The sequence below is a fragment of the Nocardia sp. NPDC059240 genome, from assembly GCF_042753865.1.
In the GTDB taxonomy this organism is placed as follows: domain Bacteria; phylum Actinomycetota; class Actinomycetes; order Mycobacteriales; family Mycobacteriaceae; genus Nocardia.
On record NZ_JBHZAC010000004.1, the window covers coordinates 561,764 to 674,211 of the forward strand.

At 67.4% G+C, this 112,448-nt stretch carries 112 protein-coding genes (2 of these 112 running past the window's edge); 59 read left to right on the forward strand and 53 right to left on the reverse strand.

What is annotated here, in order from left to right:
• Positions 1-208: the final stretch of a transglutaminase family protein gene (locus tag ACFXHA_RS17335; RefSeq protein WP_379357713.1), read on the forward strand. 632 nt of this gene lie to the left of the window's left edge; 208 of the gene's 840 nt are visible here — the last part of the coding sequence; its start codon lies off the left edge, out of view; it ends in the stop codon at positions 206-208.
• A gap of 87 nt (positions 209-295) precedes the next feature.
• Positions 296-700, forward strand: a complete 405-nt coding sequence (locus tag ACFXHA_RS17340) for a hypothetical protein (protein WP_379357714.1) — start codon at positions 296-298, stop codon at positions 698-700.
• Here the strand turns inward: ACFXHA_RS17340 and ACFXHA_RS17345 are convergent.
• Positions 601-2,217 carry a flavin-containing monooxygenase gene (locus ACFXHA_RS17345; RefSeq protein WP_379357716.1) on the reverse strand — a complete coding sequence of 539 codons (1,617 nt, stop codon included), beginning with the start codon at positions 2,215-2,217 and terminating at the stop codon, positions 601-603. The two genes, ACFXHA_RS17340 and ACFXHA_RS17345, sit on opposite strands and share 100 nt — an antisense overlap.
• Positions 2,210-3,118 carry an SDR family NAD(P)-dependent oxidoreductase gene (locus tag ACFXHA_RS17350; protein ID WP_379357718.1) on the reverse strand — a complete coding sequence of 303 codons (909 nt, stop codon included), beginning with the start codon at positions 3,116-3,118 and terminating at the stop codon, positions 2,210-2,212. The genes ACFXHA_RS17345 and ACFXHA_RS17350 overlap by 8 nt, the downstream gene beginning before the upstream one ends.
• 151 nt (positions 3,119-3,269) lie before the next feature.
• Here ACFXHA_RS17350 and ACFXHA_RS17355 point away from each other — a divergent pair, with 151 nt between their 5' ends.
• From ACFXHA_RS17355 to ACFXHA_RS17375, 5 genes are read left to right on the forward strand one after another with little or no spacing between them, the layout of a single operon-like run.
• Positions 3,270-4,319, forward strand: a complete 1,050-nt coding sequence (locus tag ACFXHA_RS17355) for an alpha/beta hydrolase (protein WP_379357720.1) — start codon at positions 3,270-3,272, stop codon at positions 4,317-4,319.
• Between the two features lie 22 nt (positions 4,320-4,341).
• Positions 4,342-5,337, forward strand: a complete 996-nt coding sequence (locus ACFXHA_RS17360) for an SDR family NAD(P)-dependent oxidoreductase (RefSeq protein ID WP_379357722.1) — start codon at positions 4,342-4,344, stop codon at positions 5,335-5,337.
• The gene (locus ACFXHA_RS17365) at positions 5,334-6,209 is read left to right on the forward strand and encodes an SDR family NAD(P)-dependent oxidoreductase (protein WP_379357724.1); all 876 of its coding nucleotides are present in this window, start codon (positions 5,334-5,336) and stop codon (positions 6,207-6,209) included. Before ACFXHA_RS17360 ends, ACFXHA_RS17365 begins: the two co-directional genes overlap by 4 nt.
• Positions 6,206-7,723 (forward strand): flavin-containing monooxygenase, encoded by a 1,518-nt coding sequence (locus ACFXHA_RS17370; RefSeq protein WP_379357726.1) that lies wholly within the window; start codon positions 6,206-6,208, stop codon positions 7,721-7,723. Before ACFXHA_RS17365 ends, ACFXHA_RS17370 begins: the two co-directional genes overlap by 4 nt.
• Before the next feature lie 23 nt (positions 7,724-7,746).
• The gene (locus tag ACFXHA_RS17375; protein WP_379357728.1) at positions 7,747-8,541 is read left to right on the forward strand and encodes a FadR/GntR family transcriptional regulator; all 795 of its coding nucleotides are present in this window, start codon (positions 7,747-7,749) and stop codon (positions 8,539-8,541) included.
• A gap of 11 nt (positions 8,542-8,552) precedes the next feature.
• Here ACFXHA_RS17375 and ACFXHA_RS17380 read toward each other — a convergent pair whose 3' ends face one another.
• Positions 8,553-9,290: a spermidine synthase gene (locus tag ACFXHA_RS17380; RefSeq protein WP_379357730.1), complete on the reverse strand. Its 738-nt coding sequence runs from the start codon at positions 9,288-9,290 to the stop codon at positions 8,553-8,555.
• 119 nt (positions 9,291-9,409) lie between these two features.
• Between ACFXHA_RS17380 and ACFXHA_RS17385 the strand changes: the two genes are divergently transcribed.
• Positions 9,410-11,032, forward strand: coding sequence for an acyl-CoA synthetase (locus tag ACFXHA_RS17385; protein WP_379357732.1), 1,623 nt, complete (start codon positions 9,410-9,412; stop codon positions 11,030-11,032).
• On the opposite strand, the gene ACFXHA_RS17390 is transcribed toward ACFXHA_RS17385, so the two are convergent.
• Positions 11,021-11,755 carry a hypothetical protein gene (locus ACFXHA_RS17390; protein ID WP_379357734.1) on the reverse strand — a complete coding sequence of 245 codons (735 nt, stop codon included), beginning with the start codon at positions 11,753-11,755 and terminating at the stop codon, positions 11,021-11,023. The two genes, ACFXHA_RS17385 and ACFXHA_RS17390, sit on opposite strands and share 12 nt — an antisense overlap.
• A gap of 121 nt (positions 11,756-11,876) precedes the next feature.
• On the opposite strand from ACFXHA_RS17390, the gene ACFXHA_RS17395 reads away from it, so the two are divergent.
• The 3 genes from ACFXHA_RS17395 to ACFXHA_RS17405 all read left to right on the forward strand — a co-directional run bounded on the left by ACFXHA_RS17395 (position 11,877) and on the right by ACFXHA_RS17405 (position 15,325).
• On the forward strand, positions 11,877-13,169 hold the full coding sequence (locus ACFXHA_RS17395; protein ID WP_379357736.1) for a transcriptional regulator: 1,293 nt from the start codon (positions 11,877-11,879) through the stop codon (positions 13,167-13,169).
• A gap of 87 nt (positions 13,170-13,256) precedes the next feature.
• Positions 13,257-14,780: an aldehyde dehydrogenase gene (adh, locus tag ACFXHA_RS17400; protein WP_379357738.1), complete on the forward strand. Its 1,524-nt coding sequence runs from the start codon at positions 13,257-13,259 to the stop codon at positions 14,778-14,780.
• The gene (locus tag ACFXHA_RS17405) at positions 14,780-15,325 is read left to right on the forward strand and encodes a DUF779 domain-containing protein (protein ID WP_379357740.1); all 546 of its coding nucleotides are present in this window, start codon (positions 14,780-14,782) and stop codon (positions 15,323-15,325) included. The genes adh and ACFXHA_RS17405 overlap by 1 nt, the downstream gene beginning before the upstream one ends.
• Here ACFXHA_RS17405 and ACFXHA_RS17410 read toward each other — a convergent pair whose 3' ends face one another.
• Positions 15,326-15,745 (reverse strand): hypothetical protein, encoded by a 420-nt coding sequence (locus tag ACFXHA_RS17410; RefSeq protein ID WP_379357742.1) that lies wholly within the window; start codon positions 15,743-15,745, stop codon positions 15,326-15,328.
• Between the two features lie 554 nt (positions 15,746-16,299).
• On the opposite strand from ACFXHA_RS17410, the gene ACFXHA_RS17415 reads away from it, so the two are divergent.
• Together ACFXHA_RS17415 and ACFXHA_RS17420 are read left to right on the forward strand one after the other, a co-directional pair.
• Complete coding sequence (locus tag ACFXHA_RS17415) at positions 16,300-17,775, forward strand: FAD-binding oxidoreductase (protein WP_379357744.1); 1,476 nt, start codon at positions 16,300-16,302, stop codon at positions 17,773-17,775.
• A gap of 78 nt (positions 17,776-17,853) precedes the next feature.
• Complete coding sequence (locus tag ACFXHA_RS17420) at positions 17,854-19,311, forward strand: flavin-containing monooxygenase (protein ID WP_379357746.1); 1,458 nt, start codon at positions 17,854-17,856, stop codon at positions 19,309-19,311.
• Here ACFXHA_RS17420 and efeB read toward each other — a convergent pair.
• From efeB to ACFXHA_RS17435, 3 genes are all read right to left on the reverse strand, one after another.
• A complete protein-coding gene (gene efeB, locus ACFXHA_RS17425; protein ID WP_379357748.1) occupies positions 19,304-20,536 on the reverse strand; it encodes an iron uptake transporter deferrochelatase/peroxidase subunit in 1,233 nt (410 codons plus the stop codon). The two genes, ACFXHA_RS17420 and efeB, sit on opposite strands and share 8 nt — an antisense overlap.
• A gap of 22 nt (positions 20,537-20,558) precedes the next feature.
• The gene (gene efeU, locus ACFXHA_RS17430) at positions 20,559-22,634 is read right to left on the reverse strand and encodes an iron uptake transporter permease EfeU (RefSeq protein ID WP_379357750.1); all 2,076 of its coding nucleotides are present in this window, start codon (positions 22,632-22,634) and stop codon (positions 20,559-20,561) included.
• A gap of 90 nt (positions 22,635-22,724) precedes the next feature.
• On the reverse strand, positions 22,725-23,222 hold the full coding sequence (locus tag ACFXHA_RS17435) for a GtrA family protein (protein WP_379357752.1): 498 nt from the start codon (positions 23,220-23,222) through the stop codon (positions 22,725-22,727).
• A gap of 214 nt (positions 23,223-23,436) precedes the next feature.
• On the opposite strand from ACFXHA_RS17435, the gene ACFXHA_RS17440 reads away from it, so the two are divergent.
• On the forward strand, positions 23,437-25,644 hold the full coding sequence (locus ACFXHA_RS17440) for a phosphocholine-specific phospholipase C (RefSeq protein WP_379358318.1): 2,208 nt from the start codon (positions 23,437-23,439) through the stop codon (positions 25,642-25,644).
• A gap of 4 nt (positions 25,645-25,648) precedes the next feature.
• Here the strand turns inward: ACFXHA_RS17440 and ACFXHA_RS17445 are convergent, their stop codons facing one another.
• On the reverse strand, positions 25,649-26,401 hold the full coding sequence (locus tag ACFXHA_RS17445; RefSeq protein WP_379357754.1) for a hypothetical protein: 753 nt from the start codon (positions 26,399-26,401) through the stop codon (positions 25,649-25,651).
• Between the two features lie 465 nt (positions 26,402-26,866).
• Here ACFXHA_RS17445 and ACFXHA_RS17450 point away from each other — a divergent pair, with 465 nt between their 5' ends.
• From ACFXHA_RS17450 to ACFXHA_RS17470, 5 genes are all read left to right on the forward strand, one after another.
• A complete protein-coding gene (locus ACFXHA_RS17450) occupies positions 26,867-29,128 on the forward strand; it encodes a sensor histidine kinase (RefSeq protein WP_379357756.1) in 2,262 nt (753 codons plus the stop codon).
• On the forward strand, positions 29,125-29,772 hold the full coding sequence (locus ACFXHA_RS17455) for a response regulator (protein ID WP_379357758.1): 648 nt from the start codon (positions 29,125-29,127) through the stop codon (positions 29,770-29,772). Before ACFXHA_RS17450 ends, ACFXHA_RS17455 begins: the two co-directional genes overlap by 4 nt.
• 85 nt (positions 29,773-29,857) lie before the next feature.
• Positions 29,858-30,223, forward strand: coding sequence for a hypothetical protein (locus ACFXHA_RS17460; RefSeq protein ID WP_379357760.1), 366 nt, complete (start codon positions 29,858-29,860; stop codon positions 30,221-30,223).
• A gap of 30 nt (positions 30,224-30,253) precedes the next feature.
• Positions 30,254-31,411 carry a radical SAM protein gene (locus tag ACFXHA_RS17465; RefSeq protein ID WP_379357761.1) on the forward strand — a complete coding sequence of 386 codons (1,158 nt, stop codon included), beginning with the start codon at positions 30,254-30,256 and terminating at the stop codon, positions 31,409-31,411.
• On the forward strand, positions 31,384-32,268 hold the full coding sequence (locus ACFXHA_RS17470; RefSeq protein WP_379357763.1) for a hypothetical protein: 885 nt from the start codon (positions 31,384-31,386) through the stop codon (positions 32,266-32,268). Before ACFXHA_RS17465 ends, ACFXHA_RS17470 begins: the two co-directional genes overlap by 28 nt.
• On the opposite strand, the gene ligD is transcribed toward ACFXHA_RS17470, so the two are convergent.
• Positions 32,265-33,248, reverse strand: a complete 984-nt coding sequence (ligD, locus tag ACFXHA_RS17475; RefSeq protein ID WP_379358320.1) for a non-homologous end-joining DNA ligase — start codon at positions 33,246-33,248, stop codon at positions 32,265-32,267. The two genes, ACFXHA_RS17470 and ligD, sit on opposite strands and share 4 nt — an antisense overlap.
• A gap of 91 nt (positions 33,249-33,339) precedes the next feature.
• Between ligD and ACFXHA_RS17480 the strand changes: the two genes are divergently transcribed.
• The 5 genes from ACFXHA_RS17480 (at position 33,340) to ACFXHA_RS17500 (ending at position 40,609) form a co-directional block, all read left to right on the forward strand.
• Complete coding sequence (locus tag ACFXHA_RS17480; protein WP_379357765.1) at positions 33,340-34,944, forward strand: FAD-binding protein; 1,605 nt, start codon at positions 33,340-33,342, stop codon at positions 34,942-34,944.
• A 115-nt stretch (positions 34,945-35,059) separates the two neighbouring features.
• A complete protein-coding gene (locus ACFXHA_RS17485; protein ID WP_379357766.1) occupies positions 35,060-36,679 on the forward strand; it encodes an adenylate/guanylate cyclase domain-containing protein in 1,620 nt (539 codons plus the stop codon).
• A gap of 129 nt (positions 36,680-36,808) precedes the next feature.
• Entirely contained in the window at positions 36,809-38,227 is a 1,419-nt protein-coding gene (locus tag ACFXHA_RS17490) for a nucleobase:cation symporter-2 family protein (RefSeq protein WP_379357768.1), read from the forward strand.
• A 93-nt stretch (positions 38,228-38,320) separates the two neighbouring features.
• Complete coding sequence (locus ACFXHA_RS17495; RefSeq protein ID WP_379357770.1) at positions 38,321-39,838, forward strand: cytochrome P450; 1,518 nt, start codon at positions 38,321-38,323, stop codon at positions 39,836-39,838.
• 9 nt (positions 39,839-39,847) lie between these two features.
• Entirely contained in the window at positions 39,848-40,609 is a 762-nt protein-coding gene (locus ACFXHA_RS17500; RefSeq protein ID WP_379357772.1) for a TetR/AcrR family transcriptional regulator, read from the forward strand.
• A 29-nt stretch (positions 40,610-40,638) separates the two neighbouring features.
• On the opposite strand, the gene ACFXHA_RS17505 is transcribed toward ACFXHA_RS17500, so the two are convergent.
• The 3 genes from ACFXHA_RS17505 to ACFXHA_RS17515 all read right to left on the reverse strand — a co-directional run bounded on the left by ACFXHA_RS17505 (position 40,639) and on the right by ACFXHA_RS17515 (position 44,150).
• Positions 40,639-41,700 (reverse strand): tetratricopeptide repeat protein, encoded by a 1,062-nt coding sequence (locus tag ACFXHA_RS17505; RefSeq protein WP_379357774.1) that lies wholly within the window; start codon positions 41,698-41,700, stop codon positions 40,639-40,641.
• Entirely contained in the window at positions 41,697-42,926 is a 1,230-nt protein-coding gene (locus ACFXHA_RS17510; RefSeq protein ID WP_379357776.1) for an ATP-binding protein, read from the reverse strand. Before ACFXHA_RS17510 ends, ACFXHA_RS17505 begins: the two co-directional genes overlap by 4 nt.
• A 216-nt stretch (positions 42,927-43,142) precedes the next feature.
• Entirely contained in the window at positions 43,143-44,150 is a 1,008-nt protein-coding gene (locus ACFXHA_RS17515; protein WP_379357778.1) for a bile acid:sodium symporter family protein, read from the reverse strand.
• 83 nt (positions 44,151-44,233) lie between these two features.
• On the opposite strand from ACFXHA_RS17515, the gene ACFXHA_RS17520 reads away from it, so the two are divergent.
• Positions 44,234-45,103, forward strand: a complete 870-nt coding sequence (locus ACFXHA_RS17520; RefSeq protein WP_379357780.1) for a LysR family transcriptional regulator — start codon at positions 44,234-44,236, stop codon at positions 45,101-45,103.
• 148 nt (positions 45,104-45,251) lie between these two features.
• Complete coding sequence (locus tag ACFXHA_RS17525; RefSeq protein WP_379357782.1) at positions 45,252-46,505, forward strand: glycosyltransferase 87 family protein; 1,254 nt, start codon at positions 45,252-45,254, stop codon at positions 46,503-46,505.
• Here ACFXHA_RS17525 and ACFXHA_RS17530 read toward each other — a convergent pair.
• Both ACFXHA_RS17530 and ACFXHA_RS17535 read right to left on the reverse strand, forming a co-directional pair.
• Positions 46,492-46,914: a tautomerase family protein gene (locus ACFXHA_RS17530; protein WP_379357784.1), complete on the reverse strand. Its 423-nt coding sequence runs from the start codon at positions 46,912-46,914 to the stop codon at positions 46,492-46,494. The genes ACFXHA_RS17525 and ACFXHA_RS17530 overlap by 14 nt on opposite strands.
• A 33-nt stretch (positions 46,915-46,947) precedes the next feature.
• Positions 46,948-47,649 carry an SDR family oxidoreductase gene (locus ACFXHA_RS17535; protein ID WP_379357786.1) on the reverse strand — a complete coding sequence of 234 codons (702 nt, stop codon included), beginning with the start codon at positions 47,647-47,649 and terminating at the stop codon, positions 46,948-46,950.
• A 96-nt stretch (positions 47,650-47,745) separates the two neighbouring features.
• Between ACFXHA_RS17535 and ACFXHA_RS17540 the strand changes: the two genes are divergently transcribed.
• The gene (locus tag ACFXHA_RS17540; protein ID WP_379357788.1) at positions 47,746-48,336 is read left to right on the forward strand and encodes a TetR/AcrR family transcriptional regulator; all 591 of its coding nucleotides are present in this window, start codon (positions 47,746-47,748) and stop codon (positions 48,334-48,336) included.
• A 108-nt stretch (positions 48,337-48,444) separates the two neighbouring features.
• Positions 48,445-48,618: a hypothetical protein gene (locus tag ACFXHA_RS17545; RefSeq protein ID WP_379357790.1), complete on the forward strand. Its 174-nt coding sequence runs from the start codon at positions 48,445-48,447 to the stop codon at positions 48,616-48,618.
• 3 nt (positions 48,619-48,621) lie between these two features.
• On the opposite strand, the gene ACFXHA_RS17550 is transcribed toward ACFXHA_RS17545, so the two are convergent.
• Positions 48,622-48,927 (reverse strand): winged helix-turn-helix transcriptional regulator, encoded by a 306-nt coding sequence (locus tag ACFXHA_RS17550; protein WP_379357792.1) that lies wholly within the window; start codon positions 48,925-48,927, stop codon positions 48,622-48,624.
• Positions 48,928-48,997: 70 nt separating this feature from the next.
• Positions 48,998-49,804 carry a DUF1460 domain-containing protein gene (locus ACFXHA_RS17555; RefSeq protein ID WP_379357794.1) on the reverse strand — a complete coding sequence of 269 codons (807 nt, stop codon included), beginning with the start codon at positions 49,802-49,804 and terminating at the stop codon, positions 48,998-49,000.
• A gap of 101 nt (positions 49,805-49,905) precedes the next feature.
• Here ACFXHA_RS17555 and ACFXHA_RS17560 point away from each other — a divergent pair, with 101 nt between their 5' ends.
• Positions 49,906-50,652 carry a class I SAM-dependent methyltransferase gene (locus ACFXHA_RS17560; protein ID WP_379357796.1) on the forward strand — a complete coding sequence of 249 codons (747 nt, stop codon included), beginning with the start codon at positions 49,906-49,908 and terminating at the stop codon, positions 50,650-50,652.
• Here ACFXHA_RS17560 and ACFXHA_RS17565 read toward each other — a convergent pair.
• Complete coding sequence (locus tag ACFXHA_RS17565; protein WP_379357798.1) at positions 50,639-51,541, reverse strand: LysR family transcriptional regulator; 903 nt, start codon at positions 51,539-51,541, stop codon at positions 50,639-50,641. The genes ACFXHA_RS17560 and ACFXHA_RS17565 overlap by 14 nt on opposite strands.
• 137 nt (positions 51,542-51,678) lie before the next feature.
• On the opposite strand from ACFXHA_RS17565, the gene ACFXHA_RS17570 reads away from it, so the two are divergent.
• On the forward strand, positions 51,679-52,758 hold the full coding sequence (locus ACFXHA_RS17570) for a tartrate dehydrogenase (protein WP_379357800.1): 1,080 nt from the start codon (positions 51,679-51,681) through the stop codon (positions 52,756-52,758).
• Positions 52,759-52,806: 48 nt separating this feature from the next.
• The gene (locus ACFXHA_RS17575; RefSeq protein ID WP_379357801.1) at positions 52,807-54,060 is read left to right on the forward strand and encodes a 2-hydroxycarboxylate transporter family protein; all 1,254 of its coding nucleotides are present in this window, start codon (positions 52,807-52,809) and stop codon (positions 54,058-54,060) included.
• On the opposite strand, the gene ACFXHA_RS17580 is transcribed toward ACFXHA_RS17575, so the two are convergent.
• Positions 54,041-54,946, reverse strand: coding sequence for a LysR family transcriptional regulator (locus ACFXHA_RS17580; RefSeq protein WP_379357803.1), 906 nt, complete (start codon positions 54,944-54,946; stop codon positions 54,041-54,043). The two genes, ACFXHA_RS17575 and ACFXHA_RS17580, sit on opposite strands and share 20 nt — an antisense overlap.
• Positions 54,947-55,063: 117 nt before the next feature.
• Here ACFXHA_RS17580 and ACFXHA_RS17585 point away from each other — a divergent pair, with 117 nt between their 5' ends.
• Positions 55,064-55,465 carry a carboxymuconolactone decarboxylase family protein gene (locus ACFXHA_RS17585; RefSeq protein ID WP_379357805.1) on the forward strand — a complete coding sequence of 134 codons (402 nt, stop codon included), beginning with the start codon at positions 55,064-55,066 and terminating at the stop codon, positions 55,463-55,465.
• Between the two features lie 27 nt (positions 55,466-55,492).
• Here the strand turns inward: ACFXHA_RS17585 and ACFXHA_RS17590 are convergent, their stop codons facing one another.
• Entirely contained in the window at positions 55,493-56,887 is a 1,395-nt protein-coding gene (locus tag ACFXHA_RS17590; protein ID WP_379357807.1) for an AIM24 family protein, read from the reverse strand.
• A 181-nt stretch (positions 56,888-57,068) separates the two neighbouring features.
• On the opposite strand from ACFXHA_RS17590, the gene ACFXHA_RS17595 reads away from it, so the two are divergent.
• The 6 genes from ACFXHA_RS17595 to ACFXHA_RS17620 all read left to right on the forward strand — a co-directional run bounded on the left by ACFXHA_RS17595 (position 57,069) and on the right by ACFXHA_RS17620 (position 63,869).
• Positions 57,069-58,460, forward strand: coding sequence for a flavin-containing monooxygenase (locus tag ACFXHA_RS17595; RefSeq protein WP_379357809.1), 1,392 nt, complete (start codon positions 57,069-57,071; stop codon positions 58,458-58,460).
• A 37-nt stretch (positions 58,461-58,497) separates the two neighbouring features.
• A complete protein-coding gene (locus ACFXHA_RS17600) occupies positions 58,498-59,739 on the forward strand; it encodes an NADH:flavin oxidoreductase/NADH oxidase family protein (protein WP_379357811.1) in 1,242 nt (413 codons plus the stop codon).
• A gap of 112 nt (positions 59,740-59,851) precedes the next feature.
• On the forward strand, positions 59,852-60,652 hold the full coding sequence (locus ACFXHA_RS17605) for an SDR family NAD(P)-dependent oxidoreductase (protein WP_379357813.1): 801 nt from the start codon (positions 59,852-59,854) through the stop codon (positions 60,650-60,652).
• Positions 60,653-60,654: 2 nt separating this feature from the next.
• Positions 60,655-61,434 carry an acetoacetate decarboxylase family protein gene (locus tag ACFXHA_RS17610; RefSeq protein WP_379357815.1) on the forward strand — a complete coding sequence of 260 codons (780 nt, stop codon included), beginning with the start codon at positions 60,655-60,657 and terminating at the stop codon, positions 61,432-61,434.
• Positions 61,435-61,465: 31 nt separating this feature from the next.
• Positions 61,466-62,590, forward strand: a complete 1,125-nt coding sequence (locus tag ACFXHA_RS17615; protein ID WP_379357817.1) for a hypothetical protein — start codon at positions 61,466-61,468, stop codon at positions 62,588-62,590.
• Positions 62,591-62,606: 16 nt separating this feature from the next.
• A complete protein-coding gene (locus ACFXHA_RS17620; protein ID WP_379357819.1) occupies positions 62,607-63,869 on the forward strand; it encodes a cytochrome P450 in 1,263 nt (420 codons plus the stop codon).
• On the opposite strand, the gene ACFXHA_RS17625 is transcribed toward ACFXHA_RS17620, so the two are convergent.
• Together ACFXHA_RS17625 and ACFXHA_RS17630 are read right to left on the reverse strand one after the other, a co-directional pair.
• Positions 63,853-64,476, reverse strand: a complete 624-nt coding sequence (locus ACFXHA_RS17625; protein ID WP_379357821.1) for a cysteine hydrolase — start codon at positions 64,474-64,476, stop codon at positions 63,853-63,855. The two genes, ACFXHA_RS17620 and ACFXHA_RS17625, sit on opposite strands and share 17 nt — an antisense overlap.
• 25 nt (positions 64,477-64,501) lie before the next feature.
• Positions 64,502-64,828 (reverse strand): hypothetical protein, encoded by a 327-nt coding sequence (locus tag ACFXHA_RS17630; RefSeq protein ID WP_379357823.1) that lies wholly within the window; start codon positions 64,826-64,828, stop codon positions 64,502-64,504.
• Positions 64,829-64,958: 130 nt separating this feature from the next.
• Between ACFXHA_RS17630 and ACFXHA_RS17635 the strand changes: the two genes are divergently transcribed.
• From ACFXHA_RS17635 to ACFXHA_RS17645, 3 genes are all read left to right on the forward strand, one after another.
• Entirely contained in the window at positions 64,959-65,390 is a 432-nt protein-coding gene (locus ACFXHA_RS17635; protein ID WP_379357825.1) for a hypothetical protein, read from the forward strand.
• 146 nt (positions 65,391-65,536) lie between these two features.
• Positions 65,537-65,926 (forward strand): hypothetical protein, encoded by a 390-nt coding sequence (locus ACFXHA_RS17640; RefSeq protein WP_379357826.1) that lies wholly within the window; start codon positions 65,537-65,539, stop codon positions 65,924-65,926.
• A 64-nt stretch (positions 65,927-65,990) separates the two neighbouring features.
• Positions 65,991-66,737: a helix-turn-helix domain-containing protein gene (locus tag ACFXHA_RS17645; protein WP_379357828.1), complete on the forward strand. Its 747-nt coding sequence runs from the start codon at positions 65,991-65,993 to the stop codon at positions 66,735-66,737.
• A gap of 46 nt (positions 66,738-66,783) precedes the next feature.
• Here the strand turns inward: ACFXHA_RS17645 and ACFXHA_RS17650 are convergent, their stop codons facing one another.
• Entirely contained in the window at positions 66,784-67,152 is a 369-nt protein-coding gene (locus ACFXHA_RS17650; RefSeq protein ID WP_379357830.1) for a hypothetical protein, read from the reverse strand.
• A gap of 695 nt (positions 67,153-67,847) precedes the next feature.
• A complete protein-coding gene (locus ACFXHA_RS17655) occupies positions 67,848-68,651 on the reverse strand; it encodes a murein transglycosylase (RefSeq protein WP_379357832.1) in 804 nt (267 codons plus the stop codon).
• Positions 68,652-68,729: 78 nt separating this feature from the next.
• Here ACFXHA_RS17655 and ACFXHA_RS17660 point away from each other — a divergent pair, with 78 nt between their 5' ends.
• Entirely contained in the window at positions 68,730-69,425 is a 696-nt protein-coding gene (locus ACFXHA_RS17660) for a hypothetical protein (RefSeq protein ID WP_379357833.1), read from the forward strand.
• Positions 69,426-69,742: 317 nt separating this feature from the next.
• Here ACFXHA_RS17660 and ACFXHA_RS17665 read toward each other — a convergent pair whose 3' ends face one another.
• From ACFXHA_RS17665 to ACFXHA_RS17675, 3 genes are all read right to left on the reverse strand, one after another.
• A complete protein-coding gene (locus ACFXHA_RS17665) occupies positions 69,743-70,144 on the reverse strand; it encodes a hypothetical protein (RefSeq protein ID WP_379357835.1) in 402 nt (133 codons plus the stop codon).
• A 10-nt stretch (positions 70,145-70,154) separates the two neighbouring features.
• Positions 70,155-71,798 (reverse strand): GMC family oxidoreductase N-terminal domain-containing protein, encoded by a 1,644-nt coding sequence (locus ACFXHA_RS17670; protein WP_379357837.1) that lies wholly within the window; start codon positions 71,796-71,798, stop codon positions 70,155-70,157.
• Between the two features lie 343 nt (positions 71,799-72,141).
• On the reverse strand, positions 72,142-73,095 hold the full coding sequence (locus tag ACFXHA_RS17675; protein ID WP_379357839.1) for an AraC family transcriptional regulator: 954 nt from the start codon (positions 73,093-73,095) through the stop codon (positions 72,142-72,144).
• 214 nt (positions 73,096-73,309) lie between these two features.
• Here ACFXHA_RS17675 and ACFXHA_RS17680 point away from each other — a divergent pair, with 214 nt between their 5' ends.
• The 4 genes from ACFXHA_RS17680 to ACFXHA_RS17695 all read left to right on the forward strand — a co-directional run bounded on the left by ACFXHA_RS17680 (position 73,310) and on the right by ACFXHA_RS17695 (position 75,653).
• A complete protein-coding gene (locus ACFXHA_RS17680) occupies positions 73,310-73,570 on the forward strand; it encodes a hypothetical protein (protein ID WP_379357841.1) in 261 nt (86 codons plus the stop codon).
• 153 nt (positions 73,571-73,723) lie between these two features.
• Positions 73,724-74,491: an enoyl-CoA hydratase-related protein gene (locus tag ACFXHA_RS17685; RefSeq protein ID WP_379357843.1), complete on the forward strand. Its 768-nt coding sequence runs from the start codon at positions 73,724-73,726 to the stop codon at positions 74,489-74,491.
• A gap of 104 nt (positions 74,492-74,595) precedes the next feature.
• Positions 74,596-75,177, forward strand: coding sequence for a hypothetical protein (locus tag ACFXHA_RS17690; protein ID WP_379357845.1), 582 nt, complete (start codon positions 74,596-74,598; stop codon positions 75,175-75,177).
• Complete coding sequence (locus ACFXHA_RS17695) at positions 75,174-75,653, forward strand: hypothetical protein (RefSeq protein WP_379357847.1); 480 nt, start codon at positions 75,174-75,176, stop codon at positions 75,651-75,653. Before ACFXHA_RS17690 ends, ACFXHA_RS17695 begins: the two co-directional genes overlap by 4 nt.
• Positions 75,654-75,840: 187 nt before the next feature.
• Here the strand turns inward: ACFXHA_RS17695 and ACFXHA_RS17700 are convergent, their stop codons facing one another.
• Together ACFXHA_RS17700 and ACFXHA_RS17705 are read right to left on the reverse strand one after the other, a co-directional pair.
• On the reverse strand, positions 75,841-76,215 hold the full coding sequence (locus ACFXHA_RS17700) for a hypothetical protein (RefSeq protein ID WP_379357849.1): 375 nt from the start codon (positions 76,213-76,215) through the stop codon (positions 75,841-75,843).
• A gap of 504 nt (positions 76,216-76,719) precedes the next feature.
• Positions 76,720-77,463 carry a hypothetical protein gene (locus tag ACFXHA_RS17705; RefSeq protein ID WP_379357851.1) on the reverse strand — a complete coding sequence of 248 codons (744 nt, stop codon included), beginning with the start codon at positions 77,461-77,463 and terminating at the stop codon, positions 76,720-76,722.
• 95 nt (positions 77,464-77,558) lie between these two features.
• On the opposite strand from ACFXHA_RS17705, the gene ACFXHA_RS17710 reads away from it, so the two are divergent.
• Positions 77,559-78,044, forward strand: coding sequence for a hemerythrin domain-containing protein (locus tag ACFXHA_RS17710; protein WP_379357853.1), 486 nt, complete (start codon positions 77,559-77,561; stop codon positions 78,042-78,044).
• Here the strand turns inward: ACFXHA_RS17710 and ACFXHA_RS17715 are convergent.
• The 3 genes from ACFXHA_RS17715 to ACFXHA_RS17725 all read right to left on the reverse strand — a co-directional run bounded on the left by ACFXHA_RS17715 (position 78,036) and on the right by ACFXHA_RS17725 (position 79,463).
• Positions 78,036-78,347, reverse strand: a complete 312-nt coding sequence (locus ACFXHA_RS17715) for a hypothetical protein (RefSeq protein ID WP_379357854.1) — start codon at positions 78,345-78,347, stop codon at positions 78,036-78,038. The genes ACFXHA_RS17710 and ACFXHA_RS17715 overlap by 9 nt on opposite strands.
• On the reverse strand, positions 78,344-78,601 hold the full coding sequence (locus ACFXHA_RS17720) for a hypothetical protein (RefSeq protein ID WP_379357856.1): 258 nt from the start codon (positions 78,599-78,601) through the stop codon (positions 78,344-78,346). The genes ACFXHA_RS17715 and ACFXHA_RS17720 overlap by 4 nt, the downstream gene beginning before the upstream one ends.
• A gap of 115 nt (positions 78,602-78,716) precedes the next feature.
• The gene (locus ACFXHA_RS17725; protein ID WP_379357858.1) at positions 78,717-79,463 is read right to left on the reverse strand and encodes a GntR family transcriptional regulator; all 747 of its coding nucleotides are present in this window, start codon (positions 79,461-79,463) and stop codon (positions 78,717-78,719) included.
• Between the two features lie 63 nt (positions 79,464-79,526).
• Between ACFXHA_RS17725 and ACFXHA_RS17730 the strand changes: the two genes are divergently transcribed.
• Positions 79,527-80,627, forward strand: coding sequence for a DUF1152 domain-containing protein (locus ACFXHA_RS17730; RefSeq protein ID WP_379357860.1), 1,101 nt, complete (start codon positions 79,527-79,529; stop codon positions 80,625-80,627).
• Here ACFXHA_RS17730 and ACFXHA_RS17735 read toward each other — a convergent pair.
• Genes ACFXHA_RS17735 through ACFXHA_RS17745 form a run of 3 tightly spaced genes read right to left on the reverse strand, consistent with a single transcriptional unit; the run spans position 80,620 to position 83,584 of the window.
• Positions 80,620-81,447: a carbohydrate ABC transporter permease gene (locus ACFXHA_RS17735; RefSeq protein ID WP_379357861.1), complete on the reverse strand. Its 828-nt coding sequence runs from the start codon at positions 81,445-81,447 to the stop codon at positions 80,620-80,622. The genes ACFXHA_RS17730 and ACFXHA_RS17735 overlap by 8 nt on opposite strands.
• Positions 81,444-82,298, reverse strand: a complete 855-nt coding sequence (locus ACFXHA_RS17740; RefSeq protein ID WP_379357863.1) for a carbohydrate ABC transporter permease — start codon at positions 82,296-82,298, stop codon at positions 81,444-81,446. The genes ACFXHA_RS17735 and ACFXHA_RS17740 overlap by 4 nt, the downstream gene beginning before the upstream one ends.
• 41 nt (positions 82,299-82,339) lie before the next feature.
• Positions 82,340-83,584, reverse strand: a complete 1,245-nt coding sequence (locus ACFXHA_RS17745) for an extracellular solute-binding protein (protein WP_379357865.1) — start codon at positions 83,582-83,584, stop codon at positions 82,340-82,342.
• Between the two features lie 141 nt (positions 83,585-83,725).
• On the opposite strand from ACFXHA_RS17745, the gene ACFXHA_RS17750 reads away from it, so the two are divergent.
• The 5 genes from ACFXHA_RS17750 (at position 83,726) to ACFXHA_RS17770 (ending at position 89,427) form a co-directional block, all read left to right on the forward strand.
• A complete protein-coding gene (locus tag ACFXHA_RS17750) occupies positions 83,726-84,643 on the forward strand; it encodes an SIS domain-containing protein (protein WP_379357867.1) in 918 nt (305 codons plus the stop codon).
• A 13-nt stretch (positions 84,644-84,656) separates the two neighbouring features.
• Entirely contained in the window at positions 84,657-85,595 is a 939-nt protein-coding gene (locus tag ACFXHA_RS17755; RefSeq protein ID WP_379357869.1) for an ROK family protein, read from the forward strand.
• Positions 85,592-86,749 carry an N-acetylglucosamine-6-phosphate deacetylase gene (locus ACFXHA_RS17760; RefSeq protein ID WP_379357871.1) on the forward strand — a complete coding sequence of 386 codons (1,158 nt, stop codon included), beginning with the start codon at positions 85,592-85,594 and terminating at the stop codon, positions 86,747-86,749. Before ACFXHA_RS17755 ends, ACFXHA_RS17760 begins: the two co-directional genes overlap by 4 nt.
• A complete protein-coding gene (locus ACFXHA_RS17765; RefSeq protein ID WP_379357873.1) occupies positions 86,746-87,711 on the forward strand; it encodes a hexose kinase in 966 nt (321 codons plus the stop codon). Before ACFXHA_RS17760 ends, ACFXHA_RS17765 begins: the two co-directional genes overlap by 4 nt.
• A gap of 63 nt (positions 87,712-87,774) precedes the next feature.
• Complete coding sequence (locus ACFXHA_RS17770) at positions 87,775-89,427, forward strand: sulfatase-like hydrolase/transferase (RefSeq protein ID WP_379357875.1); 1,653 nt, start codon at positions 87,775-87,777, stop codon at positions 89,425-89,427.
• Here the strand turns inward: ACFXHA_RS17770 and ACFXHA_RS17775 are convergent.
• From ACFXHA_RS17775 to ACFXHA_RS17795, 5 genes are all read right to left on the reverse strand, one after another.
• On the reverse strand, positions 89,414-90,274 hold the full coding sequence (locus ACFXHA_RS17775; RefSeq protein WP_379357877.1) for an NAD(P)H-binding protein: 861 nt from the start codon (positions 90,272-90,274) through the stop codon (positions 89,414-89,416). The genes ACFXHA_RS17770 and ACFXHA_RS17775 overlap by 14 nt on opposite strands.
• Before the next feature lie 14 nt (positions 90,275-90,288).
• Positions 90,289-91,293, reverse strand: coding sequence for a saccharopine dehydrogenase NADP-binding domain-containing protein (locus tag ACFXHA_RS17780; protein ID WP_379357879.1), 1,005 nt, complete (start codon positions 91,291-91,293; stop codon positions 90,289-90,291).
• 105 nt (positions 91,294-91,398) lie between these two features.
• Positions 91,399-92,589: a cytochrome P450 gene (locus tag ACFXHA_RS17785; protein ID WP_379357881.1), complete on the reverse strand. Its 1,191-nt coding sequence runs from the start codon at positions 92,587-92,589 to the stop codon at positions 91,399-91,401.
• A gap of 20 nt (positions 92,590-92,609) precedes the next feature.
• Complete coding sequence (locus ACFXHA_RS17790; RefSeq protein WP_379357883.1) at positions 92,610-93,341, reverse strand: DJ-1/PfpI family protein; 732 nt, start codon at positions 93,339-93,341, stop codon at positions 92,610-92,612.
• A 15-nt stretch (positions 93,342-93,356) separates the two neighbouring features.
• Positions 93,357-94,349 (reverse strand): GlxA family transcriptional regulator, encoded by a 993-nt coding sequence (locus ACFXHA_RS17795; protein ID WP_379357885.1) that lies wholly within the window; start codon positions 94,347-94,349, stop codon positions 93,357-93,359.
• Positions 94,350-94,427: 78 nt separating this feature from the next.
• Between ACFXHA_RS17795 and ACFXHA_RS17800 the strand changes: the two genes are divergently transcribed.
• Genes ACFXHA_RS17800 through rplL form a run of 3 tightly spaced genes read left to right on the forward strand, consistent with a single transcriptional unit; the run spans position 94,428 to position 95,646 of the window.
• Entirely contained in the window at positions 94,428-94,811 is a 384-nt protein-coding gene (locus ACFXHA_RS17800) for an acyl-CoA thioesterase (protein WP_379357887.1), read from the forward strand.
• Positions 94,811-95,221 (forward strand): acyl-CoA thioesterase, encoded by a 411-nt coding sequence (locus ACFXHA_RS17805; protein WP_379357888.1) that lies wholly within the window; start codon positions 94,811-94,813, stop codon positions 95,219-95,221. Before ACFXHA_RS17800 ends, ACFXHA_RS17805 begins: the two co-directional genes overlap by 1 nt.
• 41 nt (positions 95,222-95,262) lie before the next feature.
• On the forward strand, positions 95,263-95,646 hold the full coding sequence (rplL, locus tag ACFXHA_RS17810) for a 50S ribosomal protein L7/L12 (protein ID WP_379357890.1): 384 nt from the start codon (positions 95,263-95,265) through the stop codon (positions 95,644-95,646).
• Between the two features lie 162 nt (positions 95,647-95,808).
• On the opposite strand, the gene ACFXHA_RS17815 is transcribed toward rplL, so the two are convergent.
• The 6 genes from ACFXHA_RS17815 to ACFXHA_RS17840 all read right to left on the reverse strand — a co-directional run bounded on the left by ACFXHA_RS17815 (position 95,809) and on the right by ACFXHA_RS17840 (position 101,942).
• Positions 95,809-96,762 carry a ketopantoate reductase family protein gene (locus ACFXHA_RS17815; RefSeq protein WP_379357892.1) on the reverse strand — a complete coding sequence of 318 codons (954 nt, stop codon included), beginning with the start codon at positions 96,760-96,762 and terminating at the stop codon, positions 95,809-95,811.
• 126 nt (positions 96,763-96,888) lie between these two features.
• The gene (locus ACFXHA_RS17820) at positions 96,889-97,656 is read right to left on the reverse strand and encodes a MerR family transcriptional regulator (protein ID WP_379357894.1); all 768 of its coding nucleotides are present in this window, start codon (positions 97,654-97,656) and stop codon (positions 96,889-96,891) included.
• A gap of 10 nt (positions 97,657-97,666) precedes the next feature.
• Complete coding sequence (locus ACFXHA_RS17825; protein WP_379357896.1) at positions 97,667-99,133, reverse strand: flavin-containing monooxygenase; 1,467 nt, start codon at positions 99,131-99,133, stop codon at positions 97,667-97,669.
• Positions 99,130-100,050, reverse strand: coding sequence for a ferritin-like domain-containing protein (locus ACFXHA_RS17830; protein ID WP_379357898.1), 921 nt, complete (start codon positions 100,048-100,050; stop codon positions 99,130-99,132). Before ACFXHA_RS17830 ends, ACFXHA_RS17825 begins: the two co-directional genes overlap by 4 nt.
• Before the next feature lies 1 nt (position 100,051).
• Complete coding sequence (locus tag ACFXHA_RS17835) at positions 100,052-100,942, reverse strand: SDR family NAD(P)-dependent oxidoreductase (protein ID WP_379357900.1); 891 nt, start codon at positions 100,940-100,942, stop codon at positions 100,052-100,054.
• A 1-nt stretch (position 100,943) separates the two neighbouring features.
• Complete coding sequence (locus ACFXHA_RS17840) at positions 100,944-101,942, reverse strand: alpha/beta hydrolase (RefSeq protein ID WP_379357902.1); 999 nt, start codon at positions 101,940-101,942, stop codon at positions 100,944-100,946.
• A 111-nt stretch (positions 101,943-102,053) separates the two neighbouring features.
• On the opposite strand from ACFXHA_RS17840, the gene ACFXHA_RS17845 reads away from it, so the two are divergent.
• Positions 102,054-103,091 (forward strand): oxygenase MpaB family protein, encoded by a 1,038-nt coding sequence (locus ACFXHA_RS17845; protein WP_379357903.1) that lies wholly within the window; start codon positions 102,054-102,056, stop codon positions 103,089-103,091.
• A gap of 90 nt (positions 103,092-103,181) precedes the next feature.
• Here ACFXHA_RS17845 and ACFXHA_RS17850 read toward each other — a convergent pair whose 3' ends face one another.
• The 5 genes from ACFXHA_RS17850 to ACFXHA_RS17870 form a co-directional block, all read right to left on the reverse strand.
• A complete protein-coding gene (locus ACFXHA_RS17850) occupies positions 103,182-103,352 on the reverse strand; it encodes a hypothetical protein (RefSeq protein WP_379357905.1) in 171 nt (56 codons plus the stop codon).
• A 250-nt stretch (positions 103,353-103,602) separates the two neighbouring features.
• Positions 103,603-104,619 carry an LLM class flavin-dependent oxidoreductase gene (locus tag ACFXHA_RS17855; RefSeq protein WP_379357907.1) on the reverse strand — a complete coding sequence of 339 codons (1,017 nt, stop codon included), beginning with the start codon at positions 104,617-104,619 and terminating at the stop codon, positions 103,603-103,605.
• 37 nt (positions 104,620-104,656) lie between these two features.
• Positions 104,657-105,847, reverse strand: coding sequence for a DUF1501 domain-containing protein (locus tag ACFXHA_RS17860; protein WP_379357909.1), 1,191 nt, complete (start codon positions 105,845-105,847; stop codon positions 104,657-104,659).
• A gap of 12 nt (positions 105,848-105,859) precedes the next feature.
• On the reverse strand, positions 105,860-107,164 hold the full coding sequence (locus tag ACFXHA_RS17865; protein WP_379357911.1) for a DUF1800 family protein: 1,305 nt from the start codon (positions 107,162-107,164) through the stop codon (positions 105,860-105,862).
• A gap of 53 nt (positions 107,165-107,217) precedes the next feature.
• Positions 107,218-108,087 (reverse strand): class I SAM-dependent methyltransferase, encoded by an 870-nt coding sequence (locus ACFXHA_RS17870; RefSeq protein ID WP_379357913.1) that lies wholly within the window; start codon positions 108,085-108,087, stop codon positions 107,218-107,220.
• Positions 108,088-108,126: 39 nt separating this feature from the next.
• Between ACFXHA_RS17870 and ACFXHA_RS17875 the strand changes: the two genes are divergently transcribed.
• Both ACFXHA_RS17875 and ACFXHA_RS17880 read left to right on the forward strand, forming a co-directional pair.
• Positions 108,127-108,819 carry a haloacid dehalogenase type II gene (locus ACFXHA_RS17875; RefSeq protein ID WP_379358322.1) on the forward strand — a complete coding sequence of 231 codons (693 nt, stop codon included), beginning with the start codon at positions 108,127-108,129 and terminating at the stop codon, positions 108,817-108,819.
• A gap of 55 nt (positions 108,820-108,874) precedes the next feature.
• Positions 108,875-110,170 carry a TerD family protein gene (locus ACFXHA_RS17880; protein WP_379357915.1) on the forward strand — a complete coding sequence of 432 codons (1,296 nt, stop codon included), beginning with the start codon at positions 108,875-108,877 and terminating at the stop codon, positions 110,168-110,170.
• Between the two features lie 51 nt (positions 110,171-110,221).
• Here ACFXHA_RS17880 and ACFXHA_RS17885 read toward each other — a convergent pair whose 3' ends face one another.
• On the reverse strand, positions 110,222-111,565 hold the full coding sequence (locus ACFXHA_RS17885) for a hypothetical protein (protein ID WP_379357917.1): 1,344 nt from the start codon (positions 111,563-111,565) through the stop codon (positions 110,222-110,224).
• A 192-nt stretch (positions 111,566-111,757) separates the two neighbouring features.
• Positions 111,758-112,448, reverse strand: partial view of a TerD family protein gene (locus ACFXHA_RS17890; protein ID WP_379357919.1) — the 3' portion only. The gene runs 404 nt beyond the window's last position; the window shows 691 of its 1,095 coding nt (coding positions 405-1,095); the start codon falls outside the window, past its right edge; it ends in the stop codon at positions 111,758-111,760.

Here is a 112,448-nt window from a genome sequence, read left to right on the forward strand (position 1 = left end):
CGTGGGTGGCGTTTGGCAGACGTTCGACCCCACCCGCCTCGCCCCGCGCTGCGCGATGCTGCGCATCGCCACCGGACGCGACGCCTCTGATATCGCCTTCCTCGCCAACTACGGTGGCGACATCACCATGCAGGGTCTCTCCGTGAACGCCATCATCGACGGCCCGCTGCCCATGGACGACTTCCTGCAGCCCATCAGCATCGGCTGACAACCGGACCGGCCGACAGGTGTAGTGTCCCAGACAACTGGTGCGCGTGGTCCACGCGCCCTCACCGGCAGCCACGAGGAGTGACATATGGGTAGCAGGAAGCGGAAGCGGCAGGCGGCTCAGGCGCTCGTCGAGGGCAAGACACCGAAGCACCCCGTGGTGATCACCGCGCGCACACCCGACAGCACCGCGGCGCGGCTGTTCGGACTGGGCCTGGCCGGCACCGGCGCGGCCCACTTCACCGCGCCGCAGACCTTCGATCGCTTGACCGGTGTGGCCTTCCCGCGCTCGACCCGCAGCTGGACCTACCGCAACGGCGCCTCCGAACTGCTGCTCGGCCTGGCCATCACCTTCCGCCGCACCCGCGTCCTCGGGGTGATCGGATTGGCCGCCTACGTGGCCTTCCTCGGCAGCCGGGTGGCCGGCGGCCGCGGCTCCACGACCTCCGAGACGCCGACCGTGGCCGAGACGCCGGTCGGCACCGGAGTCTGACCGAGCCGGGTGCTGAAGGTGTAGTGCCGGAACGGGAAATGCCGGTTGCCCCACCACTGGTTGAGTCCGGTGGTGGGCCGGATCGCCAATTCACCCTGGTAATTCACGTAATACGTGTTCGAGCCCGCGCAGGGCGCGGTGACCCACATGGATCCCTCGGTGCGCTCGGTGCAGAATTTCGCCCAGTCGTCGTAGGCCGGTCGGTTCACATCGACCTTGGTGGCGCCCCGGCGGCGCGTCTCGACGATCGCGCGCCGGGCGTGGGCGGCGGTGTTCTCGATGGTGACCAGGATCGAGCTGGGGATGATCGAGTTCGGGCCGCAGCCGACCATGAACATATTGGGCCAGTTCGGCACGCTCACACCCTGATAGGCGTGGTAGTGGTGCTCGTGCCAGAAGTCGCCGAGCTCTTCGCCGGTCTCGCCGTAGATGTGGAAGGCGGGCGCGAAGCCGCGTTCGCCGACCCGGAACCCGGTGGCGCACACCAGGACGTCGATCTCGTGCTCGACGCCGTCGGCGGTGAGCACACCGTGCTCGGTGATCCGCACGATCTTCTCGGTGATCAGCGCGACCCGGTCCTTCTGCTTGAAGGTGCTGAAGTACTCGTTGGACATGGACGGGCGCTTGCAGCCGGGTGCATAAGTGGGCGTGAGCTTTTCGGCGAGCTCGGGGTCGCGTAGCCACAGCTTGTAGAGGGCCCCGCCCGCCTTGGTGACGTACGGCATGACCTTGGGCATCCGACGCAGCGACAGCACCCCGCCGATGAGACCCATATCGATGCCGCTGGCGATCGCGCCGCGCACCGCCGCGCGTACCGGCTGCACGCCGCTGAGCACCTTGTCCAATCCCCAGTCGATGCGGAAATCGGGCTTGGGGGCCAGCCAGATCGGGGTGCGCTGGAAGACGGTCAGATGCGAGGCGACCTTCGCCAGCTCCGGAATCAGCTGCAGCGCGGTGGCTCCGGTGCCGATGATGGCGATCCGCTTGCCGTCGTAGTCGTAATCGTGATCCCACCGCGCCGTATGAACCTTGTGTCCGGCGAAGGTGTCGATGCCCGGAATATCGGGCAGCTTGGCCACTTCCAGCAGTCCGAGCGCGCCGATGACATAGCGGGCGGTGACCTCCTCGCCACCGTTGACGGTGACCCGCCACAGGTGGTCGGTCTCGTCCCAACGTGCACCGTCCACGGTGGTGCTCAATCGGATCCGGCGGCGCAGGCCGTAGGCGTCGACGACGCGCTCGATGTACTGCTGAATCTCGTGACCGGGCGGGAAGAATCGCGACGAGGAGGTGAACGGCATGCGTGACAGGCTGTAGAACACCGCCGGAATGTCCACGGCGATACCCGGATAGGTGTTGACATACCAGGTGCCGCCGATGCCGTCGTGCTTGTCCATCAGCACGAAGTCGTGAATCCCGGCCTCGCGCAGTTCGATCGCGGCGGCGATGCCGCCGAAGCCGGCGCCGACGATGAGAACCTCATGATCGGGCCGGATCACCGTGGGAGCCTCAGACATTGGACACCGCCCGGGCAGCGGCCTCGTCGAGCTTGCGGACGACGGCGGCGGGCAATACCCGATCGACCAAGCCGACCAGTGAGTCGATATCCATCATGCGCGCGGCCAGCCGCGCACCGGCGGGCGAGAGCCGCCCGCTCGTGCACGCGATGCGGGACTCGAACGGCGTCGGCGCGATGGCCGGATTACGGCCCGCGATGCGAACGATATTGCGCGCCACCGTCTCCGGGCTACGCGCGATCAGCTGGGCGGCCAGCACCGAGATGTTCTTGCCGCGCCCGACCGACTTGTTCTCGGTCTCCACGACCTGGGCGTTCGGGTAGAAGCCGGTATTGATGAAGGCGGGCAGCACGGCCGTGACCCCGACCCCGGTGCCCGCGAACTCGAGGCGCAGGCATTCGGTGAACATCTGCGCCGCGGCCTTACTCGTGCAGTAGGCGGTGGAGAGCGGGATCGGCAGCACCGCCGCCGGCGAGGTGACATTCAGGATGCGCCCGCCGTGACCGGCGTCGATCATCTGGCGGCCGAACAGGCGGCTGCCGTGCACGACGCCCCAGAAGTTGACGCCCATGATCCGGTCCCAGTCCTCGACGGTGTGGCCGAGAAACGGTCCGGCGGTGGTGTATCCGGCATTGTTGACCACGACCGACGGTGCGCCGTGGGCGTCGTGGACGCGCGCGGCGAAGGTCGTCATCGCCTCGACATCGGACACGTCCACGGCATACGGGAATGCGGTTCCACCCCGCGCGGTGATCCGGCTGACGGTGTCCTCCGCGGTGTCGCCGTTGAGATCGCTCACGATGACCCGCGCACGCTGGGCCGCGAAGCGCTCGGCGGTCGCCCGGCCGATGCCGCTGCCCGCGCCGGTCACGACAACCAGCTTGTTCTCGAATGTGGCCATGTCTACCTCGGTTCGAATTCGCACATCATCGTGCAACTGTCTCAGCCACAACATGCTGTGCAGCGGTCGGTCTTGCCATTGTCTCAGACAACTATATACTGTGTAACACAGTGCCGACAACGGCAAGGATGCCGTTGCAGAAGGAGTCGCCATGTCCAGCGAGTCGCCGACCTCCGTCCCGCCTCGATCCGCCCGCGTCACGGTGGAATTCCCCCGCCGCGCCAGCTGGGTCCAGCGCGCCGCGCATCCCGTCTCGTATGCCGTGCTGCGGCGGGGCATGAACGTGATCGTCGGCCTGGCCTGGCGGGGCATTCCGGTACGCGGGGTCCGCATCTTCCACCTCAGCAATGCCCTCGATCCACTGGCCGGATTCCTGGTGCCTATTCGCGGAACCAGCCTGCGGCCCATCACTTTTCCCCGATTCCGCGCCGAATGGGTTTGGCACCGTGACACTTCCGCGCCGGATCTGGTCGCCGACGCCGCGATTCTCTACTTCCACGGCGGCGGCCTGGTCTCCTGCGGCCTGAACACCCACCGCCGCATCGTGTCCCGCATCGCCCGCGCCGGCGGCGTGCCGGTCTTGCAGGTCGATTACCGCCAACTGCCCAAAGCGCACGTCACCGACACCATCGAGGACTGCGTCGAGGCCTACGAATACCTGCTCGCACAGGGCTTTCCGGCCGACCGCATCATCATGGCGGGCGACTCCGCCGGTGGCGGCCTCGCCTTCCGCACCGCACTGGCCGCCCGCGACCGGAGACTGCCGGTCCCCGGCGGCATCGTCGGCATCGCACCGTGGGCGAATTACGACTCGACCCTGCGATATGCCCACCCCAACGACCCGATCGACCCGATGCTCGGCGCGAAGGCCCTCGACACCCCCGCCCGGTTCGGGCTGCTGCGCGACGGCAAGCTCGACCCGTCCTGGTCGGCGGTGAATCACGAATTCACCGGTATGCCACCGGTTCTCATCCAGGTCGGCTCCACCGAGGTCTTGCTGGCCGACGCCTACCAGCTGGCCGAGCGCTGCGCGGAGGCCGGAGTGCCGTACCGGATGCAGATCTGGGACAAGGCCGTACACGTCTTCCACGCGGGCGCGGACCTGCTGCCGGACGCTCGTCAGGCCATCACGGTGATCGGGGACTTCGTGCGCGAATGCCTCGCCGACTCCGCCCCGGCCCGCCGCTCCAGCGCCGCCTGACCATCCTTCGAAGGGAGAATCCATGTCCAAGAGACCCTTTTATCCGGAGCTGGCCGTCGTCACCGGCGCAGGCAGCGGCATCGGCCGCGGCACGTCCAAGGCATTCGCCGGTATCGGTGCGAAAGTCGTTGTCGTCGATATCAATCGGGCGCACGCGGACGAGACCGTCGCGATCATCGAGGCGGCGGGCGGCGAGGCGGTCGCCTACACCGTCGACGTCTCCGACACGGCAGCGCTCGAGGATCTCGGAGCTCGGGTCAAGGTCGAACACGGCGTGCCGGACGCGGTGCTCAACAATGCGGGAATCCTCGTGGGCGGGCCGTTTCTGGAGACTCCGGACGCTGATTTCCAACGCATCATCGACATCAACATGATGGCGATGATCCACGGCTGCCGGATCTTCGGCGCACAGATGGTGGAGCGCGGACGCGGCGGGCAACTGGCCAATGTCGCCTCCCTGGCCGCGTTCGGACCGGCCCGTTTCACCAGCGGATACAGCGTCGGCAAGTACGCGATCAAGCACTTCGGCGACTGTCTTCGCGCCGAATTCGCACACCATGACATCGGTGTCACCACCATCTGCCCCGGGCTGATCGCCACCAATCTGGCCGACACCGCGGCCGTGTCGAGCATCGACGAGGCGCAGGCCGGTGTCGGCAAGGTCGCGGCCAGGCGGCTGATGACGAGGCTCGGCATGCATCCGGACAAAGCGGGGCAGATCGTGGTCGACGCGATGCGCCGGAATCTGCCGATCCGGCCGATCCGGCCGGAGGCGTATGCCTTTCAGGCCGTCGGCCGGGTCGCGCCCGGACTCTGGCGCGGCCTCGCACGGGTGGCCATGGGGCCCGAACTGGAAGCGCTGGGCCGCGGGTTTCTGGCCCGACCCGACAGCACCGCACAGGTCGCGGCTCTGGTCGGCCGCATGGGCAGCAAGGACGTCGGCAACCCCGCCGAAAGCCCGGACTTCGCCCGCCTGCTGGACTCGAGTTCGACACGTCACGCGGGGACGGAATCGTGAGAAGACTACATTCAGCCGTGGCCGTGGTGACCGGGGCGGGCAGCGGCATCGGCCGGGGCACCGCCAAAGCGCTGGCCGCCGAAGGGGCGAAAGTCGTGGTCGCCGACTTGGATACGGCCGGAGCGGAGCGGACGGTCGAGCTCATCGAGGCCGCGGGCGGCACGGCCGTCGCCTACCGGATCGACGTATCCGACACTGCGGCCCTGGAAAAACTCGCCGACGACATCGAGGCGGAGCACGGCCCGGTGGACGTGGTGGTCAACAATGCGGGCATCCTGGTCGGCGGGCCGATCCTGGATGTTCCGCTCGCCGATTTCGAGCGCATCATGGCCGTCAACACCATGGCGATGATTCACGGCTGCCGCATCTTCGGCGGGCGGATGGTCGCGCGCGGTCAGGGCGGGCATCTGGTGAACATCGCGTCCATGGGTGCGTTCGCGCCCTACCGACTCGGGACGCCGTACTGCGTGTCCAAGGCCGCGGTGAAGCACTTCAGCGATTGCGTCCGAGCCGAATTCGCGCCGCACGGCATCGGCGTCACGGCGGTGTGCCCGGGCCTGATCGCCACCAATCTGGCCGAGACCGCCGAGATGGCGACCCTGACCGACGGCCAGTCCGATGCCGTCAAGGTGGTCGTGGCCCGCGCCATGGCCTTGGTCGCCATGGATCCCGACAAGGCGGGCCGCATCATCGTGTCGGCGATCAAGAAGAACCAGGCCGTCAAACCCGTCCGCGCCGAGGCGTGGCTTTCCTATGGGTTGTCGCGACTTTCGCCGACCGCGCACCGGGCGATCATGCGGGTGGCCACCGGGCCGGAGCTGGAGCGGCTCGGGCGCGCGATTCCATTACCCGAGAAGGGCTTTCGATCATGACAGCACCAGATTTCCAGACCGCCGTCATCGGTGCGGGACCCGGCGGGCTCGCCGCCGCGGTCAAGCTGAAGCAGGCGGGGCTGCGTGATTTCGTCGTCCTCGAACGCGCCGACGATGTGGGCGGCAGCTGGCACGAGAACACCTATCCCGGTCTGGGCGTGGATATTCCGGCGATCGCCTACCAGTACTCCTTCGCACGCAAGGCCGACTGGAGTCGCATGTTCCCGTACGGCGCGGAGGTGAAGGAATACCACCGGGACATCGCGAACCGGTTCGGTCTCTACCCGCACATCAAGTTCGGCACCGAGGTGGTGCGCGAGGAATGGGATGACACCCACCACTATTGGAAACTGATCACCGATTCCGGTGCGGTCATAACCGCGCGGTTCCTGATCAGCGCGGTCGGTGCGTTCGTGCGGCCCAAGGAAGAAGCCGGAATTCCCGGCCGCACCGACTATCGGGGCAAGTACCAGCGGCCGTCGAGCTGGGACCACGACTGGGATCACGCCGGCAAGCGGGTCGCCATCATCGGCACCGGAGCCAGTGCGGTACAGATCATTCCGTCCATCGCACCCGAGGTGGCATCGCTGACCGTCTTCCAGCGCACACCCGTGTGGTCGATCCCCAAGCCCGACTTCGTCATGCCGGAGTTCGGGAAGCGCATCATGGCGGTACCCGGTCTGCAAGCCGCCGTGCACGGATTCGCGCTGGTGTTCGTCGATCTCGCGCTGCGGCTGGCCGTCGGCGCGCCGGTGGGGCCGACCAAGAAGGTGCTCACCCGGTTCGACGCGATCACCATCAAGGCGTACGAGAGGTATCTGCGACTGGTCGTCGACGACTCGGAGACCCGCCGCAAGCTCACCCCGAACTTCGGGGTGATCGCCAAGCGCCCCACCATGTCCAACGGCTACCTCCGGGCCTACAACCGCGCGAACGTCACGCTGGTCACCGATCCGATCGAGACCATCACCGCCCGGGGCATCAAGACCCGCACCGACGGTGAGCGCGAATTCGACATGATCATCCTGGCCACCGGTTACGAGGTGTTCTCCGATCCGGAGACCTACCGGCCCGGAACCATCCTGGGCAGCAACGGATTCGACCTCGGCAAGTTCTACAACGAGGAAGGGCTGCAAGCCTACGAGAGCGTGTCCGTGCACGGTCTGCCCAACCGGTGGACGCTGGTCGGCCCGTACTCGTGGACCGGGTCCGGCTGGCATGCCTTCGTCGAGATGACGGCCGACCATGCCGTCCGCGCCATCACCGAAGGTCTGCGCCGGGGCGCGCGGGTGGTCGAGATCCGCAGGGACGCCATGGACGCGTACCACCGCAAGGTCTACCGACGCAACGAGCCGGTGCGGTTCTACTTCAACGAACTGAACGGGCACGTACCGACCTATTACCGAAACTCCCAGGGCGACAGCACCTATCTCCGCCCCTCGGGGTTCTACGAGGCGCAGCGCGGCAACCGGAAATTCCCGCTGGACGACTACAGCTACCGGACGACGGCGTAGGCCCGCACAGCAAGGCGGTCACGGTGACCGGTCGCGATGTCATCGCGTGCGACAGCGCCTGGAACAATCGTGCGGTGTCGAAGCCGACGGTCGTGGACGCGATCACCGAGCAACTGGCCTATCGCATCGCGGCGGGCATCTACCAGCCCGGTGAGCTGCTGCCCTCGGTTCGCCAGCTGGCCACCGAGTTCGGGGCCAGCACGCCCAGCGCCAACAGTGCGCTGGGCCGGCTGGCCGCGCTCGGCTTCGCGGACGTGCGCCGCGGCCTCGGCTACACGGTCCGCGATATCCAGGTCTTCGCCGGCATCGACACCTGGCGCTACCTCTTCCGTTTCGCGCACCAAGTCCCCGATCAGGCCGCCCGGCTCTTCTCCGACATCATCGACATCGACCACATGCTCATCATGGAAGCCCTGCGCACCTTCGCCGCCGACCCGAGCCGGTACGACCTCACCCAGGCCATCCAGGCCACCGATCGCATGGAACTACTGATCGCCGACAAGAACTCCTCCCTCAACGACATCATGGCGGCCGAACTTCACATGCTGCGCTGCGCCCTCGCCGCCCTCGGCAAGCCCGGCGTCCTGAGCCTGTTCAACACCGTCGGCGAAATCCTCGTCTCCATCCCCGAAGCGGCCCAAGCCTTCTACGAACCCCTCGAACCGGCAGGCCACGTCCTGATCGGCCGCAAGCTCGAGGAAATCCGCGACATGTCCACCGACTTCGAAGCCCCCGACCTATCGGTGGTCGAACTGGTCATGCGCGAATACCACAACCAGGTCATCACGACATTCCGCGACCTGATCACCGCCCGATAGCCGAGGGCTTCTCATCGGGAGGGGTCGGGAGCCACGCGAACGGGTGGCATCTCCTGGTCTGTTCGCCTGTGCAAGGCGTCGAGGGGCAGGGGGATACGGCTGGCGGCGAGGACCTGGTTGCCGATGTAGCCGGCGAAGACGTCGCCGTCGAGGAGCACCCGGTAGGGGAAGCTCGCGCGGATCTCGTCCAGGTGGTGGCGGGTGCCGACCAGGTTCACCAGGTAGATGCCGTCGGGGCGGAGGACTCGGGCGGCTTGGGCGGTGAACACGGGACCGGTGATGCCCGCGGCCATGCGCAGTCCCTCGAAGGCATCGGCCACCAGCAGATCGGCGGAAGCGTCGGGGAGAGTGGCGAGTTCGGTCAGACCGTCGCCGATTCGAAGATCCACACCGGGAACCGCGCGCAGCCCGAGGCGTTCGTCGACGAACTCGGCCAGGGCAGCATCCGCCTCGATGATCAGATGCCGGGACCCGGGACGGACGGCGGACAGATAACGGGGAAAGGTGCCACCGCCACCACCGATGTGCACCACGTCCAACGGCCGGTCGAACGGTTCCACCGCATCGACGACATACCCCATGTACCGCAGGTATTCGAGCTCGAGATACGACGGATCATCCAAATCGACATACGACTGCGCAATACCGTCGACCCGCAATAACCACCCACCTGGCCGCTCCGGATCAGCCGACAACTCCGCATTCCCGAATCGCACCCGACGCACCCCGGCCACCGGCTCGCTACCCATCCGTCCATGATCCCAGGAGAAGTCCCGGGGCTGCGGGCGGTGCTGGGTTGGCAGCTTTCTGCCAATTGTCGGCCGGGACTTTCGTTGTTCCGGTCCGAGGGCGAATCTAGTTTTGCCGCATGGCTTTCAATGTTGCAGACCTGTTCGAGCATGCGGTGGACGCGGTGCCCGAGCGGACGGCGGTGGTGTGCGAGGGGCGGCGGGTTACCTATCGGGAGCTCGATGAGCGGGCGAATCAGTTGGCGCACTATCTGGCTTCGCGGGGGATCGGGAAGGGGGATCATGTCGGGGTCTTCTCGCGTAATTCGATCGAGGCGCTCGAGGCGATGATCGCCGCCTACAAGTTGCGGGCGGTGTCGGTGTCGGTGAACTACCGGTACGTGGCCGAGGAGGTGCGCTACCTCGTCGACAACGCGGATCTGAAGGCGCTGGTGTTCGAGCGGGGGTATGCCGATACCGTGGCCGAGGTCGTGCCTGCCACACCGGCGTTGACCGAGCTCATCGTGGTCGAGGACGGCAGCGGCAAGGACTACTCGCGATTCGGCGGGATCGATTACGACGACGCGCGGGCCGGGCAGTCCGTGGTGCGCGATTTCGGGGAACGCGCCTCCGATGACCTCTACATCCTCTATACCGGCGGCACCACCGGGTATCCGAAGGGCGTCATGTGGACGCACGAGGACATCTGGCGCTCGCTCGGCGGCGGCATCAACCACGTCACCGGCGAATACGTGGCCGACGAATGGGAACTGGCCGACAATGCCACCTCCGCGCCGAATGGGATTGTGATGGCGCCGCTTTCGCCGCTGATCCACGGTGCGGCGCAGTGGGCCACGTTCATGGGGCTCAACTCCGGCGGCACCGTCGTGTTCATCCCCCAGTTCGACGCCGAGCTGGTGTGGCAGACCGTGGAACGCGAAAAGGTCAACGCGCTCACCGTGGTCGGCGATGCCATGGCCAAGCCGCTGCTGGATGCCTACCGGGCCGACGACTATGACGTCTCGTCCCTGTGGGCCTTCTGCAGCCATGCGGCCTTGTTCTCGCAGGGCCTCAAGCAGCAGTACGTGGAGCTGTTCCCCAACGTGTTCATCACCGACGTGATCGGTTCGTCGGAGAGCGGTAGTACAGGACTCGCGGTGGTGGGCAAGGACTCCGACCACTCGCAGGGCCCACGGGTGAACTACAGCGCGCAGGCCGCGCTCATCGATGACGACGGAAAACTGGTGGAGCCCAGGCCGGGCGCGATCGGGCGGATGGCGCGACGCGGGCATGTGCCGCTGGGCTACTACAAGGATCCGGCGAAGTCCGCGACCATCTTCGTCGAGATCGAGGGAGTGCGATACGTGGTGCCGGGCGACTACGCGCGGTACGAGGCGGACGGCACCGTCACCCTGCTCGGACGTGGCTCCGAATGCATCAATACCGGTGGTGAGAAGGTGTTCCCCGAAGAAGTCGAGGGTGCGCTCAAATCGCATCCGGATGTGTTCGACGCCTTGGTGATCGGCGTCGCGAACGAACGATTCGGCAACTCCGTCGCGGCCCTGGTGCAGCCCCGCGAGCACACCGAACTCGACCTGGCAGAACTCGACGCGCATGTCCGCACGAAGGTCGCGGGTTACAAAGCGCCGCGCGGATATTGGGTCGTCGAGCAGATGATGCGCCAGCCCAGCGGCAAGGCCAACTATCCGGCCGCCAAGCAGCATGCCGCCGCGCACCCCGAGCTGGTGCGCTCACCGCGCTGACGGCGGATCCTTCAACAAGCCCAACTCCGCTGCCCGAGAGCCCAATTGGAATCGGGTCGAGACGTTCAACCGCACCATGAGGTCGGCGATACAACGCCGGTAGGTGCGCGTGGACACCGAAAGACGGCGGGCCGCAACCTCATCGGTCAACCCGTCGTTGAGCAGACGCAAGACCTCGACGGCCAGGCTGTCGAACTCCCGCCCGCGCAGGGCGACGTAGTCGCGCAGCGGCAGCGCGGTCGCCCAGGTCTGGGTGACGAACTGGTAGATGGCCCCCATCAGGGTGTAGTCACTGGCGAAGTACGCCCGAGGCCGGCCCTCGACCCGGGTCCAGAGCACGGCCACGCGGCGGTCGATGACCATGGTGTTGTGAAATTCGGCCTCGGCGACCCGGATTCGGTCGCCGAGGGCGCGATTGTTCAGCAGCGACTCCAGGCCGTAATCGTCGACATAGCGGGCCGACATCAGGACCTGCACCTGCTTGCCGTCCTCGATCAGCCCGCTGATCAGTTTCTCCGCGCCGGAGTATTCCGAGCGCGCGTGAATCGGATCGGAGATCGCCAGCACCACCCCCTCGCGCACCTCGCGCAGGCGCTGCTCCAATGTCGTGCCCCAGTCCTGCTGGGGCGTCACGCGCGCCGCGGCGTCGCCCGCACCGCCCAGCTGTTCCAGCGCGGAATCCAGCAATTCCCGCGACCGAACCAGCAACTCCGCGATTTCCACGATCCTCGCGCCCCTCCGGCAGAAATAGAACACATTCTACTTTTGTGGCGACACCGGAATCCCGAACCGGCCGTCCGGTCGCAGAGCTACAGTGGCGAGAAGAGAGAACCCGAGGGCACCGATGAGCACCGCAGCGCAGCGCAATCCATGGATGGCCGTGCGGCCGGGCGAGGATGTCGCACGGCTGGCCAAGCGTGTGTCCTCGGCGCATCGGTCCTTCCTCGACAGCCCCGAGCAGGGTTTCGGCTGGCCGGTGCGGTCGGTGGTGCTGGATTCCTGGCGGCGCAGTCGCGGCAGCGGCATCGATCCGGACGGCTGCGACCCGGCCGTGGAGATCGATCTCCGGGAGCTGCGCAGTTATCGTGCGGCGCAACCGATCTCATTGATCCGCCCGGTGGTGCGGAAACTCCTCGTCGAGGATGCCGCCGATTCCGGGCTGGTGGTCGCGATCAGCGACGCGGCGGGACGGCTGCTGTGGGTGGAGGGCGATCCGACGGTCAAGGCCCGTGCGGACGGTATCGGCTTCACCGAGGGCGCGAACTGGAGCGAGGACCGTGTCGGCACCAATGCCCCGGGCACCGCGCTGGCGCTCGATCATCCGGTGCAGATCTTCGCGGCCGAGCACTTCAGCCGCGTCGTGCACGAGTGGAGTTGTTCGGCCGCCCCCGTGCACGATCCGGGCAGCGGGCAGATCATCGGCGCGATCGATATCACCGGCGGGCCCAGTGTCGCCGCGCCCGAGGCGCTCTCGCTGATCCGGGCCACGGTCAGCGCGGCCGAGGCCGAGTTGCGGTTGCATCTGCTCGATCCGGCCGGACCGCACTCCGGCGAGCCCATCCGGCTCGAGGCGCTGGGCGCGCGCCGCCCCGCGCTGATCCGCGACGGCGAGCGAATCCCGTTGTCGCAGCGGCACGCCGAGATCCTGATGCTGCTGGGCGAGCATCCGGAGGGATTGAGCGCGGACCATCTCGCACTGTTGCTCGACGAAGCCGAGCTCGACCCGGTGACGGTGCGGGCCGAGCTGTCGCGGCTACGGAAACTGCTGGGCGCGAACGTCATCGGCTCGCGCCCGTACCGGCTGCTGACCGAACTCGGCACCGACGCACGCGATGTGGTGGGCGCGCTCGATCGCGGCGATCTGCATGCCGCGCTGCGCGCGTACCCGGGCGCACTGCTGCCACGCTCGACCTCGCCGGGTATCAACGAGATTCGCGCCGAGGTACGCGGCCGCTTGCGCGCCACGCTGCTGCGGTCGCGGGACTGGCGGCTGCTGTCGCGCTGGACCGGATCTCCCGACGGGCGGGACGACACCGCCGCCTGGGCCGCCTACTTGAACGCCCTGGACACCGGTTCCGCACTGTATCCCCAAGTGCGGGAACAGGTCCGGCTGCACAATCAGCGACTGGGCATCTGACCAGTTTCTTGCAACGGTGCTGCAACAGGCCCGCTCGTAGTGTCGTGGATCACACCAGCCGCATATCCGCCGTCACGAGGAGTTCCCGTGCCCGTCTTCGCCCGCCCCGGCAGCCCGGATGCCGTCATGTCCTATCGGTCCCGGTACGACAACTGGATCGGCGGTCAGTGGGTCGCACCTGTCAAGGGGCAGTACTTCGAGAATCCCACCCCGGTCACCGGACAGACCTTCTGCGAAATCGCCCGGGGCACCGCCGAAGACATCGAGCTGGCCCTCGACGCCGCGCATGCCGCCGCGCCCGCCTGGGGCAAGACCCCCGTCGCCGAGCGCGCGGGCATCCTCAACAAGATCGCCGACCGGATCGAGCAGCATCTCGAGGCGCTCGCGCTCGCCGAGACCTGGGACAACGGCAAGCCGATCCGCGAATCGCTCGCCGCCGACATCCCCCTCGCCATCGACCACCTGCGCTACTTCGCGGGAGCCGTACGCGCACAGGAAGGTTCGCTCTCCGAGATCGACGCCGACACCGTCGCCTATCACTTCCACGAGCCGCTCGGCGTGGTCGGGCAGATCATTCCGTGGAACTTCCCCATCCTGATGGCCATCTGGAAGCTGGCCCCGGCGCTGGCGGCCGGAAACGCGGTGGTGCTCAAGCCCGCCGAGCAGACGCCGGCCTCGATCCTGTTCCTGATGGAGCTCATCGCGGATCTGCTGCCGCCGGGCGTGGTCAATATCGTCAACGGCTTCGGCGTCGAGGCGGGCAAGCCGCTGGCCTCCAGCCCGCGCATCCGCAAGATCGCCTTCACCGGGGAGACCACCACCGGGCGGCTCATCATGCAGTACGCGTCGCAGAACCTGATCCCGGTCACCCTGGAACTCGGCGGCAAGAGCCCCAATATCTTCTTCTCCGATGTCCTTGCGGCCGAGGACGGTTTCACCGACAAGGCCCTCGAAGGCTTCACCATGTTCGCGCTCAACCAGGGCGAGGTGTGCACCTGCCCGTCGCGCGCGCTCATCCAGGCCGACATCTACGACGAGTTCCTGGCCCGCGCGGTGGCCCGCACCGAGCTTGTGCGCCAGGGCAATCCGCTCGACACCGACACCATGATCGGCGCGCAGGCCAGCAACGACCAGTTCGAGAAGATCCTGTCCTACATCGAGATCGGCAAGGGCGAGGGCGCGAAGCTGCTCACCGGCGGCGAGCCCGTGGACCTCGGCGGCGACCTGTCGGGCGGCTACTACGTGGCGCCCACCATCTTCACCGGCGACAACTCCATGCGTATCTTCCAGGAGGAGATCTTCGGCCCGGTCGTCTCGGTGACCTCGTTCGACGATTACGCCGACGCCATCAAGATCGCCAACGACACCCTTTACGGTCTCGGCGCGGGCGTCTGGTCGCGCGACGGCGAAACCGCGTACCGCGCAGGCCGGGACATCCAGGCCGGGCGGGTCTGGACCAACACCTACCACCAGTACCCCGCGCACGCGGCGTTCGGCGGTTACAAGCAGTCCGGCATCGGCCGCGAGAACCACCGCATGATGCTCGACCACTACCAGCAGACCAAGAACCTGCTCGTCGGCTACGCCCAGAAGGCCCAGGGCTTCTTCTGATGTCGCCCACGCCCGCTGTCCCGCGGCGCGTGCGCATCACCGCGGAGGCGATGGACCTGCTCCGTCGCCTCCGCGCCACGCACGGCCCGCTACTGCTGCACCAGTCCGGCGGCTGCTGCGACGGCTCCGCCCCGATGTGTTATCCCGCAGGCGATTTCATCATCGGCGACCGAGACATCCTGCTCGGCGTCCTCGACCTCCGCCTCACCCCCGGCGAACTCGCCACCACCGCCCCCACCCCCGACGATCAGGTCCCGGTCTGGATCTCCGGCCCGCAATTCGCCGCCTGGCGGCACACCCAACTCGTCCTCGACGCCGTCCCCGGCCGCGGCTCCGGCTTCAGCCTCGAGGCCCCCGAAGGCCTCCGCTTCCTCAGCCGCGCACGCGTTTTCGACCCCGCCGAGCTGGCCGTTCTCGATACCGCGACGCCGCTCACCGGATCCGAGTGGTCACCGGAGTCAGCCGTGGTCGACATCTGCACCGAACCCCAGACCGTCATGCACGCCGTCGACGCCTGCCCCGTCCCCACTCGCGATCGCCGGTGATCAAGCCACCGGCAGCTGGGTCAGATCGTCGACGCGAGCGGGTCCGTGCAGGATCGCCAGGCGGACGGCGGCCAGCACCAGCGAGCGGTGCGGCAGGCGCAGGCCGCCGGGTTCGGGCTCGCTGACCCAGGTCCAGCCCGGGGCGCGATCGGTGGTCGGCAACATGATTCGGCCACCGCGCTCCGGGACGGTGACGCCGTGTTCACGCAGGAAGGTGCGCAGGCGCGGGGGTATCGGGTGATACGGGAGCGGCGGTGCGACCAGGAAGATCCGGAAGCGGTTGCGGGGGTCGGCGATGATCGGGGTCGACGGCACCCAGGACAGTCGGAGGCGGACCCGTTCGGCCAGTGCTTCGGGGAGGTGCAGCGCCTCGATCGCGGCGCCGACGGTGACCAGCGGGCGATCGGCGTACATCTCCACCGGGAGCCCGTAGCGCGAGCGCAGGACATGGGCCGATTCGTGAGGGGAACAGCAGGATTCGTACATCGGAACCTCCGGGCACGCGGCATGGGGTGCACCCGGTACCGGAGGTGTCCGCGGATCCCGTGGCCGACGCGAGGGCATGAACGGAGGTGACGCGTCGAAGGCGGACACCGGGCGATTGGAGGCTCGTCGTCCGGCACCGGGTGCGACAACAGTCTCGACCACCGACCATGCCCGGACGGTGACACCCGGATGGCATTCGGATGACCGGCTGTAAAGCTGTGTCCCCCGACGGCGCACCGATTGCGGTGAGGAAGCTCACCGGCGAAAGCTACTGCCGCGTAGGAGCTTTCATCGGACCGATCGGTCCGGTCGCCGCGACGCAAGCGGCGACTCGCCGCGCGTTCGGTCACGGTTGCCTGTGAGTTGCCTTAGGCCACGCTCGAAGCCAGGTAACCGAGCAAGGTCATCGGCACAATTGACAGACCCGGGCAGGCACGCATCCATTGCCCGACATGGATTTTCCAGCGAGAACACGGCTTGGAGGGCACATGCGCGCAATAAGATCGGGTTCGGGCCGGCCTGGGCTCACGCGCGGCGAATTCCTCGGCGGCGCACTGGGACTCGCCTTGACCCTATGGGGACTGGACGGCACGTCCGGTGCCGATCCGGTGTCGATCTCCTCGGGTCCGGGGCGGGAGAAACCGAATTGGAGTGCGCTCGAACGCCTCCTGCGGGGCCGGGTGGTCCGGGCCGGGGACAGCGATTACGGAGCGGCCAAACAGGTTTTCAACACCCGCTTCGACGCCGCGACCCCCACCGCCATCGTGCAGGCCGCCGATGCCGGCGACGTGGTCGCCGCCCTGAAGTTCGCGGCCGAGTACCGCCTGCCGGTCGCCGCCCGCTCCGGCGGACACTCCTACGCCGGGGTCTCGACCACGACCGGCGCACTGATCATCGACGTGCGCGGGCTCACCGGAGTGAGCGTCGAGGACGGCCGCGCGACCGTCGGGCCCGGTCACACCCTCTACGAGGTGTATCGCGAACTCGATCGATACGATCTGACCATCCCCACCGGAATGTGCCCGGACGTCGGCATCTCCGGGCTCACCCTGGGCGGCGGGCTCGGCTTCGAATCCCGTGCCTACGGCGTCACCTGCGACCGACTCACGGCGGCCACGCTGGTCCTGCCCGACGGCACGCTCACCGAGGTCTCCGCGACGTCGCGGCCGGACCTGTTCTGGGCCCTGCGCGGCGGCGGCCCGCTGTTCGGCGTGGTCACCTCCCTCACCTTCGACACCTTCCCGGCCACGGCGAAAGACGTTGTCCGCCTGACCTTCACCGGCGACAGCGCGGCCCGCGTCATCTCCGGCTGGCTGAACTGGCTGGCCACCGCCGACCGCGACCAGTGGGCGGATGTCAGCGTGGACGCGGACGGCAACGGCGCACTGGACTGCTGGATGCAACTGATCTGCCCGGCCGGTACCGGCGGAACAGCCGTCGCGGCCCTCACCGCCGCGATCGGCACCTCACCGCTGACCGTCGAAACCCAGACCCTCGACCACATGGACACCGTCACCTACCTCGCGGGCGGCAGCCCGACCTCCCCGCGCGCGAGCTTCACCAACGGTTCCGACGTCGTCACCGACCTCACCCCCGACGCGATCGACCGCATCATCGAGGCCCTCACCACCTTCTCCCTGGCGGGCGGCACCGGCTGGGTGCAGATCAACACCCTCGACGGCGCGATCCGCGATACCGCGCCGGACGCCACCGCCTTCCCGTGGCGATCCCACGCAGCCCTCGTGGAATGGGGCGCCTACCAACCGATCTCGCACGATGTCGCGCTGGCCTGGGTCACCGCCGCACACAAACTCTTCGCCCCGGCCTCGGCGGGCGCGTACGCCAACTACCTCGAACCCGGCGACCCCCTGTCGCGCTACTACGCGCACAACTACCCCCGCTTGGCGGCGCTGCGCCGCAGCCTCGACCCCGGCAACCGCATCCAAACCGTCCTGACCGCCTGACCCGGCCGATTGACATCACCTCCGGTTACAAATACCGTCAGTATTTGAGTTCTGAGGGTATCCAACGAGGAGGTTGGGATGGGTGCTGCGGTGCGGCGGCCTCGCATTGTGATCATCGGGGCCGGGGTGTCCGGCATCGCGAGTGCTATCACCTTGCAGCGCAACGGTTTCGACGACTTCGTGATCCTGGAGAAGGGATCCGACGTGGGCGGGGTGTGGCATTGGAACCACTACCCGGGGCTGACCTGCGACGTGCCGTCGCAGGTGTACCAGTTCGGATTCGCGCCGAAGCCGGACTGGTCGCATGTGTTCGCGCCCGGCCCGGAGATCCAGCGGTACCTGGCCGACGTGGTCGAGCAGTACGGACTGCGGGCACACGTGCGGGTGAACTCCGAGGTGGTGGCGACGACCTTCACCGGGACCGGATGGACGGTCGAGACCGTCGACGGCAGCCGCTACGAGGCCGACTTCGTGATCGCCGCGACCGGCGTGCTGCATCATCCGGCCGTACCCGATCTGCCGGGACTCTCCGAGTTCACCGGCCCGGTGGTGCACACCGCGCGCTGGGACGACTCGCTCGCCACCGACGGTAAGCGGATCGCGGTCATCGGCACGGGATCGACCGGCGTCCAGGTGGTTTCGGCGCTGCAGCGCAAGGCCGAGCACATCACGCATTTCGTGCGCAGCCCACAGTGGGTGATCTGGGCTCCCATGCAGATTCCGCAGCCCGCCGTCGTCGGCGCGGTGCTGAACCGGCTGCCGCAGGTCAATCGCGCGCTGTACCAGGCGGGCATGACCGGGGCGAAGCTGTTCACCGATGTGGTCACCCGGCCCAGCTGGCGGCGGCGAGTGGTCCAGGGGTACGCCCGGCTGAGCCTGCGGGCCCAGATCCTCGAACCGGGGCTGCGCGAGCAACTCACCCCCGATTACGAGCCGCTATGCAAGCGGCAGGTGCTCTCGGGCACCTACTATCGCGCGCTGCGCGCCCGCAATGCCGAGCTGATCACCACCGACATCGAGGCGGTGACCCCGACCGGCATCCGCACCGCCGACGGCCGCCACCACGATGTCGACGTGATCGTGCTGGCCACCGGATTCCGCGCCCACGACTACATGCGCCCGATGAATCTGACGGGCCGCGACGGCCTCTCGATCGACGACGCCTGGGCCAAGGGCCCGCGCGCCTACCGGATGACCGCGATTCCGGGCTTCCCCAACCTGTTCACGGTGCTGGGCCCGCACTCCCCCACCGGATCGATTCCGCTGCATCACGCCGCGGAGGTGACCGCGCGCTACATCACCCGGTGGATCCAGCGCTGGAGCGCGGGCGAATTCGACACCGTCGAGGTCACCCAGGACGCCACGACGCGCTTCGAGGACGAGGTCGCCGAAGCCATGGGACCGACGGTGTGGAACACCGGCTGCAACTCCTGGTACTTCACCGAGGGCGGGTCGATCGACCTGCTCCCGTTCGACCGCGCGCACATGGAATCCATGCTCGCCGAGCCGGATCCGGAGGATTTCACGCTCAGCTGAGCAATGTCCGCGCGTACCAGTCCTTTTCGTCGGTGACGCCGGGCAGGACGAAGAAGTAGCCGCCACCGAAAGGCTGCACGTAATCGGTGAGCGGCTCACCGGCCAGCCGTTCCTGGATGGTCTCGAACTGGCGCTGGATGTCCTGCTGGAAGCAGGTGAAGATGTGGCCGGTGGCGAGATTGCCGTTCGCGTCGACACCGAGGTCGTAGTTGTAGGAGCGGCGCAGCAGCTGCTGGTTCGCGGTCTCGGGCGTGCGCGGATTGGCCAGCCGGATATGGGCGTCCTTCGGAATGACCGTGGCGTCCGGGTCGGCGGCGTAGTTGGGGGTGTCGAATTCCTTGCTGCCGTCCAGGGGCGCGCCGGATTCGCGGCGCCGGCCGAACATGTTCTCCTGCTCGGCGATCGAGACCCGGTCCCAGAATTCCACCAGCATGCGGATGAGCCGGACCACCTGGTAGGTGCCGCCCTTGGTCCAGGCCGGTTCGTCGGTGCCGTCGACCCAGATCAGGTCGGAGGCGCTGCTACCGGTCGGGTTGGCGGTGCCGTCCTTGAAACCCAGCAGGTTGCGGCCGGTGCCGGACGGGCGCGGTGGCGAGTTGTAACCCTGGATCTTCCAGCGCAATTGCAGCCCGCCGCGGGTGTGGCGGGTGATATCGCGGATGGCGTGATGCACCGTGTCCTGATTGTGGCCGCACAGCTGCAGCAGCACATCGCCGTGCATCCAGGCCGGGTCCGGGGAATCGTCGGGGAAGATTCGCATCGGAGTCAGGTGCGCGGGCTTGCGATCGGCCAGCCCGAAACGCTGATCGAACAGGCTCGCACCGACCCCGGTGGTGATGGTCAGGCCGTCGGCCGGGATGTCCGGACCGAGCACCGCGCTGTCGGCGGGTGGATAGCTCGGACCCAGATCCTGCGGCGGGCCACCGGCACTCAGCGCGCGGGCACGCTCGGTGAGCGTCTTCATCAGCTCGGTGAACTCGGCCTTATTGGCGGCGGTCACATCGAAAGCGGCGAAGCAGGAGGCGTTCTGGCGATCGGCGGGCGCGGGCGTGAGGATGCCCGCCTGGTGTTCCCCGTGGAACGGGTAGGACGAACGCAGCGTGGGCCCGGTGCCTGCGGCGGCAGCGTCCACTCGGGCACCCTCGGCGAGCACGCCCGCGGTCAGGGCGGTTCCGGCCGCGCCCGCGGCGGCACCGGAGAGGAATCGGCGGCGGCTGACAGTCATGGTGAGCAGTCCTTTTCGAGAGTCAGTTCGCTTTGGTTTCCAGCAGGCGCGGCACCCGGGACAGTGACTCCAGGGCTGCACCGAGCGCGGCGGCCACCGCCTGCCGGGCCTGCGGCGGCGTCTGCGCGGGCGCACGCCAGCGGCCGCTGTCCTGGGTGGCCAGCAGCGCGGTGCGCAGGCGGTCGAGCTCGGCCGAGAGTTGCGGGCGCAGTTGCGGATCGCGATCGTCGAGCGGCACCGCGAGCTGATCGAGCACCGCGCGGGTGACATCGATATCGGCCAGCGTCATCGGGTAGGCCGCACCCGCACCCTGATCGTCGAGGCCCGAAACGTGATCGCGCAGTGCGTCTTCCAGGATCTCGTGGGCGCGGATCGGCAGCTTGGTGGGATCACCGGCGATATCGCTGGTGGTCAGGTTGTCGCCGATGGCGGCGATATCGGTGCCGAGCTTGTCCAGCACGGGCAGCAGCTGCTCGGGGCCCTGGCCGTGCCACAGCCCGTACTCGAGGCGGTGCATGCCGGTGAAGCCCGGATCGTTGACGCCCTCGGGCAGGCCGTTGGGCAGCCCGTCCACGGCCGTGCCCGCATCCCCGAAGCTGTTGTAGGACGCGCCGACCCGCTCCCACTCCTGCTGCGCGAGCAGCCAATCGGCCTGTGCGGCCGGAATATTATGAGCCCGCACATCCCGGCCGACCGCGCCGAGCGCGGTGGTGAGCCGGGCCAGCACCTGCCGCACATACACCTGATAGGCGTCGTTGGGCGCGCGAAGTTCGCTCACCCGAGCAGGTTTGAACACCGCGGGCGCTTCGCCCTGTGGACCGGTCACCTGCACGCGCGCCGAGGACAGCGAGGGACGGCCGGACATCAGGCAGACGAAGGTGTAGGTGCCCGGGTTCAGGGTGGCGGTCAGCTCGGCGGTGGTGGCAGGACCGATGCTCTCGATCTCACCGGCGATCGCGCCGTCCGCGTTGACCAGATCGATCTCACCGGACTTGCCGGACGTGTTGTGCACCGAGATGGTCTGGGTGCCGGTGTGCGCGGAAGTCCATTCGGGGGCACAGGCATCGGCGGTGACCGTGACCGTGCGGGTGGTGTTCGAGTCGCCGGAGGGCAGCAGCGCGATGGCAGTCCCGGCCGCGAGGACCGGCACCAGCACCAGCGTCGCACCGACCAGGACCGGACGCGGCCCGGCGATCCGCTCCCACCAGTCCGCGTGTGCGGCCTCGGTTTCGGATGCGGCTTCAGGTTCGGGCTTGGCCTCCGGGGCGGCGGCCGGGGTGCGACCCGCGCGGATGAACAGCGGAATCACCGTGGCCAGGTACGCGATCCACGCCACCACCTGCAGCACGGTCATCTTGGGTGCCAGCTCGGTGATGCCGGTGACCAGCGAGACCCACCACGAGTTGGGATCGATGTGCGCGGTGAGGTCGAAGGCGATCCAGCGCGCACCGGGCAGCCAGCCCGCTTCTTGCAGATCACCGAGGCCGTAGGCGAGCACGCCCGCGGCAATGATGATCAGCAGGATGGCGGTGCGGTTGAAGAAGACGCCGAGATTCAGTCGCACCGACTGCCGGAACAGCAACCAGCACAGCGCGATCGCGATGATCAGACCCAGGGCTGCGCCCACCAGCGGCGCGGCGGTCGACCCGGCCGCCTTGACGGCCGTCCACACGAACAGCGTGGTCTCGAGCCCTTCACGCCCGACGGCCAGGAAGGCCGTCACCGCGAGCACGCCCGCGCCCAGCCCGGCGGCCCGCGCGACCTCGCCGCGCAGCTGCCCGGACAACGTGGCCCCGGTGCGCCGCATCCAGAAGATCATCGCGGTGACCAAGCCCACGGCGAGCACGCTCAGCACGCCCGCGACGGCCGCGCGCGCGGAACTGGTCAGCACGGCGGTCGAGTAGGTCAGGACGGCGGCGAAACTGCCCGCCACCGATACGGCCCCGAGCACGCCCAGCCAGACCGGGGTGGTCGACACCGGTCGTTCGGGCGTGGACAGTCTCCGGACGGCGGCCAACAGGATGGTCACCACGAGTCCGGCCTCGAGGCCCTCCCGCAGGCAGATCAGGAGATTCGGCACGGCGTCGGCAACACTCACGGGTGCCAAGGTAAGCCATACCTATATCCCAGTCCAGTCGACCCCCGTCCAGCCCACTGACTCGTTATCGCTGGTAGAACGCTGTGAGACCTAGCGGTCGGCTTGCTTGCCGGTCCGCGTCCGGAATACGAGCAGGCGCATGGACGCGTACATGAACAAGCCCTCACCGGCCCCGCCCAGGATGCGGGCGATCCGGTAGTCGAGGCCGAGGGCCGCCACGCCACTGGTGACGCCGAGGATGAAGATGAGGTAATTCACCACCACCACAACGACATACACGGCGACCTGTGGGCCGACAGCTCCGTGGGATTCGAAGTTGAGTACCCGGTTGAGCAGATAACTCAGGGCGAACGCACAGCAGTAGGCCACCGTCACCGCGATCGGCAGCGCCACCCCGAGCGTGCCGTGCAACCCGGTCAGCACCAAAAGATCTGTGGTGAAGGTGAATCCACTGACCAGCAGATATCCGACGAAGGTCGGCGCGACGAACCGGCCCAGCCCGAACGGCAGCAGCGCGACGACACGGTCGCACACCAGGTGAAACCAGCGAATCGCGCGTACCGGCCGCGCTACCGTCTCGGTCTGCACGCGACCACCGTCGCACTGCGAGATGACCACTAAGTGATCATTTGACCAACTTCATTCGCCGAGTACCGGTAGCCTCTCCGCCGCGAGGCTGGGGACAGAGCCGACGGATCGGAGATTTCTGATGGGACGTGGATTCGCCAGGACCAACCGGCGAACCGTACTCGGATCGATGCTGGCCGCCGGTGCGGCCGGCGTGACCGGGTTACCCGAGGGCATGGCGGAGGCGCTGGCGGAACCCGGACGCTCGGGCTCACTCGATCAGGTGCAGCACGTCGTGATCCTGATGCAGGAGAACCGCTCCTTCGACCACTACTTCGGAACCATGAGCGGGGTCCGGGGATTCGGCGACAAGCGGGCCGTGCGACTGCCGTCCGGCGGCTACGACCCGATCCTGCAGGCGGCCATGGATTCCGCGGTGGGCGGCGGGCTCGGGGTCGATCTGGGTAGCGGGTCGGCCGGGACCGGCAGTGCCAGCGGGTCGGCCAGCGGCAGTGGCAGTGGCTCCGGCAGCGGTTCGGGCAGCGGATCCGGCTCCAGCAGCGGCTCCGCGGGCGGTGACCGCGACGCCTTCCATCAGCCGGATGCCTTCAGCAGCACCGGATTTCTGCTGCCCTGGCATGTGGACACCACGCGGGTGGACGGTCAGGATCTCGGCGATCTCGCGCACGACTGGAACACCACGCACATGGCCTGGGCGGACGGCGCGTACCACTCGTGGATCGCGGCCAAGTCCAAGATGACCATGGGTTACTTCACCGAGGCCGATATTCCGTTCCATCGCGCCTTGGCCTCCGCGTTCACCATCTGCGACCACTACTTCTGCTCGATTCAGGGGCCCACCACACCGAATCGCCTGTTCCACTGGACCGGGACCATCGATCCGGCCGGGCGAGCGGGCGGTCCGGCGGTGTCCAATCCCCCGGACTACCGGGCCTCCTACAGCTGGACCACCTATCCCGAACGGCTGCAGCAGGCCGGGATTTCGTGGCAGGTGTACGCCGACAACCACAGTGGCGGCGACTTCCTCGCAGACTTCGGCGACAATCCGCTGTGGCTCTTCCGCGCCTACCACGACGCCGCGAGCTCCGCCGATCCCGCCGTTCGGCAGCTGGCCGACCGCGCCGGAGTCACCTCCGCCGGAATGACGCCCGCCCCGGCGGGAGTGGACGGCACGAACGTGGATTACGTTCTGCAGCAGTTCATTTCCGATTGCTCGGCGGGCACCCTGCCGCAGGTGTCGTGGGTGGTCGCCCCCGCCGGGTACTCCGAGCATCCGGCCTACCGTCCCGCCGACGGTGCCGCCTACATCCAGCGGGTGCTGCGGGCCCTGTGGGACAACCCGAAATTGTGGGAATCGACTGTCCTGCTGGTGAATTACGACGAGAACGACGGCTTCTTCGATCACGTGGTGCCGCCGACCGCCCCGCCCGGCACCCCCGACGAGACCCTGGCAGCGCTCGAGATCGGCGGTGACCTGAGCTCCGGCTCGGCCACGCTCGGACTGGGCACGGGTTCGGCCGCGATGAACACGCTCATCGATCGGGCCGGGGCACTGCTGGGCGGGCAGTCGCCGATCGGGCTGGGACCGCGGGTGCCGATGCTGGTCATCTCCCCGTGGAGCCGCGGCGGCTGGGTGAATTCCCAAGTGTTCGACCACACTTCGGTGCTGCGCTTCCTGGAGCAGTGGACCGGCGTGGTGGAGCCGAACATCTCGGCGTGGCGGCGCGCGGTGTGCGGCGATCTCACCAGCTGCTTCGATTTCGGCAAGCGCGACACCAGCATTCCCACGCTGCCCGACGCCAACGCCTTGCGAGCGCAGGCCGCCGGGAACAAGAACCTGCCCAAGGCCATGCCGCCCAGCCCGGCCGGGCAGCAGATGCCGTTGCAGGACGGCGGCCGGGCCAAGGCTCGCCCGCTGCCGTACCAGCCGATCGCGTGGCTGGAGATCGCGGGATCGGCGGCGACGGCCCGGTTCGGTAATCAGGGCACGGAGGCGGTCGCGTTCCAAACCTTTGCCTACCAGGATAATTCGATCCGGCAGACCGTGGTGGCCCCCGGCGGGAGCGCGCAGGAACGCTTCCAGGTCGGCGGCTCCTACGATTTCGCGATCCACGCGGCGAACGGCTTCCTGGTCGAGGCGGCGGGCGGCTCCGACAGCGCCGCCCTGACCGCCACCGCCGCGATCGGCGGCAGCGGCGGATCGCCCACCTTCGTTGTGACAGTGGCGAATTCCGGCAGCGCCTCGATGACCGTCGACGTGGGCGGCAACCACACCACGATCGATGCCGGTGGCCGCCACGACTTCACCGCGCCACTCGACGAGGGCTGGTACGACCTCACCATCACCATGACCGGAAACTCGAACTGGCGCAGGCATTTCGCGGGCCACCTCGAGAACGGGAGTGCCAGCAGTACCGTCTGATCGCTCAGGATCCGAAAGCGGCGGAATGCCATTCGGGTAGCGCGTCGGGATGGGCGCGCAGGTACTTGAGCGACTGTTTCATGTAGACGCGGGGGTTCGTATCGAGGTGGCGGGCCCACCCCGGTTTCGAATCCCCGCGCATGACCGTCCAGCAGGCCAGCGCGTACCCGTACATCGGCTGCGATAAATACCCCAGCCGCTGCGACCGCCACCCGATGCTGCTCTGCGAGAACTGAAAGGCGGCATTGGCATTGAAGACGCCCAGCCCGAGGTAGACGGTCGCCAGATCGGTGAGTTGTTCGCCGTCGTGCCGATCCGCCGGAATCCGCCGCTCCCCCAGTAGCCGCTCGTGCGCCAGTTCGTGGGCGATGGTCGCCACCAGGGTGACCGGTGAGCGCAGCCGGTCCAGATCCAGTGACACCACGGCCCGCCCGTGCTCGAGCCGATAGTGCCCGGCCTCCCCGCTCCCGGAGCGCTCCAGGAAACCGGGCAGGTCCGGCGGCGGGGAACCTTCCGAATCGAATTCCACCACAATGCGATCCCGGTTCACGCCCATGTACCCGGCCACCCGCTCCACCACCGACAACACATCCATTTCGGACGCGTCATAGGTGCCGGGAAAGAAATCGGAGGTCGGCAGGATCACCGGGCTGCGCAGGGTGCGGGTGCCGAATTCCGCCGCGCACCACCGCAGCATCTCCTCGACCCAGATCCGCTCCAGCTCGTCCACCGGAGGGCGCGGCCGAAAAAATCCCATGCCGCATTATGTCCGCCGTACGACCGAAGCGCGCCCCGAGAAAACCGGTGACCTCACAGCGGAATGAACGCTCGCAGGATGCCGACCACATTCGACACGATGCCGGTGACGGTGCTCGCCAAGTCCAGCGCGGACGAACCCAGGTTGAAGATTTCGCTACTCATCGAGGCCTCTTCCTTAGACAGCGTTGTACTAGGGAGGGACTACCTGATCGAAATCACCGGATAGCGTGTGCCGCCGAAGGCGCGAAAGCCGTGAGGCCCGGGTGGGTACGGCCGGGCGCGGCCGTTGACTCCCCGCCCGCCAACGGCCGCAGGCGCAAGGGCGGACGGCCGGACCTGCACACCCTTGCGCACCATCCAAGGTGCCGGAATCAGCCCGGTATGTCTGTCGGATGTTCGACGGACAGTGAGGTGAACGGCCGGATGCCATGCTGGTTCGGATTCCGTTCGGTACCGTGTCCCGGTGCCGCGCGACCCTGACCCGACCCATGCAGCGGTCGCGCAAGAAGCCACCTGGCTGGCCATCCGATTCCGGCACGCGGCCTACCTGCTGCTCACGCTCGTGCATCTGGCGAGCGGCGTCGCGGATCCGGGACCCGGGCGGGCGGTCACCATCGGGCTGGCGGTGTGGTCGGCGGGCCGGCTGTGGTGGCGTCGGATCGGTCCGTGGTGGACCGCGGCGGATATCGCGGTGGTAGCCGTCTACCTGCTGGGCACGGTGTCGGTGGCCGCGGAAGCCAGTACGACCAAGGACCTCATCGATGTGAAAGTCGTGGCGGCGACGGTGATCTCGGTGGGCATCGCGGAAACGGCGCGGATCTCCGCGGCGGTGACCGCGCTCGTGCTGGTGCTGCTCTACTACGCCAACTCCGGACTGCCCGGGCTCACGCCGTGGCGCTTCCTGTCCGATCTGGCCATCGCCTACCTGCTGGTGGAATGGCTGCTGGCCATGGGTGTGCGCCGGGTCGTGTTGCGGGCCGCCACCGTCCACGATCAGACCGTGACCGCCGCCGCGGACGCCCGCGTCGCCAGTGAGGTGGCGGCGGCACGACGGCGCTACGAACACGAGCAGTGGGCGGTCATGCACGACACCGCCGCCGCCACCCTGCTCATGGTCGGCCAGGGCGCGGCCGCCGATCCCGAGCGCATCGCCCGGCAGGCCGCCCGCGATCTCACCGTGCTCGAGTCCGGCATCCCGCTGCCCGGCGACGACTCCGAGGCCGACCTGTCGGAGTTGTTGCGGGAGTTGAGCACCGCCTGCACCACCCCGGTCACCCTGCGCATCAGCGGCCCGCTGCCACTGCCGCGCGGGCTGGCCTGGACGATCACCGCGGCCGCCCGCGAGGCGCTGACCAATATCGACCGGCATGCGCACGCGAGCGGCGTGACGGTCGACGCCGGGGCGGGGCGGCTGGTCATCGCCGACGACGGCATCGGCTTCGACGGGCCACCCGCGCCCGACCGCTACGGCATCCGGCATTCCATCGTGGAGCGGATGCGCGCGGTGGGCGGCGACGCGGTGATCATCAGCGCCCGCGGCAACGGCACCGAGATCCGGCTCGGCTGGCCGCTGCCGGCTGAAGTTTCTACTGAAACCCTTGCCGCCCCGCCCGATCCGGTGGACGAACCCGAGACCGCCACCGGAATCGACCGGATCGGGCGCAGTTTCGGCTACGGCATGGTCGGCATCGCCGTCGCCGACACGCTGCTGCAGTCCACGCTCACCGCACATCCGGCGTCACCCCCGGCCGCCGTCGACGCCCTGCTGGTCGCGGTGAACATCGGCGGTGCGCTGGCCGCGCTGATCCCACGCCGCCGCGAATCGGTCACCCTCGCCCTGATGGGCGCGGCCATCGCGGCCGCGCTGGTGCTCACCGCCTGGCTGCCCGCCGATGCCGTTCTCGCGGGCCCGAACTGGTCGATCGGCGCGTCCGGCTGGACCGTGGTGGCGCTCGGCTTCCGGCTCTCGCCGCGGCTGTCGCTGTCCGCGCTGACGGCGTGGTGGCTGCTGGTGTGCGCGGTGGTACTGGTGCGCGCGCCGAGCGCGGAGAGCCTCACGGTGCTCGGCTATCACACGGCGGCAATCTTTTTCCTGCAGGTCTTCACGGCCTGGTTCGCGGCCACGCTGGACCGCGCGGCCCGGCAGGCGGCCGCCCTGCACGCCGAACGGCTACGGCACCGCACCACCGACGCGGTCGCGCTGCTGCACGAGCAGGAGTGCCTACGCCGCTACCGGGAACTGCTGACCGAGTTCACCCCACTGCTGCAGGGTCTCGCCGACGGGACCCATGATCCGGAGGATCCGGCCGTGCGCGCCGCCGCCCGCACCGAATACGCCCGACTGCGACGGCTTTTCACCCAGCAGGACGGGGTCGGGCATCCGCTGCTCACCGATCTGCGCACCGGTATCGACGCCGCCGAACGGCGCGGGGTCTCGGTCACCGTGGAGGCCGCGCCCACCGGCCGTGACCTGCCCGACGCCGTGCGCGGACATCTGGTGGCCGCGACCCGGATCATGCTGGACGCCAGCCGTTCCCGCGCCCGCGTGGTGGTCACCGCCGACGCGGACGGCTGCACGGTCAGCGCGCTCGGCGACTGCCCGGTCGAAACCCTGGACCGGCTGTCCACGCTGACCGACACCGCCGTGCACACCGAAGTGGTGACCGCGGGCGAATTGCTCTGGGCGCGACTGCATCACCGCTTCGAGTTGGAGGAAGCCCGTTGATCCGCATCGCCATCGTCGATGACCATCCCTTGATCCGGGACGGGGTCCGGGGCTGGTGCGCCGCCGCCGAACCGCACATCCAGGTGGCCGCCGACCATCCGGATCCGGCCGCCTTCCTGGCGTCGACCGGACCCGATCGCGGCGACCTGGACGCGGTGGTGCTGGACCTCCAATTCGACCAGCGCGCACCGGATCTCGAAGCCCTGACGACAATCTGCGCGCGCGGCCACCGGGTGGTCGTCTACTCCCAGTACACCGAACCGCATCTGGTCCGCGACTGCCTGGACCTGGGCGCGGTCACCTACCTGTCGAAAACCGAAGGCCGCGAACACCTCATCGCCGCCCTGCACGCGGCCGCCGAAGTCCGGCCCTACCTCAGCCCCACCATGGCCCGCGCCATGAGCACCGACGGCGACGACCGCCCCAAACTCTCGCAGCGCGAACGCGAGGTGCTGCTGGCCTGGTTCCAGACCGAGTCCAAAGCCCTCGTGGCCCAACAGCTCTACATCACCGTCGGCACGGTCAACACCTACCTGGAGCGCATCCGCGCCAAGTACGCCTCGGTGGGCCGCTCGGCCCCCACCAAGGCGGCCCTGGTGGCCCGCGCCATCCGAGACGGCCTCATCACCACCGACGAGCTCTGACCGGTCGGCGTGTAACCCCGTGCCGTATCGATAGATACCCGCCGAATCCACAGGCATCGGCGGGGCTCGATCGGAAGGAAACCGAATGCCATCTCCGAGTAGCAGAGCAGCGGCGATAGCGCGACTGGCCGCGATCGCCGCGACCATGGCCGCCGTGCCCGCCATCGCGGCCAGTATCGCCGGTCCCGCCGAAGCGGCCGCACCGCCGCAACCCATCCCAGTCGGGGCGGCGGCACTGACTCATCTGTCGACGCTGTTCGACCAGGGAGTCAGCGTGATACCCGCCGGCCACGGCGTGCAGAAGGACACCAACGAGCCGAATCCGTTCCACCAGTTCCACCAGAGTCCATTCCATCAAGGCGGCGGGTTCAACCAGCTACCCCCGTTCCACGAGGCGCCCCCGCCGCACAATCCGCCGCCCGACCCCTTCGAACAGCTCGTCGATCCCTGATCCGCACCACCCGAGAAAGGCTGTGCCCAGGTGAATTCGACCGATCGAAGCTTGCAGATCGTGGTGAAGGTCTCGAAGTTCTGCAATCTGCGCTGCCGATACTGTTATGAATATCCCGAACTCGGCAATCGTGCCGCGATGTCCAACGCGCAGGTGGCCGTCATGTACCGCACCCTGCGTGACTACATCGCAATGGCCGACCGCCGAGACGGCGCGCGCACGCGGCTGCAATTCATCTGGCACGGTGGCGAACCGCTGCTGCAGCCCCCGGAGTTCTATCGACAGACCTGGGCCGACCAGCGGGAGATCTTCGGCGCGGAGATCGCGACGAGCAACAGCGTGCAGACGAATCTGGTTGTGCTGGACGATGATCGCCGCCGACTACTGCGTGAAGGCTTCGACTCCGTGGGTGTATCCCTGGACGTGGCAGGCGGATTGCGGGTGAACGCTGCGGGCCGGGACTCGCACGACCGCGTGGCAGGCAACCTGGAAACGCTGCGGGCCGACGGAGTCGGCGTCGGATGCATCTCGGTGCTCACCGCGCAGAACATCCACGCCGTCGATCAGGTGTTCCGCTACTTCGAGGAACGGAATCTGCACTTTCGGGTGTTGCCGCTCTTCGACACCGGTGCACCCGGGCAGACCACACCGTTCGAAGTGAGCCGGGAACAGGAACTGTCCGCGCTCGCGCAACTGGTGGACCTGTGGCTGAGCAGCGAGACGCTGGAGCGGCCCCCTGCCCCACTCGACGGCTACGTCCAGCTGGCGGCCCGCCATCTCGCCGGAAACCAACCGTGCGACTACCGCGACCGCCGGGAATGGCTGCCGCTGATCCTGGTCAACACCGACGGCTCATGCTTCACCTACGGTGAACCCTACGGCGATCCGGAGTGGTCGATCGGCAATATCTTCACCGAGAGCTTCGCCGATATGCTCGCGGGCCCGGTCTTCGAACGCTGCGCGGTCCAGGCCGAACGGCGGGTCGCCCGAAACTGCCTGTCCTGCCCGTTCTTCGACGTCTGCGGCGGATCGCTGGTCGCCGATACCGAAACCCGGGATCGCGATCAGGACGGCCACGGCACCCTGCTGTGCACCGCCCGGCCGATGATCGCCTACATCGTCGAACAATTGCGCGGCCGGGTACCCGAGACCGTCGCGCAGTGGCATCGGCAGGACACCCCGGCATGATCACCGATATCGACCATCCCGGCCTCCTCGACGGGCTGACCCTGTTGCTCCCCTCCGGCGCACCTGCCGCCGGCAGAGTCGAATTGAGTGCGGGCTTCCTACCGGCGAGCGAAGCACCCTGCTCCACAACGTATTCCGAGCAAGCATTCGTACCCCGCGGGCCGTGGCGGCCGCCGACCTGTCACGAACGCACGCTGCTGTACGGTCGCGCCGCCTTCGGTGCTCGCCCCGGTGACTGGATCGCCGTCATTCCCGTACCCGCCCAGGTGCTTTCGGCGTTCACCGCCTTGCGTACCGCAGCGGCCGGTGGCAACGAGCAGACGATGCGGTCCCTGATCGACGGGCCTTGCGGCCGTACGGCATTGGTCGAGGCGATCCGCTGGGCTATGACGCTGAGCGATCCGGCACGGCTGAGTGTCGAGAACCCGATGTTCTACAGCAGAACACCCGTGGGGAATCTGACGTTGACCACGGGCAGCCACGGGCAACGGGTCGGACTGCACGTCGACAGTTGGCACGACAGCCCACTCGCCGCACGCGCAACGGCACCGAACCGCTTGTCGGTCAACCTGGGTCACCACGACCGGTGGCTGCTCTGCGTCAACGCTCCGCTGCACGTGATGGAGCGAGCGCTCCGCGAACGCGGCCTGCTCGACGGCGCGGACGGCCCACGCAGCGGCCTGGGCAAACGCTTCATGGAGGTATTCCCGCGCTATCCGGTCACGAAGATCGCCATTCATCCGGGCGAGGCCTACATCGCCCCCACCGAGAACATGCTCCACGACGGCTACGCCCAACCCCACGGGCAGCTGGACCTGCAGTTCTGCTGCCGCGGCTACTTCCGCGCCGAGCTCTAGTCGGCGTCCTCGTCGAGGTCGACGTCGATCTTGTCGCGGTCGGCCCACTCCAGCAGCGGTGCGATGTCGAAGACCGCCTCGTCGATGCCCGCATGCAGATCGCCCAGTTCGGCGTATCGCGCGGGGACGGTCTTCATGGTGAAGTCGGCGGGGACGATATCGGGAATCTCGTTCCAGCGCACCGGGGTCGACACCGTCGCCTCCGGCACGCCGCGCACCGAGTAGGCCGCCGCGATGGTGTGGTCGCGCGCATTCTGGTTGTAGTCGACGAACAGTTGCGCCGGATCGCGGTCCTTGCGCCACCACGCCGTGGTGACGTCCGCGGGTGCGCGCCGCTCGACCTCGTGGGCGAAAGCCAGTGCGGCCCGACGCACCTCCTGGAAGCCGTAGTCCGGGGTGATCCGCACGTAGATGTGTAATCCCTTGCCGCCGGAGGTTTTCGGCCAGCCGACCGCGCCGAGATCATCGAGCACCTCGTGCGCGACCTCCGCGACCCGCTGTACCCGCGACCACGGGCAGTCCGGCATGGGGTCGAGGTCGATGCGCCACTCGTCGGGGCGTTCGGTGTCGAAACGCCGTAAGTTCCAAGGATGGAACTCGACCGTGGACATCTGCACCGCCCAGATCACGTCGGCAAGTTTCTCCACGCACACCTCGTCGGCGGTGCGGCCGTAGCGTGGGAAGTAGAGCTGCACGGTCGGAATCCAGTCCGGGGCACCGCCGGGGATGCGCTTCTGATGCACCTTGCCGCCGGGCAGGCCTTTGGGGAATCGATGCAGCATGCAGGGGCGATCGCGCAGGGCGTTGACGATGCCGTCGCCCACGCTCAGGTAGTACTGGACAAGATCGAGCTTGGTCGCCCCGGTATCCGGGAAGTACACCCGGTCCGGATTGGACACGCGCACAGTGTGCTCACCGACGGGTATTTCGACCGCCGGGGCAGCTGACTTGCTGGCCACCCGTCCGACGGTAACCGGCATTGCGGCCGCGCGCATGACACAACACCACGTTTTAGAACACGTTATAGTTCTCGGCAACTGGCTTTGTTCGTTCGGGAAGGCGGTCGCAACGGTGCGGACCTGGGACTCTTCGGCCGATGTGGTGGTCGTCGGATACGGCGGCGCGGGTGTCGCGGCGGCGCTCGCCGCGCGGGAATCCGGAGCCGATGTGCTCGCGCTGGATCGGTATCTGGGCGGCGGCGCGACCGCGCTGTCCGGCGGCATCGTCTACGCGGGCGGCGGCACCTGGGTGCAGCGCGCCGCCGGGGTCTCCGATGACGTCGAGAACATGCTGTCGTACCTGCGCGCCGAGGTCGGCGACACGGTGAGCGAGCGGACGCTGCGGCGGTTCTGCGAAGAATCGCCGGCCATGATCGACTGGCTGACCAGCCACGGGGTGCCGTTCCAGCCGTCACTGTGCCCGTTCAAGACCTCCTACCCCACCGACGACTACTACCTGTACTACTCGGGCAGCGAAAACTCCGGCGGCTTCCGGGAATTGGCCACGCCCCGGCAGCGCGGCCACCGCGCACACGGGCGGGGAGTGTCCGGTAAGAAGCTGTTCGGGCCGCTCGCCGCATCGGCCGCGCAGCACGGTGTCCGCGTCCAGATCGGCACCCGGGCAACACGACTCGTGCTCGAGGACGGCCGGGTCACCGGCATCGAGGCGACCACGATCAGCCGTGCGCCGCTCGCGGTGCAGCGCCGATTCGCCGCGCTGTCGAAGATCTCCGCGAAACCCGGTGTGTACCACCAGGGTCTGCGCCGGGCCGTGCAGGCGCTGCTCGCCCGCATCGAGCGCCGCTACGGCGTGCCCGTGCGGATCCAGGCCCGCTCGGGCGTCATCCTCACCACCGGCGGGTTCATCGCCAACGGCGAAATGGTGAAGCAGTATGCGCCCGAGTACCCGTGGGCCGAGGGCCTGCCGCTGGGCACCGCCGGTGACGACGGCAGCGGCATCGCCATGGCGCAGGCCCTGGGCGCGGCCACCGGCCGCATGGATGTGCTGTCCACCTGGCGGTTCATCGCCCCGCCGAGCGCGTTCTTCGGTTCGATCGCGGTGGACGCCAACGGGAATCGCATGATCGACGAGTCCCGCTACGGCGCGGCCCTCGGCCAGGCCATTGCCGCCGCCCCCGGCCACCGGGCCTGGCTGCTCGTCGACGCCGCACTGGCCGCCGAGGCCCGCCGCCAGCTCGGCAAGCAATCGGTGTGGTTCCAGCGCATGCAGGCCGAACGTCTCATGCGCATGGGCAGCGCCTCCGGCCGGACCGTCGAAGAGGTCGCCGCCCGCGCCGGAATCGAACCCGCGGCGCTGCGCAAGACCGTGGACGCCCACAACCGCGCCATCGAGCACAACCAACCCGACCCGATGGGCAAACCCGACGACCTGCGCCGCCCCCTGCATTCGGGCCCCTTTGCCCTCCTGGACATCTCGTTCAAATCCCACCTCACCTACCCCATGCCCATGCTCACCCTCGGCGGCCTGCTGGTCGACGAGGAAACCGGCGCAGTCCGCACCGACTCGGGCTCGTCCATCCCCGGCCTCTTCGCCGCGGGCCGCGCCGCCGTAGGCATCTGCTCCAACTCCTACGTCAGCGGCCTCTCCCTCGCCGACTGCGTCTACTCCGGCCGCCGCGCCGGCACCCACGCCGTACAACTCGCCAACACCCACTGACCCCGCCACGAACCGCCGCCCCCTAGGACACGAGCCCCCTCGGATCTCCGACCCGGCCACCCGATAGCCGCAGGCGGTCCGCCGGTTCCTCCACCGCACCGCCTACGCTGCGAGGATGGCCGATGACGAAGTCACGACCGATGCGCTGGGGCCCTCGCCGTGGGGGTCGCGGCTGCTGGGTCCGGCCGAGGAGAAGGCCGGGATGCAGCGGGTGCGGGTGCAGGTGCTGCTGACCGTGGGGTTGACGGTGGCGAATCTGACGGGGATGGCCGTGGCGATCGCGTTGATCGCGTTCGTGCTGCCCGGGCCGCCGATCCTCACCCGGGAACTGGTGCTGTTGAATTTCGTGGCCGCGCCCTTGTACTCCTTCGCGGCGCTGGTGGGCGGATTGTGGTGGGGCACCGCCTACGGCCTGGGGACGCTGCGGTGGTCACGCGAACCCGATCAGGTGCCGACCGCGGCCGAGCGGGCTGCGGCGGGCGCGTTGCCGCGCAAGCTGGTGGTTTCGCAGGCCCTGCTGTGGCTGGGCGGGCTGGCGGTGTTGACCCCCCTCTACGGGCGGGCGGATCCGGCGCTGGTGCCGAAGATCGTGCTGGGTTTCGGGTTCAGCGCGATCGTGGTGTGCGCCAACAGCTATCTGATCACCGAGTTCGCGCTGCGGCCCATCACGGCGCGGGTGCTGGATGCCGCCACCTCGCGGCAGCGGCGTGGGCTGGGCGTTTTCGGCCGCACGGTAGTGGTGTGGGTGCTCGGCACGGGTGTGCCGGTGGCGCTGCTCATGTCGGTGGCGGTGCTGGTGCTGGCCGGCTGGCATGCCAGTAGCGAACGCCTGGCAGTGGTGGTGCTGGCATTGGGCGGGGCCACCTTGTTCTTCGGTCTGCTGCTCATGGTGCTGACACTCTCGGCGGCGGTGGCCCCGATTCGCGCGGTGCGCACGGCCATGCGCCGGGTCGAGGACGGCGACCTGCGGGTGGCGGTCACCGTCTACGACGGCACCGAATTGGGCGAATTGCAAAGCGGTTTCAACCACATGGTGTCGGGCCTGCGGGAGCGCGAGAAGATGCGCGATCTGTTCGGCCGCCATGTCGGGCACGATGTCGCCGAGGTCGCGTTGGCCCGCGATCCCGAATTGGGCGGCACCGAAACCGAAGCCGCCGCACTGTTCATCGACATCATCGGTTCCACCACACTGACCGCCACTCGCCCGGCCGCCGAAGTCGTCGCCATTCTCAATGATTTCTTCACCATCGTGGTCGACGAGGTGGAACGCTGTGGCGGCCTGCTCAACAAATTCGAGGGCGATGCCGCACTCGCCGTATTCGGCGCTCCCGCACCGCATTCCGATGCCGCCGGGGGCGCACTCGCGGCCGCCCGCAATATTCGCCGCCGATTGGCCTCGGCCGCCACCGAATTCGACGCGGGCATCGGCGTGGCGGCGGGACGGGTGATCGCGGGCAATGTCGGATCGGATCGCCGCTACGAATTCACCGTCATCGGCGACGCCGTCAATGAGGCCGCCCGATTGTGCGAATTGGCGAAGAACGACGAACTGCGGGTCCTGACCTCCGCGACCACCATTGCCGCGGCCGCGACGCGTGAGCAGATGCATTGGCGGCTGGGCGAATCGGTGACATTGCGCGGCCGCACCCGGCCGACGAGATTGGCCCGCCCCAGCACCGTCGAGCGCAGAAATGGCTACGGCGAGCGAGCCGATTCTGTAGGAAAATACGAGTAGGGCCGGTAGCCACGCCGACCCGGCTGGATAATCGAACAATCTGCTGCGGGACAGGTATTTACTGCGCCATTATTCGGGTCGTGGTCGCGGCCTCCCCGGTCGTAGTTCACGCGTTCCAGGAGGCTTCTCATGCAAATGCGCTTTTCGCGCCCCTCCCGCAGACCCGAGCTCGGCGAACTCACGCCGACCGGTTCGACACCACCACGGCATCCCGTCGACGAAATCCCCAAGCCGCCACGACTGGCCCTGCTGGGTCTGCAGCACCTGGCGATCATGTACGCCGGCGCGGTCGCGGTGCCGCTGCTCGTCGGCGGGGCACTGAAACTCTCGCCCCACACCATCGGCCTGCTCGTCAATGCCGACCTGCTGGTTTCCGGCATTGTCACCATCATTCAGTCGGTCGGCATCGGCCGGATCCTCGGTGTCCGGCTGCCCGTGGTGGCAGGCGCGACCTTCACCGTGGTCTCGCCGATGATCCTGATCGCGCAGGAATTCGGCGGCGGCGAGGCCGGATTGCCGACGGTGTACGGCGCGATCCTCGTGTCCGGCGTGTTCGGCCTGATCATCGCGCGCTTCTTCGCGAAGGTGGTGCGATTCTTCCCGCCGCTGGTGTCGGGCTGCGTGATCTGTGTGATCGGGTTGTCGCTGATCGGCGCGGATGCCGGGCTGATCGCGGGTGACGACCCGAAATCGGCCGACTACGGCCAGATCTCGCATATCGGCCTGGCCGGTCTGGTGATCGCGCTGATCGTGGTGATCCACCGCTTCACCCGCGGACTGCTCAGCCAGCTGGCCGTGCTGCTGAGCATGGCCATCGGCACGCTGGTGGCCTGGCCCATGCACCTGGTCGACATGTCGAATGTCGGGCCGTCCGCGTGGTTCGGCATCTCCAAGCCGTTCATCTTCGGCGCGCCCCAATTCCATATCGGCGCGATCATTTCCATGTGCGTGGTCATGCTGGTGACCTTCACCGAGTCCACCGCCGATATGGTCGCCGTCGCGGAGATGGTCGACAAGGAACTGGAACCCGCCGATCTGGGGCGCGGTCTGGCCGCCGACGGTCTGTCCGCGGTGCTGGCCGGATTCATGAACTCCTTCCCCGACACCGCCTTCGCCGAGAATGTCGGCCTGGTGGGTTTGACCGGTGTGCGCAGCCGCTGGGTGGTCGCGACCTGTGGCGGCATGCTGGTGGCACTGGGCCTGGTGCCCAAGGTCGGCAGTGTCGTTGCCGCGCTGCCGGGTCCGGTGGTCGGCGGCGCGGCCACGGTCATGTTCGCCATGGTGACCGCGGTCGGGCTGCGGGTGCTGCACAAGGTCCAGTTCGAGGGCACCAGCAACATGCTGATCATCGCGGTCACGCTGTCGGTGGCGCTGCTGCCGGCGGTCGCGCCGAACATCTACACGAAGTTCCCGACCAACTTCCAGATGATCGCGAGCAGCCCGATCACCTCGGCGGTGATCGTGGTGTTCGTGCTGAATCTGGTGTTCAACCACTGGGGTGCGGGTAAGCGGAAAGACATCAAGGAAGTCGCGGCCGCTCCGCACTGATCCGGCCGCGGGCTCCCATTGACTGGGGCATGCTGTCTCACTACTTTGAGTGGGACAGCATGTCTCATAGTCGTTCGGCAAGGGGGCCGCGATATGACCGATTCCTCGACGAAGCTGTACCCACCCCGGTGGGCCCCGACCTTCCTGCGCTGGCACGACACCCGCATCGGCTGGTGGCAGTCCTGGCGACTCGCACTCGGGGCGCTCCCCCGGGTACGTGATCACACGGTGCTCGATTACGCCACAGCCCTGCCCGGCGCGGACGACGTGATGGTGGCCCGGGTGCCCTTCGCCCGATTCGTCGTGGTGCGCAGCCCGGAACTGGTGCGCCAGGTGCTGGTCACCAATCAGAACAACTATGCGAAGAGCCCCGAGTACGACATGCTCGCCGTCGCCTTCGGACGCGGGTTGGTCACCGACTTCAATGATGAACAGTGGCAACGTAATCGGCGGCTGGTGCAGCCGATCTTCGCCAAACGCAATGTGGACGGTTTCGCGCCGGTGATGGTGGCGGCCGCCCGGGACGCGGTGGAGCGGATCCGGACGCTGAGCGCGACCGGCGAGAGTGTCGATGTGGGAGCCGAAATGAATCGGCTCACCCTGGATGTCACCTCGCGCACCATGTTCGGCACCGATATCACCGGCCCCATGTCCGAGGTAGTGCTCGAGCGGCTGCTGCGCTTCTTCGGGCGCGGGTTCATGACCAATCTCAGCCATCCGCTGCACCATGTCTCGACCTGGGTGATGCAACGGCGCGGCCACGGTGACGCCGCGAATTCCCGTGTGCCCCTGCGGATCATGCGGAAGGCGGGCTGGGTGATCGAGCCGCGCGCCATGCGGGATCTGCGGCATGCCGAGCAGGTGGTGGACGGGCTCATCGCCGACCATCGCGCCGGGCGGATCGCCCGCAAGGACAACCTGCTGGCCCTGCTGATGGATGCCGAGGACCCCGAAACCGGCTACCGCTACAGCGATCAGGAGATCCACGACGAGCTGATGACCTTCATCGGGGCCGGAATGGAAACCACCGCAACGGCTTTGAGCTGGGTATGGCAGCTGCTGTCCGAGAATCCGGAGGCCCGCGAGCGACTGCGGCAGGAGGTGCTCGCGGTGCTGGGCGACCGGCCCGCCACGGCCGCCGATCTCGAGCATCTCCCGTGGACGCAGGCCGTGGTCGCCGAAACCATGCGGCTGCTGCCGCCGGTGATCGGATTGGCAAGGACCACAAAGGATCACGACGTGCTCAGCGGCTATGCCATCAAGCCCGGCACCACGGTCGCCGTCATCCTGCACGCGCTGCATCATCACCAGCGAGTGTGGGAGCGACCCGACGAGTTCGATCCGAGCCGGTTCCTGCCGGAAAACCTGGCACGCGAACAGAAGCGGGCCGCCATCCCCTTCGGCGCGGGCAAACGCATGTGCGTGGCTTCGGGTTTCGCGAGTATGGAGGCCACCCTGGTGGTCGCGACCTTCGCCCAGCACCTGGAGTTCGACGCGGTTTCCCCCGAACGGGTGCGCCGCCAGATCTCCTTCACCGGCGGCCCCGACGGTCCCCTGCCCATGCGCCCCCGGTTCCTGCCGCAGGCCCGCCCCGTCGACACCGCCGTATAGTCGAATCTCGTGAAACCGCCCCCTCATCTGCGCCCGCACCGCAGGCGGTCGGGCGGTCAGCGCTGGGACGAGCACAACACCGCGCGCCGCACCGCCATCCTCGAGGCGGCCCTCGACCTGATCGAGGAGCATGCGCCCGGCGCGGAAATCTCAACCCAGCAGATCGCCGACCGTGCGGGCCTGGCCCGCTCGGTCGTCTACCGCCAGTTCCAGAACCGCGAGGATCTCGACGCCCGCGCCCGCGAATTCGTCTTCGACCGCTACCTGGCCGAATTCGAGGAGATCCTGATCCTCGATCCCGCGAAGACCGCCGAGGACATCATCTTCGACGTCCTGCTCACCGTCGTCCGCTGGACCACCGACCACCCCAACCTCTACCACTTCGCCCAACTCGGCCCCCTCCCCGGCCACCCCACCGCCGACGCCCTCACCACCTTCCGTCAGCGCGTAGCCGACACCCTCTGGCACCGATTCGCCTCCTGGACAGCAGTTCTCGGCATCGACGTCACCCCCTTCCACCCGATGATCTACGGCGTGGTCGGCATGGTCGAGGGCGTCATCTCCCAATACCTCTCCACCCCGAACGATTCCAACCGTCCCGCCCAGGAAGCCCTGGCCCGCCTGCTGACCTCCTCCACCTGGCACCTCTTCGACGGCCACGCCCGCGACCTCGGCTACACCTTCCACCGCACCGACCCGGTAGCCGCCACCCTCGGCACCCTCTTCGCCGCCGCATCCGAGCGCACCGAACCACCCCGTACCCACCGCTGAATCCCCCCTACCGGCCAGGCGCTTCGGCGTCAGCGCCGCGCCCGTGCGGCGTATGCCCGAATCCACCACTGCACGATCCCGGCGAAGACGCCGAGCAGCAGGGCCAGCGCAGCCGGCAGTGCACTGCCCGTGGCCACCGCGACACCGATCAACACCGCCATCGCGAGCAGCAGCGCCACCTGCACGAGGGACGCCGTCCGGGAGCGCAGCACCGACCAGACCACGCGCCGTTGCCCGCGCGGCAGCGCCCGGTACACCCAGGCGAACACCGCCAGTACACCGAGCACCCCAGCCATTCCGATCATGCGACCCGCCGGAGTCACCACGTCGGTGCCGCCCACGTCGTTCGAGGCCGGTGTGGCGGTGCCGAACACCAGTAGCGCGAATGACACTGCGAACGCGAGGAATTGCAGCGTGACCAACGCCATGCGCAGCACGACTCCGACATTGTGGCGGACCAGGTCCGCCAGGCCCGGATCCATCGCCCCGGCCCGCAGGAATCCGCGCGTCGCCCGGAGCCAATGGTGCGAATGAAGTTGGTGCAGTGCGAGATTGTGCGCGGCCTCGGCGTTCTCGGGGTCGAGTCGCAGCGCGGTGCGGAAGGATTCCGAGGCGGGGCCGGGCAACAAGCGGCCCAGTCGGCGGCGTCGGAGCAGTATCGACCCGCGCACCTGATGCGCGGCGGAAGAGTTGGGGTCCAGCATGATCGCCTGATCGATGGCCGCCAAAGCTTGATCCGACGAGATCTCCCGCAGGACTACGGCTGCCGCCAAATGGTTGACCGCCGTGTCGGGTCCCAGTGTGACGGCCCGCCGGGCAGCAGTCTCCGCCTCGGCATGATTGCCGAGCTCGTTCGCCGCCAATGCCAGTACGCGCAAAGCGAATTGGTGATCAGGGCTGACCCGCAGCGTTGCCCGGGCGAACTCCGCCGCGCGCGGATAGCGCTTCATTCGCAATGCGGCGCTCGCCGCGTAGGCGGTCGCGTCCACGTTGTCGGGCTCCGCGGCCAGCACCTCGACCAGCAGTTCCAGCGCCGCCTCCGGCCGCCCGATATCGAGCAGCGCGACGGCCCGCTGGATCCGCGGGTTCACCGGTGCTTCCGGCTCCGGATGTACTCGGCCAGCTCGTCGTAGCTGCCGTCGGCATTGGCGAAATCGACGATATTGCGGGCGGATTCGAACCAGGGGCCGGCGCTGGGCCGGATCCGGCCGAGCGCGGTGACCATATCGGCCATGGTGACCGGCCGGACCGTGCCGGTGCTGATGGATTCCGCCAGCGCCAGCTGGGTGGCCGAGGTGCACACGTGGGCCAGGTCCGCGCCCGAAAAGCCTTCGGTGCGTTGCACTATCGCCCCCAGGTCGATGCCCGCGACGGGGCGGTCGCGCAGGTGATGGCGCAGAATCGCGCGCCGGGCCTCGGGATCGGGCAGGGTCACCAGGATCATGCGGTCGAAGCGCCCTGGCCGGCGCAGCGCGACATCGATGTCCCACGGATGGTTGGTCGCGCCGAGCACGTACACGCCGTCGTTGTCGGCGGACATCGAATCCATCTCCGCCAGTAGCTGATTCACCACCGCGCGCATGGCCGAGGAATTGCGCAGCTGACTGCGTTTGTGGCCGAGGGCGTCGATCTCGTCGAAGAACAGCACGCAGGGCGCGTTGCGTCGCCCGGTCTCGAAGATCTGGTGCAGGTTCCGTTCGCTGGCCCCGATCCAGATGTCGAGGACGTCGCTGATCTGCACCGGATAGAAGTTCGCCCCCAACTCCCCCGCCACCGCGGACGCGAGGAAGGTCTTCCCACACCCCGGCGGACCGTAGAGCAGCAGCCCGCCGCGCGCGCTGGTCCCGTACGCGCGGGCCAACTCCGGATTGCGCAGCGGCCCGAGCAGTGAAAGTTCGAGCTGCCGTTTCACCGCCTCCATGCCACCCACATCGGCAAGGGTGAGGTGCGGCCGGTCCAGCCGATCGGCATCGTCACCCCCGGCAGCCGAGGTCGGCACGTCGTCGACGAACGCAGGCCCGACGATATCCGCCACCTGACTCTCGGCCGCATGCCAATCGAACTGATCACCGCTGTCCCCCGCGTCGGCAACGGCATCGCCACCTTCCCCCGCCAACCCCTGGGTGCACCGTTTCATCAGGTGCTGAACCTCGCCATTGCGCGGATCGGCGATCAACACCTGCGCACACTGCTCGAGCCCCTCGGCATACCGCTTCCGCTCGATCAGCAGCTCGATCAGCCGCAACCGCACGGGAACCAGCTCCGGCATCCGCCGAACCAACTCGAACATTTCCCCGAGAACCGGATCCTCACTCATCGAGCCCCTGACTGTTGTCGCCCGATCGAATGCGTCGATCGTAAACCGACCGGTTTGCAAAAGGCCGCGAGCGGCACGCGGAGCGGGCCAAGGCTCAGGGCGAGCGGATCGCGGTGTCGATGTTGAAGCGGCTGACCTCGGCGGACGGCTCGGCCGTCGGCGATGCGCCGGGCTTCGTTCCGCTTGCCGCGTTGCGATTGCGGGTGGCCTGAGCGGTTACACCAGTTCGGCTGCGGGGCTGGGTGATTCGGCGGGGGCTGGGTCGGATCGGCGGGCGTAGCGCTGGGCTAGGGCGGCGCAGGTGAAGAGTTGGATCTGATGGAAGAGCATGAGGGGGAGGACTATCAGGCCGATGGGGTGGCCCACGAAGAGGACCGAGGCCATAGGGAGGCCGGTGGCTAGGGACTTTTTGGAGCCGCAGAAGGTGAGGACGATGCGGTCGGCGCGGGAGAAGCCCAGGAGGCGGCTGCCGAGTGAGGTGAGGGTGAGGACCAGGGCCAGGAGGGCGGCGCAGACGAGGGTGGTGGAGATGAGGGTGCGGGCGGAGAGGCCGTGCCAGATGCCTTCTGTCACACCGGCACTGAAGGCGGAGTAGACGACGAGGTAGACCGAGCCTCGGTCCACGGTTTTGGTGGCGGCGGGGTGGCTGAGGATCCAGCCGAGGTGGGGGCGTAGCAGTTGTCCGGCCAGGAAGGGCAGGAGCAGCTGGATCACGATGGACAGGATCGCCGACGGTGAGATGTGCACGCCCGCAGTGGTACTCATGCAGGCCATCACCAGTAGCGGGGTGGCGAAGACGCCGATCAGGTTGGAGAGGGAGGCGCTGACCACCGCGCCGGCCACATTGCCGCGGGCCAGGGCGGTGAAGGCGATGGAGGATTGCACGGTCGAGGGGACCAGGCACAGGAACAGGACGCCGGTGTAGAGGTCGGGGGTGAGCACCGACGGGACCAGCAGGCGCAGGGCCAGACCCAGTAGCGGGAAGAGGACGAAGGTGGCGGCCAGCACGCTGGCGTGCAGTCGCCAGTGCTTCAACCCGGCCAGGGCCTCGCGTGGTTCCAGGCGGGCGCCGTAGAGCAGGAACAGCACTCCGATGGCGATCTTGGTGGCCCACTCCAGGATGTCGGCGGCGGTCCCGCGCGCGGGCAGCAGGGCGGCCAGCGCCACGGTGGCGAGGATGCCCAGCATGAAGGAGTCGATGCGGAATTTGGCGAGGAGCTGCACTCTTTCGACGGTAGGATCCCGGACATCGATCGCGATAGTCGTTCGATGCGTTATCTCTGATCGCGAAGCGTGATAATTACTCCATGTTCGAACCCGAGCTGCTACGTACTTTTCTCGCCGTCGAGCAGGCCGGCGGCTTCACCGCCGCCGGTCGGCAACTGGGTCTGCGCCAGTCCACGGTGAGCGGTCACATCGCTCGCCTGGAGCAGGCCGCCAAACGTGAACTGTTCCGCCGCGACACCCGCAATCTGGCGCTGACCGCCGATGGCGCGGCCATGATCGGTTTCGCCCGCGCCATCCTCGACGCGCAGGCCCAGGCGCAGGCCTACTTCTCCGGTTCCACCCTCACCGGCCTGGTCCGACTCGGCGCGTCCGACGATGTGATGGCCAGCGAACTGCCGAACATCCTGCGGGAGTTCCAGCATTCACATCCCGGCGTGGATCTGGAACTCACCGTCGGCCTGAGCGAAACACTCAAGTCGCGCATGGCCGCGGGCGAACTGGACCTGGTCTTCGGCAAGCGTCTGCCCGGCGAGCCGCACGGCAGCCTGCTGTGGCGGGATCGCCTCGTATGGGCGGGTCGTTCGGCCGCAACGGAATTCGACGATCCAGTGCCGTTCGTCACCTACCCGAAGCCGAGCCTGACCCGGCAGCTGGCCTTGCGTGCGTTGAAGCACGCGGGCCGCACCTGCCGGGTCACCTGTGTCAGCGACAGCCTGCTGGGTCTGCGAGCCGCCGCGCTCGCCGGGCTCGGCGTCATCGTGCACGCCGCGGGCGTGCTGCCGGAGGGTTTGGTGCCGCTCACCGACCCCCGGCTGCCCGAATTGGGGGATCTCGACTTCGTCCTCATGCACCGCCGCACCCGGCTGTCGGATCCGCAGCAGGCGCTGGCCGACGCCATCACGACCAATGCCCGCCGCCTATCAGTCCAGACCACGCGGTCGGGCATGTGACCGCTGGGCCCGCCGCGAGCGGTAGGGTGCTTGAAAATCCGACGCCGCGCCTCGGGGTGCGCGGGTCGGCCAGGCGGGCGGGCTGAAGCGTTCGTGTTCAGCGTCTATCGAGCTCTGCAGAGTGTTTGACACATCTGAGGTGGGTTTGGTGTTGATCGGTGCGAGAACGGAAGAGCGTGCGGGCGTTGAGGATTCCTGCACGCAGCGACCCGAGTGGGGCGCGCGGACCTGGTGGGTGCTGGCCTTCGGCGCGGTGCTGTCGCTGGTCCTCATCTTCCTGACGGTGGATCCGTGGCTGGACGAGGTGGGGTTCCTGGCCGGCGGCTTCGACGTCCACGTCTACCGCGACGGCGCGTGGAAGATCTACCACGACCATCCGCTGTACACCGAGACGACACATCGCGGACTGTCCTACACCTACACGCCGTTCTCGACGCTGGTCTTCCTGCCGATCCTCGCGGTGCCGTGGGCCATGGTCACGAATTCCTGGCTGGCACTGAACATTTGCGTGCTCTACGGCTGCGTATTGCTGTGCTGGCGGGTCCTCGGCTACCGCTTGACCTGGCAGCTCGCCGGGCTCAGTGCGCTGCTGACGGCGACCTGCATGTTCCTGGAGCCGATCCGCACGACGCTGTACTACGGGCAGATCAATCTGGTGTTGATGGCGTTGATCTTGTGGGATTTCGCGCGCCCGGAACGCAGCCGATTGCGCGGTATCGGTGTCGGATTGGCCGCGGGCATCAAGCTGGTGCCGCTGTTTTTCGTGGCCCAGTTCCTGGTGCTGCGGCAGTGGCGGGCAGCCGTGACGGCGTCGTCGGTCTTCGTGCTGACCATCGTGATCGCCGGTGCGGTCCTACCGTCGGATTCCAAGCAGTACTGGACCAAGACGTTCTTCGAGTCCGACCGGATCGCCCCGGATACCCAGCCCGCCAATCAATCCCTGCGCGGGGCCATCGCACATCTCACGGGTCATCAAGTGCCGCAATGGTTGTGGCTGTTGATCGCGGTGCCGGTGGCGATCGGCGGGCTGCTTCTCGCCGCGGCCCTGTACAACCGCGGCGAGAAGCTGCTCACCGTCACCCTCGCCGGCCTGACCTCGTGCGCGGTCTCACCGTTCTCCTGGAACCATCACTGGGTCTGGTTCCTGCCGCTGTTCGTGTATCTGGTCCATCGCGCGCAGGCCGACCCGCGCTGGTGGTCGGCCGCCGGTTTCCTGTACCTGGCCACCGGCGCATGGGCCTACCACTGGACCGATACCTGGGTGGTGGTCGGCTGGTTCCTGTTCCCGCCGTCCTGGCCCATCTCACAGATCCTGTTGAACTGCTATGTGATCGTGTACGCGGTCATCGTGGGCTGCGTCGTCTACCGGCTGCGGCGTACACCGGCCGTCAGTACGGCATAGCCCGATTCGCCTGCGCCCAAGCCTTTTCGGCGTCGCTGCCCTCGTCCGGTGGCCACAGTCCCGCGATCATCCATTGATCGCGGGGCGTGTCCTCGACATGGAATTCCATGTGCAGGTCACGGTCATGGGTGTACGGGCGCATGACGCCGTCGAGATGCTCGGTCATGCGTTTGCGCCGCCCGGCATCGTCGAGGTGGCGGGCGAGGTGTTTGACGACGACGCGGACGGTGTCGCCGGATGGCTTGCCGCCCACGAAGACCGAGGTGCCGGGCATCTCGTGGAACTGCACGATCACGTAGAACGCGGGCAGCCCGAAGCGGGTGTAGATCTCGGTGATGTCGGCCGCGAAGTCCTGCTTGTCCTGCTCGGTGTAGGTGTCGACGGGATGGTAGATGTGCCACAGCGGCATGAGAGTGTCTCCGTCTCTTCGAGTTTCAGCGTTTCAGCGCCCGATGCGAATGGTGAGGTTCTCGACGGGCCCGGACAGCGCGGCCTTCACGTGCCGCGTCAGGTCGTCGACGAGCACCTCGTTCTCGCCCTTCTCCAGCCCGTCGAGCACGGCGGTGGCAACCTGTGCGGGACTGACCTTTTCGGCCGTGATGGCCTTGACCATGTCGGTGTCGGCGAAGCCGAGGTGCACGCCGACCACCTGCGTGCCCTGCCCGGTCAGCTCCGTGCGCAGCGAATTCGTGAGCGACCAGAACGCCGCCTTGGAGGCCCCGTAGGCCCCGCCGCCCGCGATCCACGACAGCACCGAGTGGATATCCACCAGTGCCCCACCGCCGTTCGCGGCCAGGACGGGCGCGAAGGTCTGCGCGATGCGCAGCGGGCCGATCACATTCGTCTCGAAAGTGGCTCGCACATTGTCGATATCGGCCGTCAGCAACGGTGACGGGTACAGCACGCCCGCATTGTTGACGACGATGCCGACATCGGTGGCGACCGCCGCGACCGCCGCCACGGACTCCGGATCGGTGACCTCCAGCGCCAACGGCACCACCCGCGGGTCCGCGCTCGGCTCGGGGTTGCGCGCGGTGGCGTACACCTTGCTCGCGCCGCGCCGCAGCAGTTCGTCCACGAATGCCCGCCCGAGTCCGCGCTGCCCGCCGGTGACCAGGGCTACCGCGCCGTCGATATCGGTCATGTCGATGCCTCCCAGTTTTAGATTATGAGCATCATCTATCGCTTAGATTATGAGCATCATCTAAGCTGGGAAGCAAGACCGAAAAGGAGACAGACCATGCCGCGATCCACGCGAGCTCAGGCCGAGTCGAATCGGCAAGACGTGCTGGACGCGGCCGCGGCACTGGTCCGCCGGCGCGGGGTGAACGGCGTGACCGTGCCCGAGGTGATGTCCGCGGCCGGGCTCACCCACGGCGGGTTCTACCGGCACTTCCAATCCAAGGAGGACCTCGTCGCGCAAGCCTGCGCCGCGGCCTGCGAGGAGATGAACCAGGAGCGCGAGCGGATTCGCGCGGTCGCGCCCGATGCGGCGTCGGCCCGCCGGACCTTCCTGGAGCGCTACCTGTCCACCAAGCATCGCGACGCCCCGTCGCAGGGCTGCGGAATCGCCGCGCTCGCAGGCGATGTCGCGCGCACCGAAGCCGACAGCGCGCTGCGGCAGACGTACGCGAAGGGTCTGCACGATATGGTCGGCCAACTCGGCGACCTGGGGGAACGCCCCGGCACAGTCGACGACGAGACGCTGGTGGAGGTCGCACTGATGGCGGGCGCGCTCATGCTGTCGCGTGCCAGCGACGGGGACGAACTCTCGGAGCGCATCCTCGAGGCCGCCCGGAACCACCTGCTAAACAACCGACCGGTCGGCTAACTGACCGCATCCGTTACGCAAGAGAGCCACAACCTATATCCGAATCGAGCCTTCAATGGGAATCCCTCTCTCGCAAACATTTCGCGAGCGAGAACCGAGGAGGACGCCATGTCTGAGCCCGTGTGCATCGATTGCTGGCGGCGTGACAACCTCACGTTCACCCAGCGCCTGGATCCGGCCTATATCAAGCCGGGCCCGAAATTCCGGTGCGCCATGCACCGCGCCCAGTGCGAGGCCGAGGGGCTGCTGCCCGAGCGCACCGACCACCGCGAGGCCGCCTGAGGATCACGGGGCCTGGATCACCAGCCCCGTTCGAGCACCGCGCTTCTCACCCCACTCGTAGAGCGCGGTCAGCACCGGCACCAGGCTCCAGCCCTCATCGGTGAGCTCGTACTCCACCTGAGGGGGAACGGTCGGAAAAGCCGTGCGCCGTACCAGCCCATCGGCTTCCAGTTCGCGCAACTGCTGAACCAGCATCTTCTCGCTGGTATCCGGCATCAGCCTGCGCAATTCCCCATATCGGCGCACCCCCTCCTTGAGATGCGCCAGAATCACCGGCTTCCACTTCCCCCCGATCAGATCGACGGTCACCTCAACCGGGCAGTTGTACCGCTTACCAGCCATATCCGACGGTAACGGATCGCCACGGCGGCGGACCGGACTAGTTGGGGCGCAGCACAACCAGGCCCGGGACCGTGGTCAGGTACTGGGTGAGCGGGGTGTCGACCACCTGGTTGTTCGCGGAAAGCGAGGAAGCGTTGCGGAACATCGGTCCGTTGGGGGTGCTGATGAAAATGCCGACGTGGGAGACGTCGAGGCCCGCCTCGTCGGTGTAGGCACCGAGGAAATCACCGGTGCGCAGCCCGCCGATGACCGCGTTGTCCATCGCCCCGCTGGGAATGTACGTGATGTTGCGGTCCACCACCGGCAGTCCGGGGAGGTAGTTTCCGCCCCCGGCCTTCGCGTTCAGGTGCTTGGTGATCGTGACTGCGCCGGGGGTCAGAGACGCAGTGATGTCGTTGGCGGCGACGCGGTTCGTGTACGCCCAGTCGGTGAAGAAGTGCTTGCGGTGGGTGAATTCGACCTGGCCGTCGGTGTACCGGGTGGCGATGAGGTTCTGCACGAACTGGCCACGATCGGCCGAGCGGCTCAACGCCTCCACGTAATCGAGGTAGGTGAAGCAGTCGACACCGCGGAAGTCGACGACGAGTTGCTCCGGCTGGGAGGCCGAGCCGATGAGCATGTTCGCGCGGTACGGGGTGCCGATGAAGCGACCCGACAGCTGCGCGATCGCATCGGTGCGCGGGCCGGTCAGCGAGTTGCGCAGGGCGAGCAGGTCGTCGATCTGCCGGGAGGTGGCGTCGTCCAGGCTCGGGTCGGCGGGGGTGGCCATGGCTTGCGCCGGCAGTAGTGCCAGCCCGAAAACGAGCGTGACCAGCATCAGTAGAACGCGGGTGACAGTGCGCAAAACCCCTCCATCAGAACGAGACGTGCAGAACGAACCTAACACCGAATTTCTGTCCCAGACAATCCTTCCACCAGCATCGATCCGTGCGTAGGCTGCCCACCATGATCACGACACAGGCTTCGCGGCAGCGCATCGCGGAGTTGCTCGACACCGAATCTACCGTCGTGGACGGCTACCTCGACGTGCTCGGAGCGAACACGCCGCCCATCAAGGGGATCGGGCAGGCCGCCATGCGGGTGCCGCTGGTGTCCCGCATCTACGAACCCATCTGGCGCAAATTCTTCCGGCTCGCCATGGGCAGCAATGCCGTCGGAGTGCGCCGGGAGAAGCAGCGCGCGGTCGACTCGCTCGGCATCACCGAGGGTGCGCTGGTGCTCGATGTCGGCTGCGGGCCGGGCCTGTTCACCCGGGCATTCGGCACGGCCGCGGGTGAATCCGGGCTGGCCATCGGATTGGACGCGTCGGAGTCCATGCTGGCCGAGGCGGCCCGCACCAATGCCACCGGATCGGTCGGATTCGTGCGCGGGGACGCCGGTCGACTGCCCTTCGCCGACAAGACCTTCGACGCTGTGGCCTGCTTTTTCGCCCTGCACTTCTTCCCCGACGCCGAGGGCGCGCTGGCCGAGATCGCCCGCGTCACCGCGCCCGGCGGGCGGATCGCGGTGACCGCCCTGGCGCATCCGGAACTGCTCGACTTCCCGCTGTTCCGCCGCACCTACCAGCTCAGCGGTGCGCGCAGCCTCGCCCACCACGTGGTGCCGGACCTGCTCACGGCGGCGGGTTGCGAGATCACCGGCCGCAAGTCGTCGGGCGCTGTGCAGTTCGTGACGGCCGTCAAGACTGCGTGATCCGGGCATCGAGGCCCTGCTCGAGAAAGTCGAGCAGGGTCCGGGTGCGTCGGGGCAGGGCCGGGGAATCGGTGTAGGTGGCGTAGATGTCGGCGCCGGGGGTCGGAATGTCGGCCAGTACCTGGATGAGTCGGCCATCGCGCAACATCGGGGCCACCTGCCACAGCGACCGCATGATGAGTCCGCGACCTTCCAGGCACCAGCGGGTGATGACATCACCGTCGTTGCTGACCAGATTCCCGGCGACCCGCACCGCCGTCTCCGGCTGCTCGAAACGCCAGAGCGCGTAATCGCTTTCGTTCTCCCGCAGCACGATGCAGTTGTGCCGCTCCAGCTCCGCGAGGCGCTGTGGTGCGCCGTGCGCGCGGAGGTATTCCGGTGCGGCGCAGACGATTCGGCGATTGCGGCACAACCGCCGGGCGTTCAGGCGGGAATCCGGCAGCGTGCCGACGTGCAGGTCGAGATCGAACCCGGTGCCCGCGATATTGAGCGGCACCGACGAGAGCTCCAGATCGACCTGGACCAGCGGATGCGCGGCCACGAATGCGGCCACCAGATCCGCGATGTGGGCGCGCCCGAGTCCGATGGTGGAGCGCACGTGCAGCCGGCCGCGCAGCTCGTCGTGCTGCTCGGCGATGGAATCCTCGAGTTCCTCCAGCTGGGCGGCGAGGCGGGCGGCACCGGCGGCATACCGCTCCCCCTCCGGCGTCAGCGTGAAACGCCGTGTGGTGCGCTGGATCAGCGGCACACCGAGGCGGGCCTCCAGTTGCGCGAGGCGCTTGCTGACCGCCGAGACCGACAGCCCGAATTCGCGCGCCGCCTCGGTGAGACTGCGGGAACGCGCGACGACGTCGAAGAACAGAATGTCGTCACTGCCACCGCCCCGCATCGGAACCTCCTGTGATTCTTTCCCTTTCGGAAAAGGTCTCTTGCGCCGTACGTACTTTCCGCGCCGGATCACCGAGCCTACCGTTGTGATCCAGCCGACAGCAACGACGTTCGATCGGCAGCGAGGAAGGCGGAATTATGGCGACCGTGCACCGCATTGCGGTTATTCCCGGCGACGGCATCGGGAAGGAAGTCGTCCCCGAGGGCATCCGGGTATTGGGGGGCGTGGCGGCCGCCTGCGATTTCACCCTGGAACTCGAATATTTCGACTTCGCCAGCGCCGACTACTACACCGCGCACGGGAAAATGCTGCCGGACAACTGGTTCGATCGATTGAAATCCTTCGACGCCCTCTTCTTCGGCGCGGTCGGCTGGCCCGAGGTGGTACCCGATCACATCTCGCTGTGGGGCAGCCTGCTGCAGTTCCGCCGGCACTTCGACCAGTATGTGAGCCTGCGGCCGGTGCGGCTGCTGCCCGGCGTGACCGGACCGCTGGCCGGGCGCGCACCCGGCGATATCGATTTCTATGTGGTGCGCGAGAACACCGAGGGCGAATACTCCAGCATCGGCGGGCGGATCTTCGAAGGCACCGACCGGGAAACGGTCGTCCAGGAAACCGTCATGACCCGCACCGGCGTCGACCGGATCCTGCGTTATGCCTTCGAACTCGCGCAGCGGCGGCCGCGCAAACACCTGACGTCGGCGACGAAGAGCAATGGCATCTCCATTTCCATGCCCTATTGGGACGAGCGCGTCGCGGAAATGGCCCGCGCCTATCCGGAAGTCGAGGTGGACAAATACCACATCGATATTCTGGCCGCGAATTTCGTGCTGCACCCCGACTGGTTCGACGTGGTCGTGGCCAGCAATCTCTTCGGCGACATTCTCAGCGATCTCGGCCCGGCCTGCACCGGCACCATCGGGATCGCGCCGAGCGGGAACATCAACCCGGAGCGTAGGTTTCCCAGCCTGTTCGAGCCCGTGCACGGTTCGGCCCCCGATATCGCCGGGCGCGGCATCGCGAATCCGATCGGCCAGATCTGGAGCGCGGCCATGATGCTCGAGCATCTCGGCGAGCACACCGCGGCGGCCGCCGTGCTGGCGGCGATCGAAGCCGTGCTCGCCACCGGCGGTGCGGCGCTCACGCCCGACATGGGTGGCAGCGGCACCACCGAATCGCTCGGCAAGGCCGTGCGGGCAGCGCTGGAAATCCGGTGAGCGGCAATGAGTTCCATTGACAGAATCCGTCGGGTATCCCGGCAGTCGATGCCCGAGCTGGACGGTGCGCCACTGCTCATCCCGGTGGTGTTGACCGCGGCGGTATTGCTCGCCGGGCGCTTCCGAGCCATTCCCGAGAACATGATCGGCGGGCTGGCGGTGATCGTCGGGTTGGGCATGCTGCTCGGGCCGCTCGGCAATCGGCTGCCGTTGGTCTCGCGCATCGGCGGGGGCGCGCTCGCATGCCTGCTGACACCGTCGATCCTGGTGTACGCCAAGGTGTTCGACGGCAATACGGTGCGCGCCGTGACCGCGCTGATGAAGCAGGCCAACTTCCTGTACTTCGTGATCGCCACCCTGGTGGTGGGCAGCATTCTCGGCATGAGCCGCAAGCTCATGGTGGGCGGCCTGATCCGAATCTTCCCGCCGCTGTTGGCGGGCACGGTGGCGGCGGTCGCGGCGGGGCTGGCGGTGGCGATGTTGTTCGGCAACAGCTTTCACCGGGCACTGTTCTACATCGTGGTGCCGATCCTGGGCGGCGGCATCGGTGAGGGCGTCATCCCGCTGTCCTCGGCATACGCCTCCGCGCTCGGCGGTGAGCCGGGTAGCTATGTGGCGCAGTTGATTCCGGCGGCCATCATCGGCAATATCGCCGCCATCATCACCGCGGGGGTATTGCGCCGGCTCGGCGATCGGAAGCCGGAGCTGGACGGCAGCGGGCGTTTGGTGCGTGGTCCCGAGATCGCGGTAGCTCCAACGGATTCCACCGTGACCCGGGAACCCAACTACGCGCTCGGTGTCCTGATGATCACCGGACTGTTCGTGCTCGCCTCGCTACTGGAGAAGCCGGTTCATCTACCGGCCCCGGTGCTGGTCATCATTCTCGCGGTGCTGTGCAAACTCGGCGGCGTGTTCCCGGCGTCGGTGGAGGCGGACGCGCGGGCGGTGTACGCGATCATTGCCCGCTGGTTCATCTTTCCCACCATGATCGGTCTCGGCATGGTGTACCTACCGCTCAACAATGTCATGTCGGTGTTGTCGATCGGCTACGTGATCGCCTGCACCGCAGTGGTTCTCGCCATGGCGCTGACCGGTTTCCTGGTCGGCCGCGCGATCGCCATGTATCCGGTGGACGCCGCCCTGGTCACCGTCTGCCACAGCGGGCTCGGCGGCACCGGCGACGTGGCCATCCTCTCGGCCGCCGATCGCATGAATCTCATGCCGTTCGCGCAGATCTCGACCCGCATCGGCGGTGTGACCACCGTGATCAGCGCAGCCTGGCTCATCCGTCTGTTCGGGTGAGCGGGTCTTGACCGTGTTGCTCGAGCACGCTGTGGAACCGCGCGACCAGCGGGCTCGGGTCGCCCACGCGCCACGCGACATGCATCGTCGTCGAGGTGTCGGCCAGTGGCCTCGGGGCCACCCCGACCCGACGTAGCGCGCGGTGCGAGTCGGGCAGTACGGCGGCCCCGAATCCGGCGGCCACGAGTGCCAGCAGCGTTTGGGCACTGCGCCCTTCGGCTCCGATGCGCGGGACCACCCCGGCTCGATGGCAGAGCGCGATGATCTCGTCGTAGGAGCGGGTGGAGACGTCGCGGGGCCAGATGACCAAGGGGATCTGGCCGAGCGCGGACAGCGGTGCCGGTCCGGCCGCGTGGGCCAGCGGGTGGGCGGCGGGCAGGAACATGGTCATCGGTTCCTTCCACCAGACGCGGGTCGCGAGCCGGGCGTCGCGAGCCGGCAGTCGCTGGACGGCGACGTCGTAGCGGCCGTCCAGTACACCCGCGGACATCTCCGCGTCGCTGAAGCTCTCCTCGAGCCGCAGGTCCACCTTGGACAGTTCCCTGCGCAGCCTGCCCAACACCGTCCCGAGCTGACCGTTGATCCCGGATCCGGCGAAGGTGATGGTCAGCCGTCCGGTCATGCCCTGCGCGGCCAGGCGGACATCCTCCAGTGCGGCGTCGGCTTCGGCCAGGACCGCAGTGGCCCGCCGCACCAGGGCCACTCCCGCCGCCGTTGGCGTCAGCCCACGACCCTCCCGCTCGAAAAGCGCGACACCGAGCCGTCTTTCGAGGTCCCGCAGCTGTCTGCTCAAGGTCGGCTGGGTCAGGTGCAAGCGCCGCGCCGCAGCGCTGACCGAGCCTTCCTCGGCGATCGCGACCACATAGCCGAGCATTCGAAGATCCATCAATCCATACCTCCAGAGCATGGGAAGCATAGCTACTGATGCCCGTAGGGCTGATTCGACCGTTCGGTGCGCGAGAGTTGAGAAGTCACACCGACAGCATCACCGCAAGGAGAAATCATGAACCGCGAACAGCGTTACGCCCACGGCCTCGAGGTCCTCAACCGCGTCGATGGCGAAGCGGGACAACGGGTGGTGGCGTCGCTGGCCGACGTTTCGCCCGAGCTCGGACATCAGGTGGTGGCCTGGGCCTTCGGCGATATGTACGACCGCCCCGAACTCGCGCCCCGGGACCGGCAACTGGTCACCCTCGGCGTGCTGGCCGCGCTGGGCGGCTGCGAGCTCGAGCTGGATGTGCACATCAACGCGGCACTCAATGTCGGACTCACCGCCACCGAGATCTCGGAAGCGTTGCTACACACCGCCGTCTACGCCGGCGTGCCGCGCTCCCTCAACGCCACCCTGGTCGCGAAGAAGGTCTTCGGAGAGCGCGACCTGCTGCCCCTGACCAACGTGTCCTGACCCGAATGCGGCAGGCGCCGATCGCCCCTAGCCGAGCAGTCCGCCCAGCAGGCCACCGGACTGCCCGGCCTCCTGACCGCCGCCGGTGCCGCCGATCATGCCGCCCGGCGGCAGTTCGGACGGCTGCACGATGACGAAGCCGTGGCCCGAGAACGCCAGTGTCAGGCCCTCTCCCGTGCTGCGGCCGATCAAACGGCTGAACCCGAACGAGTCGTTGCGCTTGATGCCGGTCTGCAGGCTCGACGACCAGGCCACCGCGGCCTGCGGGTCGGCATAGGTCGGCTGATCCACATTGAGCACCACCGGCGAGCCGTGCGTGGTGATGGCGATGCGGCCGCGACCGGTGAAGACGCAGTTGAAAAAGCCCGCGTTGCTGGCGTATCCGGCCGCGCCCTGCACCCGCTGGATGTTGTAGGTCAGCGTCGAATCGAAGGCCAGCACATTCGCGCCGTTGATGGTCAGGCCGTCGGTGCCGTCCAGGTCCACGGTGTGCACATCGGCGGCGGCATTGGCCAGGAACAGATCTCCGCGCCCGGACACCTGCATGAGCGGGACACCCTCACCGGTGAGCCGCTGTTGGATGGCCCGGCCGATGCCGCCGGAACCGAGCGCCTTGAACTGCAGATCCCCCTGGTAGGCGACCATGGATCCGGCCCGCGCCAGGGTCTCCCCGTTCACCGCGACCCGAATCATCTTGCTGCCCTGCTTCTGAATGCCGACCCCGGTGACCTCGGCGTGATTCGGATGGAACAGCTCGCTCTGCACGGACGGGACTCCTTGTGGGGCGCGGGGATTCGGCATGGTCGGCGCGACCGGCGGCGGGGGTGGCACGAAAGACGGTGGGCGCGACAGCACCTGTGTGGGCGCGAGGCGGCTCGCCGGTACAGGCTGTTGCGGCGGTACGGGCTGCGGGGCCGGTTCGGGTTCGTCGTCGATGTTGACGCCGAAAGCGGCGGCCAGTCCAGCCAGCCCGTCGTCGTAGCCCTGGCCGACCGCGCGGACCTTCCAGGCGCCGCCGCGCCGATAGATCTCGACGCAGACCACGGCGGCCTCGGTGCTGAGCCGATCCATCGGGAAAGTCAGTGTGCCCGCGTCGGATCCGATCGTGGCGACCAGCGAGCCCACCCCGGCGAAGGTCGCGGGCCCGCTGCCGTCCAGGCTCGCGGTGATGGCGACCTTGTCCACGTCGGCGGGCAGCGCGGAGGTCCGCACCTCCACCATGTCCCCGGCCCCGCGGCCGTGGCGATATACCAGGCCCGGCGCGACCGGCTGATTGAAGAACACGAAGTCGCCGTCGGAGCGCACCCGCCCGTTCGCATCGAGCAGCAGAGCTGACACGTCGACGGCGACCGAGCAGGTCACGGTGATCGTCAGCCGATCGGCGGGTGCGGGCCGATTCTCCCCGCGCGCGAGCGCTGTCACGACTCCCCCTCGGCGCGTACCTGTTCGCGCGGTATCCGATTCACAGGATCCAGTCTGTCGAATCTCCGCGGCGGCGGCCATCCGGATCTTCCCCGAGATGGCCGGTCTTGACATCGGACGCCGCTCCGCAAATACTACACTCACTGTAGCTACATTGACCGTAGCTTTTAGGGAGGTCGCAATGGGGCGTCGTTACTGCATCATCGGAGCGGGATACACCGGCCTGGCGGTGGCCAAGGCCTACACCGATCTCGGCCTGGACTACGACCACCTCGAAGCCACCGACGCGATCGGCGGCAACTGGTCGCACGGGGTGTACGACTCGACGTACCTGATCAGCTCCAAGGACGTCACCGAATACCTGGACTATCCGATGCCCGACGCCTACCCGGACTTCCCGAGCGCCGCGCAGATGCGTGACTACCTGCGGTCCTTCGCCGCGGAGTTCGGGATCGACCGCCGCATCGAGTTCGGCGCACTGGTAACCGAGGTCGCGCCGCTGGACGAGACCAGAGCCGCCGGGTGGCGAGTCGAACTCGAGAGCGGCGAGGTCCGCGAGTACACCGGGGTGGTGGTCGCCAACGGCCACTACTGGGACGTCAATATCCCCCCGTACCCGGGCGAATTCGCCGGCAAGCAGATTCATTCGAAGGACTACAAGCGGCCCGCCGATCTGGACGGCTCGCGGGTGCTGGTGGTCGGGGCCGGGAACTCCGGCTGCGATCTGGCCGTGGAAGCCGCTGTGACGTTCGGGAATTCGGAGATCTCGCTGCGCCGCAGCTACTGGTTCATCCCCAAATACGTCTTCGGCATCCCGAGCGGCAGATTCGACTTCGGGTCGGTGCCGGTACCGAAGGCCGCGCAGGAGGCCGTGTTCCGGTCCATCGTCGCGCTGGGCATGGGCAGCTTCGGCAGTTTCGGGCTGCAGAAGCCGCAGCACCGCATCTTCGACCAGGATCTGGTGGTCAATCAGCAGTTGCCGTACTTCCTCAAGCACGGGCGCATCGCGGTCCGGCCGGAGATCGCCCGATTCGACGGGCACACCGTGCATTTCGTCGACGGCACCAGCGGGGAGTTCGACACCATCGTGTGGGCGACGGGGTTCCGGACCACCTTCCCGTTTCTGCGCGACGGGCTGCTCGAGTGGGAGCACGGCCAGCCCCGGCTGGTGGCGCACACCTTCGCCCCGGGCTTGGCGAATCTGTATTTCGCGGGCCTGGTCGCGCCGCGCTCCGGGGCGGGCATGCTGCTGATGAACTCCTCGCGGCTGATCGCGGAAGCCGCGCTGCTGCAGCAGGAATTCGGCACCCCGATCGGCGACCTGTACGCCCTGCTTTCCGAACCGTCGGCCGAAATCCTCGCGGGCGGACCGGAATTGCGCTGGGAGGCGCGGCGCGGTCGCTGGCTGGTGCGCGGCGCGACCCGGCTCGCGACGATTCGCACACTGCTGTCCGGCGGGGCGGAGCCCGGCGGCCGATCGGCCGATGCCGCTGATTCGCCCGGTGATGCACCCGGTGGCCTATCCGTCGGCGTGCTGCGCCCGCTGCTCGCCGCCGCCCGCCGGATCGCCTGATCACACCAATCCTTCTCCGCGACAACAGGAGCCATCCATGCCACCCAAGTCCCGTACACCCCGCATCGTCGCCGTGGGCAGTCCGCTCACGCTGCCCTGCGGTGTGACCCTGCCCAATCGGCTGGCGAAGGCCGCCATGAGCGAACAGCTCGGCGAGATCACCGGCGCGCCGAGCCAGACCCTGACCCGGCTCTACAGCGCCTGGGGGCGCGGCGGCGTCGGCCTGCTGATCACCGGCAATGTCATGATCGACCGTCGGGCCTATGTAGAACCGCGCAACGTCACTCTCGAGGACGATCGGCAGCTCGAGGCCGTGAGCAATTGGGCGCGGGCGGGTTCCCGCGCGGGCGCGGTGATGGTCATGCAGATCAACCATCCCGGCCGGGTGGCGGTGGGTTCGCTGCATCGGCGCCCGGTCGGGCCGTCGGCGCTGCGTCCCGAGGTGATCGGCTACAACCTGCGCAAGCCGCGTGCCCTGTCGCTCGACGATATCGCCGATCTGCGCCGCCGGTTCGCACGCACCGCGGAACTGGCTGTGGCGGCGGGTTTTTCCGGTGTGCAGGTGCATGCCGCGCACGGATATCTGCTGTCGCAGTTCCTGTCGCCGCTCGCCAATCAGCGCACCGACTCGTACGGAGGTACCCCCGAGAATCGTCGCCGCTTGCTGCTCGAGGTGGTCGCCGATGCCCGGAAGGCCATCGGCCCCAACGCGATTCTCTCGGTCAAGCTGAACTCCGCCGACTTCCAGCGCAGGGGGCTGGAGGAAGGTGAGTCGCTGGACGTGGCGCTCGCGCTGGAACAGGCCGGGATCGACCTGCTCGAGATTTCCGGCGGCAACTACGAAGCCCCCGCCATGACCGGTGTGGTGCAGGACAGCACGCGCGAGCGCGAGGCGTACTTCCTGCGTTACGCCGAGGACCTGCGCGCTCGTTCGACGATGCCGCTCATGCTCACCGGCGGCATCCGCACCCTGGACTTCATGAACGATGTCCTGGCCCAGGGCGCGGTCGATGTGATCGGCCTCGGCCGGCCCTTCGCGATCCGCCCGGACATCGCCGCGGACCTGCTGGCGGGCACCGCCGAACCGCAGGTGCTGCCCACCGCGCCGCGCATCCCGCTGCCCCTCGCACCGGTGAACTCCTATCTCCAGCTCGCCTGGCACGCGGCGAACTTCCGTCGAATCGCGGCCGGAGACAAGCAGGTCAGCGGGCCGGGCGCGGTCCGCACCCTGGCCGCGGCCGGAGCCGCCGTGACCGTCCGTGCACTCACCCAGTTCTGAGCCGAGGAATCTCCATGAGCCTCAATGCCCCTGGCGCACCGCGCACCGCACTCGCGGCCGACACGACCGTGACCGTCTGCGCGCTGTCCCACTGCCGATCAAGGAGTCCGCGATGAACCTACCCACACCCACGGCCACGTCCAGGGCCGTCGTCACGGGGGCCTCCTCCGGTATCGGCGTCGCCTTGGCCGAAGAGCTTGCGCGCCTGGGCCACTCGCTGATCCTGGTAGCCCGGCGCGAAGACCGGCTGCGCGAGCTGGCCACGCTGCTCACTGCCCGCCATGGCATCGAGGCCGAGATCCGTGGCGTGGACCTGTCCGACGGCGGCGAGCGCGGAAAACTGTGCGACGAGTTGTCCGTTCGGGATATCGCGGTGCTGTGCAACAACGCCGGGTTCGCCACCTACGGCGAGCTGGCGAACGCGGATCCGGCTCGCGAGCGCCAGCAGGTCGCACTGAATTCGGTTGCGGTGCACGATCTCACGTTGGCTGTGCTGCCCGGCATGCTGGAGCGGGACACCGGCGCGATTCTGATCACCGGCTCCACCGCCGGTAATCAGCCCGGTCCGGGAAATGCCACCTACGCGGCCACCAAGGCGTTCGCCAACACGCTCGCCGAATCGGTGCATGCCGAGCTCGCGGGCACCGGGGTCAGCTGCACGCTGCTCGCGCCCGGGCCGGTGCGCACCGAGTACGCCGAGGTCGCCGAGGTCCCGAATCTGGACAAGCTGGTTCCGGGGCCCCTGTGGGTGAGCGCGGAACAGGCTGCTCGGGAAGCAATTTCGGGCCTGGCCGCTGGTCGCCGACGCGTGGTGCCGGGGGCCTTCGCGAAGGTGCAGACGATCAGCGGCCAGTACACCCCGCGTGCGCTGATCGGCCCGATCCTGCGCACCGTCTACCGAAAGGTGAAGTGATCATGGGTTGGGAACCCGCCATCCGGACGATGGGCCGCTCGATCGGCGAGGATCTGCGTCGAGCGCTGGCGATCGGCGATCCACGCCGCAGCCTCTACCGCGACGCCCATTACTTCAGCGCCACAGTCGAAATCGATCCCGAGCGCATGAAGCAGTGGCTGCCCGCCGGAGTCCAGCTGACCGAACCGGCGCGCGCGGATCTGTTCACCGCGTGCTTCCCGGACAATAACTTCGAGTCACCGGGCTACCACGAGGCCGGGCTGTTCGTGCACATCAAGACCGTGCAGGGCACCGGAATCCATTGTCCCTGGATGATTCTCGACGATGATGTGGCCCTGATCATCGGCCGTGAACTGCTCGGCTATCCGAAGAAGCTCGGCGAGGTCGACTGGACGCTCACCGATTCCGAGATCCACGCCACCGCCACCCGCCGCGGGCACAAGCTGCTCGGCATGGGTGGACGGCTGGGCGAGGTGATCGCCGATCCGCCGCCGATCCTGGCCCGCCCGCATCGCAATGTCGTCGGTCTCGGCGGACTGTTCCCGTCCTGGCTGGTGGGCTTCACCCCGCGCGAGAGTGTGGTGGAGGTGCGCCGTATCGAGGACTTCTATCTCGAAGTCCAAGGCTCCGAACGTGATCCGCTCGACCAGATGGGCATCGGCCGTGTCCTCGAGGCGCGCCTGCACCGGGTCGACCTGCTGGGCGTGTGGGTTCCGCCGATTCCGCTGCGCCCACTCACCCCGCTGTTCACCATGACTCGCATGCGGCCGCGGATCCTGTGACCGCGTCGACCATCGCACCCAGGAGGCTCGCATGAGCATCGCCGACCGCCTCGCCACCGAACCGATCGCCATTCCGCGCCCGGCCGCCACCGCGCCGTTCGCCCGCATCGACACCTTCGACAAGGCGCTGGCCGCGACCGGCGGTTTCGGTGCCCGGCTGCGCGCGGTGCGCACGGCCGCACTGGATTTCAAACGCGAGTTCGCCGCCACCGGCCGCCCGGACTCGGTGCGCACCCACGATCTGATCTCGCTGCCGTACCCGACCCGCTACGGGTTGTTCCGGGCCGCGATCAGCCCGACGCCGTTCCTCACCATCAGCAACCGCATGCTCATCGTGCGCTGGACCGAGACCGACGGCACCCGGCGTACCCTGCTGTTCGAACCGAGCGACCACGAACTCGATTCCTACACACCGTATTTCGCGGAACTCGACAAGATGGTCCCGGGACCGCTGCGCGGGCTGTTCGTGACCGAGCACTCCGATGTGCTCACCGCGTGCCGCCAGGCCGGGGTGGATCCGGCCGAGGTCGACTACCTCGCCTTCGACCACCTGCACACCCAGGACGTGCGCCGCTGGCTGGGCACCACCCGGCCGCAGCCCGACATCAGCCCGGACAAGCCGGTGGCGGCGGCCTTCCCGAATGCCAAGCTGCTCGCCCAGCGCGACGAGCTCGAGGCCATGGCGGATCTGCACCCGTTCCAGCGGCCCTGGTATCAGCCCGGTACCTTCGTCGATCTGCCGCCGGAGCAGATCCTGCCGCTCGACGGCAGCGTGCTGCTCGGTCCGGGTGTCGCGCTGATCCGCACACCCGGCCACGCCATGGGCAATCAGTCACTGGTGCTCAATACCGACACCGGTATCTGGGCGATCAGCGAAAACGCCATCGCCACCGAATGTCTCACCCCCGAGCGTTCCCGCATCCCCGGCCTCGCGCACACGGCGAAATCCTGGGGGCACGAGGTGATCCTGAACGCCAATACCCTCGAGACCACCTACGAGCAGTACAACTCGCTCGTCATCGAGAAGACAATCGTGGATGTGTCCCAACAGGATTCCAGGTTCCTGCAGTTCTTCCCCTCCAGCGAGCTGACCGGTGCGCTGCTCAACCCCGGCACCTCGCCCACCTTCACCCACCGCGCCATCCGGCACGGCTGACCTCCAGGCGGTATCCATGACCACCGCGTCCTCCCCGGGTTTCTTCGCCGGGCTGCTGAATCCGGCTAATCGCGCCGATCCGTATCCGCTCTACGACCGCATGCGCGAGCACGGTCCGGTGCGGCTCGGCGGCGGTCCGGTGGTCGTGCTGACCTCCTATCGGGATTGTGCGACGGTGCTGCGGCATCCGGCGGCGGTGGTGGATCGGCGGCACGCGGCGCTGCCGCTGGGGCCGACACCGACCCACGATCTGGCCGGGGAGCGGGCGGCGGAACTCGCGGGGACGCATTCGTTCCTGTTCCGGGACGCGCCCGATCACACGCGGTTACGGCGGCTGGTGGCCAAGGCGTTCACTCCGGCGGTGGTGCGTGCGATGGCCCCGCGGATCACCGCCATCGCCGATGCCGCACTGGATCGTGCCGCCGAGCGCGGGCGGCTGGATGTGGTGGCGGATCTGGCGTATCCGCTGCCGATCACGGTGATCTGCGAGCTGCTCGGGGTGCCGGTCGAGGACGAGCCGCGGTTGCGGGCTTGGTCGAGCATGCTGGCGCGCACGCTCGATCCGGTGTCGGGGACGGCTGTCACCGGCCGGCCCGACCCTGCCGAGTTGGTGCGGGCCAATAACGAGGTGCACGAGTACTTCGAACTATTGGCCCGCGCCCGGCGACGGCGACCCGGCGATGATCTGCTGTCCGCGTTGATCGCGGCGGAGGAGTCCGGTGACGCGCTGACCCACGACGAGCTCATCGCTACCTGCGGCTTGCTGCTCATCGCGGGGCATGAGACCACCGTCAACTTGATCGCCAATGCCACCCTCGCATTGCTGGGTCACCGCCATCACCTGGCCATCCTGCGCACCGCCGGAGCCTTCGCCGGGCCGGTGATCGAGGAGACACTGCGTTATGACCCGCCGGTGCAGCTGGTGCCGCGCATTGCCCGCGACGCGATCTCGTTGCCGGACATCGAGATCGCCTCGGGCGACATGATCGTCATGCTGCTCGCCGCCGCCAACCGCGATCCGGAGATGTTCGACGATCCGGGGCGCTTCGACCCGGCCCGCGAGAACCGGCACCTGGCCTTCGGGCTCGGCCAGCACTTCTGCCTGGGCGCGCCGCTCGCCCGGCTCGAGGCCGATATCGCCCTGACCCGTTTCGCCCGCCGGGTGCGTGAGCCCAGACTGACCGGGCAGCCACCGTATCGGGAGCACGTGACGCTGCGCGGTCCGTCAGCGATCCCGTTGTCCTACAAGGAAATACTGCCCGCTAACGCCGATTCATGAGCGCGGTCAGAGCGGTGGTGTCGGTGGTGCGCGAGCCACCCGCGAAAGCCAGTGCGGCGAACGAGCGTTCGGCCGCTTCCGGATGCCCTGCGCCGCAGGCGTCGGTCACCATGATGGGCAGGTAGCCGAGGTCGGTGGCGTGGCGCACCGTCGGTTCGATGCCGACCTCCATGGCGATCCCGGCGACGGCGAAGGCACCGATCCCCAAGTCCCGCAGGGCGATATCGAGCGGGGTGCCCGCGAATGCCGACATGGTGATCTTGTCGAGGACCACGTCGTCCGGGCCGGGGGCCAGCTCCGGCACGATCTGGTACTGCGGCGAGCCCTGCGGGAAGGACGCCCGGACCTGACCCGGGTCGTCCAGGTGCTGCCACTCCATGGCCGTGCGCAGCTGCGAGATCCCCGCCGCGGCGGGCGGCAGGGACATGTGGCGGGTGTAGAAGACGCGAAACCCGTTCGCATGCGCCGCATCCCGCAGTTCGAGGCATGATTTCACGATGCGCTCGCCCTCGGCGAGCTGACGTACGATGCCGACCTGCATGTCGTAGATCAGCACCGCCATCCGCTCGGGATGGCAAGCGTCCTCGACGGTTTGCGGAATCGTCAATCCGTAAGCGTGTCGCATGCTGCCCTCACGCGGTGCGGTCGTAGGGTTCCGCGACATCCACCGACGCGTCCATCAACGCCTCGAGCGGCAATGGCGCCATCACCGGAATGCATGTCCACTCCAGGAATCCCTTCTTGGTGAGCGGGAAGTCGTCGATGTACCGCCGAGCCTCCTCGACGGTGTCCACCTCGAACACGATGACCACCCCGGGCTCGTCGGCCCGCGCGTAGTTCTCCCGCACGATCCCCGCCTTCCACAACCGCCAGACATTGGCGACCTCTTCCGGCAGGAACGGGGTGATGGTCTCGAGTGTGACGCCGGGCTTGAACTTGTCGAATGTAATGACCTTCATGGGAATTCATGTAAGCCCGATGATTACATCGTTACAAGTGCTTACTTTTAAGTGAGTAGCGCCTTCTGTTCTGCCGAAAGACCGCCCAGCCAGCCGGGTTTTACCGGGTGTGACTGGCAGGATGCGTGCTATGAAACCTGCCCGGATTGCCGTCTTCGCCTGCAGCATGGCCGCTGCCGCCACCGCCGTCGCCGGATGCTCCTCCAGCGACGCCGGCAAGGCTGCGCCGACGTCCGTACCGGCGACCACCACGAAGGCCACCTCGACCATGGCCGGCTTCCCCGAGCCGCCGCCGTACACGCTCGACATCCAAGGCAAGGACATCCGCGTCGCCACGACCAGCGCGGACCCGACCGACCTACTCAACACCTACAACCAGGTGGCACGAACCCTTCAGGTCTCGCTACCCGAGGGTGGCTACTTCGTACAAATCAACTGCGCGACCGGCGGTACGGACAACCGCCTGGCCAACGGCACCCTCGCCTTCGGCAAGCAGGGCCTGGCGCAGATCGGTGGCGTCGGAAAATTCGAGGGCGCCGTGCCCGGAGCGCACTGCCCGTAACTCGCTGGGCGATTCGGATATCGGCTCGAGCTTTTGGGGCATGTGCCCGGAATCCCTTCGCGGATAGGCTCGCTCGATGCCTCGAGGAGCCGACATCCGTTGCCTCCTCCTGATCGAAAGAGAGATCGATGCCCACGATTCCGTGGATGACAGTCGGTACCCCGGCCTCGGCCGAGGTTCAGTGCATGGCCTCGCGCCTCGAGGTCGAGAATCTGCGCAGCGCACCCGGCTTCCTCATGGCTTCATTGGCGCTGTGGTGGCAGGCTCGCCGTTCCCCCGGAGCGCTGGGTGTGGCGTTGAAGGCGGAGATGTTCAAGGGCGTCTTCTGGACCTACTCGGCGTGGGAGAACAAGGCAGCGATCTATGCCTACGCGGGTGCCGAGCCCCATAAGTCGACGGTGGCGCGCAAGCGGAAAGTCATGCGGGAAGCGACCTTCGTGTTCTTCGACGCGCCGGTCGTCGAGTTGCCCCTGTCGTGGGACGAGATCCGCCGCCGAATCGCCGAACAACGCGACTCGGCGCAATCCGGCCATTAGCTCCGCGACCGCCGTCGACTATTTTCATCGCGTAGTCATCGGGCCGGTTCGGGAGGTTTCGCACGTGGAGGAGTCGCATACGACCATTGCCGGTTACTTGCGGGAGCGTCGGGAGGCGGCGCGGTTGACCCGAGCGGAGCTGGCCCACAAGGCGAATGTGTCCGAGGCGCTGATCCAGAAGCTCGAGCAAGGTACCCGACCACCGACCTCCACCGCGCTCGGCGCACTGTTCCGCGCCCTCGATATCCCGGCGGTCTACCGCGAGTACGCCGCGACCGTGCTGCAGCCCGAGCTGACCACGGTAACCGGCGGCGACTCCGGCCCCAGCCCCGGCGAACTCGCCTTCCTGGCGAGCCTGCCGCACCCGGCGTGTTACCAGACCGCCCCCGCCCAGGACCTGATCGCCGCCAATACCGCCTACCTGCAAGCATTTCCAGGATTGGAACCCGGCGCCAACATCATGGCGTGGATGCTGCTGGACCCACGCGCCCGCCAGGTCGTCGAGGACTGGAACCGCGAGGCCCACATCATGGTCCAGGCATTCCGATACATGGCCCCCGGCCTCACCCCACCCGAACGCATCGACCAGATCACCCACCAGTGCGCGCAATCCCCCGACTGGCAACGCCTATGGTCAACCGACATCGATCCCACACGAATGGATTGGCGACCAGTCCGTATCCGACCGATCGACGGCAGCAAGTGGACAAGCATGCACGTCCAACTCCTGCGCTGCGAACAACCGCGCCGCGAGTGGTACGTCTACTCGATGGTCCCCCTCGAAGCCGAAGACCAGCAGCAAGCACCCTGAATTCATCAGACCGCGGTGAAGACGTTCGGCCCGTTGATCTTCGGGTTCAGCGTTCGGGCTCAATTTGAGAGTCGAATGAGCAGCCGCAGAACCAGTGTTCGATCCCGTCGACTTCGGACCAGCCGGTGGGTTCGGCCATGCGTATCCGGTCGCGCGTGACGAGCACCTTGGTAATCCCACCGCATTCGTGGAACAGGATCAGCTCGACATTGCGGCCCCATGACGGATTTTCGTTCAACACCCGCTGCAGGTCGAGAAAGAGCGGATCATCCTTGGAGCCGTAAAACTTGCTCTCGAAGCGACTCGCGATCGGCAGGCGAGACAATCCGTCTCCGTCCTTGCCGAAGTGCAGCTCAGGATGGGCCTCGACGAACCAGAACGGCAACGCAGAAGGCAGATCCTCAGAGATCACCACAGTTCTAAACCCCACACCGACCCCTCGCCTCGTCTCGTATCTTCCGTCGCCAGAAATAGGTAGCCCACCCGACCAAACAGTCGCCACGGCGAGTATGCCCGGCAACTTCCTCCGAAACTCGGCAATTCAGCACGTTCGCACAGCCCCGAATAGCCACGGCCGGCTGATCCGACGTCCCCGCGCGTGCGCCATGAAGATCAGGGAGCACTCATTGCGGAATTTTGTCCACTTTCCCTCGCTGACAGCTCCCTGATCTTGTCGCTGCCGACCCACCTGAAGGAATGCGGGTGATTTTCAGGAGGTCCCTCGCGGCAGTGTCGGCCCACCAGTGGCCAGACCGAACGACCCTGTAGGCGGCATGAGCGTGCATTGCCGACAGCCGTACGGCGCTCTGCCCATTGATCTTCCACGGCCCGCGTTGCCGGTTTGGTCACCCGGTCAACGGCAGAACCGGAGGTCCAACACGTCCATGCTGTGCCGCATTGCCTACCTGGATCTATGCGCTCGATTCAGCCATGGGGGTCGACCCTCACACCGTCGAAGGTGCCGATGACGCCGAGATCGATGCGATGACAGCCGACCAAAACGCGCCGACGGTGCCGGCCGCCGCTCGCGAGGTAATCCGGCCTGATCGGACGTGACCCAGGACGATATTCAGGGTCGTAAGCGCGATTTCTGGCCGGTTCGAGCAGCCGTCAGGGGGAGGTTCCGGCGTCGTAACTTGTTGCGGCGCTGCGGACTTGGTCGACGTAGACGCTCGAGTGGTTGTAGGCGTATATCGCGGTGCGCCAGGCGTGGCCGGTGGCGAGGTTTCCGCCTGAGGCACACAGGTAGCGGCCTGCCGCGAGTGCGGCGTCGTCGATATTGTCGGGACTACCCGACAGTGCGGTGGCGGTGACCGGGGTGGCGTTCTGTAGTGCGGTGGCCAACGTTTGGTAGTCGACGTCGGCGCGCGTGCCCCAGCGCTGCCACGTGTCGGGGATGAACTGGAACGGTCCCATAGCCCGCGCGTAGACCGTGCGGCCCGCGTGGGCGGTGGCGACGGGATCGGTGATGACGGCGTTGCCGCCGGTGCCGTCGAGAGCGATACCCCGGATCGGGGGCGCGACCGTGCCGTCGGCGGCGATGAGCGCCCCGCCGAATCGGGCATGGTTGCTTTCGATGCGCGCGATCCCGGCCAGGGTGGTCCAGCCCAGGTGGCAGCCCGGCTGGGCTCGGGCCATGACCACCGTCGCGTACCCGTAGGCCTGCACCGCCCGCACCGGGATCCCTGATCGGGCGGCTCGCGTCTGCGCCCAGTCGCGGAGTTGATCGATCGGGTGGCTCGCGGCGTCGAGCCGGATCGCGGGCAGCCGGCCTCCCGCCCCTGGTGGCGGTGCGTCGGGGGGCTGCGCGTTGTGTGGATACAGGGTGCCGACCAGGGCGGCCAGGGCGAGCACCGCGGCGGTGTAGGCGACCCTCACGCCGCGCCCGGTCGTCCTATCGGCCTGGTCGGTCATGGACGCTCCTCGGAATTCGTTGTCGTCACCAATGTTTCGGCTGCGCGCACTCATCCGCACGGGCGCGGTTGGTTGGGCGTGGTGGTCGGCTTCGGCGAGGTGGTCTTGCTCGGCGCAGCCGGGGTCGTCGTGCCGGTTTTGGGCGGCACCGTCGTCGGGTGCAGTGTCGTCGTCGCCGGCGGGTGCGCGATGGTCGGTGTCGAGGTCGCCGAGGCGCGCCTGACTGTCGTCGGGCAACTCGTCGTCGTGACCGGCGGCATCGCGGTCGTCGTGGTCGGCGGCAACACAGTCGTGGTCTTCGGCAATGCGGTCGTGGTCGGCGGCAGCGTGGTCGTGGTCGGCGGCACCGTAGTCACCGGTGTCGCGACCACCGTCGTAGTCGGCGGCGGTGTGTCGCTCGTCGCCGCAATGGTCGTCGCGATGACCGGGGGTTGGACGACGATGACGGTGCTGGGACCGGCTGTCACCGTGACGGTCGAGATGGTCGTGTACGGGACCTGGGTGCCAGGGTCGGGCTGGTACGACGGGAAACTCGGCAAACCTCCACCGAGGGTCGCGTTCGCGCTGACGGTGATCGAGAAACTCGGTGTATCCACGGTGGTGGTCGGGACGCTGGTGACCGTAGTCGTGATCGGGGTGTCGGCGGTCGTCGTCGGGTCGGTGCTGACCTCCGGTGTCGAAGGCAGTGCGGTCTCGACGTCGGTTGTCGTGGTGTCGGTGGGGACGGGTATGTCACTGGGTGTGAGGGACACCTCGGCCATATCGACGCTCTGAATCTGCCCGTACTGAGTGGTCACAGCGTCGAGGGCGGAGGTTTCCCCGGTGTCGGTGGAGGCGGCGATATTGCCGACGGTGTCGTCGCCGCGCGAATCGGCGGCCAAGACGACCACCACGATCAGAATCAGCAGCAAGCCGGTGGCCGCGGCGTGGGGACCGCGGCGCCGAACGCGTTCCTCCGGAATGTATTTCGACGGTGGGGTGGTGTCGGGTGTTTTCACCGGCGATCGCTTTCTACTGCACGACGAGCGAGAGCAAGGGTGGAGGTTGCTCGGCGCGCGGACCGAGCAACGTTCAGCCTTGTGGGATGAGGGTCAGCACGAGCCTCCCGGCGGGGGTGGCGTGGTGGGGGTTGTCGTGACGGGTGCGTCGGTGACGGTGACGGTGATGGTCTGGGTGGTGCTGCCCTGGGATGCGGTCAGGGTGTGGCTACCCGACTTGGTGGGCGTCCAGGTGGTGGTGGCCATGCCTTTGAGTGAGTTCGGCGTGACGCCACCGGCAGGGCCGAGGTTTTGGCCGTTGTCGGCGAAGAAGACCGACAGGCCGATGGTGGAACCGCTGACCGTGGCGGTGATGGTGTAGGTCCGGTTGGTCTGCAGGTTCTGGTCGGAGACCGACAGGGACACGACGTCAGCGGAGGACGGTATGGCAAGCGCGACGGTGGCGGCGGCGACGGCCAGTCCGATGCCGAAGCGCCGATAGTGTGTGATGCGCATCGAAATTCTCCTAGAACTGATCGGTGGCGATGATTTTCTCGATATTGCGTTCGGCGAGCGCCGTGATGGTGACGAACGGATTTACTCCGACACTGCCGGGAATCAGTGATCCGTCGGTGACGTAGAGCCCCGGATATCCTTTGAGCCGTCCGTAATTGTCGGTGGACTGATTGAGCAGGCAGCCGCCGAGCGGATGGTAGGTGAAGAAGTCACCCCATATCCTGTTGCCGCCGAAGAGGTCGTACCGGTAGATCGTCCCCGCACTGGCGTTGATCTTGTCGAAGACGGCTTTCGCTTGGTCGATCGAGGGCTGGGTCATGCCCGCCGTCCAATTCAGGTCGACACCCCCGGTGGTCGAATTGAAGGCGAAATTGGCGCGGTTCGGGTTCTTCGTGATGGCGAGGTACAGATTGGCGAAGGTTTCGATGCCTGCCGGGAACGGGGTTATTTCGGCGAATACCGAATTGGCGTCCCACGCGTCGATGCCCATGCAGGGCACCGTGGATTGGCTGGTACCGGTGGCGTCCCAGCCCGCCCGGCCGACCATTACGTTGCCGTTGTTTCCCCAGCCGGTGCCGACCGTGCAGTCCAGATGCGGCAGCTTGTTCTGGCTTTTCATCGAGACCAGCAGTTTGCTGGTGCCGACACTGCCCGCGGCGAAGAACACCTTGTCGGCGGTGACGGTCTTGGTGGCGACTGTTTTGCCGTTGACGTCGGACTGGGTGATGGTGACGGTGTAGCCGGAGCCGCTGGCGGGAGTGACGGCGGTGACGGTGTGCAGGGGCGAGATGGACAGGTTGCCGGTGGCGGAGGCGGTGGCCAGATAGGTTTTGTCGACGGATTTCTTGCCGTAGTCGTTGCCGTAGAGCAGTTGTCCGCCCAGTGCCGAGGTCGGCACGCTGCCCGCGTCTTCCTGTTTCATGTAGTTGAAGTCGTAGACGTTGTCGACGAAGACGGTGTTGAATCCGGCCTTGTTGGCGACGTCGCGACTGACGCGGGCGAACTGGTACCACTTGGTGGAGTTGAACCAGTTCTGGTCGATGCTGTTGACCTGCAGGCCGGCTTTGGCGCGGGGGTAGTACTTGGCGTACATCTCGCCCATGTCGACCGAGGGCAGGATGGTCTGGATGTAGGACTGTTTGGGGACCACGGCCATGCCGCCGTTGACCAGTGAGCCACCTCCGACGCCGCGGCCCTGGTAGACGCGCATGGCCGCGAAGTCTTCGGCGTCGAGGATGCCCGCGTCGCTGGGGACGCTCTTGTCGATCGGGAAGCCAAGGACATTGCTGATGGGCTGTTCGGTCTTGGTCTTGAACCAGTAGGAGCGGCCGTCGGGGTTGAGCAGGGTGGGATGGATCTTGCCGTCGGATCCCGGGGTGATCCAGTTCTGTCCCTTCTCCACCATCGCGACTTTCTTGCCCGCTTGGGTGAGTCGTAGCGCGGTGACCGCGCCGCCGTAGCCGGAGCCGATGATCAGGTTGGGGACGTGGTCGCCGTCGCTGATCGTGTTCGGTGCCGCCGAGGCCTTGGCCGTGAGCTGGGCGGGCATGAGTGCCATCGCGCCCGCTGCGCCTGCCGCCAGGCCCGCGGCCGCCAGAAAACTCCGGCGCGAAACCGACGAGCCGAACTGCTTGTTATGCGGCGTGCCTTGCATAGAAATACCTTCCGAATCGAGGCCGGTGAATCTGACCTCCGTAACGCCGCACACGATATCCATTGAAAAGAACATGTTTCAACTGTGTGAAAATATTTCGGTGATATCAAAATGAGAATGGGCACGGCTCATAACCCCGCGTCCCACCCTCAATAAATACGAAACAAGTGGCGAAACTGTACTCGATCACCACATGCCGTGTCAGCGGATTGAAAAATATCCGGCGCCAGGGGTATGGACTGACATCGGGAACCAATTCATTGACACGACGTCCCAAAGGAAATCAATTACCGATTTCGAGCGCACACGTGAATTACTGTCGTGAACGATTTATGTGCGGTACTCAGTTGGATGCGGCATGCCCGGCGGCGCGGAACTCCCCGGGCGACATCCCGGTCTCGTCCTGGAACGCCCGATAGAACTGCCGCTCGCTGCCGAACCCGCAGCGCGCCGCGACGGCCGCGATCGTCGCCGACCCGGTCAGCAGCAGTGTGCGCGCGTGCGCCAGCCGCACCCGCCGCAACGCCGCCACCACACCGCCGTCTGCCTCCGTCGCGCGATACAGCGTGCTGCGCGAGAGCGAGCAAGCCGCCGCGATGCGCTCCACACTCAGCCCCGAATCAGCGAAATGCTCCCGCAGATACGCGAGTACCCGTTCGCGAGCCTGCGCCATCGCGGGCCCTTCCAGCGGGCGTTCGCCGGAGATCAGGGACACGACCGAGGCGAGCAGGTCCACGGTGTGGTTGCCCATGGCAATGCGGTCGGCGGCGTAATCGTCGGGCAGCGCAGCCACCGCACGGCAGTACCCGGCCGCGATCGCGGCGGCACCGGCACCCGGCAGCGACAGCGGCTGCGCGAACAACCCGGCGAAACGCTCCTGCGCGAGTCCGGTGCGCGCCAACAGCATCGACCACGGGACCTGCACGATGGCCGTGGCGCAGTAGTTCTCGATCCGGAAGATGGTCGGCCGGTCGGTCGAGATCAGCACGAATGAGCCTGCGGTCAGCGCCATCTCGCGCCAGTCCTCGCCGACCACCAGCGCCGAGCCCGCGGTGGGGGCGATGGCCACCACGTAGCGGCCCTCGGTGCGGGCGACATGGTGTGCGGTGCGACGACCCTGCAGGCCGCCGCCGCGCCCGGTCCCGATCCGCAATCCGCCCGCCGCCACCACCGAGGAGAAACTCCCGGAAAACGATCTACCCGCCAACGGCTCCACCGCGATCGGCACCACGTCGCTGCTGAGTAAGGTCTCCCACTGCGCCAAAGACGCTGCGGCAGGAAGATTCTGTCGGGACATGTAGTGCGGTACCGCCTGTTTCGCTCACACCCGCCCGCAGGCGGCCGGGTGCTGGACACCGTACCGGACGACCGGGGTTCAGTGGTGGTGTGTCGCAACCGTTCCGGCCGATATCGATCGGCGAATCCTGCAGTTTGCGTCGGGCAAGCCGGACGACAACCACGCCACCTCATCGGCTTTCGCCGACAACTCGTGATCAACCAAATCGCCGACGGTGATCTCGAAGCCGCTCGCACGCCGGCTGGACGGATCGATCGATGAATCCAGAGAAGGTTTCGATGATGAAACCCGGTCCGATGCGATTGTCGGCGGTTACCTGCTGGGCTGCTTGCCATACAGGGAACTGTTCGCATTGTGGCTGGCCATCGGCGAGCACAAGACTCTCGACCGTATCCGCAAGGCCATCAGAACCCCCTCCTACCGTCGAGACCTGACCGTTCTGCCGCGCGATCTCCAACCACGCCGAATGGGCTGACCGCAAGGCGCTCGCCGCGGCGTTCCTCAGAGCCCGACTACCTGAGATAGCCGCCCGAGTTCACCTCCAGCCGTTGATCTTCCGCAGGTGGGTCTGGCCGGTCGAAACGCGCTGCGCTTTGTACCCGATTGCGCAGGTGTCCTCACCTGGTAGGTGCGAACTGGTGACCTTTGCCATGGTGTGAAGCCCGTCCGGCTGGTGGGATATGTTGGCGCGATGCCGTACTTGCAGCGCGAGGGACAGGTTTTCATCCTCCAGTTGGGTAACCGGGGTGAGCGCGATACCGAGAACCGGTTTCATCCGGATTGGGTTGGCGAAATGGAGGCCCTGCTCGATGAGGTCGCTGCGGGCTCTGGTCCTTGCGGGCTGGTCACGATCGGTGACGGGAAGTTCTACTCCACCGGCTTCGATGTGGAGTGGGCTGCGCGAAACCCGGAGCGGATCAACGAGAATGTTGCCGATCTGCTGCGGTTGTTCGCCCGAATTCTCACACTGCCGATACCGACCGTCGCCGCGATCAATGGTCATGCCTACGGCGCCGGGGCTTTTCTCGCTGTCGCACATGATCACCGGATAATGCGCGGTGATCGTGGCTATGTGTGTTTTCCCGGCGTCACGCTCGGCGTCAACTACGCTCCCGGGATGGTGGAGCTGGCACAGTCGCAGTTGCCGCTACCTGTGGCTCGTCGCGCCTTGGTCACCGGGCACCGCTACGGCGGGACGGAAGCGATGACGGCGGGCTTGGTCGACTCGGTCGCCGATGAGCACGATCTCCTGAAATCCGCTGTGGAGTATGCGCAGAGTCTGGCTGCGACCAGCGGGCCCGCCCTCGGCCACGTCAAGTCGTCGCTCTATCGCAATGCCACCGCGGCCCTGCTCGGATCTGTCGCGGAATACAACCACGATTCCGCTGCGGGCTGAGGGACCGCACCTATCGCACCGAACCCGGCATGAGCGGACGGTCTTGTGCCGCAGCGCCACCGCGGCCGACTGGCTCCCGCGTCGGCCGGTTCGGTCAGCGCGGTATGCGGCAATGCAGGATTGTTTGTATGGCACCTGGTCACCAGTCCCTGAAAGACGTCCTCATCGCCGGACTCACCGCGACGATCACCGACGCGGAGCAGTGGGCCGCGTCCAATCCGCCATACCCGACCCCCACGGTGATGATCCCTCTGCGTGAGCAGATCCTGCGAGAGCTCGACGCTCGGCTCCCTGAGAACAGCGAGGGGCCGCCGAGCGTGATGACGGTGCTGGGCCCGGTGCAGTCATATCGCAGCCAGGTGAAGCTGATGCACCTCTCGCACGGCGTTTTCGGATTCGGGGAGGCGACGTGCGCGCTGATCGCGGTCGGGGCGCTGACAACGGAGCAGATAGAGGAGATTGCTCCGTTCCTGCCACAGCACATCGGCTTTCGCCGACAACTCGTGCTCAACCAAATCGCCGACGGTGATCTCGAAGCCGCTCGCACGCTGGCTGGACGGATCGATGACGGGTACGGCTGGCGCTCCTTCCGGGATATCGGCATCGAGCTCGCCCGCCGCGGCGATGCGCGAAGCTTTTCGCCGATTGGAAACACTATGCGGCCGGTCAGGAACGCGCCGATATGACCAGGCTCAAAGAACAACTGGTCGCAGGTGTTGCTCGGCGGCACGGACGGCAAGCAGCCCAGCAGGTAACCGCCGACAAACGCATCGGACCGGGCTTCGTCATCGAAACCTTCTCTGGATTCATCGACGCGGCCGATGTCGAGGGGCTCCAGCGCGTATTGTCCGGCGCCGCAGCAGGAATCCTGCCCGAACTCGATGAGCTCACGGTGCTGTCCGCGACCCTGCGAGCCGCCACCCCACGCAATCCCGAATACGATCACCCACTGCTGGATACGGTCGTTGACCGTCTCATCGCCATCGACCCGACAACCGACAGGGCCACGATGCGCCGTCGCGACGGGGAACTGTTCGCATTGTGGCCGGCCATCGGCGAACAGAAGACTCTCGACCGCATCCGCAAGGCCGTCCGAACCCCCGCCTACCGTCGAGACCTGACCGTCCTGCCGCGCGATCTCCAACCACCCCGAATGAGCTGACCGCCAGGTGCTCACCGCGGCGTTCCTCGGAGCCCGACTACCTGCGATAGCCTCGGCCCGTTGGCCTTCGGACGTGCCGAGGAGCAATCGGGGCCTTGCTGGATCGGATCACCAAGCCCCGGGAGGATCGGGCGAAACATTCACGGGCTGTGGGCAACTCATCCGCGGGAGAACAATGGCGCTTGCTCTAGAGGCCGGCGGACCGTCTCGGCGTGTCCACTGTGTTAGGGAACAGACCAATAAGATTCGTTTTACAATCTGGGCAGTTCAATGCTGGATAGCAGTTGCAGGCGCGACAGGTCCAATAGTAAGTCTTGTAATAGGACACCTTTTGGCCCACTTCCCTTATCGCCCCGACGGTTTCGCAGTTGGAGCACGCGATGTCGCTGACCGTAACCCCCCGCTTGCACTTCGGACAGCCGGTTGCACGCGAGGCCGACCGCTCGACCGCCTGTCTCTCCTGCTCGGCGTCCGACTTCTCCTTCTTGCCGGCGAGCATCGCAAGAATGACGAAAAGGGCAATACCGCCGCCGATACAAACGGCGCCAACGATGAGTTCCACGACGTGGCAGCTTTCGTGAGGCGTTGTGTGCCGACAAATGTACGCCGATCCGATGGCACGGATCCGAAGATCTAGTCAACTGCAACGATGCCCGACACGATGGAACCCCAGGCCGCGCAAGGCAGCCGGGAGCGGCAGCCGAGTCGTACGCTGTCGGGGACGTCAGTATCGTGGTTGATGTTCGACATGTGCTTGGACCAGCGAGACACGATCGGCACGGCTGGTTGATCTTTCGCGTCCCGCGCCGGCCGATCCAGTTAGCGCAGCATGCGGCATTTCCGGACACTCACACCCGCTCATGCATCACCAGAATGCGTTGGGGTACAAGTCTTCTCGATAATTGCGTTCCAGCATGCATGCTCGTCGAGCATCCGGGACTCGGCATACAGCGCAGCCTTTGGGGATAGCTGCGCACTGTGGGGCCGAAATCTGGGTCGGAGTGACGAGCGGCGGCACCGTGGGTGGTGCCGCCGCGTGCTGGGTGGAGTGGCGGGTGTCGGCGGGTCAGACCGCAGTGGAGTGTCCGACGGCGACGTTGCCGGAGGCGGTGTGCGCGTGGACTTCCACGACGTTGGTCTTGCTCTGGGCCGGATCAACCGGTCCCAGTTGGGTGTTCATCGCGCCGCCCAGGGTGTTGGACTCCACGGTCGCCGCACTGCCCGGGTGGATTCCGACGCGTACATCGCCGACGGAAGTTTCCAGGCGCAGCACGCCGCGCACCGCGTCCCCAATAGTGATGTCGCCCTTGGCGATCTTCGCGGTTACCGCCGCAACCACTCGATCGATCACGATCTCGCCCATAGCCACCTCCACACTGCTCTCACCGAATTCGCCGGCCGTATGGAACTTTCCGTGCGCGAGGTTCCCGTGGACCCGAGACCCGGCAGGCACCTCGATGATCACATCGACCGAGCCTTTACCGGATGACGGCCCGATCACCTTCCACCCCTTCGACATCTTCACGCCGAGGCCACCCGCGCCGAATTCCACCTTCAACTGCTCCGCAGCCTTCACATCGTCTTTCTTCCCGGCATCGGCCGGCCGAACCTCGACGACCGTGTCGATCCGGTCGGAGGCGATAACGCTGACGGTCCCGGCGCCAACCTCGAGGGTGATATCGATCGGTGCGGGGGTCTGGAAAACGGTCATGTCTCTGTACTCCTCATTCGCTGCTGCGTTGTTGATGTGAGTACTGTCGCCGCCCCGGCTGATACCGCCCTGACACCAACCTGACACGCCCGCTGACACCGATTCACCCAGGTAAGGCGGGTCCCGTCGCGTGTCGGCGTCAGGTGGACGACGGTCGGCATGGAGGCACAGACATCAGGAGAACAAGCTTCTTCATGTCCCCCGACAACCACCGCGCCCGTGCCCTCGGCCGCGAACTCATCAACACCCACAACCGGCTTCGCCGCGAACTCCGGCGAGTCAGCCAGGAACTCGAAGAACACAACGGCGGTTCCATACGCCCCCTGCGCGACCTACGCGCCCACTGCCTCACCTTCTGCCAAGCAGTCACCGACCACCACACCGGCGAAGACACGACAGTCTTCCCCGTTCTGGCCCAACAGTTTCCAGACCTCGCGCCGGTCCTCACCGAACTCGCCGCCGACCATCGCCTGATCGCCGACATCCTCACCAGAATGACCGAACTGCTCACCGACGTCTCCACCGACAATCTCGCGGCCGTGCGATCCGAGATCAGCGGCCTCACCGCCATTGTCGAATCCCATTTCCAATGGGAGGAACGCCGCATCACCACCGCCCTCGACAGGCTGCCCCCCACCGACCATCCCGAGATCGAATGGTCGCGCACGGACTCACGCTGACCGATCGCCGACCGCTCGCGGGTGCCGCCGACCTTCCGCGAGACAGTAGACATCGCAATGTGTCGCCATGACCTCGATGTCCTGCTCGCTCATATGATCCACAGCGGGCAGGAACACGGCATCGACGCCTTCGCGCATGATCCGGCTGACCATTCGAATGTAATTGCCCTCCCGGCGGTCATCCTCGAAAAACGTTGCTGACCAGCTGAATCCGAGGCGCGCGGCCTCGCGCATCATGGCGTCCTCGTCCAGCCTGACATTCTCACCGGAGGCTGCACGCAGGATGAATCCGAACGCCTTCATCGTGCGACCCCGGCGTACTCCCGGTATTCCGGCTTGAAGATCACGAGACGCCCGCGTTCGGTCGATCGCCAGCGCGCGGGCCCGTGGAGCGTCGCGACCACGAGGCCGGACCGTGCAAGCCGCAACAACGCCCGACGGATCGAGGTTTCAGGGAGTCTGGTCTCACGACCCAGTTCGCGCACGGTGAGCGCTGCAGCAGCTTTCGAAGTCGGCAGTGCACCAAGCACTTTCGCCTCCGGTTCGGTCAGCGCCATTGCTTCCCCTCACGATCACTGACGAGCAAAGTGGCCTATGCCACTGAATAGTAAGTGGCATAGGCCAGTAACGGAATGGCTCCGCAGCGTTTTGAGGATGACTCGCGGGGATCGACTACAGGTCGACGGAGTATTCCTGCTCGAATGCCCAGCGTTCAGGAGGGTAGACGGCCTCGTCGAACTGAACCGCTACGTCGGATGCGTCATAGGCGACCAACCTGTGGACCAGCACAGGCGAGGGATCCGGCAAACCGAGTGCGGCACATTCATCCTCGGACGCGAAGCGGGAACAACCTCGATCGCGTGCGTACGCTGCTCGAATCCCTGCAGCCTTGGCCAGATAGCCAAGCGTGCCATGACCGACACGTTCACCGAGCAGAAGCCTCGGGGCTGAAGTTGCGAGTTCAGCTGGGAACCAAGACGTCGACAACTCGATGCGGCCGCCCGTCTCGCTGCTGATGATCCGTTGTCGCTTGATGACCCGGCTACCCGAAGGACGACCGAGGGCCTCCGTCACATAATCGGGGCCGTCGACAATGCCGACAAACGGAAATTCGACGTCCTCGGCGTCGGAGTAGGCGGTGCCGAGCGTCGCGGCACGCTCGAGGCGTTCGCGAGCCCGTGGGGCAGCGTGCGGCTCGCGCACGAAAGTCCCTGAGCCCTGGCGTGATTCGACCAGTCCGTCCTGACGCAGTGCCTGCAGCGCCTTGGCCGCCGTCGGCCTGGCAACCTTCCACGTGGCAGCCAGCTCACGCTCGGACGGAACCTCGGCACCGGGCCGTAGATCGCCTCGGATGATCTGATCTTTCAGGTAGCCGAAGATCTGTTTGTACTTCGGCAATACCTCTTGGATCTCAGGCAACCCGGACACCTCCGTCAACTACCATAGGCCACTAGCCACTATACGGACCGAGGCCGGGAGACGATGGGCACTGCCCTAGCCGTTGCTGCGGGTGGCGGCGGTGATGCGATCACCGCCGCCATGCTCGCGACCGCGATGCCCGAGCTGCAGGTCGCCACGATCATGAGCTACTCGTGGGACCGATTCATGATCGACCCGACGCCCGGACCAAGGAACCGACGCGACTTCTTCGGCCTGATCGAGCGTGGCGGCGTATGCCAGATTCCGGAGACGGCCGGGCTGCGAATGGGCGAATCCACACTGCCGCCGCTGGCGCGGTCTCTCGCTTATCCACTACTGCTGCTCGAGGCTGAGGGCGGCGCTGCCGGCATGGGCGAGCTGATGCGGCTTGCCGCAGCCGAATTCGACGCTGATGAGCTGTTGGTCATCGACGTTGGCGGCGACATCGTCGCCGAAGGCCATGAGGCATCGCTCCGTAGCCCGCTGGCCGACTCGCTGGCCCTGGCTGCCGCGATCCGATCAGGTATCCCCACCCGCGTACTGATCGCCGGGCCCGGTCTCGACGGCGAGCTGTCACCGGGCGAAGTGCGCGCACAGATCGACGTGCTCGGCGGCCATCAGGTTTGCGAACTGACTCCGGCCGATGCCACTCCGTTCGAAGACATCTGGACCTGGCACCCCTCGGAGGCAACAGCATTGCTGGCGGCGGCGGCAGGCGGGTGGCGTGGTCTCGTCGAGACTCAACGCGATGCGCTGGTTGAGCTCGCCGATGACGCGACCCGCATCTTCGAAGTGGACGCTCGCAGGCTGACAGAGTCCTCGCTCGCCGGGCCCTTGTTGTCGACGACCAGCCTCGACCAAGCCGAGCAGACATTGCGCGAACGTCGAGGTGGCCGAAGCGAACTCGACGTCGAACGCCGACGCGCGGCAGGGGAGCGCGCCGAGGTTCGCATGCCTTCGTCGAAGTCGCTCGACATCATCGACGACCACGCGGTCCAAGCGCGCGGCCGCGGCGTCGACGCAATCACCCTGCGCCGTATCGCCGAACTCGTCCAGGCCGTTGACCCGTCCGCGACGAGGGCGTTGAGGATCCTCCTGACGGAGCAGCGCACACACAGATTTCGGCCCCCGCTCTATGAGATTGGTTCGGGTGCGGCTATTTGACGCTGCCGGCGGTTAGGCCGGCTACGAGGCGCTTTTCGATGAGGGCGAAGAGGATTACTACCGGGACTATGCCGACGGTGGAGATGGCGAAGACGTATTGCCAGGCGGTGTCGTATTGGCCGATGAATTTGGTGAGGGCTACTGAGAGGGGCTGGTTTTCGGGGGTGGTGAGGATTACCAGGCTGGCGGCGAATTCGTTCCAGCAGGAGACGAAGGCGAACACCGTTGCGGTGACGATGCCCGGCCACACCAGCGGCAGGCTTACCCGGGTCAAGATCTGCCAGCGGTTGAGGCCGTCCAACTGCGCGGCCTCCTCGACTTCGATCGGGATGCCTGCGAAGAAGCTGTGCAGGATCCATACCGCGAAGGAGAGGTTGAAGGCGCCGTTGACCAGGATCATGGCGAGCCAGGTGTCGTTGATGCCGAGGGTGAAGAATTCGCGGAGCAGGCCGGTCACGAGCACCGTTGGTTGCAGCATCTGGGTTACCAGGACCAGGCCTAGGAACAGGGTTTTGCCGGGGAAGCGGCGGCGGGCGGTGTAGTAGGCGGCGGGGATGGCGACGGTCAGTACCAGGATCGTGCCGAACACCGAGATCACCACGGTGCTCACCAGATTGAACGGGAGCGGGGTTTCGGGGGTGTGCCACATGGTGGCGTAGTTGTCGGGCCGCCAGTGCTCGGGGAGATAGGTCGGCGGGATGCGCAGGATCTCCGAGCGGGGTTTGAGTGAGCCCACCACCATCACCAGGTACGGGAGCAGGAAGATCGCCGCCAGCACCGCGCCCACGGCCGTGAGGCCCCAGCGTCGCCGCGTGGTCATCGCGCCTCCTCGCCGGCGGGCCGGATCAGCTTCACGTAGATCGCGATGATCACCAGGATCAGCACGAAGTTGAGCACGCTCATCGCCGCCGCCGTCGCGACCTGCTGATTCTGCTGAATCAGCTTGAAGGTCAACGTGGTTGTGGTGTCCGCGGAGAATCCGGCGATGCTGCCGGTCAACACCTGCAGGATGGGCAGCGAATTGAACGAGTTGATGATGTTGATGACCGTGGCGACCGCCATGGCCGGACGCAGTTGCGGCAGCGTCAGATACGCGTAGCGCTGCCACGGACTCGCCCCGTCGACGCGGCCCGCCTCATCGATGTCGGCCGGAATCGATTGCAGCCCAGCCAGAATCGTGTAGGTCGTGAACGGCACGGAGACGAACACCGCCACCCCGATGGCGACCAGGAACGCCGGTCCAGGCTCCTTGGTGAACCCGAATCCCCGATCCAGCACGCCGATATCGACGAGAAACCGGTTGGCAATCCCCACATTCGGATCCAGCATGTAGTCGAAGATGGTCGTCGTCATGACCACCGACGCCGCCCACGGCACCAGGATCGCCAGCCGCACCGCCGTGCGCCCCGGAAAATCCTTGTTCAGAAACTGTGCCAGCGCGGCGGACAGCAGCAGCGTGATCACCACGACCGCCACCACCCAAACCACCGTGTGCAGCAGGATCGACGGCAACTCGTCGATCGCGAAAAGCCTTCGGAAGTTGGCGAATCCGGCCGGACCGCGATCCTGCCCGTAGGCGCTCAGATCCCGGGTCGAGGTCCAGAACATGTAGGCGGCCGGGAAGGCCACCACCGCCGCGATGAGGATGAGCACCGGGCCGATCCACGGCAACGCCCGCAGCGTAGCCGTGGATCGATGGGAGGCGACGCCCCTCAACTCGCCGCCTGCTGAATCTGCTGCAGCACCGAAGCGGGATCCTTGCCCTGCGCGATGGTGCCGATCTGCTGCTGGATCGCCCCTTGCGCGGCACCCCACTTCGGGTTGTTGCTCGGATAGAACTTCGCCACCGACAGCGTGGAAAGGAACGCCTTGGTGACCGGATCATCGGCGAGCGCGGTAGCCCCGCTGTTGGTGGCCGAGATGAAGTGTTCGCTGCTCACGAACTTGGAATACACAGCGGCGGAATAGAAGTAGGTGAGGAACTTCTTGATCGCCGGAGCCTTCTTGCCGTCCTTCTTGAACGCCATCAGGTGATCGGCCACGCCCAGGGTGACAAGATCACCGGTCTTGGTCGGCGAGGGCGCGGTGGCGTACTTCAGGCTCGGGTTCTTGTCGGCGATCTGACTGATGGTCGGCGGCAGCCCCTCGATCATGCCGATCTGGCCCTGGATGAAGGCGTTGATCACGTCGAGCCGGTTGGTCGCGCCCGGATTCGGTTCGGTCACACCGTCATCGGCCATGGCCTTCATGGCTTTCACGCCCTCGAGGTTGGCCGGGGTGTCGACGGTGACCTGGTCACCGGCCGACCAGTCACCGCCCGCACCGAAGGTCCAGATGGAGGTTTCGCCCTGGGCTTCCTCGCTGCCCAGCGGCAGCCCGTACCCGGAGACCCCGCCGCCGAGCGCCTGGATCTTCTTGGCGGCGTCGGCGAGTTCGGCCCAGGTCTTGGGCGGCGCGGCGATACCCGCCTTGGCGAACAGGTCGGTGTTGTAGTACAGCCTGCGGGTGGACGCGAACAGCGGTAGCGCCCACTGGGTTCCACTCATGGAGGCGTTCTTGGCGAAGCCGGGCTGGATATCGCTGATCACCGAGGGGTCCACGATATCGGAGGCCGGATAGAGCTTGCCGTCGGTGGCGAAGGTCGAGTAGGCGTCGATGTTCAGGATGTCGGGCGTGCTGCGCGTGTCCTGCAGGTCGGTGCGCACCACGTTATTGATCGATTTCCAGGATTCCATCGAGAGTTTGACCGTGATGTCGGGGTTGACCTTCTGGAAGTCGTCGATGATGGCGCTCCACTCGGACTTCGTGCCGTCGCTGTAGATCGGCGCGAGGAAGGTGAGGGTGTTGGGATCCGAATCGTCGGACTTGCTCGAGCCGAAGCCACAGGCGGACATCGTCAGGACCAGGCCGGTGGTCAGCGCTACCGTGGATAGTGCGCTGCGCAGTGGACGTTTCACGTCAAGGCCTCTCAATCTGCACCCCCCGCGACACGAATCGCGGATGATTCGTTTTGTCTGAATCTAACGCGAACAGTGCCCGAATGTGATCGTTTGATCTGTAAAATTGACATGAACGGTCACTGGGTCGATGCTGGGTGGGTGTCGCCCGATGCGAATCGAATCTCCGCCCCCGCAACTCATCTGGCCGCCGAGGTGGCCACCCAGCCCGATGATTGGAGCCGCGCCGCCACCGTCGCCGCTGCCCACCGCGACCTGCTGCCCACCCCCGGCGAGCGGGTCGCCGTCCTCGGCTGCGGCACCTCACTGTTCATGGCCCGCGCCTTCGCGGCACTGCGGGAAGCGGCTGGTCACGGACTGACCGATGCCTGGCCCGCGAGCGCGGTACCCGCCGGCCGCGAGTACGACCGGTACCTGGTGATCTGCCGCTCCGGCACCACTACCGAGGTGCTGCACGCCATCTCCGCACTGCCCGAATCGATTCCGCGCACGGTGATCAGCTCCAGTCCGGGCACGCCGGCGCTGGAGCTGGCGCGGCCGATCCTCATCGACGAAGTGGACGAGCTCTCGGTCGTCCAAACCCGGTTCGCCACAACGACGCTGGCGCTGCTGCGCTGGCATCTGGGTGAGGATCTGACCCCGGTCATCGCCCAGGCCCGCGCGGTGCTGACGGAGTGGGATGCGGAGGTGTCGGCGAATGTCCGGCATGCCGAGCAGATCACGTTTGTGGGAATGGGTTTCGCGGCCGCGCTGGCCGATGAGGCGGCACTGAAACTCCGGGAGTCCGCGCGCGCCTGGACGGAGTCCTACCTCGCCACCGAATACCGGCACGGGCCGATCAGCATCGCCGGTCCGGGCCGCGCGGTATGGGCGCTCGGCACCCCGACCCCGGGCCTGGCCGACGAGATTCGAGCCACCGGAGCGCATTTCGAGCATCGGCCGCTCGACCCCATGGTCGAACTGGTCCGGGTGCACCGGCTGTGCCTGTTGCGGGCCGCCGACCTGGGATTGGATCCGGATCGCCCACGCAACCTGAGCAGATCGGTCATATTGGGCTGATGGGTGCGTGGTGATGGCTGACACGGTAGGAGATCTGGTGCTCGCCGTGGACGTCGGCGGCGGCACCACGAAGGGCGAGATCACCGATGTCGATGGTGTGGTGCTCGCGGCCGCCACCATCGAGACCCCGTACGGTGAGCCCGCTTTCGAAGCGATCGACGGTCTCGGGACGCGGCTGCTGAACGAATTGCCGCCTGCCGTCAGCGATCAGGTCACCCGGGCGGCGGTCATCCTGCCCGGACTGGTCGATCCCGAGCAGGCCGTCGCCGTGTTCAGCAGCAATCTCGGCTGGCGAAATGTGAAGGTGGGCAGTCGGTTCGCCGACAGCTGGGGCATGCCGGTGCTGATCGATCACGATGTGACCGTCGCGGGCTGGGCGGAGTCACGCTTCGGCGCGGGCCGCGGGGTCGACGATGTGTGCGTGCTGATCCTGGGCACGGGGATCAGTGGAACCCTGTCGGTGGGCGGACGGCTGGTGCGGGGACCGGCCGGGCAGTCGGGTGTCGCGCAGACCGGCGAATTCGGCCACATCCCGGTCCGCTATCGCGATGGGCTGCCGTGCCCGTGCGGCAATGTCGGCTGTGTGGAAACGGTCGCGTCGGGTCCCGCAATCGCGCGCGCCTACGCCGGACGCACCGGACGCGAAATCACCGGCGCCGACGTCGTTTTCGCCGCCCTCGACACCGACCCCGAGGCGCGGGCCGTGGTGGCCGATGCCGTCGACGCCTTGGCCGCGGGCCTGCTCGGCGTACTTCATGCGAGCTGCCCCGAACTGATCGTCCTCGGTGGCGGTCTGGCCGGGGCGGGCACCGTGCTGACCGATGCCCTGCACACGCGTTTGACGGAACTGCTACGGGTGATTCCCGTCCCCCGGGTCACGCTGGGCCAGTTCGGCATTCGCGCCGGACTGATCGGTGCGGCCGAGCTGGCCCGCTCGGGGTCGCTGCTGTGAACGGCCGGCGCGGGCTGGAGCTACGCGGCCGGGTGGTGACCCGGGCGGGCATCCTCGAGGATGCCGTGGTCACGGTGCAGGGCGAGCGGGTCGCCGCGGTGCGTCCGGCCACCGATTGGGCTACCACGCACCGGGAATTGCCGCCCGAGTACGCCGGGACGGTGGTGCCCGGACTGGTGGACATCCACACGCACGGCGGCTTCGGACACCGCTTCGACACCGAGGACGCGGCGCAGGCGCGTGCCGCCGCCGCCTTCCATCATCGCCAGGGTTCCACGACCGTGCTGGCCAGCATCGTGACCGCCGCACCCGAGGTCATGATCGCCCAGGTAACCACGCTCCGCGCGCTGGCCGCCGACGGCGCGATCGCCGGAATCCACATCGAAGGCCCGTTCCTGGCGCGAACCCGGTGCGGGGCACACGATCTCGACTACCTGATCGATCCGGACACCGCCCTGGTCGACCGCCTGCTGCAGGCCGCCGGCGGACGACTACGCGTCATGACGCTGGCCCCGGAGCGACCCGGTTTCGACACCGCCGCCAAACAATTGGCCGACGCCGGCGTGGTGGTCGCCATCGGCCACAGTGATTCGAGCTTCTCCCGCTTCCGGGAGGCACTGAGCCCCGAAGGCTGCGCCACCCTGGTCACCCATCTGGCCAATGGCATGCCCGCCCTGCACCATCGCGCGCCCGGACCGGTGGCGGCGGCGCTGGTCGCGGCGGCGCAACATCAGGCGTACGTGGAACTCATCGGGGACGGCGTGCACGTCGATTCCGGTTTCGGCGCACTGGTTTTCGCGACCGCGCCCGAGCGCGTCGCGCTGGTCACCGATGCCATGCAGGCCGCCGGAATGCCGGACGGGCAATATCAGCTGGGCCCGCAGGCGGTCACCGTGACCGACGGGGTGGCCCGGGTGGCGGGCGGCTCGCTGGCGGGCGGCACCTCCACCCTGCTGCAGGGCCTGCGCTGGGCAGTCCGCGAATGCCGGGTGCCGTTGGCGGACGCGGTCGCCGCCGTCACCGCGACCCCCGCCGCCGCGTCCGGACTGGACGAGGTCGGTGATCTACGGCCCGGCATGTACGCCGACGCCGTCGTGCTGGACGAGGAGTTGAACCTGCTGCGAGTACTGCGGCGCGGACGGTGGCTGGCGTGATCCTCACCGTCACCATGAATCCCGCCTACGACCTCACCTACCGCCTGGAAAGGCTCGAACGCGGCCGCGCCCAGCGCGTGCTGTCGGTCGAACAGCGACTCGGCGGCAAGGGCATCAACGTCATGCGCGTTCTGACTCAGCTCGGCAGCGGTGCGCGCGCAACCGGATTCGCCGACCACACCTTCGCCGCCGCGGCCGCCGCCGAGTTCCCGGCCGATTTCGTGCCCGCCCTGCCGTGGGTCCGGCGAACCCTGGTGATCAGCGAATCCAGCGACGGCACCGCGACGGGGCTGTGGGAGCCCGGCGCGTACGTCCACGAACCGCACGCCGTCGACCGGCTGGCCGACCGCATCGCCTTCCTGCTGCCCGAACTGCGCGGCGTCGTGGTGTCGGGATCGCTGCCCGGCGGCATCGATGACGGTGTTCCGGCCGAGCTGGCCCGCTCGGCCGTCGCCGCCGGAGTCCCCACGGTCTGCGATGTGGACGGACCGGCCCTGAAACTGGCGGCCGCCGTACCCGGCGTTGTCCTCATGCCCAACCAGGACGAACTCGAACGGCTCACCGGCGTGGTCGCCGAACGCCCCGAAGCCGTGGTCCGCGCGGCCCGTCCACTGCTCGACGCCGGTGTCCGCGCCGTCATCGCGACCCGCGGCACGGCGGGCATGATCGCCGTCACCGCCTCCGGAGCCTGGTCGGCCCGCCTCCCGAAATCCTTGGCGGGCAATCCGACCGGTGCGGGTGATGCCGCCGCAGCGGCGGTGATCCGAGCGCTCGCCGCGGCCCGGGAGCCGGATTGGCCCTCCGTCCTGATCGACGCCGTCGCGACCTCCGCGGCGGCCGTGGTGATCCCGGTCGCCGGGCAGATCGACCTGACGTTGCGCGACCGTCTCACCCCGACCGTCCAGGTCACCGATCTCCTTTCATCCCCCGAACGGGGGACGCGACATCCCGCGCAGGCGTGATGACGAGCACACCTCACTGCCCTACGCTCCTCACGAATCGCCAATTCGGCTAGAGGAGACCCCTTGTTCGGCAGACGCGGATTTATCACGGGAGCAGCTGCTTCCGTCACCGCAGCGGTAGCCACGACCGCGACGGGACCGGCCGCCAGAGCGCGAGCGGACGTCAGTCCCGACCAGCCGAATATCCTCGTGGTCATCGTCGACGAGATGCGCGCCCCGGTCTGGTTCCCGGATCAGCAGACTCTCGACCAGCTGCTCCCGAACCTGGCCCGAATCCGGCGCGGCAGCGTGTCGTTCGACCAGCACTACACCGCGGCCAACGACTGCACCGCTTCCCGGGGCGCGCTGGTGACCGGCCTCTACAGCCACCAGACCGGCTGCATGGTCGTCTCGGAATCCACACTCTCCCCGAGGTTCCCGACCTGGGGCTCGATGCTGCGCGACCACGGATACGAGACGACCTGGTGGGGCAAATGGCATCTGGGCCACTATCCCGACCGGACTCCGGGCGCGCTCGACGCCTACGGTTTCGGGGGCGGCACCTACCCCTCCCCCAACGGCGCTCCCGGCCAAGGCCTGCAAGCGGATCCGAAGATCGTCGATGATTTCGTGGACTGGTTCGACCACGACTCCGGCGGCTCCCCCTGGTGCACCACGGTCTCCCTGGTGAACCCGCACGACATCCAGTACTGGCCGCGCTGGACCCGCCGCGATCAGGCCAACTTCGACATCCCGAAGTGGATGGACCAGCTACCCGGCAATTTCGAATCGCTGCAACAGCTTTCCGCCAAGCCGCGGCTGCAGACGGCCCTGGTGCAGGTGTCGACCGTGGCATTCGGGCTGGTTCCCAATGGGACCCCGGAGGCCACCCAGGCCTGGATCGACATGCGCAACCTGTACCTATGGTTGCAGCAGCAGGTCGACACCCAGATCGGCCGCGTCCTCGACACCCTGTACTCGCGCCCCGACGTCGCGGCCAACACGGTCATCGTGTTCACCTCCGACCACGGTGATTACGCCGGTTCCCACGGCCTGCACGGCAAGGGCGGTGGCGCCTACGACGAGGCCGTGCGAGTGCCGCTCTACGTCCACGACCCGCGCGGATACCTGAGCCCCACCGATTCCACCAGCACCCGAAGCCAACTCACCTCCAGCGTCGACCTCGCGCCGCTGCTGCTGAGCATCGCCACCGGAAATTCGGACTGGCGGGGCCAGGACCGCTATCAGCATCTGCAGGGTCGCCTGGACCTGACCGCGCTGTGCCGCAACGCATCCGCCGCGGGCCGCCCGTGGATCGCGCACACCACCGATGAGTCGACGATCGAGGAGGCCGCGATCCTGTTCGATCACAATGCCCCCGGTCACGTGACCATGGTGCGGACCACGGACGCGAAGTTCGCGTCCTACTCGAAGTGGGTCGACGGCCGGATCCAGATCGATGCCTCCGCCGAGCAGGAGTTCGAACTCTACGACTACTCCACCGACAACGGCCGCCTCGAACTCGACAATCAGGCGGCGACCGGAAATCCCCTGCGCGCCACCATGGAACCGCTGCTGGCCCAGGTGATCGACACCGAGATCCAGCAGCCGCTACCGGCCTACCTCAAGGATGCCCAGGAGCAAGGCATCGACGACTACCTGCAATCGCAGCGCAGCATCGCGGCCAAGGCCGAGCGCCTGGGCAACTTCCTGGATGACTTCGTCACCCCGCACTGACGAACTCGCGCAGCGTGATCGGCGGGCAAGCCGTGTACCGCTCGATCGCTTCGGTGACCCGGAACAGTTCGTGCCCGGACCCGATGGCGGCGAACATGGTCCACAGGTGGGTCAGGTGTTCCACGGCGACCTCGTCGCGGTAGACCGTCATGGCCCATTCGGACCATTCGCCGGGATCGACGTTTCGGTATGCGACACCGAACAATTCGGCGGCTTCCCCGACGGTCATGATCTCGCCCGCGAGCCACAGCACCGGATCGACCGGGCCGTCGGTGCGCAGCACGCCCGCCCCGACACCGGCGACATCCGCGCCCGCGATGAGCGGGAGGACCGTGTCGGGCGAGCCCAGCGGCAGGGCGAGTTCACCCCGGTCGCCGACGGCGACCTTCAGGTTCTCGTAGAACACCGCCGCCCGCAGGTGGACCGCGCCGACCCCGGCATTGTCGAGGACCTGTTCGGCCACCCAGTGCCGCCGCATATGCGGGGTGCCCGCCTGCGGATCGGAGCCGAGTTGCGAGGTCGCGACCACCCGCTGCAATCCGCTCGACTTGCCGACGGCAGCGAAAACCGCTGCGGCATCCATCATTCCGGCCGTGACCGGATAGGTGAAGTAGGCCCGCCGCACACCCTGCAAGGCCGGGGTCACCGAGCTGATCTCACGCAGGTCACCGGCCACCACCTCGGCACCGAGATCCTTCAACTCGGCGGCGCGACCATCGTCGCTGTGCACGAAGGCGCGCACCGGCAGTCCTTCACGCAGCAGTGATTCGGCGACCAGTCGTCCGGTGCCGCCTTGGCTTCCACCGGCCGCGCCGGTGACGAGAATCGGTTCCGTCGTTGTTGTCATATCGACTGTACTCCTCACGCTTGTTCCGGCAGCCGCAGGTCGAAGACCCCACGCTCGGCGAGACCGGTCAGAAAGTCCACGGCGTCGAAAGCCTCGGCGGGACTGGCGACACCGCTCTTGGCGGTGCCTTCCGCCAGCCGCACGGCCGCCTCGACCGAGGCCAGTGCTGCCACCGACCACAGATCCCGGCCACTCACCGTCCCGGCCGTGGAACCGGACCCCGCCAATACCTGTGCGGCGATCATGAATTGGCTGGCGGCCCGCGCGGCCGGGTCGACCTCCTCGCTCGCGAACGCCTGCTCCTCCGCGAAAGTGTGCGAGGTCAATTGCGCCTCCACCGCTTTGGCGCGAGTGTGCCGCGGCACCGTCACCGCCTCGGGGAAAGGCACCGGCGCGATCATCGGCCGCGGACCCACCGGCGGCGGGAAGGCGAAGATGGCCTGCCGCGGTTCCACGAACCCGTACCGCGGCTGCCCGTCCTCGTACCCGATCCGATCGGTGTCGGCGAACAGCAGCCGCGCCGTCTCCACCGCACCGTGGGTCATCATCCAGTTGGTGACGTGATAGGCGACGGTGATCCGGTCGATATCGGCGACACCGCGCGCGACCGCACCCGCCAGCAGATCACCCAGTCCCCCATAGAAACTCACGCTGGGCAACATGGTGATCCCGGCCCGCTGGGCGGGCTCCTGAAACTCGTCGAACAGCCGCTTCACGTGGTGTACCTCCACCGCATGATCGACGTAATGGCTGCCGCCTTCGACGGCGGCGGTGGCGACGGGCAATCCAGTGACGGCGAACGGTCCCGCACAATGGATGATCACGTCGGCGGCCTCGGCCAGCGTCCGCAACGCACCCGGATCATCCAGAGCGGCAGGCAGCACCCGCGAATACCCCAGCGCGGCAAGCGCGTCCGGATCCCGTCCGGACACCACCACCTCCTGCCCGCGGGCGGTCAGATCGGCGGCAACCAGGCGACCGGTGTGACCGGTGGCCCCGTAAATGGCGAAAACGGCCATGAGAGATCAACTTCTTCGACTCGACGGACAATTCGAACGTCTGTTCACAGAAGATAGACTCGCCGACCGACCGAAAGTCATCGCTGAATGATCTTCAGCCGCCGATTATTTCCGCAGCCGCACCGGCAATCGCTTCAGCGCGTGGATGATCGCGTTGTGATGCCAGCGCAGCTCGGACTCGTCGACGGCCAGCTCGATGTCCGGAAAGCGTTGCAGCAAGGTGCTGAACGCGATGGCGCCCTCCAGACGGGCCAGCGGCGCGCCGACGCAATAGTGGATGCCGTGGCCGAAGCCCAGGTGCGCGGTGCGTTCGGCCGTCGGGTCGAAGCCGTGTGCGTCGCTGAAACGCCGTGGGTCGCGATTGCCTGCGGCGAGACCTACCAGCACCATCTCACCCGCGGGAATCACCGTGTCACCCACCGTGATCGGTTCCGCGGTGAAGCGCAGGGTAGCCATATTGACCGGGCCGTCGAAACGCAGTAGCTCCTCCACGGCGTCGGGGATCAAGGCCGGATCCATGACCAGACGATCCAGCCGGGACCGGTCCTGCAAGAGCGCGAGCGTGCCGTTGCCGATCAGGTTCACGGTGGTCTCGTGACCCGCGATCAGCAGCAGCAACGCCATGCCGACGAGTTCGCCCTCGTCCAGCTCGGCGTCATCGCCGACCAGCGCCGACAGCATGTCCTCACCGGGGTCGAGCCGCTTGCGCTGCAACATCTTCCGTAGGAAGGCCACCATCTCCTGGAGTGCCCGGGCCTGATCCACGCCCGGCTCCAGCGTGCCGACCAGCGCCTTGGTCCACTCCCGGAAGGTGGCGTGGTCCTGGATGTCGACATCGAGCAGGTGGCAGATCACCGCCACCGGCAGCGGAGAGGCGAACGCCTGCAACAGATCCACCTCGTCGTGGTCCGCCATGCCGTCCAGCAGGCCGAGCGCGGTCTGCTCGATGACCGGTCGCAGGGCCGCGATCCGGCGCGGGGTGAAGGCCCGCGACACCGCCTTGCGCAGCCGGGTGTGGGTGGGCGGATCGGCATTGAGCATGTGCCGCAGGCCATCGTGGGTGGGCGGGCCCTGCCAGCGCCCCGGATACTTGCGGGCGATGACCGCTTCCAGGCCGTCGATGTCCTTGCACAGCCGTGGATCCGCGAGCGCCGCGCGGCCCTCCTCGTAGCCGAGAATCAGCCAGCGCGGCACCCCGTCCCCGAAGTGCACCCGGACCACCGGGCCGTCCTCGCGCCAAAGCCGGTAGTACGCATGCGGATTGGCGAAGAAGTGGTCGCCGAGCAGCTCGGTCACCCTTCCGACGGTACGGGAATTCAGCGCTTCGCGGCGGCCCGATCCCGCATCCGGTTGAGGGTCAGCCGCCAGAACGTGGTGGCCATATCGACCGGAATACGCGGTGAGGCGGACAGTTTGACCGCCCGCATCCGGGTCTTGCGCAGCAGCGCGGGCGACGCCTTGTCCGGGTGGCCGGTGTCGTAGGGCGGGTGCGGGTCGTATTCGATGTACAGCTGGGTCATCTCGGCGGCCTCCCGCCCGGCGATCTCGCCAACGAGCCACAGCCCCAGGTCGATACCGGCGGAAACCCCTGCGGCCGTCACGATCTTGCCGCTCTGCACGATGCGGTCGTGCGGGCGCGATTCGGCCCCGAAGGCGGCGAGCCCGGACTGCGCCGCCCAGTGCGACGTAGCCGGATGCCCGCGCAGGATGTCGGCGGCGGCCAGGATCAGGGAGCCGCTGCACACCGAGGTGGTCCACTGGGTTTTCGGATGCACCGCGCGCAGCCACTCGATGAGTTCACCATTGGCCATGGCCCCGGTGGTCGCCGCCTCCGAACCTCCGACCAGCACCAGGTCCGGCGCGGGAGTCTCGGCGAAGGTGTGGGTCGCGCCCAGGGCCAGCACGCCGCTGTCGGCGACGATCGGGCCCACCTCGTTGGAGACGAACCGGATCTCGCCGTCGGGGATGCCGCGCAGCACCTCGTAGGGGCCGACCACGTCGAGCGCGGTCAGTCCGGGATAGAGCACGATGGCTATCTGGAATGTCATGGGCTGCTCTGCCTTTCAGAACTTCGTGAACCGGGACCGATACTCGCCCGGCGGTATTCCCAAGTGACGGTGAAAGATTCGATAGAGGGTCTCGGGACTGCCCAGGCCGACCGCGGCGGCCACCCGATCCATCGGGTGATCGGTGGTCTCCAGCAGCCGCCGCGCGGCCGCGACCCGCACCTGTTCGACATAGCGGGCGGGCGTACTGCCGGTCTCGCCGGTGAAGACGCGGGAGAAGTGCCGGGTGCTCATCCCCACGTGCGCGGCCAGCGCGGGCATCGACAGGTCGGATTCCAAGTTCTCCTCCATCCAGACCTGTAGCGCCCGAAGCGAATCCCGTTTCGGCGGATTGGCCGCCAGCGGGGCGCTGAACTGGCTCTGGCCGCCGGGCCGGTGCAGGTAGACGACCATCCAGCGCGCCACCTCCCGCGCCAGATCCGGGCCGTGGTCGGCGGCCACGATGGCCAGCGCGAGATCGATGCCCGCGGTCACCCCGGCAGAGGTCCACATCGGCCCGTCGCGCACGTAGATGCGATCGGGTTCGGTGGTGATCGCGGGAAACTGCTGGGCCAGCAGCTCGCCGCCCGCCCAGTGCGTGGTGGCGCGGCGGCCGTCGAGCAGTCCGGCGCGGGCGAGCAGGAAGGTGCCCGAGCAGACCGAGCCCACCCGGGTCGAGCACACCGCCATGCGCTGGATGCCGGCGATCAGCTCCGGCAGTTGCGCCGCGACCCACACGGTCGCGCCGCCGACCACCAGCAGGGTGTCCACCGGACCGTCCCAGGTGTCGAGGCCATGGGTGGCCGTCACCTCGATGCCGCAGGACGAACGCACCGGACCGGCCTGCGCCGCGGCCAGCTCGACCCGGTAGCCCGGGGTCGCGCCCAGCAGGGCGGCACCGCTGAAGACGTCGGCCGGTCCGGCCAGGTCCGTCAACTGGAAACCGTCGAAGACGACGATCAGCACCACCCGCATGTCATCCAGCCTGCGGCCCGCCGACCATGGCGTCAATGACACGACTCTTGCAAATTCGGCCATGGCGAGGTGGCCGAGCGGTAGCGGTAAGCGTGCGCTTGATATGAATGCGGTGTGGCCCGACATCTCTTTCAATGCCCCCTGCGCTGGTCCGATATGGACACCGACGGGCACGTAGACGGCGCAGCGCACCTGCGTTACCTGGAGGAAGCCCGGATCGACCTGTTCTGGTCGCGGGGCTTCGGCGGGTCCAACGTGGTCGCGCAGATGGACATCGACTACCTGACTCCGCTGCGCTACCGCCGCGAGCCGGTGCGCGTCGAGACCTGGGTGACCCGGGTCGGTACCTCGTCGTTCGTGCTGCAGCACGAGATCCGCGATACCGACGTGGTGTACTCGTCGGCCGTGTGCACGATGGTCGCCTTCGATCAGGAGACCCAGAAGTCGCGGCCGCTGCCGGAAGACCAGCGCGTGCTGCTGAAGGATTTGGGAGTCTGATGCATACCTACGACATTCAGTTGCGCCGCACCGACATCGACGCCCAGAACCATGTGAACAATGTGGTCTTCGCACAGTTCCTGGACGACGCGCGCACGAATCTGCTGGAAGGCCATGCATCTTCGGGCACGCCCTGGCGGGTGGTGGTCGCGGGCCAGCGACTGAGCTATCGCATGCCGTTGATCTTCCGGACCACGCCGGTCGCGGTGACCTCGGTGGTGGAACGCGTCGGCACCACGTCGTTCACGCTGACCCACGAGATCCGCGACGGCGAATACCTGTACCTGTCCGCGACTTCCACCCTGGTCGCCATCGCCGACAGCACCGAATCCGACACCGGCGCGGCGCCACGCCCGCTGACCGATAGCGAACGCGAATATCTGATGACCTTGGCGGCCCCGCGCGGTTAGACTTGTTTGTATCGCCTGGTCAGCGTTACAAGGGGTGCATCATGGCCAAGATGACCATTGTCGAGTTGCTCGACGTGTTCAAAGATATGACGCTGCTGGAGCTTTCGGAGTTCCTCAAGGCGTTCGAGGAAGAGTTCGGCGTCACCGCCGCGGCCCCGGTGGCCGTGCAAGCGGTGACGGACGCCGCACCGCCCGAAGCGGTCGACGAGCAGAGCGAATTCGACCTGGTGCTGGAATCCTTCGGCGAGAAGAAGATTCAGGTCATCAAGGCCATGCGGGAGATCATCCCCGGCCTCGGCCTGAAGGAAGCCAAGGACCTCGTCGAATCGGCCCCCAAGGCCGTCCTCGAAAAGGTCGACAAGGATTCCGCCGAATCCGCCCGCATCAAACTCGAAGCCGCCGGAGCCCGAGCCGCCCTCCGCTGAGGCCACCTGGCGCGCCGCACCATTCCGCACGCCAGGCTATTCGCGCCGCGCTGAGCAGCGACGCCGCGCCGGATCCTTGCGCGGCGTTCGGTCTTGCGCGGTGCTGGGTCTCTAACGTGCACTGACCTCCTCGGCACAGCGCAGAGATCATTTGCGCGCGCGTCACCGCAACTGTCGGGCGCGCTGTTCTCCCGGAAGTTGCGAGGCGAAGATGGTCTGGTGGATGGGGGTCGGCACTCCGGCCGCGCGGCCGAAGCGCACCACCGCGCCGTTCTGGTACTCCAGCTCCGAGGGATGCCCGGCGGCCAGGTCGCGCTGCATGGATGATGTTGTGTCGGAGCTGAATCCGCGATACACCGCCAGCATCTGCTCGACGTCGGCGTCGCCGAGCGCGATGCCGCGCGCCCGTGCCACGGCCGCCACCTCCTGCATGGCCGCACGCACCAACTCCGCCGTCGCCGGTTCGGAGCGGGTCACCCCGACCGGCTGCCGGGCCAGCGCGCCCACGCCGCCGTAGGAGGCGATGAGCATCAGCTTGCGCCACAACGTCGCCTGAATGTCGACGGACCGCGTCACCCCGATGCCGGCGGCCGTGAGCACGGCGGCCACGTCCTCGACCGGATCCCACGCGCCGACGCCTACCGGTCGGCTGGAATCCGCTGCCAATGCACCGATTTCGACGGTGGCGTGCGCACCGAGGCAGCGCACCTGCCAGGGCCCGAGACGTTGGGCGATCACTACGCAGGTGCAGCCGAGGATGTGTTCCTCGCCCAGCACCTCGGCGAGGTCGGCGGCGGCCTCGACGCCGTTCTGCACCGGGAGGACGGCGGTGCGCGGGCCGATCAGGGGCTGCAACGTCTTCGCCGCCTCCGCCACCTGCCATGCCTTCACGGTGACCACGATCAGGTCCGCCGGTTCGGCATCGGCCGGGACCTCGGTGACCGCGCGGATGCCGGGGACCGAAATCTCCACCGCCCCATGGCCGAGCACCAACGGCTCGGCGGCCGCCGCGACCGTGCTCGCACGGCCGACCACCGTGACCTGATGCCCGACGCGAGCCAGCATGGCCGCGAAGTACAGCCCCATCCCGCCTGCACCGAATACAGTGACGTTCATCGAATGACCCCTCGCCCAGCGATTTACCACCGATACGATTCCGTAGATCGGAATTATCTATCCGTACAACGGAATTCGAGATTGATCATAGGACGAATCCTCGCCATCGGTCCACCGCTGGAGAGGTCAGGAGTCCTTGGTGCGGCGTTCGGCGGCGGTGGCGAGGTAGGTGCCCAGTTCGGCTTGAAGGACCTTGTCCAGGGCTTGGTCGAGGCCGTCTCGGACGGCGCGGGTGCCGAGTTCGCGCATGTGGTTGAGCATTTCGGTGGTTTCGGCGATTTCGGCGTCGGAGTCGGGGAGCCAGCCGGGGCCGTGTTGTTCGACGATGTGGTCCTTGGCGGCGACCACCATGAGTTGGGCGATGTCCTCGAGGCGGCCGACCACCGAGGCGTAGAGGTCGATCAGGCCGGGGAGGCGGATGCCGTAGGCGCTCAGGCCCGCGAAGGTTTCGAGCAGGTCGGGGCGGGTGAGCTCGGCGGTGTCGCCGTGCAGGCGGAGCAGGCCCAGCTCTTCGAGCCGGGCCAGTTGCGCCCCGTCGACCTGATGTTCGGGAGTGTCGCCGAAGAAGGTGTCGACGAGTTCACGCGGAAGTTCCACCGGCTCATGGGATGTGCCCCAGGTGTCGGTGACCGCGCTCTGCAGGCCGAGGATCTCGGTGAGATCCTTGCCCGTCTCCCAGCTGGTGATGAAATCCGCGATGTGCGCGATGGTGAATCCGCGCTGCAGCAGCGCGTCGATGATGCGCAGCCGCGCCAGGTGCGCGTCGTCGTAGAGCAGGGCCCGCCCGCTACGCCGGGTCGGCGTCGGCAGCAGGCCCTTCTCCTGATACGCCCGCACATTGCGGGTGGTGGTGCCGGCGGCCTGCGCGAGATCGTCGATGCGGTAGTCCGCCATGGTCACGACCCTAGCGCAGCTGGAAATCCGTCAGGTCGACCGTGGCCAGCTGCCGCGCGTACTGGGTACCGAAACCGGGGTACATGGTGGCATTGAAGCCGTCCTCGGTCAGATACCAGCTGCGGCAACCGGAATTCCAGGTGGTCGCGTTCAATCGCCGCTGGATGCGCCGGTTGTAGCGGTCCTGTCGATCCTGTCGCGGTTCGAAGCCGCGCAGCCCCCGATCCAGCACGATCTTGATCGCGTCGGTGAGGTACTCGATCTGCGCCTCCATATAGACCAGCGCCGAGTTGTGGCCCGGCCCCGAGTTCGGCCCGAAGGTGAGGAACAGATTCGGATACCCGGCGACCGTGACGCTCTTGAACGCGTATGCGCCGCCGCGCCATTCCTCGGCCAGCGACCGCCCGTCACGACCCGTCACCGGGATCGGCGTGCCCGCCTTGGACACCTCGAACCCGGTGGCGAACACGATGCAGTCGAAGCGATGCTCGATGCCCTCCGCGGTGCGGATGCCCTGCGCCGACAGCTCCGCGATCGGCCAGGTGATGAGCTTGCAGTTGTCGCTCTGCAGCGCCGGGTAGTAGTCGCTGCTCATCAGCAGGCGCTTACAGCCCGCCCGGAAATCGGGGGTGAGCTGGCGACGCAGCCACGGATCCTTCACCTGGGTCCGCAGATGCATCAGCGCCACCGATTCGACGACCCGGGTCAGCGGCGTATTCCACACCACACCCAGCGCCACCGACTCGTGCCCCCAGAACCACGCCTCCCGCGCCAGCGACTGCGTCACCGGCAGCTGCCGGTAGAGCTGCTTGGTGAGCCCGGACGTCCGGCGGTCCATCCGGGGCAGCACCCAACCGGGCGTGCGCTGGAAGACCTTCACCGCCGCGGCCTGCTTCACCAACTCCGGAATAATCTGCACCGCACTGGCTCCGGTACCGACCACCGCCACCTTCTTGCCGATGAAGTCGTAGTCGTGATCCCAGCGGGCACTGTGGATCTTGCGACCCTCGTAGTTCTCGATCCCCGGGATGTCCGGGAATCCGGCGTTCGACAGCGGACCCGAAGCCAGGATCACGGTGCGCGCCTGCACCTTTCGACGGCCGCCACCGAAGGACAAGCTCCACAGACCCGCGTCCTCGTCGTACACCAGCCCGGTCACATTGTGGCCGAACCGAATATAGGGCGCGATGCCGAAATCCTCGACCATGGAATCGATGTACCCGAGTATTTCGCCACTGCCGGAATAGGTTCGGGACCAGTCCGGGTTGGGTGCGAAGCTATAGGAGTACAGCCGCGACGGAATATCGCAGGCTGCACCGGGATAGGTGTTGTCCCGCCAGGTGCCGCCCACCCGGTCGCCGCGTTCGAATATCGCGAAGTCGCCGATCCCCTTCTGCCGCAGTCGAATGGCCGCGCCGATGCCCGCGAATCCGGCTCCGATGATCGCCACGTCCAGTGGCTTGCTCACGGCGTTCACGCGACCGGCTCGTAGGTGAGTTCCTGCGACCAGGTCGGCTGCTTCGGCAGCAGCCGGTGGGGTATGGCCCCGGTCAGTTTGACCAGCGCGTCAGCGACCAGGTGATACGGGTGATCGCGGTTGATGACCCAGCCGGAGTGCATCTTCACGATCCGGTACATGGGCACCCGATTGGCGATCGGCGCGCGCTCACCGACCTGCTTGAACCGGGCCATGGCGGCGTAGAGCTTCTCCTCGTTCACGCCCATCTCGACAATGTTGTCGCGCATCTTGTTCAGCAGCGGCACATAGCTGAGCACCCCGATCATCAGCGACGGCTTGGCCCAGCCGCCCACCAGATCGATGGCGAGCTTGCGCGCACTGCCGTGCCCGAGCAGCTCCATGACCGCGTAATCGGTGGCCAGATGCCGGGATTCGTCATTGTTGATCTTCTTGAAGACCTCCTGCGCGACCGGGTCGGAGATCTCGTCGGTGATGAACTTGATCAGCGCGCCGTCCAGGGCCACCTCGAGCATGGGGATGACGGTGCCCAGGAACGACAGCGACATCCCGTCGGCGTACTTGTCCAGGAAGTCGATCACCAGCTTGACATTGATATTCGGCTCGGGGATCTCGTCGCCGTCGAGCATGCCCCAGCGGCGCATGAGCGCCAGTTCGGCATTGGCGTGCCGCTGCTCCTCGGCATGGAAGTAGCGGTAGATCTCGGCCAGCGTGGGGGTGGGGGCCTTCTTGGCCATGGCCGCGAAGCCGCGCGCGCCCACATTCTCGATCCACATGAGATCGGCCATGAACGGCTTGAGCTTGGCGTGCAGGGCCGGGTCGATGAGCTCGGCTCCCGGTGCTTCCCAGTCGATGTCGGCCAGCGCCCACTGCTTGGACTTGATCTTGGCCAGCATATTGTCGAAGTCGAAGGACATGTCAGACTCCTGTCTTCAGGGTGGTCGAGGGCGCCGGCTCTGCCTGCGGCAGCGCGCGATTCAGGACGCCGAGCGCCTGGGTGTAGAGGGCCGGGAAGTGCCGCTTGAGGTGCCAGACCACGCGGGCATCCAGCTGGGGCACGACATAGAGCACGCCCCGGTCGTGTGCGTCGAGGGTGGTGCGGGCGACCCGTTCGGCCGAGAACCCGGTCCAGCGCATGAGCCCGTCGGCCAGCCGCGACGAGCCGGAGGTGATCCGGCCATCGGCAACCACATTGGTCTTCACGAAGGTCGGGCACAGCGCGGTGACCGCCACCCCGCTGCCCGCCAGTTCGGCCGCCATGGTCTCCGACAGCGACACCACCGCCGCCTTGGACACGTTGTAGGCGGCCATGCCGGGCGCCGCCGCGAATCCTGCGGCCGAGGCGACATTGATGATGCCGCCCCGCTCGGCGGCGCGCAGGAGCGGCGCGAAAGTCTCGCAGCCGTACACCACACCCCAGAGGTTGATCCCGAGCGCCCATTCCCAGTCACCGAAACCAATGTCCCCCACCGGCTTTCCGCCGATGCCGACACCGGCGTTATTGATCACCAGGGTCGGCGCACCGCGAAATACCGACTCCGCGTACGCGGCCAGGCTCGCCACGTCCTCACGCCGCGACACGTCGCAGAAGAACGCGTGGGCGGTGCCACCGTGGCGCTCGATCAACCGCACCGTCTCATCGGCGCGGTCCTTGTCGATATCCGCGCACACCACTTCCCCACCGCGCGCGGCGAGTTCGAGCGCGAAGGCCCGCCCGATCCCACTGCCCGCGCCGGTGACCACGGCCCTGGCATGGTGCGAGCGGCGCTTGCCGCCCAGGGCGAACACCACCTCATCGATCGGCCACATCTCAGCTCACCTGCTTCCGCACGGTCGAATCCGACCGTGCCAGTGTCGAAGTCACGAAGTGCGCGGTCCGGCGCAGCGCCGCGGCCGCCTCGGGAACCAGCAGCGGCAGCGCCTGGAACACGTGAATCCGGCCGGGCCACAGTTCGAGCTCGCACGAAACCCCGGCCGCCGCGGCCATATCTCGCAGGTGCCGGGCGTCGTCGGCCAGCATCTCCCCCGCACTGGCCTGCACGAACAACGGCGGCAGCGCGGCACCGAGCGGGATCCGCAAGGCCAGCCGCGGCGAATCCGCCGGTTCGGCAGCGGTATACAGCTCGATGAGCCGCCGGCCGACCCACGCCGGGGCCATGGGATCAGGAAGCACCCGGTCACGGCGTTCGGCGAGGGTCAGGGTCGGATCCATGAGCGGTGAGAACATGAACGCCCCGGCAGGCTGCGCGACCCCCGCGATCGCGTTCTGCAGCAACAGATCCAGGGTGAGATGGCATCCGGCCGAATCGCCGCCGATCACCAGATCGTGTGCACGGTAACCGTGTTCGAGCAGCCACCGGTACCCGGCGGCCGCGTCCTGGGCCGCCGCGGGAAAGGGGTGCTCGGGCGCGAGCCGATAGTCCACGACGAACACCGGCAGCCCGGTCACCTTCGACAATCGCGACGCCAGTCCCCGATGGGTGCGCGCCGAGCACACCACGTAGCCGCTGCCGTGCAGGTAGTAGATGGCGCGATTCCCGTGCCGGACCCCGGCCGCCCGGACCCATTCGCCACGCACGCCGCCGGAGTCGACCGGCATGACCGAGGTTCCGGGCAGGGTCGGCCCGAAGGCGGCCATGATGCCCGCGATGAGCCCGCGCCCGGCCTCGATTCCGATTCGATTGTTCGGCAACAACCCATTGACCTGCCGCAACCCCACCACCGAGGCGGCGGCCGCGATGCGCGTGCGCGTCGCCGCCCGGGTGGGCACCGCCTCGGACGGGAAGGTCGCCATTGACCTTGTACTCATGAGCGAAGCATCGCCGCTCAATGTGCCAGTTGTCAATGGCACATTGGTAACAACCTAGGAACCGAGCGGCAGATCCCGCCGCACAATGCCCGGAACTGATACTTTTCGGCTATGACTGACTGGGTGTCGACGGGCGGCGAAACGGGCAGTGCGCGAACGAAACCACTGGCGTGGCTGACGGCCCCGGTGGAACCCGCCGGGGACAACGGATTCTTCGGGCCCGGCTCGGTGACCTGGAAGGTCTGGGGCTATCCGACCGGACTATCGGTGGGATTCCAGCGGGCGGTGGTCATCGAGGAGCTGGACCCGTTCCTGGTGGCCTCGGTGCAGCACACCGGAAAGGTGTACAGCCAGGCCAGAACTCGCTACGACCACACCCTCGCGTACTTCTCGACGGTGCTGTTCGGCGATACGGAGACCGCGACCAAGGCGTCCTCGGTGCTCATGAAGATCCACGCCAAGACCGGCGTCGGCATCGAACCGCTGTCCGGATTGCCCTATGACGCCAATGATCCCGACTCACAGCTGTGGATCCACCTCACCGCGTGGCATTCGATCCTCTACGTCTACGAGCAGTTCGGACCCGGCCCGCTCTCCGACGCCGAGGAGCACCAGTTCTGGAACGAGTGCGCGATCGCCGCACAGCTGCAGACCTGCGATCCCGAGCAGGTGCCGCGCACCCGCGAGGGGATTCGCGCCTACTTCGAGGACATCCGGCCGCGCCTGGCCGCCAGCGAGATCACCCAGCAGATGATGGATCACCTGCTCAACGCCCGGGTCATGTATCCGCCGCTGCTGGGCAAGCTCGGGCCGTTCGCGTGGGTGGCGAACAAATTCCTGCGTACGGCCACCATCGCGACCCTGCCGCACTGGCAGCGCGATCTGGCCGCGATCCGGCAGGGGCGGATGGCCGATCTGGCGGTACGGATGCTGGCCAAGCCGGTCTTCTGGGGACTGTCCAAGAGCGGCCGGTTGCAGTTGACGCTGCTGGCCTGGCTCTCGCCGTCGACCGCCCCGATCGCCGCGCCGTTCCTGCGCCGGGTTCCCGCGCGCGACCCGCGAACGCTGACGCCCGCCGAAGCCTTCACACAGTGGCGGGTGCCGCCCCCGGCCGAGCTGAACGCCCGGCTGCATCGCACCGCCGAATAGTGCTGCGTTCAATAACACTGTGCTCAATAACGAAAGGCCAACTGCCCCGAGCGATTCGGGGCAGTTGGCGGGAAATCGTGTTACCCGGACTCAGCGGGCGACGTGTCCACCCAGGGCGGCGGTGAAGATCGCGGGCCGGGCGAGCGAGGCGCGCAGGTTGGCGCGCTCCTGAGCGCTCAGCGTGGACCGGGAGCGCCGTGGCGCATCGCCGAGTACCGACAGAACGGTGAGTGGGTTACGGGAGAAGTTGATGAAAGCCATGACAGCCCTCCTTCAGGAGATAGGCCGGCTCATCCTGCTACGGAGATACGACTCCGAGGCGGTGGGCCGGGATAGATGAGAGTGCGTGAATCGGTCTCGGACACGGACTGTCGCCGTGATTCATTCGTCCCTCACCTCCTCGTGCTCGCCGTGATACCGATTGACCTGCCTCGTCTTCACGAGGCACAGAACGGCCATTATTACCTAGATTCGACCGACCAGTCAAATTTTGTTCATCTTCTGTTCACCTTCATGAGCTTATGGCGGTCACCCGCAAGCCCACCGCCTCGGCCAGCCGGCGATGCGATTCCAGCCGGGCTGAGCGGTCATATGTGCTGGTGTGGACCAGGAATTCGTCGGCCTCGGTGCGGCGCAGCAGGCGGTCGAGATCGGCGAGCACCTCGGTTTCGGTCCCGGCCAGGTGGCCACGCAGGGATTCCTCGAAGATCCGGCGTTGCCGCTCGGTCATGGGTTCGCGCTCGATGACCTCCGGCGGCAGCAGCGGCGGGAATTCACCGCGGGTGCGCGACCAGGCGGCCGACCATGCCTCGGGCAGCAGCAGGCGATGGGCCTGCTCGGTGGTGTCGGCGATCACCACCGAACCCGACACCACGACATACGGGGTGTCGCCGCCGGGGCCGGGCCGGAATGCGGACCGGTAGCCCTCGATCGCCTCGACCATGGCGTCCTCACCGGACGCGGCCGCGATGACCAGTGGCAGGCCGAAGCGGGCGGCCCGCTCTGCGCCCGAGCCGATGGCCAGCAGGAACGCAGGCACCCGCAGGCCCTCGGCGGGCCAGGCGTGCACGCCCTGGCGACCGCCCTCGAAATAGGCCAGCAGCTCGGCCAATTGCGCGTCGAAGTCCTCGGCGTCGCGCTTGTCGTGGCCGAGGGCACGACGCACTCCGTCGGTGAAGCCGACCGACCGGCCCAGTCCCATATCGATGCGGCCCGGATACAGCGATTCCAGCACTCCGAACTGTTCGGCGACCACCAGCGGCTGATGGTTGGGCAGCATCACCCCGCCGGTGCCGACCCGGATGCGCGAGGTGGCGGCCGCGACTGCGGCCGCCAGCACGGTCGGCGCGGATCCGGCGACGCCGGGCACGCTGTGGTGCTCGGATACCCAGAAGCGGTGGTAGCCCCAATCCTCGGCCAGGCGGCCGAATTCGACCGTCTCGCGCAGGGCCTCGGGGTGCGGCTGACCTTCGCGGACCCGGGAACGGTCCAGGATCGAGAAGCGGATCGCCTGCCATGCCGGAGTCATGCCCATTGCCAACGCCGGCGGCGGAGTTTGATTCCGGTCAGGCCGAGAGCAGGCCCAGGTCGGTCCGACCCGCACCGACCACCGGGGTGGGGTCGGCGTCCAGGACCCGGTGCAGCAGTTCGTGATAGATGTCGCGGAAGTCGACGGTGGCCTTCAGGTCGCCGTTGTCGAGGTCGGTGAGGCTGGGTTCGGCACCGTGGAAACCGGCGGACACCGGTGCGCCTGCGAGGAAGACCGGTCCGGCGGTGCCGTGGTCGGTGCCCTCGGAGGCATTGGCGACCACGCGGCGGCCGAATTCGCTGTAGGCCAGCAGGACCACATCGCGGCCGCGGGGGTGGGTGGACAGGTCCTTCAGGAAGGCGGTCACGGCCGTGTCGAGGCGGCCCAGCAGCTGCTCCTGGGTGTGGCGTTCGTCGGCGTGAGTGTCGAAGCCGCCGAGGCTCACCGAGTAGACCCGGGTCGGGACACCGGCCTTGATGCACTGCGAGACCAGGTCGAATTGGGCCGTCAGCGCATCGGTTTGCTTCCCGGCCCGCTGTGGGACCGGAAGGCTTTGCCGGACAGTCTGTTCGGCCTGATAGCCGGTGCAGACCCGCAGCCGCGCCGGGCTGTCGGCGGGGCCGGTGGCGGCGAGACCGGACAGCGCCGCCGCCGATTCCGCGGACAGCGGTGCCGAGGCCGGATCCAGTGCTGCCGCAGTGTGTTTCGCACCCAGTGCGAGCTGCGGCAGCACCGACCCGATATTGACGGCGCGGACCGGGTCGTCGCCGGTGGCGTCCAGCCAGCGGCCGATCCAGCCCGTCGGTACCGGCTCGTCGGGTGAGGCGGTCTGCCAGATGTCCATGGACCGGAAGTGGCTGTGGTCGGGTTTGGGGTAGCCGACGCCGCGCACGATGGCGAGCTGCCGGTCGTGCCAGAGCCCGGAAAGCCCTTTCAGTGCCGGGTTCAGGCCGAGCTGGTCATCGAGGCGCAGGACTTCCTCGGGACGGTAAGACAATTCAGGCCTGGCATCGTGATATGCGTTGTCCGCGTAGGGAATCACGGTATTGATGCCGTCATTGCCGCCGTACAGCGTGAGTACCACCAGGATTCCCGATCCGGCGGCCAGCGGTGTCGTACTCGCGCGCTGATGCAGTTCGTCCCAGGTGATCGCGGAGGCGCCGGCCACCCCGAGCGCACCCAGCACGCCGGTGCCGACCAGGAATTGCCTGCGACTGACTCGAGCCATGGTGTATCACCTTCAGCTGGTGAGGTATTCGGGAGTGTTGACGGCCAGGGCGGCCAGGCGCGGCGGCTGATCGACGACGGTGTTCAGCACCTTCGCGCTGCGGTCGGACCAGGATCCGACGCCGAGCAGATGGGCGGTGGCGTCCAGGCGATCGGCCTTGCTCGCCTGCGCGATCGGCGACAGATCGGCCTGCTTGACCAGATTCGTTGCGGCCGTGAGCCTTACCTGTGCCGCCGCGCTGGACATCCAGCCCTGGCCGCGCGGCCAGCCGCCGACACTGGGCGGATAGAAGGGCAGCTGGCCCAGCGTGCGCAGGGTGGTGGCGAGCGTGCGGACCTGGGCGTCGTCGGTGAGCGGAACCCGCAGCGCCCGCACCGCGCCGATCAGCCATTCGACCGGGCCGTGCACGACGGTGTCGCGGGCGGTGGTGAATTCGGGGTCGGTGAACACGGCGGTGAGCAGCCCGGACAGATCGCGGCCCGGACCGTAGGCGGTGACGAGCCGGGCTCGGACGGCGTCCGACGGCGGATCGTCGGAGGCGAGCAGCTGCCACAGGCTCCCGGCCACGAATCCGGCGGCTTCGGGCCGGGCCAGCACGGCATCGCAGAAGCCCGTGGCGTCGAGCGGACCCGTCACTCCCAGTACGGTTTTCGAGCCGCCGTCGTGCCGCCCGGCGGCGAAGGCGGCGACCCCGCCGGTCACCGTCCAGCCGGTCAGGGCGCGGGCCCCCTCGCGCACATCGGCTTCGGTGTATCCGTTGCCGTGGCCGAGCGCGAACAGTTCCATGAACTCGCGCGAGAGGTTCTCGTTGGGCGCTTTCGCGGTATTGGCGGTGCCGTCCAGCCAGCGCAGCATGGCCGGGTCGATGAGCATGGCGTAGGCCAGGGTCCGGAAGTCGCCGACCCCGTGCGCCCGCAGGGTCGCGTTCTGCGCGGCCATCGCCCCGGCATCGCGGACCTTGGTGGCGGAGGTCGCGAAGTGATTGTGCCAGACCAGGGTGAGCTTCTCCCGGACCGGCACCCGCACCGCCGCCATCCGCCGCAGCCACCAGTAGGTGAGCGTGTCCTGTTGGGCGGTGAGCTGCGCTTGGTATTGCTTGCGCACGTCGGTGTTCGCGCTCTTGCCCGGCCGGGTGATCGGGGTGAAGCGCGGCATCGGGGTGGTCAACGCGCCGGGATCGGACTCCGGGTCCGTGGTCAGCGCGGTGCGCAGGTAGGCCGCCACATCCGTGACGGCGTCGATCTCGGGCCCGGTCGCCCCGAAACCGGCTCGCCGCAGTACTCGCGCGGTACGCATCCAGTCCGGTGTCAGGCCCATGTTCCGAGTATCGACCGCCCGGAGGCCGGTTCCGGGCGGTGTCTCACGGAGTTTCAGTCAATCTTCAGACCCCGGCTCGCGCACAGCAGCCGCGCGGTTCCGGCCGCTGAGCCCACGTCCGCGGCGTCGCCCAGGTAGCGGGCCATCAGTTCGGCGAAGGTCCAGTGTTCGACCGCGTCGAAGCCGAAGGACCGCAGCAGCTCCGTGAACTCGTCGGGATCCAGGCAGCTGAGAATGGGTTCGTTCAGCTTCGAAATGCGTTCGATGCGCTGCCGCAGTGCCTCGCGTTCCGCGGGATCGGTGCCCGAGCTGAGGTAGTCGGCCACCACCCGCACCGGTTGCCCCTGCTCGGCGATGAATCGGAGCGTTTCCGCGATGGCCTCGGCGGTCAGGTACATCACCACGCCCAGCCAGACGAAGACGGCCGGTTCGTCGCGGCGGAACCCCGTGGCGGCCAAACCCGCTGCCAGCGTGCCGGTTTCGAAGTCGACCGGGACGAAGGTGAGCGATTCGGGGATCTCGATGCCCGAATCCGCGAGCATCTCGTGCTTCCACTGCTGGGTGTCGGGGTGGTCGACCTCGAAAACCCGCAGCCCGGCATGGGGATTGCGATAGCCGAAGGTGTCGAGTCCGGCTCCCAGGATGACGACCTGCCGGGTCCCGGACGCGGCGGCGTCGGCCACCACGTCCTCGGCGAGCCGGGCCCGCGCGGCCAGGAAATAGCGCCGTCCTTTGCGCAGGGGATCGTTGCCGCCCGGCTGATCGAGAGTCGCGGTATCGAGATCGCCGATCCGTTCCGGCGGCACCCCCAGGATTCGCGCCGCCAGCGGGTCGGTGAATACCCGCGGCTCCCCCGAAAGCTGGTGATAGGCACGCGCGTACGCCGTCGCCAGCGCGGTCCGGCTGGCCCTCCCGGTCTCCATGATCGCCATCGTAGCCAGCCGTGGTTGGATCAGCCTGTGCTGAAGGCTTTGTTGTTCGATGTGCAGGGAACAGCCACCGACTTCCATTCGACGATTCGAAGCGCGGCCGAATCGATCGCGGGAGAACTGGCACCGGGCCACGACTGGTCCGAGTTCGTGAACAGGTGGCGCGCCGCGTATTTCACCGAGACCTCGCAGCGCCCGGAGAGCGATACCTGGGTGAGCGTGGCCTCGATCTACCGCAAGACCCTGGACCCGTTGCTGGACGCCGACGGGGTCGATCTGGACACGGCCGGGCGCGACGAGCTCGCGCGGGCCTGGGCCCGACTGCAACCCTGGCCGGATACCGTCCCCGGCCTGACGCGATTGCGCACCCGGTTCACGCTGGCGACCTTGTCGAACGCGGATGTGAGTGCGGTGGTGGAGATTTCGCGGCGCGGCGACCTGCCCTGGCACGCGATCTTCGCGGCGGAGATGGTCGGGGTGTTCAAGCCGGATCCGCGGACCTACCACCTCGCGGCGCGCTACCTGGGTTTCGAGCCGTCGGAGATCATGATGGTGGCCAGCCACAAGTACGACATCCGGGCCGCCCGGGAGCTGGGGTTCGCGACGGCGTTCGTGGCCCGGCCCCTCGAGTACGGCGATCCAGCCCTCGGCGACGCCGAGTTCTCCGCCGAGTTCGATATCAATGCAGTGGATTTCCTGGATCTCGCCGACCAGCTCGGGTGCTGAGCGGCACCGAGACTCCTAGAGTGGCAGAAGGGCGTTTCGATACGGGAGGGCGGCCTTGTACACAACGCTGGTCAAGGGTCAGAACGGTGCCTTGAATGCCGCGGAGGTGGTGGTTTCCGTGCAGGTCGCGGCGACCGCCGAGCTGTCCGCGCTGTTGGTGACCGAGCAGGGGAAGGTGCGCTCGGACGCCGATTTCGTGTTCTACAACCAGCCTTCGGGGCCGGGGGTGCGGCTGCGCAACGGGGTGGCCGGGCAGCCCGCCGAGCTGGTGGTGTCGCTGGCGCAGGTCCCGGCGGACATTGCGCAGATCCGGGCGGTGATCACGCTCGACGGGACCGGGGCGACGTTCGGGCGGATCGCGCCACCGGTGGCCGCGGTGGCGGATCAGAGCGGGAATCGGCTCTACGAGTATCGGATCGAGGATCTGCAGCACGAATCCATCGTGATCGCCATGGAGCTGTATCGGCGGTACGGGGCCTGGAAGGTCCGCGCCGTCGGGCAGGGCTACGCCGGAGGGTTCGCGGCCCTGGTCACCGACCACGGGGTCAGCGTCGACGAACCGCCCCCGCCCCCGGCGCAGACACCGGCCGCGAGCACGCCACCGCCCTCGGCATATCCGCCGCCCGTCGAACCGACCTATGTGGCACCGAGCTCGCCGGCCACGTATCCCCCTCCGCGGCAGCCACATTCGACCTTTCCGCCCAACCAGCAGCCCGGGCCGGTCGCCGCTCCCCCGCACACCGGCAACGGCGAGCTGTCGCGCGCCAGGCCGGTGAATCTGTCCAAGGGCCAGCGCGTCACCCTCCGCAAGGAGGGCGGTGTCGCGCTCACCCGGATCCGGATGGGGCTGGGCTGGGATCCGGCCAAGCAGGGCGGATTGTTCGGGCGGCGCGCGGTGAACATCGACCTCGACGCCTGGGTGGCCTTGTTCTCCGACCGGCATCTGGTGGATGTGGCCTATTACGGGCAGTTGACGTCGAAGGACGGTTCGATCCGCCACTCCGGTGACAATCTGGTCGGCGGTAGCGGGGTGGGCGACGACGAGCAGATCGCGGTGGACCTGACCCGCGTTCCACGCCACGTCAATACGCTGCTGTTCATCGTCACCTCCTATCAGGGCCACACTTTCGAGCAGGTCAGCAATGCCTACTGCCGACTGGTCGACGACACCACGCAGGCCGAGCTGGCGCGCTACGCGCTGGCGGGCGGCATGCCGTTCACCGCGATCGCCATGGCGAAGGTGCTGCGGGCCGGCGGCGAATGGCGGCTGGAGGCCATCGGTGAAGGCTTCCAGGCCAAGCATCCGGGTGAGGCGGTTCCGCAGCTGGGCCGCTTCATCACCGTCGAATGAGAGCTGGGGCGTGCCCGTACGGACACGCCCCAGGCCGGTCGATCCTGGATGTCAGGCCCCGTAGCGCAGCACCACGAAGTTATCGCCCTGGGTGGCGTCCTTGGTCGTCCCCGCCACCACGATCTCGCCGTTGGCCTGCAGTGCCAGGGCGTTGCCGTGGTCGGCGGACGTCCCGAGGTCGGTGCTCACCAGGCCGCTGGAACCGAATCCGTTGTCCGGCTTGCCCTCCGAGGTGAAACGGGCCAGCGCGATATTGTCGCCGGTGCTCGTCCCGCTGCTGGTGCCGACGACGACGATCTTCCCGTCCGTCGCGAGCGCGACATCGGCCGCCACATCGGATTTGCCGCCGAAGTCCGCCGTCACCCAGCCGTTCGCGCCGAAACCGGTGTCCGGCTTGCCATCCGGCTGGTACCGGACCACCAGGAAGTTGTCACCCTGCACCGGGTCCTTGGTGCTGCCCGCGACCAGGATCTTCCCATCGGACTGGACCGCGACGGCATTGCCGTGATCGGCCGCCGTGCCCAGATCGGTGCTCACCTGCCCGCCGGTGCCGAAACCGGCGTCCAGCTTGCCGTCCGAACCATAACGGGCCACCGCGATATTGTCACCGGTGGTGGTGCCGTGACTGGTACCCGCGACGACGATCTTCCCATCGGGTTGCACCACAATGGATTTCGCCACATCCGACTTGCCGCCGAAGTCCGTGGACACCTTGCCGCCGTCACCGAAGGCACTGTCGAGCTTGCCGTCCGGTGCGTACCGCACCACCACGAAATTGTCGCCCTGCGTCGCGTCCATGGTGCTGCCCGCGACCAGGATCTTCCCATCGGACTGCACGGCCACGGCATTACCGTGGTCGGCGGACGTCCCGAGGTCGGTGCTCACCTGCCCGCCGGTGCCGAAACCGGCGTCCGGCTTGCCGTCCGAGCCGTAACGGGCCACCGCGATATTGTCACCGGTGGTGGTGCCGTGGCTGGTACCGACGACGACCACCTTGCCGTCGGACTGGATGGCGACCGCGGCGGCCACGTCCGACTTGCCGCCGAAATCGGTGATCGCCTTGCCACCGGTGCCGAAACCATTGTCCAGCTTGCCATCCGGCGTGTATCGCACCACGGCGAAGTTGTCGCCCTGGGCCGGATCCTGGGTGCTGCCAGCCACCACGATCTTGCCGTCCGGCTGCACGGCGACGGCATTCGCACGGTCGGCCGCCGAGCCCAGATCGGTGGACACCTTGCCACCGGTGCCGAAGCCGGAGTCCAGGGCGCCTGCGGCGACGGCGGAGGAGCCGTGCGCACCGGCGCAGGCGCTGAGGCTTAGTCCGGCAATGGCGATGAATATCGGATAGCAGATCGCTTTCGGCACCGAGCCAAGCCGACGGGACGTGCGCAACATGTGAGCTACCTCGTTTCAACATGGAAGGGGGTAGAACAGCACAAGATTGAGAGCCACGAGAACGTCGACAGTATGGCCGGAATCAGCATTCGGTTGGGGCGGGATGACCCTGTTTACCCGCGGCACACCGGCGACCCGCCGGGCAACCCGGCCGCATCGTGCGGCCGGGGGCCATTTCTTCGAAGGGTTCCGTCAGAGGAACGGCGCGACCTGAGCGGCCGCCTCGACCGGATGACTGGCCTGGATCGGATGCCCCAGGGCCTGCACCTTCCAGACGCCGTCCTCGCGATGCACTTTCGCCACCACCATGCCGGTGTGAGCGCCGCCCGCGCTCAGATTCGAACGGGTCAGCTCGGTGCTGGTGGTGCCGTCGATCAAGCGCCAGAAGGAGTTGCGCACCCGCTCGAAGGTGTGTCCCGCGTAGGAGGTGATGACGAAGACGATCGCGGTGACGTGCGGGCCGATCCGGGTCAGGTCGACGGTGATCACCTCGTCGTCGCCCTTGCCCTCACCGGTGAGGTTGTCGCCGGAGTGCCGGATGGCGCCGTCCTTGGTGACCAGCTGGCTGAAGTAGGCGACATCGACAAGATCGTGCCCGGCGTAGACCAGGGCCGAGGCGTCGAGGTCGATCTCCGCGGGGCGCGAACCCCATTTGTGCTGGACGTGAACGGGATCCCAGCCCAGCCCCATCTTGACGAAGGACAGATCGGTGCCCTGCCGCCGCAGCGCGACGGTGTCGCCGGTCTTGAGCACCGGCGAGATTACCGGCGTGGGCGGGCGGGCCGGCTGGGCGGAACTGCTCACCGAAACGCCGTGATCGGCGAGCAGCGCCGCGAAGCCGCGCGGATGCCCGAAGCCAACCGCGCGGGCGTACCAACCGTCG

Excerpts from the sequence above, each read along its gene's own strand:
- ACFXHA_RS17340 (WP_379357714.1), top strand. The coding sequence starts at position 296 with ATGGGTAGCAGGAAGCGGAAGCGGCAGGCGGCTCAGGCGCTCGTCGAG.
- ACFXHA_RS17345 (WP_379357716.1), bottom strand. The coding sequence starts at position 2,217 with ATGTCTGAGGCTCCCACGGTGATCCGGCCCGATCATGAGGTTCTCATC.
- ACFXHA_RS17350 (WP_379357718.1), bottom strand. The coding sequence starts at position 3,118 with ATGGCCACATTCGAGAACAAGCTGGTTGTCGTGACCGGCGCGGGCAGC.
- ACFXHA_RS17355 (WP_379357720.1), top strand. The coding sequence starts at position 3,270 with ATGTCCAGCGAGTCGCCGACCTCCGTCCCGCCTCGATCCGCCCGCGTC.
- ACFXHA_RS17360 (WP_379357722.1), top strand. The coding sequence starts at position 4,342 with ATGTCCAAGAGACCCTTTTATCCGGAGCTGGCCGTCGTCACCGGCGCA.
- ACFXHA_RS17370 (WP_379357726.1), top strand. The coding sequence starts at position 6,206 with ATGACAGCACCAGATTTCCAGACCGCCGTCATCGGTGCGGGACCCGGC.
- ACFXHA_RS17380 (WP_379357730.1), bottom strand. The coding sequence starts at position 9,290 with ATGGGTAGCGAGCCGGTGGCCGGGGTGCGTCGGGTGCGATTCGGGAAT.
- ACFXHA_RS17385 (WP_379357732.1), top strand. The coding sequence starts at position 9,410 with ATGGCTTTCAATGTTGCAGACCTGTTCGAGCATGCGGTGGACGCGGTG.
- ACFXHA_RS17395 (WP_379357736.1), top strand. The coding sequence starts at position 11,877 with ATGAGCACCGCAGCGCAGCGCAATCCATGGATGGCCGTGCGGCCGGGC.
- ACFXHA_RS17405 (WP_379357740.1), top strand. The coding sequence starts at position 14,780 with ATGTCGCCCACGCCCGCTGTCCCGCGGCGCGTGCGCATCACCGCGGAG.
- ACFXHA_RS17415 (WP_379357744.1), top strand. The coding sequence starts at position 16,300 with ATGCGCGCAATAAGATCGGGTTCGGGCCGGCCTGGGCTCACGCGCGGC.
- ACFXHA_RS17420 (WP_379357746.1), top strand. The coding sequence starts at position 17,854 with ATGGGTGCTGCGGTGCGGCGGCCTCGCATTGTGATCATCGGGGCCGGG.
- efeB (WP_379357748.1), bottom strand. The coding sequence starts at position 20,536 with ATGACTGTCAGCCGCCGCCGATTCCTCTCCGGTGCCGCCGCGGGCGCG.
- ACFXHA_RS17440 (WP_379358318.1), top strand. The coding sequence starts at position 23,437 with ATGGCGGAGGCGCTGGCGGAACCCGGACGCTCGGGCTCACTCGATCAG.
- ACFXHA_RS17445 (WP_379357754.1), bottom strand. The coding sequence starts at position 26,401 with ATGGGATTTTTTCGGCCGCGCCCTCCGGTGGACGAGCTGGAGCGGATC.
- ACFXHA_RS17460 (WP_379357760.1), top strand. The coding sequence starts at position 29,858 with ATGCCATCTCCGAGTAGCAGAGCAGCGGCGATAGCGCGACTGGCCGCG.
- ligD (WP_379358320.1), bottom strand. The coding sequence starts at position 33,248 with ATGCCGGTTACCGTCGGACGGGTGGCCAGCAAGTCAGCTGCCCCGGCG.
- ACFXHA_RS17485 (WP_379357766.1), top strand. The coding sequence starts at position 35,060 with ATGGCCGATGACGAAGTCACGACCGATGCGCTGGGGCCCTCGCCGTGG.
- ACFXHA_RS17490 (WP_379357768.1), top strand. The coding sequence starts at position 36,809 with ATGCAAATGCGCTTTTCGCGCCCCTCCCGCAGACCCGAGCTCGGCGAA.
- ACFXHA_RS17495 (WP_379357770.1), top strand. The coding sequence starts at position 38,321 with ATGACCGATTCCTCGACGAAGCTGTACCCACCCCGGTGGGCCCCGACC.
- ACFXHA_RS17510 (WP_379357776.1), bottom strand. The coding sequence starts at position 42,926 with ATGAGTGAGGATCCGGTTCTCGGGGAAATGTTCGAGTTGGTTCGGCGG.
- ACFXHA_RS17520 (WP_379357780.1), top strand. The coding sequence starts at position 44,234 with ATGTTCGAACCCGAGCTGCTACGTACTTTTCTCGCCGTCGAGCAGGCC.
- ACFXHA_RS17530 (WP_379357784.1), bottom strand. The coding sequence starts at position 46,914 with ATGCCGCTGTGGCACATCTACCATCCCGTCGACACCTACACCGAGCAG.
- ACFXHA_RS17535 (WP_379357786.1), bottom strand. The coding sequence starts at position 47,649 with ATGACCGATATCGACGGCGCGGTAGCCCTGGTCACCGGCGGGCAGCGC.
- ACFXHA_RS17540 (WP_379357788.1), top strand. The coding sequence starts at position 47,746 with ATGCCGCGATCCACGCGAGCTCAGGCCGAGTCGAATCGGCAAGACGTG.
- ACFXHA_RS17545 (WP_379357790.1), top strand. The coding sequence starts at position 48,445 with ATGTCTGAGCCCGTGTGCATCGATTGCTGGCGGCGTGACAACCTCACG.
- ACFXHA_RS17560 (WP_379357796.1), top strand. The coding sequence starts at position 49,906 with ATGATCACGACACAGGCTTCGCGGCAGCGCATCGCGGAGTTGCTCGAC.
- ACFXHA_RS17565 (WP_379357798.1), bottom strand. The coding sequence starts at position 51,541 with ATGCGGGGCGGTGGCAGTGACGACATTCTGTTCTTCGACGTCGTCGCG.
- ACFXHA_RS17570 (WP_379357800.1), top strand. The coding sequence starts at position 51,679 with ATGGCGACCGTGCACCGCATTGCGGTTATTCCCGGCGACGGCATCGGG.
- ACFXHA_RS17575 (WP_379357801.1), top strand. The coding sequence starts at position 52,807 with ATGCCCGAGCTGGACGGTGCGCCACTGCTCATCCCGGTGGTGTTGACC.
- ACFXHA_RS17580 (WP_379357803.1), bottom strand. The coding sequence starts at position 54,946 with ATGGATCTTCGAATGCTCGGCTATGTGGTCGCGATCGCCGAGGAAGGC.
- ACFXHA_RS17585 (WP_379357805.1), top strand. The coding sequence starts at position 55,064 with ATGAACCGCGAACAGCGTTACGCCCACGGCCTCGAGGTCCTCAACCGC.
- ACFXHA_RS17595 (WP_379357809.1), top strand. The coding sequence starts at position 57,069 with ATGGGGCGTCGTTACTGCATCATCGGAGCGGGATACACCGGCCTGGCG.
- ACFXHA_RS17600 (WP_379357811.1), top strand. The coding sequence starts at position 58,498 with ATGCCACCCAAGTCCCGTACACCCCGCATCGTCGCCGTGGGCAGTCCG.
- ACFXHA_RS17605 (WP_379357813.1), top strand. The coding sequence starts at position 59,852 with ATGAACCTACCCACACCCACGGCCACGTCCAGGGCCGTCGTCACGGGG.
- ACFXHA_RS17610 (WP_379357815.1), top strand. The coding sequence starts at position 60,655 with ATGGGTTGGGAACCCGCCATCCGGACGATGGGCCGCTCGATCGGCGAG.
- ACFXHA_RS17615 (WP_379357817.1), top strand. The coding sequence starts at position 61,466 with ATGAGCATCGCCGACCGCCTCGCCACCGAACCGATCGCCATTCCGCGC.
- ACFXHA_RS17620 (WP_379357819.1), top strand. The coding sequence starts at position 62,607 with ATGACCACCGCGTCCTCCCCGGGTTTCTTCGCCGGGCTGCTGAATCCG.
- ACFXHA_RS17630 (WP_379357823.1), bottom strand. The coding sequence starts at position 64,828 with ATGAAGGTCATTACATTCGACAAGTTCAAGCCCGGCGTCACACTCGAG.
- ACFXHA_RS17635 (WP_379357825.1), top strand. The coding sequence starts at position 64,959 with ATGAAACCTGCCCGGATTGCCGTCTTCGCCTGCAGCATGGCCGCTGCC.
- ACFXHA_RS17640 (WP_379357826.1), top strand. The coding sequence starts at position 65,537 with ATGACAGTCGGTACCCCGGCCTCGGCCGAGGTTCAGTGCATGGCCTCG.
- ACFXHA_RS17655 (WP_379357832.1), bottom strand. The coding sequence starts at position 68,651 with ATGACCGACCAGGCCGATAGGACGACCGGGCGCGGCGTGAGGGTCGCC.
- ACFXHA_RS17665 (WP_379357835.1), bottom strand. The coding sequence starts at position 70,144 with ATGCGCATCACACACTATCGGCGCTTCGGCATCGGACTGGCCGTCGCC.
- ACFXHA_RS17670 (WP_379357837.1), bottom strand. The coding sequence starts at position 71,798 with ATGCAAGGCACGCCGCATAACAAGCAGTTCGGCTCGTCGGTTTCGCGC.
- ACFXHA_RS17675 (WP_379357839.1), bottom strand. The coding sequence starts at position 73,095 with ATGTCCCGACAGAATCTTCCTGCCGCAGCGTCTTTGGCGCAGTGGGAG.
- ACFXHA_RS17690 (WP_379357845.1), top strand. The coding sequence starts at position 74,596 with ATGCGGCAATGCAGGATTGTTTGTATGGCACCTGGTCACCAGTCCCTG.
- ACFXHA_RS17695 (WP_379357847.1), top strand. The coding sequence starts at position 75,174 with ATGACCAGGCTCAAAGAACAACTGGTCGCAGGTGTTGCTCGGCGGCAC.
- ACFXHA_RS17710 (WP_379357853.1), top strand. The coding sequence starts at position 77,559 with ATGTCCCCCGACAACCACCGCGCCCGTGCCCTCGGCCGCGAACTCATC.
- ACFXHA_RS17715 (WP_379357854.1), bottom strand. The coding sequence starts at position 78,347 with ATGAAGGCGTTCGGATTCATCCTGCGTGCAGCCTCCGGTGAGAATGTC.
- ACFXHA_RS17720 (WP_379357856.1), bottom strand. The coding sequence starts at position 78,601 with ATGGCGCTGACCGAACCGGAGGCGAAAGTGCTTGGTGCACTGCCGACT.
- ACFXHA_RS17730 (WP_379357860.1), top strand. The coding sequence starts at position 79,527 with ATGGGCACTGCCCTAGCCGTTGCTGCGGGTGGCGGCGGTGATGCGATC.
- ACFXHA_RS17735 (WP_379357861.1), bottom strand. The coding sequence starts at position 81,447 with ATGACCACGCGGCGACGCTGGGGCCTCACGGCCGTGGGCGCGGTGCTG.
- ACFXHA_RS17755 (WP_379357869.1), top strand. The coding sequence starts at position 84,657 with ATGGCTGACACGGTAGGAGATCTGGTGCTCGCCGTGGACGTCGGCGGC.
- ACFXHA_RS17775 (WP_379357877.1), bottom strand. The coding sequence starts at position 90,274 with ATGACAACAACGACGGAACCGATTCTCGTCACCGGCGCGGCCGGTGGA.
- ACFXHA_RS17780 (WP_379357879.1), bottom strand. The coding sequence starts at position 91,293 with ATGGCCGTTTTCGCCATTTACGGGGCCACCGGTCACACCGGTCGCCTG.
- ACFXHA_RS17790 (WP_379357883.1), bottom strand. The coding sequence starts at position 93,341 with ATGACATTCCAGATAGCCATCGTGCTCTATCCCGGACTGACCGCGCTC.
- ACFXHA_RS17805 (WP_379357888.1), top strand. The coding sequence starts at position 94,811 with ATGCATACCTACGACATTCAGTTGCGCCGCACCGACATCGACGCCCAG.
- rplL (WP_379357890.1), top strand. The coding sequence starts at position 95,263 with ATGGCCAAGATGACCATTGTCGAGTTGCTCGACGTGTTCAAAGATATG.
- ACFXHA_RS17815 (WP_379357892.1), bottom strand. The coding sequence starts at position 96,762 with ATGAACGTCACTGTATTCGGTGCAGGCGGGATGGGGCTGTACTTCGCG.
- ACFXHA_RS17820 (WP_379357894.1), bottom strand. The coding sequence starts at position 97,656 with ATGGCGGACTACCGCATCGACGATCTCGCGCAGGCCGCCGGCACCACC.
- ACFXHA_RS17830 (WP_379357898.1), bottom strand. The coding sequence starts at position 100,050 with ATGTCCTTCGACTTCGACAATATGCTGGCCAAGATCAAGTCCAAGCAG.
- ACFXHA_RS17835 (WP_379357900.1), bottom strand. The coding sequence starts at position 100,942 with ATGTGGCCGATCGATGAGGTGGTGTTCGCCCTGGGCGGCAAGCGCCGC.
- ACFXHA_RS17840 (WP_379357902.1), bottom strand. The coding sequence starts at position 101,942 with ATGAGTACAAGGTCAATGGCGACCTTCCCGTCCGAGGCGGTGCCCACC.
- ACFXHA_RS17845 (WP_379357903.1), top strand. The coding sequence starts at position 102,054 with ATGACTGACTGGGTGTCGACGGGCGGCGAAACGGGCAGTGCGCGAACG.
- ACFXHA_RS17850 (WP_379357905.1), bottom strand. The coding sequence starts at position 103,352 with ATGGCTTTCATCAACTTCTCCCGTAACCCACTCACCGTTCTGTCGGTA.
- ACFXHA_RS17855 (WP_379357907.1), bottom strand. The coding sequence starts at position 104,619 with ATGACTCCGGCATGGCAGGCGATCCGCTTCTCGATCCTGGACCGTTCC.
- ACFXHA_RS17860 (WP_379357909.1), bottom strand. The coding sequence starts at position 105,847 with ATGGCTCGAGTCAGTCGCAGGCAATTCCTGGTCGGCACCGGCGTGCTG.
- ACFXHA_RS17865 (WP_379357911.1), bottom strand. The coding sequence starts at position 107,164 with ATGGGCCTGACACCGGACTGGATGCGTACCGCGCGAGTACTGCGGCGA.
- ACFXHA_RS17870 (WP_379357913.1), bottom strand. The coding sequence starts at position 108,087 with ATGGAGACCGGGAGGGCCAGCCGGACCGCGCTGGCGACGGCGTACGCG.
- ACFXHA_RS17885 (WP_379357917.1), bottom strand. The coding sequence starts at position 111,565 with ATGTTGCGCACGTCCCGTCGGCTTGGCTCGGTGCCGAAAGCGATCTGC.